110 protein-coding genes, 4 tRNA genes, 1 rRNA gene and 1 riboswitch (1 of these 116 cut by a window edge) are annotated in these 114,241 nt (G+C 59.4%); of the genes, 88 read left to right on the forward strand and 27 right to left on the reverse strand.

Annotated features, from left to right (window positions below):
* Positions 1–35 precede the first annotated feature (35 nt).
* Positions 36–151, forward strand: a 5S ribosomal RNA gene (gene rrf / locus BM079_RS03275).
* 420 nt (positions 152–571) lie between these two features.
* Here the strand turns inward: rrf and BM079_RS03280 are convergent.
* Positions 572–1,936: an MFS transporter gene (locus BM079_RS03280; protein WP_090130842.1), complete on the reverse strand. Its 1,365-nt coding sequence runs from the start codon at positions 1,934–1,936 to the stop codon at positions 572–574.
* 684 nt (positions 1,937–2,620) lie between these two features.
* Between BM079_RS03280 and cyoA the strand changes: the two genes are divergently transcribed.
* The 53 genes from cyoA to BM079_RS03545 all read left to right on the forward strand — a co-directional run bounded on the left by cyoA (position 2,621) and on the right by BM079_RS03545 (position 43,707).
* Positions 2,621–3,466: a ubiquinol oxidase subunit II gene (gene cyoA, locus BM079_RS03285; RefSeq protein WP_245742846.1), complete on the forward strand. Its 846-nt coding sequence runs from the start codon at positions 2,621–2,623 to the stop codon at positions 3,464–3,466.
* A 2-nt stretch (positions 3,467–3,468) separates the two neighbouring features.
* Positions 3,469–5,445, forward strand: coding sequence for a cytochrome o ubiquinol oxidase subunit I (gene cyoB / locus BM079_RS03290; protein ID WP_090130844.1), 1,977 nt, complete (start codon positions 3,469–3,471; stop codon positions 5,443–5,445).
* 3 nt (positions 5,446–5,448) lie between these two features.
* Positions 5,449–6,078 carry a cytochrome o ubiquinol oxidase subunit III gene (gene cyoC / locus BM079_RS03295; RefSeq protein WP_090130845.1) on the forward strand — a complete coding sequence of 210 codons (630 nt, stop codon included), beginning with the start codon at positions 5,449–5,451 and terminating at the stop codon, positions 6,076–6,078.
* Positions 6,078–6,413 carry a cytochrome o ubiquinol oxidase subunit IV gene (cyoD, locus tag BM079_RS03300; RefSeq protein WP_090130846.1) on the forward strand — a complete coding sequence of 112 codons (336 nt, stop codon included), beginning with the start codon at positions 6,078–6,080 and terminating at the stop codon, positions 6,411–6,413. Before cyoC ends, cyoD begins: the two co-directional genes overlap by 1 nt.
* Positions 6,414–6,426: 13 nt before the next feature.
* Positions 6,427–7,335 carry a heme o synthase gene (cyoE, locus tag BM079_RS03305; protein ID WP_090130848.1) on the forward strand — a complete coding sequence of 303 codons (909 nt, stop codon included), beginning with the start codon at positions 6,427–6,429 and terminating at the stop codon, positions 7,333–7,335.
* Positions 7,336–7,518: 183 nt separating this feature from the next.
* On the forward strand, positions 7,519–8,925 hold the full coding sequence (locus BM079_RS03310; RefSeq protein WP_090130850.1) for a cytochrome ubiquinol oxidase subunit I: 1,407 nt from the start codon (positions 7,519–7,521) through the stop codon (positions 8,923–8,925).
* A gap of 14 nt (positions 8,926–8,939) precedes the next feature.
* Positions 8,940–9,944, forward strand: a complete 1,005-nt coding sequence (gene cydB, locus BM079_RS03315) for a cytochrome d ubiquinol oxidase subunit II (protein ID WP_090131921.1) — start codon at positions 8,940–8,942, stop codon at positions 9,942–9,944.
* Positions 9,945–10,080: 136 nt separating this feature from the next.
* Entirely contained in the window at positions 10,081–11,061 is a 981-nt protein-coding gene (locus BM079_RS03320) for a biotin--[acetyl-CoA-carboxylase] ligase (RefSeq protein ID WP_090130853.1), read from the forward strand.
* Positions 11,058–11,897, forward strand: a complete 840-nt coding sequence (locus BM079_RS03325; protein ID WP_090130855.1) for a type III pantothenate kinase — start codon at positions 11,058–11,060, stop codon at positions 11,895–11,897. The genes BM079_RS03320 and BM079_RS03325 overlap by 4 nt, the downstream gene beginning before the upstream one ends.
* Before the next feature lie 116 nt (positions 11,898–12,013).
* Positions 12,014–12,097, forward strand: a tRNA-Tyr gene (locus BM079_RS03330).
* A gap of 40 nt (positions 12,098–12,137) precedes the next feature.
* Positions 12,138–12,211 (forward strand) — tRNA-Gly (locus BM079_RS03335).
* A gap of 18 nt (positions 12,212–12,229) precedes the next feature.
* A tRNA-Thr gene (locus tag BM079_RS03340) sits at positions 12,230–12,304 on the forward strand.
* Positions 12,305–12,418: 114 nt separating this feature from the next.
* Positions 12,419–12,494, forward strand: a tRNA-Trp gene (locus tag BM079_RS03345).
* Between the two features lie 67 nt (positions 12,495–12,561).
* Positions 12,562–12,930 carry a preprotein translocase subunit SecE gene (secE, locus tag BM079_RS03350; RefSeq protein ID WP_090130857.1) on the forward strand — a complete coding sequence of 123 codons (369 nt, stop codon included), beginning with the start codon at positions 12,562–12,564 and terminating at the stop codon, positions 12,928–12,930.
* 8 nt (positions 12,931–12,938) lie between these two features.
* The gene (nusG, locus tag BM079_RS03355) at positions 12,939–13,472 is read left to right on the forward strand and encodes a transcription termination/antitermination protein NusG (RefSeq protein WP_090130859.1); all 534 of its coding nucleotides are present in this window, start codon (positions 12,939–12,941) and stop codon (positions 13,470–13,472) included.
* A gap of 84 nt (positions 13,473–13,556) precedes the next feature.
* Entirely contained in the window at positions 13,557–13,988 is a 432-nt protein-coding gene (gene rplK, locus BM079_RS03360; RefSeq protein WP_090130861.1) for a 50S ribosomal protein L11, read from the forward strand.
* Between the two features lie 2 nt (positions 13,989–13,990).
* Positions 13,991–14,683 (forward strand): 50S ribosomal protein L1, encoded by a 693-nt coding sequence (gene rplA / locus BM079_RS03365; protein ID WP_090130863.1) that lies wholly within the window; start codon positions 13,991–13,993, stop codon positions 14,681–14,683.
* A 234-nt stretch (positions 14,684–14,917) separates the two neighbouring features.
* On the forward strand, positions 14,918–15,427 hold the full coding sequence (rplJ, locus tag BM079_RS03370; protein WP_090130865.1) for a 50S ribosomal protein L10: 510 nt from the start codon (positions 14,918–14,920) through the stop codon (positions 15,425–15,427).
* A 66-nt stretch (positions 15,428–15,493) separates the two neighbouring features.
* Positions 15,494–15,868: a 50S ribosomal protein L7/L12 gene (gene rplL, locus BM079_RS03375; protein ID WP_090130867.1), complete on the forward strand. Its 375-nt coding sequence runs from the start codon at positions 15,494–15,496 to the stop codon at positions 15,866–15,868.
* A gap of 250 nt (positions 15,869–16,118) precedes the next feature.
* Entirely contained in the window at positions 16,119–20,195 is a 4,077-nt protein-coding gene (rpoB, locus tag BM079_RS03380; RefSeq protein WP_090130869.1) for a DNA-directed RNA polymerase subunit beta, read from the forward strand.
* Between the two features lie 83 nt (positions 20,196–20,278).
* Positions 20,279–24,493, forward strand: coding sequence for a DNA-directed RNA polymerase subunit beta' (rpoC, locus tag BM079_RS03385; RefSeq protein WP_090130871.1), 4,215 nt, complete (start codon positions 20,279–20,281; stop codon positions 24,491–24,493).
* A gap of 150 nt (positions 24,494–24,643) precedes the next feature.
* The gene (gene rpsL / locus BM079_RS03390) at positions 24,644–25,018 is read left to right on the forward strand and encodes a 30S ribosomal protein S12 (RefSeq protein WP_090130873.1); all 375 of its coding nucleotides are present in this window, start codon (positions 24,644–24,646) and stop codon (positions 25,016–25,018) included.
* A gap of 109 nt (positions 25,019–25,127) precedes the next feature.
* Positions 25,128–25,598 (forward strand): 30S ribosomal protein S7, encoded by a 471-nt coding sequence (gene rpsG, locus BM079_RS03395; RefSeq protein WP_090130875.1) that lies wholly within the window; start codon positions 25,128–25,130, stop codon positions 25,596–25,598.
* Between the two features lie 48 nt (positions 25,599–25,646).
* Positions 25,647–27,764, forward strand: a complete 2,118-nt coding sequence (gene fusA / locus BM079_RS03400) for an elongation factor G (RefSeq protein ID WP_090130878.1) — start codon at positions 25,647–25,649, stop codon at positions 27,762–27,764.
* A 30-nt stretch (positions 27,765–27,794) separates the two neighbouring features.
* Positions 27,795–28,988 carry an elongation factor Tu gene (gene tuf, locus BM079_RS03405; protein WP_090130880.1) on the forward strand — a complete coding sequence of 398 codons (1,194 nt, stop codon included), beginning with the start codon at positions 27,795–27,797 and terminating at the stop codon, positions 28,986–28,988.
* 170 nt (positions 28,989–29,158) lie between these two features.
* Positions 29,159–29,470 carry a 30S ribosomal protein S10 gene (gene rpsJ / locus BM079_RS03410; protein ID WP_090130883.1) on the forward strand — a complete coding sequence of 104 codons (312 nt, stop codon included), beginning with the start codon at positions 29,159–29,161 and terminating at the stop codon, positions 29,468–29,470.
* A 142-nt stretch (positions 29,471–29,612) separates the two neighbouring features.
* Positions 29,613–30,251: a 50S ribosomal protein L3 gene (gene rplC, locus BM079_RS03415; RefSeq protein ID WP_090130885.1), complete on the forward strand. Its 639-nt coding sequence runs from the start codon at positions 29,613–29,615 to the stop codon at positions 30,249–30,251.
* Positions 30,252–30,264: 13 nt separating this feature from the next.
* On the forward strand, positions 30,265–30,873 hold the full coding sequence (gene rplD, locus BM079_RS03420; RefSeq protein ID WP_090130887.1) for a 50S ribosomal protein L4: 609 nt from the start codon (positions 30,265–30,267) through the stop codon (positions 30,871–30,873).
* Complete coding sequence (gene rplW, locus BM079_RS03425; RefSeq protein ID WP_086620792.1) at positions 30,870–31,166, forward strand: 50S ribosomal protein L23; 297 nt, start codon at positions 30,870–30,872, stop codon at positions 31,164–31,166. Before rplD ends, rplW begins: the two co-directional genes overlap by 4 nt.
* 16 nt (positions 31,167–31,182) lie before the next feature.
* Positions 31,183–32,010 carry a 50S ribosomal protein L2 gene (gene rplB, locus BM079_RS03430; RefSeq protein WP_090130889.1) on the forward strand — a complete coding sequence of 276 codons (828 nt, stop codon included), beginning with the start codon at positions 31,183–31,185 and terminating at the stop codon, positions 32,008–32,010.
* 44 nt (positions 32,011–32,054) lie between these two features.
* Positions 32,055–32,330: a 30S ribosomal protein S19 gene (gene rpsS / locus BM079_RS03435; protein WP_008959165.1), complete on the forward strand. Its 276-nt coding sequence runs from the start codon at positions 32,055–32,057 to the stop codon at positions 32,328–32,330.
* Between the two features lie 14 nt (positions 32,331–32,344).
* Positions 32,345–32,680, forward strand: coding sequence for a 50S ribosomal protein L22 (rplV, locus tag BM079_RS03440; protein ID WP_090130891.1), 336 nt, complete (start codon positions 32,345–32,347; stop codon positions 32,678–32,680).
* A gap of 11 nt (positions 32,681–32,691) precedes the next feature.
* The gene (gene rpsC / locus BM079_RS03445) at positions 32,692–33,393 is read left to right on the forward strand and encodes a 30S ribosomal protein S3 (RefSeq protein ID WP_090130893.1); all 702 of its coding nucleotides are present in this window, start codon (positions 32,692–32,694) and stop codon (positions 33,391–33,393) included.
* Positions 33,394–33,404: 11 nt separating this feature from the next.
* Positions 33,405–33,818: a 50S ribosomal protein L16 gene (gene rplP, locus BM079_RS03450; RefSeq protein ID WP_090130894.1), complete on the forward strand. Its 414-nt coding sequence runs from the start codon at positions 33,405–33,407 to the stop codon at positions 33,816–33,818.
* Positions 33,818–34,006, forward strand: coding sequence for a 50S ribosomal protein L29 (gene rpmC / locus BM079_RS03455; RefSeq protein ID WP_086620788.1), 189 nt, complete (start codon positions 33,818–33,820; stop codon positions 34,004–34,006). Before rplP ends, rpmC begins: the two co-directional genes overlap by 1 nt.
* A gap of 1 nt (position 34,007) precedes the next feature.
* Positions 34,008–34,274, forward strand: coding sequence for a 30S ribosomal protein S17 (gene rpsQ, locus BM079_RS03460; RefSeq protein WP_090130896.1), 267 nt, complete (start codon positions 34,008–34,010; stop codon positions 34,272–34,274).
* A gap of 46 nt (positions 34,275–34,320) precedes the next feature.
* The gene (gene rplN, locus BM079_RS03465) at positions 34,321–34,692 is read left to right on the forward strand and encodes a 50S ribosomal protein L14 (RefSeq protein ID WP_086620786.1); all 372 of its coding nucleotides are present in this window, start codon (positions 34,321–34,323) and stop codon (positions 34,690–34,692) included.
* Between the two features lie 16 nt (positions 34,693–34,708).
* A complete protein-coding gene (gene rplX, locus BM079_RS03470) occupies positions 34,709–35,026 on the forward strand; it encodes a 50S ribosomal protein L24 (RefSeq protein WP_090130898.1) in 318 nt (105 codons plus the stop codon).
* A gap of 18 nt (positions 35,027–35,044) precedes the next feature.
* Positions 35,045–35,584 carry a 50S ribosomal protein L5 gene (rplE, locus tag BM079_RS03475; RefSeq protein ID WP_090130899.1) on the forward strand — a complete coding sequence of 180 codons (540 nt, stop codon included), beginning with the start codon at positions 35,045–35,047 and terminating at the stop codon, positions 35,582–35,584.
* Positions 35,585–35,594: 10 nt separating this feature from the next.
* Positions 35,595–35,900 (forward strand): 30S ribosomal protein S14, encoded by a 306-nt coding sequence (gene rpsN / locus BM079_RS03480; RefSeq protein ID WP_090130902.1) that lies wholly within the window; start codon positions 35,595–35,597, stop codon positions 35,898–35,900.
* Between the two features lie 20 nt (positions 35,901–35,920).
* A complete protein-coding gene (rpsH, locus tag BM079_RS03485; protein WP_090130905.1) occupies positions 35,921–36,313 on the forward strand; it encodes a 30S ribosomal protein S8 in 393 nt (130 codons plus the stop codon).
* Between the two features lie 9 nt (positions 36,314–36,322).
* Positions 36,323–36,853 carry a 50S ribosomal protein L6 gene (gene rplF, locus BM079_RS03490; RefSeq protein WP_090130907.1) on the forward strand — a complete coding sequence of 177 codons (531 nt, stop codon included), beginning with the start codon at positions 36,323–36,325 and terminating at the stop codon, positions 36,851–36,853.
* A 9-nt stretch (positions 36,854–36,862) separates the two neighbouring features.
* Entirely contained in the window at positions 36,863–37,213 is a 351-nt protein-coding gene (gene rplR, locus BM079_RS03495; protein ID WP_090130909.1) for a 50S ribosomal protein L18, read from the forward strand.
* An 11-nt stretch (positions 37,214–37,224) separates the two neighbouring features.
* Positions 37,225–37,728, forward strand: coding sequence for a 30S ribosomal protein S5 (gene rpsE, locus BM079_RS03500; RefSeq protein WP_086620779.1), 504 nt, complete (start codon positions 37,225–37,227; stop codon positions 37,726–37,728).
* Positions 37,729–37,733: 5 nt separating this feature from the next.
* Positions 37,734–37,919 carry a 50S ribosomal protein L30 gene (gene rpmD / locus BM079_RS03505; protein ID WP_086620778.1) on the forward strand — a complete coding sequence of 62 codons (186 nt, stop codon included), beginning with the start codon at positions 37,734–37,736 and terminating at the stop codon, positions 37,917–37,919.
* Between the two features lie 5 nt (positions 37,920–37,924).
* Positions 37,925–38,359 carry a 50S ribosomal protein L15 gene (gene rplO / locus BM079_RS03510; RefSeq protein ID WP_090131923.1) on the forward strand — a complete coding sequence of 145 codons (435 nt, stop codon included), beginning with the start codon at positions 37,925–37,927 and terminating at the stop codon, positions 38,357–38,359.
* Positions 38,360–39,694: a preprotein translocase subunit SecY gene (gene secY, locus BM079_RS03515; RefSeq protein WP_090130911.1), complete on the forward strand. Its 1,335-nt coding sequence runs from the start codon at positions 38,360–38,362 to the stop codon at positions 39,692–39,694.
* 242 nt (positions 39,695–39,936) lie between these two features.
* Positions 39,937–40,293, forward strand: a complete 357-nt coding sequence (gene rpsM, locus BM079_RS03520; protein WP_086620776.1) for a 30S ribosomal protein S13 — start codon at positions 39,937–39,939, stop codon at positions 40,291–40,293.
* 37 nt (positions 40,294–40,330) lie between these two features.
* Positions 40,331–40,717, forward strand: coding sequence for a 30S ribosomal protein S11 (gene rpsK, locus BM079_RS03525; protein WP_009723883.1), 387 nt, complete (start codon positions 40,331–40,333; stop codon positions 40,715–40,717).
* 12 nt (positions 40,718–40,729) lie between these two features.
* Complete coding sequence (rpsD, locus tag BM079_RS03530; protein WP_090130913.1) at positions 40,730–41,350, forward strand: 30S ribosomal protein S4; 621 nt, start codon at positions 40,730–40,732, stop codon at positions 41,348–41,350.
* Positions 41,351–41,399: 49 nt separating this feature from the next.
* On the forward strand, positions 41,400–42,398 hold the full coding sequence (locus BM079_RS03535) for a DNA-directed RNA polymerase subunit alpha (protein WP_090130915.1): 999 nt from the start codon (positions 41,400–41,402) through the stop codon (positions 42,396–42,398).
* Positions 42,399–42,438: 40 nt separating this feature from the next.
* Positions 42,439–42,825, forward strand: coding sequence for a 50S ribosomal protein L17 (gene rplQ, locus BM079_RS03540; protein WP_090130917.1), 387 nt, complete (start codon positions 42,439–42,441; stop codon positions 42,823–42,825).
* Positions 42,826–42,936: 111 nt separating this feature from the next.
* Positions 42,937–43,707 carry an EAL domain-containing protein gene (locus BM079_RS03545; protein WP_446685127.1) on the forward strand — a complete coding sequence of 257 codons (771 nt, stop codon included), beginning with the start codon at positions 42,937–42,939 and terminating at the stop codon, positions 43,705–43,707.
* 52 nt (positions 43,708–43,759) lie between these two features.
* Here BM079_RS03545 and uvrA read toward each other — a convergent pair whose 3' ends face one another.
* Entirely contained in the window at positions 43,760–46,591 is a 2,832-nt protein-coding gene (gene uvrA, locus BM079_RS03550) for an excinuclease ABC subunit UvrA (protein ID WP_090130921.1), read from the reverse strand.
* 319 nt (positions 46,592–46,910) lie between these two features.
* On the opposite strand from uvrA, the gene ssb reads away from it, so the two are divergent.
* Positions 46,911–47,519 (forward strand): single-stranded DNA-binding protein, encoded by a 609-nt coding sequence (gene ssb / locus BM079_RS03560; RefSeq protein WP_090130925.1) that lies wholly within the window; start codon positions 46,911–46,913, stop codon positions 47,517–47,519.
* Positions 47,520–47,599: 80 nt separating this feature from the next.
* Here the strand turns inward: ssb and BM079_RS03565 are convergent, their stop codons facing one another.
* The gene (locus BM079_RS03565) at positions 47,600–48,694 is read right to left on the reverse strand and encodes a glycosyltransferase family 4 protein (protein WP_090130927.1); all 1,095 of its coding nucleotides are present in this window, start codon (positions 48,692–48,694) and stop codon (positions 47,600–47,602) included.
* 197 nt (positions 48,695–48,891) lie between these two features.
* A complete protein-coding gene (locus BM079_RS03570) occupies positions 48,892–49,893 on the reverse strand; it encodes a DNA topoisomerase IB (RefSeq protein ID WP_090130929.1) in 1,002 nt (333 codons plus the stop codon).
* 184 nt (positions 49,894–50,077) lie between these two features.
* Between BM079_RS03570 and BM079_RS03575 the strand changes: the two genes are divergently transcribed.
* Both BM079_RS03575 and BM079_RS03580 read left to right on the forward strand, forming a co-directional pair.
* The gene (locus BM079_RS03575) at positions 50,078–50,956 is read left to right on the forward strand and encodes a sugar nucleotide-binding protein (RefSeq protein WP_090130932.1); all 879 of its coding nucleotides are present in this window, start codon (positions 50,078–50,080) and stop codon (positions 50,954–50,956) included.
* Complete coding sequence (locus BM079_RS03580) at positions 50,953–51,705, forward strand: lysophospholipid acyltransferase family protein (protein ID WP_245742807.1); 753 nt, start codon at positions 50,953–50,955, stop codon at positions 51,703–51,705. Before BM079_RS03575 ends, BM079_RS03580 begins: the two co-directional genes overlap by 4 nt.
* A gap of 66 nt (positions 51,706–51,771) precedes the next feature.
* On the opposite strand, the gene fabB is transcribed toward BM079_RS03580, so the two are convergent.
* From fabB to BM079_RS03610, 6 genes are all read right to left on the reverse strand, one after another.
* Positions 51,772–52,998 (reverse strand): beta-ketoacyl-ACP synthase I, encoded by a 1,227-nt coding sequence (fabB, locus tag BM079_RS03585; protein WP_090130935.1) that lies wholly within the window; start codon positions 52,996–52,998, stop codon positions 51,772–51,774.
* Positions 52,999–53,011: 13 nt separating this feature from the next.
* On the reverse strand, positions 53,012–53,527 hold the full coding sequence (fabA, locus tag BM079_RS03590; RefSeq protein ID WP_090131928.1) for a 3-hydroxyacyl-[acyl-carrier-protein] dehydratase FabA: 516 nt from the start codon (positions 53,525–53,527) through the stop codon (positions 53,012–53,014).
* Positions 53,528–53,657: 130 nt separating this feature from the next.
* Positions 53,658–55,073, reverse strand: a complete 1,416-nt coding sequence (gene phrB / locus BM079_RS03595) for a deoxyribodipyrimidine photo-lyase (RefSeq protein WP_090130938.1) — start codon at positions 55,071–55,073, stop codon at positions 53,658–53,660.
* 70 nt (positions 55,074–55,143) lie between these two features.
* On the reverse strand, positions 55,144–56,097 hold the full coding sequence (locus BM079_RS03600) for a MerR family transcriptional regulator (protein ID WP_090130940.1): 954 nt from the start codon (positions 56,095–56,097) through the stop codon (positions 55,144–55,146).
* A gap of 189 nt (positions 56,098–56,286) precedes the next feature.
* Positions 56,287–56,670, reverse strand: a complete 384-nt coding sequence (locus tag BM079_RS03605; RefSeq protein WP_090130942.1) for a sirohydrochlorin chelatase — start codon at positions 56,668–56,670, stop codon at positions 56,287–56,289.
* Positions 56,671–56,716: 46 nt separating this feature from the next.
* Positions 56,717–57,718 (reverse strand): NAD(P)/FAD-dependent oxidoreductase, encoded by a 1,002-nt coding sequence (locus BM079_RS03610; RefSeq protein ID WP_139215248.1) that lies wholly within the window; start codon positions 57,716–57,718, stop codon positions 56,717–56,719.
* Between the two features lie 185 nt (positions 57,719–57,903).
* On the opposite strand from BM079_RS03610, the gene BM079_RS03615 reads away from it, so the two are divergent.
* The gene (locus tag BM079_RS03615; protein WP_090131930.1) at positions 57,904–58,809 is read left to right on the forward strand and encodes a TIGR01777 family oxidoreductase; all 906 of its coding nucleotides are present in this window, start codon (positions 57,904–57,906) and stop codon (positions 58,807–58,809) included.
* Positions 58,810–58,843: 34 nt separating this feature from the next.
* On the opposite strand, the gene rapA is transcribed toward BM079_RS03615, so the two are convergent.
* Both rapA and BM079_RS03625 read right to left on the reverse strand, forming a co-directional pair.
* The gene (gene rapA / locus BM079_RS03620) at positions 58,844–61,771 is read right to left on the reverse strand and encodes an RNA polymerase-associated protein RapA (protein ID WP_090130946.1); all 2,928 of its coding nucleotides are present in this window, start codon (positions 61,769–61,771) and stop codon (positions 58,844–58,846) included.
* A 171-nt stretch (positions 61,772–61,942) separates the two neighbouring features.
* The gene (locus tag BM079_RS03625; RefSeq protein ID WP_090130948.1) at positions 61,943–62,755 is read right to left on the reverse strand and encodes a DUF998 domain-containing protein; all 813 of its coding nucleotides are present in this window, start codon (positions 62,753–62,755) and stop codon (positions 61,943–61,945) included.
* A gap of 83 nt (positions 62,756–62,838) precedes the next feature.
* On the opposite strand from BM079_RS03625, the gene BM079_RS03630 reads away from it, so the two are divergent.
* A complete protein-coding gene (locus BM079_RS03630; protein WP_090131931.1) occupies positions 62,839–63,093 on the forward strand; it encodes a hypothetical protein in 255 nt (84 codons plus the stop codon).
* Positions 63,083–64,543: a phospholipase D-like domain-containing protein gene (locus BM079_RS03635; RefSeq protein WP_175489587.1), complete on the forward strand. Its 1,461-nt coding sequence runs from the start codon at positions 63,083–63,085 to the stop codon at positions 64,541–64,543. Before BM079_RS03630 ends, BM079_RS03635 begins: the two co-directional genes overlap by 11 nt.
* A gap of 33 nt (positions 64,544–64,576) precedes the next feature.
* Here the strand turns inward: BM079_RS03635 and BM079_RS03640 are convergent, their stop codons facing one another.
* On the reverse strand, positions 64,577–64,882 hold the full coding sequence (locus BM079_RS03640) for a type 2 periplasmic-binding domain-containing protein (protein WP_139215249.1): 306 nt from the start codon (positions 64,880–64,882) through the stop codon (positions 64,577–64,579).
* A 150-nt stretch (positions 64,883–65,032) separates the two neighbouring features.
* On the opposite strand from BM079_RS03640, the gene BM079_RS03645 reads away from it, so the two are divergent.
* The 4 genes from BM079_RS03645 (at position 65,033) to BM079_RS03660 (ending at position 69,831) form a co-directional block, all read left to right on the forward strand.
* Positions 65,033–65,773: an alpha/beta fold hydrolase gene (locus BM079_RS03645; protein WP_175489588.1), complete on the forward strand. Its 741-nt coding sequence runs from the start codon at positions 65,033–65,035 to the stop codon at positions 65,771–65,773.
* A gap of 145 nt (positions 65,774–65,918) precedes the next feature.
* The gene (locus BM079_RS03650; RefSeq protein WP_245742808.1) at positions 65,919–67,040 is read left to right on the forward strand and encodes a TAXI family TRAP transporter solute-binding subunit; all 1,122 of its coding nucleotides are present in this window, start codon (positions 65,919–65,921) and stop codon (positions 67,038–67,040) included.
* A gap of 8 nt (positions 67,041–67,048) precedes the next feature.
* Positions 67,049–67,606, forward strand: a complete 558-nt coding sequence (locus BM079_RS03655) for a DUF1850 domain-containing protein (RefSeq protein ID WP_245742809.1) — start codon at positions 67,049–67,051, stop codon at positions 67,604–67,606.
* A complete protein-coding gene (locus tag BM079_RS03660; protein WP_090130958.1) occupies positions 67,603–69,831 on the forward strand; it encodes a TRAP transporter permease in 2,229 nt (742 codons plus the stop codon). The genes BM079_RS03655 and BM079_RS03660 overlap by 4 nt, the downstream gene beginning before the upstream one ends.
* Positions 69,832–69,855: 24 nt before the next feature.
* Here the strand turns inward: BM079_RS03660 and BM079_RS03665 are convergent, their stop codons facing one another.
* From BM079_RS03665 to BM079_RS03675, 3 genes are all read right to left on the reverse strand, one after another.
* Positions 69,856–70,854, reverse strand: coding sequence for an LLM class flavin-dependent oxidoreductase (locus BM079_RS03665; protein ID WP_090130960.1), 999 nt, complete (start codon positions 70,852–70,854; stop codon positions 69,856–69,858).
* Positions 70,855–71,025: 171 nt separating this feature from the next.
* Positions 71,026–71,355, reverse strand: a complete 330-nt coding sequence (locus BM079_RS03670) for a hypothetical protein (protein ID WP_090130962.1) — start codon at positions 71,353–71,355, stop codon at positions 71,026–71,028.
* Positions 71,356–71,627: 272 nt separating this feature from the next.
* Entirely contained in the window at positions 71,628–71,888 is a 261-nt protein-coding gene (locus tag BM079_RS03675) for a type B 50S ribosomal protein L31 (RefSeq protein ID WP_090130964.1), read from the reverse strand.
* A gap of 279 nt (positions 71,889–72,167) precedes the next feature.
* On the opposite strand from BM079_RS03675, the gene BM079_RS03680 reads away from it, so the two are divergent.
* Complete coding sequence (locus tag BM079_RS03680) at positions 72,168–74,531, forward strand: mechanosensitive ion channel family protein (protein ID WP_245742810.1); 2,364 nt, start codon at positions 72,168–72,170, stop codon at positions 74,529–74,531.
* A gap of 19 nt (positions 74,532–74,550) precedes the next feature.
* Here the strand turns inward: BM079_RS03680 and BM079_RS03685 are convergent, their stop codons facing one another.
* Complete coding sequence (locus BM079_RS03685) at positions 74,551–75,576, reverse strand: LacI family DNA-binding transcriptional regulator (RefSeq protein WP_175489589.1); 1,026 nt, start codon at positions 75,574–75,576, stop codon at positions 74,551–74,553.
* A 352-nt stretch (positions 75,577–75,928) separates the two neighbouring features.
* Here BM079_RS03685 and BM079_RS03690 point away from each other — a divergent pair, with 352 nt between their 5' ends.
* The 9 genes from BM079_RS03690 (at position 75,929) to BM079_RS03730 (ending at position 86,788) form a co-directional block, all read left to right on the forward strand.
* Positions 75,929–77,236: an ABC transporter substrate-binding protein gene (locus BM079_RS03690; protein ID WP_090130968.1), complete on the forward strand. Its 1,308-nt coding sequence runs from the start codon at positions 75,929–75,931 to the stop codon at positions 77,234–77,236.
* Between the two features lie 103 nt (positions 77,237–77,339).
* Positions 77,340–78,242 carry a carbohydrate ABC transporter permease gene (locus BM079_RS03695; RefSeq protein ID WP_090130970.1) on the forward strand — a complete coding sequence of 301 codons (903 nt, stop codon included), beginning with the start codon at positions 77,340–77,342 and terminating at the stop codon, positions 78,240–78,242.
* Complete coding sequence (locus BM079_RS03700; RefSeq protein WP_090130972.1) at positions 78,239–79,093, forward strand: carbohydrate ABC transporter permease; 855 nt, start codon at positions 78,239–78,241, stop codon at positions 79,091–79,093. Before BM079_RS03695 ends, BM079_RS03700 begins: the two co-directional genes overlap by 4 nt.
* Before the next feature lie 57 nt (positions 79,094–79,150).
* On the forward strand, positions 79,151–80,302 hold the full coding sequence (locus BM079_RS03705; protein ID WP_090130974.1) for an ABC transporter ATP-binding protein: 1,152 nt from the start codon (positions 79,151–79,153) through the stop codon (positions 80,300–80,302).
* A gap of 55 nt (positions 80,303–80,357) precedes the next feature.
* Positions 80,358–81,827, forward strand: coding sequence for a mannitol dehydrogenase family protein (locus tag BM079_RS03710; RefSeq protein ID WP_090130976.1), 1,470 nt, complete (start codon positions 80,358–80,360; stop codon positions 81,825–81,827).
* 38 nt (positions 81,828–81,865) lie between these two features.
* Entirely contained in the window at positions 81,866–83,368 is a 1,503-nt protein-coding gene (gene xylB, locus BM079_RS03715) for a xylulokinase (protein WP_090130978.1), read from the forward strand.
* A 100-nt stretch (positions 83,369–83,468) separates the two neighbouring features.
* Positions 83,469–84,428 (forward strand): transaldolase, encoded by a 960-nt coding sequence (gene tal / locus BM079_RS03720; protein WP_090130980.1) that lies wholly within the window; start codon positions 83,469–83,471, stop codon positions 84,426–84,428.
* 98 nt (positions 84,429–84,526) lie between these two features.
* The gene (locus BM079_RS03725; protein ID WP_090130982.1) at positions 84,527–85,198 is read left to right on the forward strand and encodes a nucleoside/nucleotide kinase family protein; all 672 of its coding nucleotides are present in this window, start codon (positions 84,527–84,529) and stop codon (positions 85,196–85,198) included.
* A 171-nt stretch (positions 85,199–85,369) separates the two neighbouring features.
* Positions 85,370–86,788, forward strand: coding sequence for a sugar porter family MFS transporter (locus tag BM079_RS03730; protein WP_090130984.1), 1,419 nt, complete (start codon positions 85,370–85,372; stop codon positions 86,786–86,788).
* 75 nt (positions 86,789–86,863) lie between these two features.
* Here BM079_RS03730 and BM079_RS03735 read toward each other — a convergent pair whose 3' ends face one another.
* From BM079_RS03735 to BM079_RS03745, 3 genes are all read right to left on the reverse strand, one after another.
* Complete coding sequence (locus BM079_RS03735; protein WP_090130987.1) at positions 86,864–88,555, reverse strand: NAD-dependent malic enzyme; 1,692 nt, start codon at positions 88,553–88,555, stop codon at positions 86,864–86,866.
* A gap of 162 nt (positions 88,556–88,717) precedes the next feature.
* Positions 88,718–90,070, reverse strand: a complete 1,353-nt coding sequence (locus tag BM079_RS03740) for a DUF945 family protein (RefSeq protein ID WP_175489590.1) — start codon at positions 90,068–90,070, stop codon at positions 88,718–88,720.
* Between the two features lie 52 nt (positions 90,071–90,122).
* A complete protein-coding gene (locus tag BM079_RS03745; protein ID WP_090130990.1) occupies positions 90,123–90,974 on the reverse strand; it encodes a CvfB family protein in 852 nt (283 codons plus the stop codon).
* A gap of 115 nt (positions 90,975–91,089) precedes the next feature.
* A riboswitch (Fluoride riboswitch) is annotated at positions 91,090–91,178 on the forward strand.
* Between the two features lie 86 nt (positions 91,179–91,264).
* Here BM079_RS03745 and crcB point away from each other — a divergent pair.
* The 13 genes from crcB (at position 91,265) to BM079_RS03815 (ending at position 103,451) form a co-directional block, all read left to right on the forward strand.
* Complete coding sequence (crcB, locus tag BM079_RS03750; RefSeq protein WP_090130992.1) at positions 91,265–91,654, forward strand: fluoride efflux transporter CrcB; 390 nt, start codon at positions 91,265–91,267, stop codon at positions 91,652–91,654.
* Between the two features lie 152 nt (positions 91,655–91,806).
* Entirely contained in the window at positions 91,807–92,841 is a 1,035-nt protein-coding gene (gene pstS / locus BM079_RS03755; protein ID WP_217639637.1) for a phosphate ABC transporter substrate-binding protein PstS, read from the forward strand.
* Between the two features lie 96 nt (positions 92,842–92,937).
* A complete protein-coding gene (gene pstC, locus BM079_RS03760; RefSeq protein ID WP_175489591.1) occupies positions 92,938–93,897 on the forward strand; it encodes a phosphate ABC transporter permease subunit PstC in 960 nt (319 codons plus the stop codon).
* 10 nt (positions 93,898–93,907) lie between these two features.
* A complete protein-coding gene (gene pstA, locus BM079_RS03765; RefSeq protein ID WP_090130994.1) occupies positions 93,908–94,750 on the forward strand; it encodes a phosphate ABC transporter permease PstA in 843 nt (280 codons plus the stop codon).
* 27 nt (positions 94,751–94,777) lie between these two features.
* The gene (gene pstB, locus BM079_RS03770) at positions 94,778–95,605 is read left to right on the forward strand and encodes a phosphate ABC transporter ATP-binding protein PstB (protein WP_380059417.1); all 828 of its coding nucleotides are present in this window, start codon (positions 94,778–94,780) and stop codon (positions 95,603–95,605) included.
* 234 nt (positions 95,606–95,839) lie between these two features.
* Entirely contained in the window at positions 95,840–97,510 is a 1,671-nt protein-coding gene (locus BM079_RS03775; RefSeq protein ID WP_090130995.1) for a BCCT family transporter, read from the forward strand.
* A gap of 275 nt (positions 97,511–97,785) precedes the next feature.
* On the forward strand, positions 97,786–98,496 hold the full coding sequence (locus tag BM079_RS03780; protein ID WP_090130997.1) for an extensin-like domain-containing protein: 711 nt from the start codon (positions 97,786–97,788) through the stop codon (positions 98,494–98,496).
* Positions 98,497–98,727: 231 nt separating this feature from the next.
* Positions 98,728–99,141 (forward strand): VOC family protein, encoded by a 414-nt coding sequence (locus BM079_RS03790; protein WP_090130999.1) that lies wholly within the window; start codon positions 98,728–98,730, stop codon positions 99,139–99,141.
* Positions 99,138–99,395 (forward strand): DUF3253 domain-containing protein, encoded by a 258-nt coding sequence (locus tag BM079_RS03795; protein WP_090131000.1) that lies wholly within the window; start codon positions 99,138–99,140, stop codon positions 99,393–99,395. Before BM079_RS03790 ends, BM079_RS03795 begins: the two co-directional genes overlap by 4 nt.
* 69 nt (positions 99,396–99,464) lie before the next feature.
* Complete coding sequence (locus tag BM079_RS03800) at positions 99,465–100,118, forward strand: glutathione S-transferase family protein (protein WP_090131001.1); 654 nt, start codon at positions 99,465–99,467, stop codon at positions 100,116–100,118.
* A 166-nt stretch (positions 100,119–100,284) separates the two neighbouring features.
* Positions 100,285–100,776, forward strand: a complete 492-nt coding sequence (gene purE / locus BM079_RS03805; RefSeq protein WP_090131003.1) for a 5-(carboxyamino)imidazole ribonucleotide mutase — start codon at positions 100,285–100,287, stop codon at positions 100,774–100,776.
* A 67-nt stretch (positions 100,777–100,843) separates the two neighbouring features.
* Positions 100,844–101,962 carry a 5-(carboxyamino)imidazole ribonucleotide synthase gene (locus BM079_RS03810; RefSeq protein ID WP_090131946.1) on the forward strand — a complete coding sequence of 373 codons (1,119 nt, stop codon included), beginning with the start codon at positions 100,844–100,846 and terminating at the stop codon, positions 101,960–101,962.
* 283 nt (positions 101,963–102,245) lie between these two features.
* On the forward strand, positions 102,246–103,451 hold the full coding sequence (locus BM079_RS03815; protein ID WP_090131005.1) for a pyridoxal-phosphate-dependent aminotransferase family protein: 1,206 nt from the start codon (positions 102,246–102,248) through the stop codon (positions 103,449–103,451).
* Positions 103,452–103,530: 79 nt separating this feature from the next.
* Here the strand turns inward: BM079_RS03815 and BM079_RS03820 are convergent, their stop codons facing one another.
* The 7 genes from BM079_RS03820 to BM079_RS03850 form a co-directional block, all read right to left on the reverse strand.
* Positions 103,531–105,669, reverse strand: coding sequence for a TRAP transporter permease (locus BM079_RS03820; protein ID WP_380059413.1), 2,139 nt, complete (start codon positions 105,667–105,669; stop codon positions 103,531–103,533).
* A gap of 100 nt (positions 105,670–105,769) precedes the next feature.
* Entirely contained in the window at positions 105,770–106,783 is a 1,014-nt protein-coding gene (locus BM079_RS03825) for a TAXI family TRAP transporter solute-binding subunit (RefSeq protein ID WP_090131008.1), read from the reverse strand.
* 327 nt (positions 106,784–107,110) lie between these two features.
* Positions 107,111–108,517, reverse strand: a complete 1,407-nt coding sequence (locus tag BM079_RS03830; protein WP_090131010.1) for a sigma-54-dependent transcriptional regulator — start codon at positions 108,515–108,517, stop codon at positions 107,111–107,113.
* Positions 108,510–110,408, reverse strand: coding sequence for a sensor histidine kinase (locus BM079_RS03835; protein WP_090131012.1), 1,899 nt, complete (start codon positions 110,406–110,408; stop codon positions 108,510–108,512). The genes BM079_RS03830 and BM079_RS03835 overlap by 8 nt, the downstream gene beginning before the upstream one ends.
* A 247-nt stretch (positions 110,409–110,655) precedes the next feature.
* Positions 110,656–111,513: a Tim44 domain-containing protein gene (locus tag BM079_RS03840; protein WP_175489593.1), complete on the reverse strand. Its 858-nt coding sequence runs from the start codon at positions 111,511–111,513 to the stop codon at positions 110,656–110,658.
* A gap of 51 nt (positions 111,514–111,564) precedes the next feature.
* Positions 111,565–112,347, reverse strand: a complete 783-nt coding sequence (yaaA, locus tag BM079_RS03845) for a peroxide stress protein YaaA (protein ID WP_090131016.1) — start codon at positions 112,345–112,347, stop codon at positions 111,565–111,567.
* Positions 112,348–112,468: 121 nt separating this feature from the next.
* Entirely contained in the window at positions 112,469–113,506 is a 1,038-nt protein-coding gene (locus BM079_RS03850; RefSeq protein ID WP_090131018.1) for an NADP(H)-dependent aldo-keto reductase, read from the reverse strand.
* Between the two features lie 287 nt (positions 113,507–113,793).
* Here BM079_RS03850 and BM079_RS03855 point away from each other — a divergent pair, with 287 nt between their 5' ends.
* Positions 113,794–114,241: the 5' portion of a tetratricopeptide repeat protein gene (locus BM079_RS03855; protein WP_090131020.1), read on the forward strand. It continues 74 nt past the right edge of the window; the window shows 448 of its 522 coding nt (coding positions 1–448); the start codon lies at positions 113,794–113,796; the stop codon falls past the right edge of the window.

The raw sequence follows: 114,241 nt of genomic DNA on the forward strand, positions 1-114,241 counted from the left end.
ACCGGCTGCCTGACAGCAGCCGGTCTGCAGAATTGCCTGACGACCATAGCGTGCCGGTCCCACCCGATCCCATCCCGAACTCGGCAGTGAAACGGCTCCGCGCCGATGGTAGTGTGGGGTCTCCCCATGTGAGAGTAGGTCATCGTCAGGCACCCCTTCCGAACCCCGGTCCAATGGACCGGGGTTCTTTTATATGTGCTCGGAAAATGCCGCGCCGGGCGGCCACGGGCGTGGCCGCCCGCACGTCACGCCCCGGACGCGCGCGGCAGCGACCGCAGGGCCATGTTCTTCGCCGACCATTGATCAGGGGCGTCATCTCCTTGTCTGAATGAACATCTTTAATTACCCGGTCGAGTGCTTCTGCTCGAGTGTTTCTACAGATGTCTCGGGTTTGACCATCCGAGATGAAACAGAGTTGCTGGACGCGCGATCCTTCTATCGTTCCTTATACGGTTACTGACCCTTTCGACCATGCTCAACAGCAGGACAATAAAAAAGGCATCCATCTGGATGCCTTTTAGCGTCGCCTGCTTACTAAAAGAAAAGTAACAGTAAAATACTAGAGGAGAGGTCAGGAAGACTGTAACCAGCGCGTCAGCGCTTCGCGGTCGACCCTATCGCGATCAACTTTCAGATAAGCCACACCTTCTTCTCTGACGATCAAAGCCTCTTCAATGCCCGAAATGCTCTGAAGCTGTCTACTGCATTTACTGCTGTCGATAATATCCTTGCCCTGCAGGGAAATGATTTCGCTGGACAGGTGTCTGGGGACCTTCATGTTCATGATGGCCAGAAACCAGAGTGCTGCCAGCGTTGCAGCAAAAAGAAAGACGGCATCGATACCAAAGTGTCCGGCGACAGCGCCGCCAAGGCCACCACCAACGCTGGCGCCAAGGAACTGACAGGTAGAATACACCCCCATGGCAGTCCCCTTTGCGCCGGCAGGAGAAAGCTTGCTGATCATCGAAGGCAGCATGGCTTCCATCAGGTTGAAACCGGTAAAGAAGACCAGCAGCAATAGAATCAGAGACCATTTGGCATGACCCATCTCGCCCAGAGCCAGAAGTGCCATGGTAATGGCCGCGACGGCGCTCATGAAGACCACCTTCATATGCCTGTATTTTTCGGCGGCAATGATGAGCGGTACCATGGCAAAAAAGCCGGCGGCCATGACGGGTAAGTAAACCCAGCCATGATACTGGGCATCAATGCCAAGGGTTTCCAGCCGAAGCGGGAGGGCGATAAAGCAGCCGGTCAGAATGGCGTGAAGAGAAAAGATAGAGAAATTCAGGCGAAGCAGATCACGCTGAAACAGCATTTTTGTCAACTGGCGTGGATCAACGCCAACATCGCGATGCTGTCTGGCCGGTGCAGAAGGCACCAGTCGCCAGAGAATGAGCAGGCCTATAATCGCCAGCAGTGCTGTGCTCCAGAAAACACCCGAGAGTCCGAAGATTTCTGCCAGAAAAGGGCCTAGTGCCATTGCCAGGCCAAAGGCCACGCCAATGCTCATGCCAATGGCCGCCATGGCCGTGGTTCTGGTTTCCTCGCGGGTCTTGTCCGCCAGCAATGCCATCAAGGCGCCCGCAATCGCGCCGCTGCCCTGTAGACAGCGGCCGGCAATCACGCCATAAATGGAAGTGGAGAGTGCCGCTACGACGCTGCCGGCAAAAAAAAGCAAAAGGCCCAGAGCGATGATCTGCTTGCGGCCCACACGGTCCGAAAGTGTGCCGAAGGGAATCTGCAGGATGGCCTGTGTCAGACCATAACCCCCAAGCGCGATGCCGATCAGAAAAGGGGTGGCGCCCTCGAGCTCTCGAGCATAAAGGGCAAGTACAGGCAGTACCATGAAAAGTCCCAGCATGCGAAAGGCATACAATATGCCCAGGCCGGTAATTGCACGGTACTCGCCCGCATTCAATGAGATTTGTTTCATGATTCTCCGGAGACCTTGAAGCAGGTCCTTATTTTAACGGTCTGACCATGCATGAATGAAGCGCTGAAAGGGGCCTGGCCGGCAGGTTGAAATGGCTATCCATGTGACGAATGGAATCGGGGGAAGGTTCCATGTATCATGCCGCGGTGTTTTGTCGCAGTGGTTCAAGGCTGCTTACCCGATATTTTCGGCTATTGTTGTTTCAAAATGCTTTTAAAGAGCGTCCTGACGGCGAAGTGTCTGCTCACATAAAGGCGCCGTGAAGGCATGCATTCTAATGATAAAGTCTAAATAAGGCTTTATCACAGCACTTGAAGTCAACAGGCGAAAAACTGAACAATAGCGGTGGCAGCGTATAGTGCCATGCAGGGCTGTCATGCCTGCGGCTTTCAGTCAGTCAGATGACGTTCATGTCACCTCCTTGCTGGGAGCATTCACAGGCAGGGAGCATCCGTCCAGGACAGTCACTTCCAATGATAAAACCATCAGACACTCCTGCAGCGTCAGGCTGTCTGGCACGGTAAATGCCGTCCGTGAACGTTGCTGCCAGGTCGTGATCGGAAGCGGGCAGGTACCTGTCACGCATTTCCGGCCCCTGCGGTCGGGTAAAAGCGAAGTGTTCAAGCTGGCCGTTCAAGAGAGCGTGAGATGAGAAAATGGAACTATCCAGACATTCTGAAGAGAATGTCACTGCTTGCTACTGTCGCATTTGTGCTCAGTGGTTGTACGGGGTCAAGTCTTCTTGATCCCAAGGGGCCGATTGGCGCTGAACAGAAGTACCTGATCATGACATCGTTTTTCCTGATGCTGATCGTGGTCATTCCCGTCATCATCATGACGCTGCTGTTCGCATGGCGCTACAACTACATCAAGAATGCCAAGTATTCGCCCAACTGGTCTCATTCCAACAAGATCGAAGTGGTTGTCTGGGCTATTCCGCTTGCCATTGTCCTGATTCTGGGAATCCTGACATGGCGCAGCACCCACGCTCTGGATCCGCATCGCGTGCCCGAGTCTGACAGGGAGCCGATCGTGGTTCAGGTCATGGCGATGGACTGGAAGTGGCTGTTCATCTATCCGGAACAGGGCATTGCCTCTGTCAATGAGCTGGCTTTCCCGGTGGATACGCCGATCGAGTTCCGTGTGACCTCCAATAGTGTCATGAACTCCTTCTTTATCCCGCAGCTTGGCAGCCAGATCTACGCCATGGCCGGAATGGAGAACACCGTTCATCTGCTGGCCTCCGAGGAAGGCACATACCACGGTATGTCGGCCAACTACAGCGGTCACGGTTTCAGCGGTATGCACTTCCAGGCATTGGCAACATCGGATGAAGGTTTCCAGCAGTGGGTTGACAGTGTTCGACAGTCTTCGGAAACCCTGCAGCAGGATAGTTTCAACGAGCTGGCCGAACCCAGCCGAAACAACCCGGTCGAGTATTTCTCTTCCGTAACGCCTGGCCTGTATACCGATATTGTCAACAGTTACATCACGTCGGGCGATAGCTCGCATCATGGGGCTGAGGAGTAAACATGTTCGGCAAACTTAGTATCGAGGCCGTTCCCTACCACGAACCCATCGTTATGGTGGTTCTGGCCGTGGCGGCGGTAATGGGGCTGGCAGTCGTTGCAGCCATTACCTATTTCAAGAAGTGGGGGTATCTCTGGAAGGAGTGGATTACCTCCGTGGATCACAAGCGTCTGGGCGTGATGTACATCATCGTCGCGATCATCATGCTGATCCGTGGTTTTTCCGATGCCATCATGATGCGCTCCCAGCAGGCCATTGCTTCGGGCGGTGCACAGGGCTATCTGCCGCCTGAACACTACGACCAGATCTTTACGGCTCACGGCGTTATCATGATCTTTTTCATGGCCATGCCGTTCATGGTCGGTCTCATGAACATCGCCGTGCCGCTGCAGATCGGTGCTCGCGACGTTGCTTTCCCGTTTCTGAACTCCCTGAGCTTCTGGCTGACAGTTGCTGGCGTTATTCTGGTCAACGTCTCTCTGGGTGTGGGCGAGTTTGCCGCTACCGGCTGGCTGGCCTATCCGCCGTTGTCCGATATTCAGTACAGTCCGGGCGTTGGTGTGGATTACTGGATATGGAGTCTACAGATATCAGGTATCGGTACGCTGCTGACCGGTGTGAACTTTTTTGTCACCATCCTGAAGATGCGTGCGCCGGGCATGACCCTGATGAAAATGCCGATGTTCACCTGGACGGCGCTGTGCACCAACGTCCTGATCATCACGGCGTTCCCGATTCTGACAGTGACCATCGCACTGCTGACGCTTGATCGTTACATCGGCACCCATTTCTTTACCAATGATATGGGCGGCAACCAGATGATGTACGTCAACCTCATCTGGGCGTGGGGTCACCCCGAAGTCTATATCCTTGTACTGCCTGCTTTCGGTATTTTCGCCGAGGTTGTTGCGACCTACTGCAAGAAGCGTCTGTTCGGCTATACCTCGATGGTCTACGCCACGGTCGCCATTACCGTACTGTCGTTCATCGTCTGGCTGCACCACTTCTTCACCATGGGGGCCGGGGCCAACGTGAACTCCTTCTTTGGTATCGCCACGATGATCATTGCGATCCCGACCGGGGTCAAAATCTTCAACTGGCTGTTCACCATGTATGAAGGCCGTGTCCAGTTCACCGTGCCAATGGCCTGGACGCTGGGCTTTCTCATCACCTTCACGATTGGTGGTATGACCGGTGTGCTGCTGGCTGTGCCAGGTGCTGACTATGTATTGCACAACAGTCTGTTTTTGATTGCGCACTTTCATAACGTCATCATCGGCGGTGTTGTCTTCGGTTATCTGGCAGGTTTCACCTACTGGTTCCCGAAAGTGTTCGGATTCAAGCTCGACGAAAAGCTTGGCAAGGCGTCTGCCTGGTGCTGGATTGTGGGCTTCTTCACTGCCTTCATGCCGCTGTACGCACTCGGCTTCATGGGCATGACGCGTCGTCTGAACAGCTATGACAATCCGGACTGGCATTTCCCGCTGATCGTTGCTGCCATCGGTGCTGCCATCATTGCCTGTGGTATCGCCTGTCAGCTGCTGCAGCTTTTCGTCAGCATCAAGAATCGTCACCAGAACATCGACGAAACCGGCGATCCGTGGGGCGGTCGCACGCTGGAATGGTCCATTCCTTCCCCGGCACCGTTCTACAACTTCGCGCATACGCCTGTCGTTGAAGAGCGTGACGCTTTCTGGGACATGAAGGAGAAGGGCATCAGCGAGCAGAAGCCTGCCGAATACCAGGACATCCATATGCCGAAAAACACCTCGGCCGGATTCTTCATCGGGATCATTGCTTCTGTCTTCGGCTTTGCGCTGATCTGGCATATCTGGTGGCTGGCCATCGTTTCCGCGATCGGTATCTTCGTCACCATGGTGCTGCGTACCTTCAACGACGATATTGACTATTACGTTCCTGCTGCCGAAGTCGAGCGCATCGAAAGTCAGCGTTATCAAAAATTGTCAAATCAGGCGTAACACATGTCGACACAATCAATGACCAATCAGGACGCTCATGCCCACGGGCATGAGCACGACGACCATGAGCATCATGATCCGGTAGCGACCAAGGTATTTGGTTTCTGGATCTACATCATGAGCGACTGCGTACTGTTTGCATCGATTTTTGCAACCTACGCCGTGCTTGGCACGAACTATGCCGGTGGCCCCACCTCGCATGAGCTGTTCGAGCTGCCCTTTGTTCTGGTAGAAACCTTCGTACTGCTGGCCAGTAGTTTCATGATCGGGCTGGCAACGCTTGCCATGAACAAGGGCAACAAGCAGGGCACCATGCTCTGGCTGGCTCTGACGTTGGTGCTGGGCGCGGTGTTCGTCGGTCTGGAAATCTATGAGTTTCATCATTTCATTTCCGAAGGGGCCGGACCCCAGCGCAGTGCCTTCCTGTCGTCCTTCTTTACGCTGGTCGGCACGCACGGTCTGCACGTCACCTCGGGTGTCATCTGGGCCATCATCCTGCTGATCCAGATTGCGACCAAGGGTCTGAACGACATGAATCGATCGCGCCTGATGTGTCTGAGCCTGTTCTGGCACTTTCTGCACATCATCTGGATCTGCGTCTTCACCATCGTCTATCTGATGGGGGTCATTTAATGTCCAATCAGCATCACTCACAGGAAAGCCATGACCATGGCAGCGTCAAGTCCTATACCACGGGCCTGATCCTTTCCATCATTCTGACCGTCATCCCCTTTGGTCTGGTCATGACCGGCGCACTGTCGGCCATGACGACACTGGCTGCCATCATGATCATGGCGGTGGTTCAGATCGTGGTGCAGGTGGTGTACTTCCTCCACCTTGATGAAGGGTCCGGGCCACGCTGGAACATGGTCTCGCTCTGGTTCACGATCCTGATTGTAGGCATCGTGGTCGTCGGTTCTGTATGGATCATGTTCCACCTCAATCACAACCTGATGGTAGGGATGTAAGAAGCCTGTCCCGATGCTCAAAAGATATCTCCTGCTAACGAAGCCGGGCATTGTCTTCGGCAATCTGATCTCGGTAACAGGGGGGTTCTTTCTGGCTTCGAGAGGAAGCATCGACCTGTTGCTGTTCTTCGCCACCGTTATCGGGGTGTCGCTGGTCGTTGCTTCCGGCTGTGTGTTCAACAATGTCATTGATCGCGATATTGATGAATACATGTCGCGCACGCAAAAGCGTGCGCTTGTCGAAGGCACGATCGATGTTCGCTCTGCGCTGATCATGGCCGGTCTGCTGGGCGCAGCCGGTTTTCTGCTTTTGCTGCTGGTCGCCAATCCGCTGTCTGCAGGGGTCGCCCTGTTCGGTTTTGCGATTTATGTGGGCGCCTACAGCCTCTGGCTCAAGCGCCATTCAGTGCATGGCACGTTGATTGGCAGTCTGTCAGGTGCGTCGCCTCCGGTCATCGGCTATTGTGCTGTCAGTAATCAGTTTGACTCGGGGGCGCTGCTGGTATTGTTGATCTTCAGTCTCTGGCAGATGCCGCACTCCTTTGCGATTGCCATCTTTCGACTGGAAGACTATCGGGCTGCCTCTATTCCCGTGCTTTCAGTGGCAAAGGGTGTGGCATCCGCCAAGCGCCAGACCGTGGCCTACATCGTGGCCTTTGGTGTGGCGGCCATGATGCTGACGTTTGCAGGCTATACCGGCTACGTTTATCTGGTGGTCATGATGGTCATGACGCTCTACTGGCTCTATATCGCCATTGCCCGTTATCACCAGAATGATGACGCCCGCTGGGCCCGTCAGCTTTTTGGCATTTCGATTCTGGTAGTGACCGTTCTGAGTGCGGTCATGGCAATCGATTATCGACATCCCGCATCACAGGCTGACACTGCGCAGCTCGATCGCCCTGTTTCTGTAAACGCCTAGTTTATTCAATGCTGTATCGACAATCCTGTCGGTCAGCATTGCTCTTCCTGCTTTCCACACCTTTCTATACTCGGTTCTGATGCCATGCGACATGATGTCCCGAGGGTTTCACTTTGTTGCGTCTATGCTCTAACTTCATAGTTTCCGTGACTGTCCAGAACCCAAGGCAGGAGAGCCAAGCCAATGCTGGGGTTTGATGCTTTAGACCTGGCGCGCTTTCAGTTCGCCTTTACCGTCTCTTTTCATATTCTTTTTCCCGCCTTTTCGATCGGCCTTGCCAGCTACCTGATGGTGCTGGAAGGACTGTGGTTAAAAACGGGCAACGAGATTTACCATAATCTTTATCGCTTCTGGGTACGTATCTTCGCCGTGGTATTCGGGCTGGGCGTCGTCTCCGGCGTGGTCATGGCCTACGAGTTCGGCACCAACTGGAGTGGTTTTGCCGAGCGGGCAGGGGATATTACCGGGGTACTGTTGACCTATGAGGTGCTGACGGCCTTTTTCATGGAGGCCGGTTTCCTTGGCATCATGCTGTTCGGCGAAGGCCGGGTCAGCAAACGGCTCCATTTTGCAGCCACCTGTCTGGTGGCCATCGGTACCCTGATTTCGATGACCTGGATTCTGATGTCCAACAGCTGGATGCAGACACCTGCCGGTTATGAAGTCATTAACGGGCGCTTTGAGCCGGCCAACTGGCTTGAGATCATGTTCAACCCGTCCTTCCCCTATCGAATCGTCCATATGGGGCTGGCTGCTTTTATCTCGGTGGGTTTTGTCGTCGGCGGGGTGGGCGCCTATCACCTTCTGCGCAACCGTCGTGATCAGGCGGCGCGCAAAATGTTCTCCATGGCGATGTGGGCCATTCTGATTGCGCTGCCGGTGCAGATCATTGCCGGTGACATGCATGGCCTCAACACGCTGGAGCACCAGCCTGCCAAGGTGGCGGCCATGGAGGGGCACTGGGAGAACGACCCGGAAGAGAACGGCATGCCGCTGGTGCTGTTCGCCCTGCCGAGTATGGATGATGGCGCCAACCACTTCGAGTTGAAGGTTCCATACGCCAGCAGCCTGATTCTGACCCACACCCTTGATGGCAAGATTCAGGGACTCAAGGACTGGCCGCGGGACGAATGGCCCGATGTGCCGCTGGTATTCTGGAGCTTCAGAATCATGGTGGGGCTGGGCATGTTGATGCTGGGGATGGGCGTTTTGGGGCTTTTCCTGCGCTGGAGAGGACAGCTCTATGAGGCGCGCTGGTTCCAGCGGATGGCACTGTTCACCACGCCCGTGGGCTTTGTTGCTCTGCTGGCTGGCTGGATTACCACAGAGGCTGGCCGTCAGCCCTGGGTGGTCTACGGGATGCTGCGTACCGAGGATGCCGTCTCGGCGCACAGCGTGACCAGCATGATGGCCACGCTGATCGGCTTCATGCTGGTCTATGCCATTATTTTCGGTATCGGGATCTACTACATGCTGAAACTGATCAGAACCGAGCCGATGAGCATGGTGCCTGCTGGTGGTCCGGGGCATGAACGTCAGCCCAAACGGCCCATGTCGGCGGCCGACGGTAGTTTCGAAGAGCAGAATTGATGGAGAGCCTGAGCATGACAATTGATCTACCGGTCATCTGGTATCTGCTGATTGGTTTTGCCGTCGCCATGTACGTCATGATGGACGGTTTCAGTCTCGGCGTTGGGATCTTGTTTCCCTTCATCCGTGGAGACGAAAAGCGCGATGTCATGATGAATACCGTGGCCCCCGTATGGGACGGCAACCAGACCTGGATGATTCTGGGGGGCGCCGGTCTCTATGGTGCTTTTCCCCTGGCCTATTCGGTCATTCTGCCGGCCTTGTATCTTCCTTTGATCCTGATGCTGCTGGCATTGATTTTCAGGGGTATCGCTTTCGAGTTTCGCTTCAAGTCGAATCGTTCACGCAAGTGGTTTGATCTTGCGTTCAGCGGTGGCGCCATGGTCGCCACCTTCAGTCAGGGGGTTGTGCTGGGGGGGATCATCAACGGCCTTGCGGTTTCTGAGCGTGCCTATCAGGGGGGCACCTTTGACTGGTTTTCTCCTTTCGCCCTCTTTACAGGTGTGGCGCTGATGGCGGGCTACGCTCTGCTGGGTGCCGGCTGGCTGATCATGAAAACGGAAGGGGAACTACAGCAGCGTTTTTATCAACTGGCGCGCCCGCTGACGCTGTTGCTGGTCACCGCCATGATCGTGATCAGCATATGGACCCCGCTGTCCAATGGCCGTATTGCCGAGCGCTGGTTTACCTTTCCCAACATTGCCTGGTTTGCGCCGGTGCCGATTCTGGTGGCGCTGTTTTCCTGGAGTATCTGGAATGACGTGACGCACGCTCACGAGCGCCGCCTCTTCTTCAAGGTGCTGGGGCTGTTTTTCCTTGGCCTTTCAGGACTTGTGATCAGTTTCTTCCCGCTGATCATTCCACCCGACATTACGCTCTGGGATGCCTCCTCGGCACGAGCCAGTCAGTCGTTTCTGATCGTGGGGTATGTGATTCTGGTGCCCATTGTGCTGGCATATACGGCCTACAGCTATTATGTCTTTCGCGGCAAGGTGCGCCATGGCGAGGGGTATCACTGACCTCAACCCCGTGTTTGGAGATTACAAAGGGTACCCAAAGGGGTACCCTTTTTATTTTCGTGCGAGGCTTCTCCTCAAGGGCGGCTCCGTTGCGATGTGGATGAATACAAGGGCCCGGAACAATGACTGCAACCCCATGAGTATTAGTGATCTGATCAGGCTGATGAGTGATGGTGCTTTTCATTCGGGCGAGGCGCTCGGAAAGGAAATGGGAGTGTCGCGAACGGCAGTGTGGAAGCAGCTGCGCAAGCTTGAGGGGCTGGGGCTCAGCGTCGAGGCGGCGCGAGGGTGTGGCTATCGGCTGATTGACCCTCCAGAGCCACTTCGTGGTCCTGATATCGTGGCTGGCTTGTCACGTTCTTCACGCCAGTCGCTCCGACATCTTTTTATAGAGGACTCGATTGACTCGACCAATACCTTTCTGCTCGATCGTTTTGCACAGGGAGCAGGGCATGGTGAGGTCTGTCTTGCGGAGTGGCAGAGCGCTGGGCGGGGGCGTCGTGGCCGCTCGTTTTACAGTGAGTGGGGCGGCAACATTCACTTCTCCATCGGCTGGCAGTTCGAGAGCGGGGTAGGGGCGCTTGAGGGGCTTAGCCTGGCGGTGGGGGTGATCATGGCGGATCTCCTGTCCGAGCAGGGTGTCAGTATCGAGCTGAAATGGCCCAACGATCTATTGGTGTCAACGCCTTCGGGCACTTCCAAGCTGGGGGGGATATTGATAGAGGTTCAGGGCGATACCGCTGGACCCTGTCAGGTAGTGATTGGTGTTGGCGTCAACGTACGTCTTTCCGACAGCGGGCGAACGGGTATCGATCAGTCGGTCGCCGCTATTACGGATCTGGTGCCCGAAATCTCGCGCAATGCGCTGGTCAGCGCCATGATCGATCAACATGTTCAGTTGCTTGAGTGCTTCGAGGCGACCGGCTTTGCTGCCTGGCGTGACCGATGGAATCGGTATCATGTGTACCAGAACAAAATGGTTCAAATTCATCAGGGCAGCACGGTGAGCGAGGGGGTTGCAGAGGGCGTGGATGATACCGGCAATCTCATCGTCAGGAGGAATGGTGAGTGCATGCGTTTTGCTGGCGGTGAAGTCAGTCTGCGTGGTTGCTCATGATTCTGGATCTGGACATCGGTAACACGCTTTCAAAGTGGCGCTTGAAGGATCGGCAAACCAGTAGTATTCGCGCCCGCGGCGCCATGTGGACGCGTGATGAATGGCGCTCCGGCTCCGACATTCCGGATCTGGATATCGTCGAGGCCATCCGGATTTCAAATGTGGCGCGCCCGGATGTGCTTGAGGACACGGTTCGGCTTTTGAGCCGTCGCGTTGACACGATCCACATTGCACATTCTACCGCAGAGGCGCTCGGTATCCGTAACGGCTATGACGCTCCCGAGCGGCTCGGCGTGGACCGCTGGCTTGGAGTGCTGTCCGGTTATCAGTTGACCGGCGGGTGCTGCACAGTGGACTGTGGCAGTGCCATTACCATGGATGCGGTATTGCCCGGCGGGCAGCACATCGGCGGATATATCATCCCCGGGCTCAGGCTCATGAAAGAGAGTCTGAAGCTTGGTACCCGCAAGGTGGCGATCGACCCCGAGCAGGACGTGCTGCACATATTGTCACCGGGAACCAATACTGTGGATGCGGTCAACCACGGTGTGTACATGGCGGCCACCAGCGCCATCAATCGTCTTTACATGGAGCTGTGCGACAGTCATGGCGTGTCATTGCCGCTACTATTGACCGGGGGAGATGCCGAGCTTGTATCACGCGGGCTCAGAGTGCCTCATGCTCGCTGGAGCGATATGGTGTATGCGGGTCTTGAGTCGCTCTTCCCCTTGACCGCTGCCGAGGCGCAGGGGCAACTGGCGGGCATGCCGGAGATCGTGGCGCCGGCGGATTTGACAGAAATGCGCCGAGCACTTGCTTTCACTCAGCTGCTCTGACAGAATGCGTCGCGTTCCACGGAGCTGGTCATCCTGGCGCAAGCACAGGATGCAAAGGTGAAAGGGATCAGGGGCTTGACAAGCCTTCTTGGGTCGGTATAATTTGCCGCCAAGTTGGAGGGATTCCCGAGTGGCCAAAGGGAGCAGACTGTAAATCTGCCGCGAAAGCTTCGGAGGTTCGAATCCTCCTCCCTCCACCAAGATTATTTTCGGTCATGAGATGGCTGAAAGATTGGGCAGGCGGGCATAGTTCAATGGTAGAACCTCAGCCTTCCAAGCTGATGATGCGGGTTCGATCCCCGCTGCCCGCTCCAGTTGTTGCAAAGGGTTGCGCTCATGTAGCTCAGGGGTAGAGCACACCCTTGGTAAGGGTGAGGTCGACGGTTCAATTCCGTCCATGAGCTCCATTCAGGGCGAGCCGAAAGGGTCGCCCTTTTTAGTCTGATGTCTGGGTTGTTGCGCGTCAGGCTTTTTGGTATCGTGTGCGCCGCTTGCAAAGGTGAACACGACGACAGTGTTACAGGCCAGTGGCTCAATTGGCAGAGCAGCGGTCTCCAAAACCGCAGGTTGGGGGTTCGAGTCCCTCCTGGCCTGCCAGTCTTCCTCAGATTGGCAGCTTTTGTGTGTAAATCGATTGCCGCACTCCTGAGGAGTTTTCTTCCCCATGAAACAGACCGCCGAAGTGCAGGATACCCGTTTTGATGCGCTCAAGTGGGCTGCTGCTGTGGTGCTTGTTGCTGTCGCGGTAGCGGGCAATGTCTATTTCGCCGATCAGCCGATGATCTATCGCGTGATCGGTGTGGTTGTGCTGGTTGTGGCCGCCATCGGCATCGCTCTGACAACAGGTCGGGGTCGCGAGCTGACATCACTTGCCAGAAACGCCAAGAAGGAAATTCAGCGCGTTGTCTGGCCGACCCGCCAGGAAACCTTTCAAACGACCGCTATCGTGCTGGGCGCAGTCGTCATCGTAGGCCTGTTGCTCTGGCTGATTGATATGTTCTTCGGTTGGCTGGTGTCGACTCTTATTGGTTAGGAGCTTGCATGACTAAGCGCTGGTACGTTGTTCACGCCTATTCCGGTTTTGAAAAGCAGGTCATGCGCTCGCTTATCGAGCGCGTGAAGCTTTATGAAATGGAAGACCATTTCGGCGAGATACTGGTGCCCACGGAAGAAGTCGTTGAAATGCGCGATGGGAAGCGCCGCAAGAGCGAGCGCAAGTTTTATCCCGGTTACGTGCTGGTTGAAATGGCGATGGATGACCGCAGCTGGCACCTCGTCAACGAAACCCCACGAGTCATGGGGTTTATCGGCGGTACGCCCGAAAAACCGGCGCCTATCACGCCGCAGGAAGCAGAAGCCATTCTGCGCCGCGTTCAGGATGGTACCGAAAAGCCTCGCCCCAAGACGATGTTCGATGCAGGCGAGACCGTCCGGGTTGCCGATGGCCCCTTCGCGGATTTCAATGGCGTGGTTGAAGAAGTCAATTATGAAAAGAGCCGTCTGCAGGTCAGCGTGCTGATCTTCGGGCGCTCTACTCCTGTTGAGCTGGAGTTCTCTCAGGTCGAGAAACTCTAGCAGTCAATGGGTGCTGGTGGTGCAGCAGCGCTGCATCGATAGTCAGGGGAGCCGCAAGGCGCTATTACCCAATCGGAGCTCATCATGGCCAAGAAAGTTCAGGCTTATATCAAGCTGCAGGTCGCAGCCGGTAAGGCCAATCCCAGTCCGCCGGTAGGTCCGGCACTCGGTCAGCACGGCGTTAATATCATGGAGTTCTGCAAGGCGTTCAACGCAGAAACCCAGGATATGGAAGCCGGGTTGCCGACACCCGTGGTTATCACGGTCTATTCCGATCGCAGCTTTACGTTTGTCACCAAGACGCCGCCGGCGCCGGTGCTGCTCAAAAAGGCTGCTGGCATCAAGTCCGGTTCCGGTGAGCCGAACAAGAAGAAGGTCGGTACAGTAACTCGTGAGCAGATCGAAGAAATTGCTCGCACGAAAGAACCTGATCTGACCGCTGCCGATCTCGAAGCTGCACTGCGTACCATTGCCGGTACTGCACGCAGCATGGGCCTGAACGTGGAGGGTCTCTGATCATGGCCAAGCTTTCCAAGCGCATGAAGCTGATTCGCGACCGTGTCGATACCTCGCGCGTTTACAGTGTTGATGAAGCCGCTACGCTGCTGTCCGAAATTTCCTCCGTGAAATTCAAGGAAAGCGTGGAAGTTGCCGTTAACCTCGGTGTTGATCCGCGTAAATCCGACCAGGTGGTTCGTGGTGCTACCGTACTGCCCAATGGTACCGGTCGTGACGTTCGCGTGGCTGTTTTTGCTCAGGGCGCGGCTGCCGATGCGGCGCGCGAAGCCGGTGCAGAAATCGTTGGCATGGATGATCTGGCTGCCGAAGTCAAAAAGGGCAACCTTGATTTTGACGTCGTCATCGCAGCGCCGGACGCCATGCGCGTTGTCGGCCAGCTGGGTCAGATTCTGGGGCCGCGCGGCCTGATGCCCAACCCCAAGGTGGGCACCGTCACGCCGGATGTGGCCACGGCCGTCAAGAACGCCAAGGCTGGTCAGGTACGTTTCCGTACTGACAAGAACGGCATTATTCATGCCGGCATCGGCAAGGTTGATTTCACGCCTGAAGCCCTGCGTGGCAACCTGGAAGCGCTGGTCAATGATCTGAAAAAGCTCAAGCCCAGCACCTCCAAGGGTGTTTATCTCAAGAAGGTCTCACTGTCCACGACGATGGGGCCTGGTATTACCGTTGATCATTCCTACATGAACTGATCAGCGCTTGCCAATTGCTTTGCGGTCCCCGTGTCCGTGGTGGAGCGGGGCGCCGTCAAAGACCGCAGGTGTCGTCCTTCGGTGCGACTTAATCATTGCTCCCGAGTCAATGGCCTGCGCAGATGGTGCCTGCTGTCGGTCGGCAGCACGCCATCAACCCCTTCTGTTGTATGTCTTCAGCAGATGGTAACCACGATGGCCACTGTTAAAGTGGCCGGCACGAGGAGTGAAAATATGCCCCTGGGTCTTGAAGACAAGAAGGCAATTGTCGCTGAGGTCAGCGAAACTGCCGGACAGGCGCTCTCCGTTGTCGTAGCCGATTCTCGCGGTGTTGACGTAGGTGCCATGACGGCGCTGCGTAAAAAGGCCCGCGATAATGGCGTCCAGCTGCGCGTTGTGCGCAACACGCTGGCACGCCGCGCCCTGCAGGGCACTTCCTGGGAGTGCCTGAACGAGACTTTTATTGGTCCGTCCCTGCTGGCGTTCTCTCTTGAGCATCCTGGCGCCGGTGCGCGTCTGCTCAGGGATTTCGCTCGCGAACAGCCCAAGTTTGAAGTCAAGGCGCTGGCCTACGATGGTGAGCTGATCGAAGCCGAGAACATCGATCGTCTGGCAAGTATGCCGACCTACGACGAAGCCATCGCCAAGCTGATGTCCGTCATGAAGGAAGCTTCCGCCGGCAAGCTGGTTCGCACGCTCGCAGCGCTGCGCGACCAGAAGCAGGGCGAAGAAGAAGCGGCCTGATCGACGCGTCATCCGGAAAAATTTCACAGGGCATTGGTTTGCCCCGCAAAGTACAGGAATGCAATCATGGCACTGAGCAAAGAAGACATCATCAACGCTGTTGCTGAAATGTCCGTCATGGAAGTTGTCGAACTGATCGAAGCAATGGAAGAGAAGTTCGGCGTTAGCGCCGCTGCAGCGGTTGTTGCAGGCCCCGGCGGCGGCGGTGAAGCTGAAGCTGCTGAAGAGCAGACTGAATTCGACCTGATCCTGACTGCGGCTGGTGACAAGAAGGTCAACGTCATCAAGGTCGTTCGTGAGATCACCGGTCTGGGCCTCAAGGAAGCCAAGGGCGCCGTCGACGGTGCTCCGGCTACCCTGAAGGAAGGCATGTCGAAAGAAGATGCCGAAGAAGCCAAGAAGAAGCTGGAAGAAGCTGGCGCTTCCGTGGAACTCAAGTAATCAGTGTTCTGCCTGAAAGCGTTATAGCATGACGGCTGGTGGCGGTCAGATGAGCTGACCGCCGCCGGCCTTTTTCTGTTGCCGGATGGGCTTAGCGTGCTCGCAGACAGGATCAGTACGCTAAGGCGATCCGGAAAACTTCAAGCGGCGAGTCTTCCTGTGGAGGGCTTGCCGTTGGCGCCTGATGGAGCCAATCCGCTGGTGTACCGATCACGCCAGTCACTCATGGTGAACAAGCTGGGGATTACAGATGGCTTACTCATACACTGAGAAAAAACGCATCCGCAAGGATTTTGGCAAACTGCCCCAAGTAATGGATGTGCCCTACCTGCTGGCCATCCAGCTTGATTCCTATTATGACTTCCTGCAGCAGGATCGTGCCCCTGAAGGTCGCCATGATATTGGCCTGCATGCCGCCTTCAAGTCCGTGTTCCCGATCGAAAGCTTTTCGGGCAATGCGGCACTCGAATATGTCAGCTACCGCTTCGGCACTCCTGCCTTCGATGTCAAGGAATGTCAGTTGCGTGGCGTGACCTACTCGGCACCCCTGCGCGTCAAGGTACGTCTGATCATCTATGATCGCGAGTCTTCGAACAAGGCGATCAAGGATATCAAGGAGCAGGAAGTCTACATGGGGGAGATCCCCCTGATGACAGAAAACGGTACCTTTGTGGTCAACGGTACCGAGCGCGTTATTGTTTCTCAGCTCCACCGCAGCCCGGGCGTGTTCTTCGATCACGACAAGGGCAAGAGCCACTCCTCGGGCAAGCTGCTGTATTCAGCACGCGTCATCCCCTATCGTGGTTCCTGGCTGGACTTCGAGTTTGATCCGCGTGATAACGTCTTCGTACGTATCGACCGCCGCCGCAAGCTGCCGGCGACGGTGCTCATGCGCGCACTTGGCTATAGCGCTGAAGACATCCTCGGCCATTTCTTTGATACCGATGTCTATCATGTCGAAAGAAACGGCTTCTCGGTTGAACTGGTGCCGGCACGTCTGCGTGGCGATACGGCCAGCTTCGATATTTCCGACAATGACGGCAACGTCATCGTCGAGGAAGGGCGTCGCATCACCCAGAAGCACATTCGTCAGCTCGAAAAGGCCGGGATTGACCGACTCGACGTGCCGATGGAATACCTGCTCGGCAAGACGCTGGCCAAGGATCAGGTCGACCCCAATACCGGCGAGCTGCTGGTGGCCTGCAATACCGAGCTGACGCTTGAAATGCTTGAAAAGCTCGGTCAGGCCGGGATTACCAGCATCGAAACGCTGTATACCAACGATCTCGATACCGGTTCATTTATTTCCGACACCCTGCGTGTGGATTCCACCGGCTCGCAGCTTGAGGCTCTGGTCGAAATCTATCGCATGATGCGTCCGGGTGAGCCGCCGACCAAGGAAGCCGCCGAGTCGCTGTTCAACAACCTGTTCTTCAGCGAAGACCGCTATGATCTGTCAGGCGTGGGTCGCATGAAGTTCAACCGCCGCCTGCGTCGCGACAGCGATGAGGGGCCGGGTGTTCTGACGCATGACGATATCATTGATGTGCTCAGGGAACTCATCAATATTCGTAACGGCTTTGGCGATGTCGATGATATTGATCACCTGGGCAACCGTCGTATCCGCAGCGTTGGCGAGATGGCCGAAAACCAGTTCCGTGTCGGTCTGGTGCGCGTTGAGCGTGCGGTCAAGGAACGTCTGTCCATGGCTGAAAGCGAAGGCCTGATGCCGCAGGACCTGATCAATGCCAAGCCTGTCGCGGCGGCGGTCAAGGAGTTCTTCGGTTCTTCCCAGCTTTCACAGTTCATGGACCAGAACAACCCGCTGTCCGAGGTCACGCACAAGCGTCGTGTGTCCGCGCTCGGGCCGGGTGGTCTGACGCGTGAGCGTGCGGGCTTTGAGGTGCGCGACGTTCACGCTACGCACTATGGCCGTCTGTGTCCGATCGAGACGCCTGAAGGTCCGAACATCGGTCTGATCAACTCGCTGGCCACCTACAGCCACACCAACCACTACGGTTTCCTGGAAACGCCCTACCGTAAGGTAGAGAACCGTCAGGTCACCGATGAAGTGGTGCATCTCTCGGCGATCGAAGAGGGCGATTTCATCATCGCTCAGGCATCTGCCACGGTGGATGAGAACGGCCAGCTGATCGACGATCTGGTTCAGGTGCGTCACCGCGGTGAAACCACCTTCATGGCACCTGACAAGGTGACCCTGATGGACGTATCGCCGCGCCAGGTGGTCTCGGTGGCTGCTGCCCTGATTCCGTTCCTCGAGCACGATGACGCCAACCGCGCCCTGATGGGGTCGAACATGCAGCGTCAGGCGGTTCCGACCCTGAAGGCCGACAAGCCGCTGGTCGGAACGGGCATGGAGCGCTTCGTGGCGCGTGATTCCGGCGTCTGTGCCGTAGCACGTCGTGGCGGCGTGGTCGATTCCGTTGATGCCAAGCGTATCGTTATCCGGGTCAACGAAGATGAAATCATCGGTGGTGAAGCCGGTGTTGATATCTACAACCTGACCAAGTACGTGCGTTCGAACCAGAACACCTGTCAGAACCAGCGCCCGATCGTGCGGCAGGGTGACCAGATCGCCATCGGCGACATTCTGGCTGACGGCCCGTCGGTAGATACCGGTGATCTGGCCCTGGGACAGAACATTCGCATCGCTTTCATGCCCTGGAACGGCTACAACTTCGAGGATTCGATGCTGATCTCGGAGCGCGTCGTGGAGGAGGATCGTTTCACCACGATCCACATCCAGGAACTGACCTGCGTTTCGCGTGATACCAAGCTGGGTGCCGAAGAGATTACATCGGACATTCCCAACGTGGGCGAGGCTGCACTGGGCAAGCTCGACGAGTCCGGCGTGGTCTACATCGGTGCCGAAATCAATCCGGGCGATATTCTGGTCGGCAAGGTCACGCCGAAGGGCGAAACCCAGCTGACGCCGGAAGAGAAGCTGCTGCGTGCCATCTTCGGCGAGAAGGCCAGTGACGTGAAGGATACGTCCCTGCGCGCTTCCACCGGCATGCGCGGTACGGTCATCGACGTTCAGGTCTTCACCCGTGACGGCGTGGACAAGGATGCGCGTGCGCTTTCCATCGAGCAGCAGCAGCTTGATGAGGTCCGCAAGGATCTGCAGGAAACCTATCGTATCGCTGAAAATGCGACCTACGAGCGTTTGCAGCGCGCCCTTTCCGGTCAGGCGGTCAATGGTGGTCCGCGTCTCTCCAAGGGCGATGTTCTGACCGACGAGTATCTTGAAGAGCTGCCGCGTGCACAGTGGTCGAAGCTGCGTCTGCAGGACGATGGTCTCAACGAGCTTCTGCATCAGGCCGACGAACAGCTTGAAACCCGTCGCAAGGAGATGGAGGAGCGCTTCGAGGACAAAAAGCGCAAGCTGACCCAGGGCGATGATCTGGCGCCGGGTGTCCTGAAGATCGTCAAGGTTTATCTGGCTGTGAAGCGTCGTATCCAGCCCGGTGACAAGATGGCCGGTCGTCACGGTAACAAGGGTGTTATCTCGGCCATCATGCCTGTCGAAGATATGCCGTTTGACAATGAAGGCACGCCGGTCGACCTCGTGTTGAACCCGCTGGGCGTTCCATCGCGAATGAACGTCGGTCAGATTCTCGAGACGCACCTTGGCATGGCAGCATATGGGCTGGGTCGCAAGCTGGACCGCATGCTGCGTGATGCGCGTGGCCAGCAGCTGGCCGAGATTCGCGAGTATCTCCACAAGGTGTACAACACCAGTGGCGGGCGTCAGGAGAATCTGGACGAGCTGAGCGACGACGAAGTACTGACGCTGGCCAAAAACCTGTCGGGCGGTGTCCCGATTGCCACGCCGGTCTTTGACGGTGCTCGCGAGCAGGAGATCAAGGGGCTGCTGAGCCTGGCCGATCTGCCGGAATCCGGTCAGATGGATCTCTATGACGGTCGTACCGGCGAGAAATTCGATCGTCCGGTCACCGTGGGCTACATGTACATGCTCAAGCTCAACCACCTGGTGGATGACAAGATGCATGCTCGTTCGACCGGTTCGTATTCGCTGGTCACCCAGCAGCCGCTGGGCGGCAAGGCGCAGTTCGGCGGCCAGCGCTTCGGTGAGATGGAAGTCTGGGCACTCGAAGCCTACGGCGCAGCCTATACGCTGCAGGAGATGCTGACGGTCAAGTCCGACGATGTTGAAGGGCGTACCAAGATGTACAAGAGCATTGTCGACGGTGATCACAGCATGCAGGCAGGCATGCCTGAATCCTTCAACGTACTGGTCAAGGAAATCCGCTCGCTGGGTATCGACATCGAGCTGGAAGGCTAAGCGCCACCTTTATCCTATGAAGGTCCGCGGGGCTCTGATGAATCGGGCCCCGCTCATGACAACTCCGCAACGGAGCCGACCCCATGAAAGATCTGGTCAAAGTTCTTAAATCGCAGGCGCAGTCCGAAGAATTTGATGCCATTCGGATTTCGCTTGCTTCTCCGGACATGATCCGCAGCTGGTCGTTTGGCGAGGTCAAAAAGCCCGAGACCATCAACTACCGCACGTTCAAACCGGAACGTGATGGCCTGTTCTGTGCCAAGATTTTTGGTCCGGTCAAGGATTACGAGTGCCTGTGCGGCAAGTACAAGCGCATGAAGCACCGCGGCATCATCTGTGAAAAGTGTGGCGTTGAAGTCACCAAGGCGTCCGTACGCCGTGAGCGGATGGGCCACATCGAGCTGGCATCGCCCGTTGCCCATATCTGGTTTCTGAAGTCACTGCCGTCGCGTATCGGTCTGCTGCTGGACATGACCCTGCGCGATATCGAGCGCGTGCTGTATTTCGAATCCTTTGTGGTCATCGATCCGGGTATGACCACGCTCGAACGCGGTCAGCTGCTCAACGACGAACAGTATTTCGAAGCGCTTGAAGAGTTTGGTGACGACTTCGATGCTCGCATGGGCGCCGAGGCTGTTCAGGCGCTGCTGTCCGATATCGATCTTGGTGAAGAGATCGAGCGTCTGCGTGAAGAGATTCCCCAGACCAATTCGGACACCAAGATCAAGAAGCTGTCCAAGCGTCTCAAGCTGCTGGAAGCCTTCTATCGTTCGGGCAACCATCCGGGCTGGATGGTCATGGAAGTGCTGCCTGTTCTGCCGCCGGATCTGCGTCCGCTGGTGCCGCTCGACGGTGGTCGTTTTGCAACCTCCGATCTCAACGACCTCTATCGTCGTGTGATCAACCGTAACAACCGTCTCAAGCGTCTGCTGGATCTTTCGGCGCCGGACATCATCGTGCGCAACGAAAAGCGCATGTTGCAGGAATCGGTTGATGCGCTGCTGGATAACGGTCGTCGCGGTCGTGCGATCACGGGCTCCAACAAGCGTCCGCTGAAGTCGCTGGCCGACATGATCAAGGGCAAGCAGGGTCGTTTCCGTCAGAACCTTCTGGGCAAGCGTGTCGACTATTCCGGCCGTTCGGTCATCACCGTTGGTCCGACGCTGCGTCTGCACCAGTGCGGCCTGCCCAAGAAAATGGCGCTCGAGCTTTTCAAGCCGTTCATCTATTCGAAGCTGCAGGGTAGCGGTCAGGCCTCGACCATCAAGGCGGCCAAGAAGATGGTCGAACGCGAAATGCCCGAGGTGTGGGACATTCTCGCCGACGTCATTCGCGAGCATCCGGTACTGCTCAACCGCGCACCGACCCTGCACCGTCTCGGCATCCAGGCCTTTGAGCCGATGCTGATCGAGGGCAAGGCCATTCAGCTGCACCCGCTGGTCTGTGCCGCCTATAACGCCGACTTTGACGGTGACCAGATGGCCGTGCACGTGCCGCTGACGCTGGAATCCCAGCTGGAAGCGCGCGCGTTGATGATGTCGACCAACAACGTTCTGTCTCCGGCCAACGGTGATCCGATCATCGTTCCGTCTCAGGACGTCGTGCTGGGTCTTTACTACATGACCCGCGAGCGTATCGGTGCCAAAGGTGAAGGAATGGCCTTCTCGGACCTCAACGAGGTCGAGCGTGCTTTCGGCACCCAGAGCGTTGCACTGCATGCTCGCATCCGCGTGCGTCTGAGCGAATGGTCGCGTGATGACGAGAGCGGCGAGCTGGTCGAGCATGTGTCGGTCAAGGACACCACCGTTGGTCGTGCGCTGCTGTATCGCATCCTTCCGCGCGGCATGCCGTTTGACATGATCAATCGCTCGATGAAGAAAAAGGCGATTTCCCAGCTGATCAATGCCGGCTACCGTCTGGTGGGGCTGAAGGAAACCGTCATCTTCGCCGACCAACTGATGTATACCGGCTTCCGTCTGGCCACATGGTCGGGTGCCTCCATCGGCGTCAACGACTTCGTGATCCCCGACTCCAAGAAGGAGATCATTGAAGCGGCCGAGGAAGAGGTCAAGGAGATCGAGGACCAGTTCTCCTCGGGTCTTGTGACCGCCGGCGAAAAGTACAACAAGGTCATCGATATCTGGTCCAAGGCCAACGACAAGGTGGCCCGCGCCATGATGACCGGCATCTCGAAAGAGATGGTTACCGATCGCGAAGGCAACGAGGTTGAGCAGGAATCGTTCAACAGCGTCTTCATCATGGCCGACTCGGGCGCTCGTGGTAGCGCCGCCCAGATCCGTCAGCTCGCCGGCATGCGTGGTCTGATGGCCAAGCCGGATGGCTCGATCATCGAGACGCCGATCACGGCCAACTTCCGTGAAGGTCTGAACGTACTGCAATACTTTATCTCGACGCACGGTGCTCGTAAGGGTCTGGCGGACACGGCACTGAAAACCGCCAACTCCGGTTATCTGACGCGTCGTCTGGTTGACGTGGCGCAGGACGTGGTGGTCACCGAAGCCGATTGCGGTACCGAGGAAGGCCTGACCCTGCATCCGGTCATCGAGGGCGGCGACATCATCGTTTCGCTGGCCGAGCGTGTTCTGGGCCGCGTAGTAGCGCGTGACGTGGTGGATCCGGAAACACAGGAAGTGCTGATTCCGCGCAACACCCTGCTGGATGAAGCCTGGTGCAACCGTCTCGATACCATGGGTGTCGACGAGATCGTGGTTCGCTCGACCATCACCTGTGAAACCGCGCACGGCGTCTGTTCCTCCTGCTATGGCCGTGATCTGGCCCGCGGGCATGTGGTCAACGTCGGCGAATCGGTGGGGGTCATCGCGGCACAGTCGATCGGCGAGCCGGGTACCCAGCTGACCATGCGTACCTTCCACATTGGTGGTGCAGCCTCGCGTGCCTCGGCCGTGGACAGCGTCCAGGTCAAGCACGGTGGCAAGGTACGTCTGCACAACATGAAGCATGTTGAACGCAGCGACGGCAAGCTGGTCGTGGTCTCGCGCTCCAGTGCGCTGGCAGTTGCCGATGAACACGGTCGCGAACGCGAGTACTACAAGCTGCCGTACGGTGCCGAGCTGTCCATCAAGGACGGTGATTCGGTCGACTCGGGTCAGGTGGTGGCCAAGTGGGACCCTCACACGCATCCGATCGTGTCGGAAGTGGAAGGTCGCGTTCAGTTCACCGACATGGAAGAGAACGTCACCATCAACAGAAGCGTTGATGAGATGACCGGTCTTTCCTCCATCGAGGTCATCGAATCGGGTAACCGTCCGACCTCGGGTCGCGACAAGCGTCCGATGATCATGCTGCAGGACGAGCATGGCGAGGCCGTATCACTGCCAGGCTCCAACACCCCGGTTCAGTACATGCTGCCGGGCAATGCCGTTGTCTCTGTTGATGACGGTGCCGCGATCGGCATTGGTGAAGTCGTGGCCCGTATTCCGGTAGAAGCCTCCGGTAACAAGGACATCACCGGTGGTCTGCCGCGCGTCGCTGACCTGTTCGAGGCGCGCAAGCCCAAGGAGGCCGCAGTACTGGCCGAAGCCACGGGTACCATTACCTTTGGCAAGGAGACCAAGGGCAAGCGTCGTCTGATGATCACGCCGGCTGATGGCGATCCGATCGAAATGCTGATCCCCAAGTGGCGTCAGATCGGGGTCTTCGAGGGTGAGACCGTCGAGCGTGGTGAGGTCATCTCCGACGGCCCGAGTAACCCGCACGACATCCTGCGTCTTCTGGGTGTCAGTGAGCTTGCAAAGTACATCACGGCAGAGATTCAGGACGTCTATCGCCTGCAGGGTGTTGGCATCAACGACAAGCACATCGAAGTCATCGTGCGTCAGATGCTGCGCAAGGTAGAGATCATCGATGCGGGCGACAGCACGCTGATTCCGGGTGATCAGGTAGAGCTGGTACGCGTTCTGGCAGAAAACGCACGTCTGCACGAGCAGGAGAAGTTCCCGGCCAGGTATGACCGTGTCCTGCTGGGTATCACCAAGGCGTCGCTGGCTACCGAATCCTTTATTTCGGCGGCTTCCTTCCAGGAGACCACGCGCGTACTGACCGAGGCTGCCGTGACCGGCAAGCGCGACTATCTGCGTGGTCTGAAGGAAAACGTGGTTGTGGGTCGTCTGATCCCGGCAGGTACAGGTCTTACTCATCATGCCGAACGTCGTCGCAGGAAGGAGGGCGCCCTGCAGGATGCGCATCCTTCAGCCTACGATGTCGAGCAGCAGCTGGGTGAGCATCTGACCGCGCTGGATGCCGACGATGACCTCTAGGGGCTAGGAGAGCGAAGAGCCCTGCGTTGAATACGGCGCAGGGCTTGACGCTCTTGCAGGCGACCCCTTAGAATTCGCAGCCTTTAACAGTAGGGGCAGGTGCGTCCTGTTCCTGCTGTTTTGTATCATCATCATTGGAGCGAGCCTTTTATGGCAACGATTAATCAGCTGGTGCGCAAGCCCCGCAAGCGCCAGCAGGCCAAAAGCGACGTCCCCGCGCTTCAGGCCTGCCCGCAGCGTCGCGGTGTCTGCACACGTGTTTATACGACGACACCGAAAAAGCCGAACTCGGCACTGCGTAAGGTCTGTCGTGTTCGCCTGACCAACGGTTACGAGGTGTCCTCGTATATCGGCGGTGAAGGCCATAACCTTCAGGAACACTCCGTTGTTCTGATCCGCGGCGGCCGCGTCAAGGACCTTCCGGGTGTGCGCTACCACACGGTACGTGGTGCGCTGGATACTTCCGGCGTTCAGAATCGCAGGCAGGCACGTTCGAAGTACGGCACCAAGAAGCCGAAGTCCTGATCCGTACCTACAAAATTTACACGGTCTGATAAGAGTAAGGCCGGGCAGCGCACCCTGAGGTGTTTGGTCCCGGGTTTACCTGAAAGACTCTTCTGACTGAGGGCTTATCATGCCTAGAAGACGTATTGCGGCGAAGCGCGAAATCCTTCCGGATCCCAAGTTTGGAAGCGAGCGCCTGGCCAAGTTCATGAACCACCTGATGGTCAGCGGCAAGAAGTCCGTCGCCGAGCGTATCGTTTATGGTGCGCTGGATCGGGTCGCCGAACGCTCCAATGATGAGCCGCTGGACATCTTCGACAAGGCCCTGGAAGCTATCCAGCCCATGGTCGAGGTTAAATCACGTCGCGTTGGCGGTGCTACCTATCAGGTACCTGTTGAAGTGCGTCCTTCTCGCCGTCAGGCGCTGGCCATGCGCTGGATGGTGGATGCCGCCCGCAACCGTGGTGAAAAGACCATGGTGCAAAGGCTGGCCGGTGAGATGATGGATGCTGCCGAGGGTAAGGGTGCTGCTGTCAAGAAGCGTGAAGACGTTCACCGTATGGCAGAAGCCAACAAGGCCTTCTCTCACTACCGCTTCTAATAGAAACGCCTTCCAGCGAAGGCGCTTCCAACTACAGGATACGCTATCGTGGCACGCAAGACTCCTCTCAAGCGCTACCGCAATATCGGTATCTGCGCCCACGTTGATGCCGGCAAGACAACAACGACCGAACGCGTGCTCTTTTACACCGGTCTTTCTCACAAGATCGGTGAGGTTCACGAAGGCGCTGCCGTCATGGACTGGATGGAGCAGGAGCAGGAGCGTGGTATCACCATCACTTCTGCTGCAACGACCTGCTTCTGGCGCGGCATGAATCAGCAGTTCGATGAGCATCGCATCAATATCATCGACACGCCCGGGCACGTTGACTTCACCATCGAAGTCGAGCGTTCCCTGCGTGTACTTGATGGCGCGATCGTCGTGCTGTGCGGCAGCTCCGGTGTTCAGCCGCAGACCGAAACCGTCTGGCGTCAGGCCAACCGCTACGAAGTTCCGCGCATGGTGTTCGTCAACAAGATGGACCGTGCCGGCGCTGACTTCTTCATGGTTGTCGAGCAGATGCGCAAGCGCCTAGGCGCCAACGCCGTGCCGATCCAGATCAACTGGGGTGCAGAAGACGACTTCAAGGGCGTCATCGATCTGCTCCAGATGAAGGCCATTCTCTGGAACGAAGACGATCGTGGCATGACCTATGATCTGGTTGACATTCCGGAAGAGCTGCAGGATACGGCTCAGGAATGGCACGAGCACATGGTCGAATCTGCCGCCGAAGCTTCTGAAGAACTGATGGAAAAGTACCTCGAAGAGGGCGAGCTTTCCATCGAGGAAATCAAGGCCGGTCTGCGCCGCCGTACGCTGGATAACGAAATCGTACTGGTTACCTGTGGCTCCGCGTTCAAAAACAAGGGCGTACAGGCCATGCTGGATGCGGTCATCGAGTACCTGCCATCGCCGACTGAAGTCAAGGCGATCGAAGGTGAGCTGGATGACGCCGCAGGCACCATCGAGACTCGTGAAGCCGATGACAGCGCACCGTTCTCCTCACTGGCGTTCAAGATCGCAACCGACCCCTTCGTCGGGACGCTGACGTTCATTCGCGTGTATTCCGGTGTGCTCAACTCGGGCGACCAGGTTTACAACTCCGTGAAGGACAAGCGTGAGCGTGTTGGTCGTATCGTTCAGATGCACTCCAACAGCCGTCAGGAGATCAAGCAGGTTTACGCGGGTGATATCGCGGCCTGTGTCGGCCTCAAGGATGTCACAACCGGTGACACGCTTTGTGACCCGAACTCCAGGATCGTGCTCGAGCGCATGGAGTTTCCGGAGCCGGTGATCTCGGTAGCCGTTGAGCCCAAGTCCAAGGCAGATCAGGAAAAGATGGGTATCGCACTGGGCAAGCTGGCTCAGGAAGATCCCTCCTTCCGCGTTCAGACCGACGAAGAAACCGGACAGACCATCATTTCCGGTATGGGTGAGCTTCACCTGGACATTCTCGTTGACCGCATGCGTCGCGAGTTCAAGGTCGAGGCCAATATCGGCAAGCCGCAGGTGGCCTATCGCGAGACGATCAAGAAGAGCGTCGAGCAGGAAGGCAAGTTCGTTCGTCAGTCCGGTGGTCGTGGCCAGTTCGGTCATGTCTACCTGCGCATTGAGCCGCTGACAGACGAAGACCGCGGTGACGATCCGGAAATGACCTTCAAGTTCAGCTCCGAGATCGTTGGTGGTGTAGTACCCAAGGAATATGTGCCGGCAGTCGAGAAGGGTGCCTTTGAGCAGCTGCAGAACGGTGTCATCGCCGGTTATCCGATGATCAACGTCAAGGTAGCGCTGTATGACGGTTCCTATCACGACGTCGACTCCAATGAGAATGCCTTCAAGGTTGCCTCGTCGATGGCAATCAAGGAGGGCGCACGCAAGGCCGGAGCAGTACTGCTCGAGCCGGTGATGAGCGTCGAAGTGGTAACACCCGAGGACTTCATGGGTGATGTCATGGGCGACCTTAACCGTCGGCGTGGTCTTGTTCAGGGTATGGATGACACTACCTCCGGTAAGGTTATCCGTGCCATGGTGCCGCTGGGTGAGATGTTCGGTTACGCGACCGATCTGCGTTCTCAGACCCAGGGCCGCGCAAGCTACTCCATGGAGTTTGCGAAGTACGATGAGGCACCGTCCAGCATCGTCGAAGCCGTCATCAACCAGAAATGATAACCGTTAGCTGACAAAGAGGTTATAGCAGTGGCCAAGGAAAAATTTGAACGTTCCAAAACGCACGTAAACGTAGGCACCATCGGTCACGTTGACCATGGCAAGACTACGCTGACTGCAGCCCTGACACGTGTTTCTGCCGAAGTATTCGGCGGTGACTGGCGTGCATTTGATACCATCGACAACGCTCCTGAAGAGCGCGAGCGTGGTATCACCATCTCGACAGCACACGTTGAGTATCAGTCCGAACTGCGCCATTACGCGCACGTTGACTGCCCGGGGCACGCTGACTACGTCAAGAACATGATCACCGGTGCTGCCCAGATGGACGGCGCTATCCTGGTCTGTTCCGCAGCTGACGGCCCGATGCCGCAGACTCGCGAGCACATCCTGCTGTCTCGCCAGGTTGGCGTTCCGTTCATCGTTGTCTTCCTGAACAAGGCAGACATGGTCGATGACGAAGAGCTGCTCGAGCTGGTCGAAATGGAAGTCCGTGAACTCCTGTCCGAGTACGACTTCCCGGGCGACGACACGCCGATTATCATCGGCTCCGCTCTGATGGCGCTCGATGGCAAGGACGACAACGGCATGGGCACTACCGCCGTTGCCAACCTGGTTCGCGCCATGGATGAGTACATTCCCGAGCCCGAGCGCGCCATCGATCAGCCGTTCCTGATGCCGATCGAAGACGTCTTCTCCATCTCCGGTCGTGGTACCGTTGTAACCGGTCGTGTTGAGCGCGGCATCGTCAAGACTGGTGAAGAAGTCGAGATCATCGGTCTTCAGGACACTGTCAAGACCACCGTTACCGGTGTCGAGATGTTCCGCAAGCTGCTCGACGAAGGTCGTGCCGGTGAGAACGTTGGTGCGCTGCTGCGTGGCACCAAGCGTGATGACGTCGAGCGCGGTCAGGTTCTGGCCAAGCCAGGCAGCATCAAGCCGCACACCAAGTTCGAGTCCGAAGTCTACATCCTGTCCAAGGAAGAAGGCGGCCGTCACACTCCGTTCTTCAAGGGCTATCGTCCGCAGTTCTACTTCCGTACCACTGACGTGACTGGTACCTGTGAACTGCCGGAAGGTGTCGAAATGGTCATGCCGGGCGACAACGTCAAGATGGTTGTTACCCTGATCGCTCCGATCGCCATGGAAGATGGCCTGCGCTTCGCCATCCGCGAAGGCGGTCGTACTGTTGGCGCCGGTGTTGTCGCCAAGATCGTCGAGTAATTTCTTGCTCGAAATCTAAAGGGGCCTCCGTCCGGAGGCCCCTTTGTCATATGCATGTTTGACTCTGAGCGAGTGCCTGCCTATAATGCGCATCCTTTTGAGACGTGCGTAGGCGGTCAGGCGCCCATCGGCGTCCGACATCGTCTTGAATTTCCCTGGAGTCCCGGGTAATGCAGAACCAGAAAATTCGCATTCGCTTGAAAGCCTTTGATCATCGTCTCATCGATCAGTCTGCACAGGAAATTGTGGATACTGCCAAGCGCACGGGTGCGCAGGTTCGCGGTCCTATTCCGCTGCCTACCAAACGCGAGCGCTATACCATTCTGATCTCTCCTCACGTCAACAAGGACGCGCGCGATCAGTATGAAATCCGTACTCACAAGCGTGTGCTGGATATCGTTGAGCCGACCGAGAAAACGGTTGATGCCCTGATGAAGCTTGATCTCGCCGCCGGTGTGGACGTGCAGATCAAGGTTGATTAACCCAACACTAGTCACTTATGCGGCACTCGGAATTCAATTCCGGCCGCTCACGCCGTGATGGCGTCACACAATGTGCTAGTGGAATGCTCTGGAAAGGGCAGCCATAGCGGGTGATAGCCCCGTACACTAAAGGAGACTGAACATGTCTATCGGTTTGGTCGGTAAGAAGAGCGGTATGACCCGCATCTTCACCGAAGACGGCGCATCCGTGCCGGTAACCGTTATTGAAGTCGAGCCCAACCGCGTCACGCGCATCAAGACCCTCGAGTCTGATGGCTACCGTGCCGTTCAGGTTACTGCTGGCTCGCGCAAGGCCAAGCACCTCACCAGGGCAATCGCCGGGCAATATGCCAGTGCAGGTGTTGAAGCCGGTCGTTTCCTGGCGGAATTTCGTCTTTCCGAAGGCGATGAAGACCCGCAGGCTGGAAGCGAACTCACCGTATCTCTCTTCGAAGCAGGCCAGCTCATTGACGTTACTGGTACGTCAAAGGGCAAGGGTTTCCAGGGCTCAGTAAAGCGCTGGAATTTCCGCACGCAGGACAATACTCACGGTAACTCACTGTCGCATCGTGCGCCGGGTTCCATCGGTCAGTGCCAGACGCCGGGTCGCGTCTTCAAGGGCAAAAAGATGGCCGGTCAGATGGGTAACGAGCGTGTCACCGTTCAGAGCCTTGAAATTGTCCGTGTTGACGCCGAACGCAATCTGCTGCTGGTCAAGGGCGCCGTACCTGGTGCTGCCGGTAGCGATGTGATCGTGCGCACCGCTGTCAAAGCTCGCTGAGGGGTAGATAACGATGAATCTCAATCTTGCAGGTGCAGGAGCCGGAGCCGTCGAGATTTCCGACGATACCTTTGGCAAGGATTTCAACGAAGCGCTGGTACACCAGGTCGTGACTGCCTATATGGCAGGCGCACGTCAGGGCACCCGTGCACAGAAAAACCGTTCCGATGTCAGCGGCGGTGGCAAGAAGCCGTGGCGTCAGAAGGGCACCGGCCGCGCTCGTGCCGGCACTATCCGTTCGCCGATCTGGCGTACCGGTGGTGTGACCTTTGCGGCTCGTCCGCAGGATCACTCCCAGAAGGTCAATCGCAAGATGTATCGCGCCGCCATGCGCTCCATTCTCTCGGAGCTCGTGCGCCAGGAACGTCTTGTTGCAGTTGATGCCTTCACCGTCGACAGCCCCAAGACAAAGCAGCTGGTTGGTCGTCTTGCCGAGCTGGGTCTGGAGAAGGTGCTGATCGTGACCGATGAGATGGATCAGAACCTTTATCTGGCCGCTCGCAATATTCCCAACGTGGACGTGGTCGAAGCGTCGAGCGCGGATCCTGTCAGCCTGATCGCCTATGACAAGGTGCTGATGACCGTACCCGCCCTCCGCAAGTTCGAGGAGAAGCTGGCATGAATCAGGAACGCGTATTCCAGGTGCTGCTTGGTCCGCACATGACCGAAAAGGCTGCTTACGCCGCCGAGCGTAATCAGTATGTTTTCAAGGTCGCCAGTGATGCCACCAAGCCCGAAATCAAGAAGGCTGTAGAAGCGCTTTTTGAAAAGAAGGTCGACAGCGTCCAGGTCCTGAACATGAAGGGCAAGGTCAAGCGCAACGCTCGTGGCGAAGGTCATCGCAGCGGTTACCGCAAGGCCTACGTCACCCTGGCTGCGGGCGAAACGCTCGAAGACTTCACCGGCGCCGAGTGAGGCAGGAGAACGGATCATGGCAGTAGTCAAGACAAAACCCACGTCCGCCGGCCGTCGCCACAAGGTGAAGGTCGTTACCGAAGGGCTGTACAAGGGGCGTCCGCATGCGGCGCTGACCGAAGCACAGTCTCGTTCGGGTGGTCGTAACAACAATGGTCGTATCACTACCCGTCATGTGGGTGGTGGTAATCGCCAGCACTATCGTCTGGTGGATTTCAAGCGCAACAAGGATGGCGTACCTGCTGTCGTCGAGCGCCTTGAATACGATCCGAATCGCAGCGCACACATTGCACTGCTGAAGTACATGGACGGTGAACGCCGTTACATCATTGCCCCGAAGGGTGTTGCAGAAGGCGATCGCCTCGAGTCGGGTGTCAACGCACCGATTCGTCAGGGCAACGCGCTGCCGCTGCGCAATGTGCCGGTGGGTTCGACCATTCACTGCATCGAGCTCAAGCCCGGCAAGGGCGCTCAGCTTGTACGTAGCGCCGGTACCAGCGCTCAGCTGGTTGCTCGCGAAGGCAACTATGCCACCGTGCGTCTGCGCAGCGGCGAGATGCGTCGCATTCTGGCGGAATGTCGCGCCACTCTGGGTGAGGTCGGTAACTCCGAGCACAGCCTTGGGCAGCTCGGCAAGGCCGGTGCCAAGCGCTGGAGAGGCGTACGTCCGACCGTTCGCGGCGTTGCGATGAACCCGGTAGATCACCCGCATGGCGGTGGTGAAGGTCGCACCAGCGGTGGCCGTCATCCGGTCACGCCCTGGGGTATTCCGACCAAGGGTCACAAGACGCGCAAGAACAAGCGTACCGACAAGCTTATCGTGCGTCGTCGCAAAGCCAGATAAACGGTGCCGCAAGGCCAAACATCAGTATTTAAGGGGTAACGGCTGTGCCACGTTCACTTAAGAAAGGTCCCTTCATTGACCTTCATCTTTTGAAGAAGGTTGAGGCGGCTGTGGAAAAGAGCGACCGCAAACCGATCAAGACCTGGTCGCGTCGCTCTATGATTCTGCCGAACATGGTAGGACTCACCATTGCTGTCCATAACGGTCGCCAGCATGTACCGGTTCATGTCTCTGAAGAGATGGTGGGCCACAAGCTGGGCGAATTTGCTGCCACCCGCACCTATCGCGGTCACGCGGCTGACAAGAAAGCCAAGCGGTAAGGGAGAGGACCACAATGGAAGAAGTAGCTGCTAAATTGCGCGGCGCTCGCCTGTCCGCCCAGAAGGCACGTTTGGTGGCAGATCAGGTGCGGGGCAAGCCGGTCGCAGAAGCGCTGAATATCCTGGCATTCTCGCCCAAGAAGGGCGCGGTGCTGGTGAGAAAGGTACTGCAATCTGCTATTGCCAACGCGGAAGAAAATAACGGCATGGACATCGACGAGCTTCGCGTCTCGACCATCTGTGTCGATGAGGGCATGACGCTCAAGCGTATTCTGCCGCGTGCCAAGGGCCGTGCAGATCGTATCAACAAGCGTACCTGCCATATCACCGTCAAGGTAGCCGAGAAGTAGGAGTCGACCAGATGGGTCAAAAAGTCAATCCAGTCGGTATTCGCCTTGGGATCGTCAAGGATCACACTTCCGTGTGGTACGCCGAGCGCGGCGATTACGCCGACAAGCTCAACAACGATCTCGAAGTTCGCAGTTTTCTGTCGGAGCGTCTGAAAAGCGCTTCTGTCAGCAAAATCCATATCGAGCGTCCGGCAAACAACGCCCGCATTACCATCCATACCGCTCGTCCGGGTATCGTGATCGGCAAGAAGGGTGAAGATGTCGAGCGTCTGCGTCGTGATCTGACCAACCTCATGGGCGTGCCGGTTCACGTCAACATCGAGGAAGTTCGCAAGCCGGAACTCGACGCTGCGCTGGTCGCGCAGAACGTCGCCGGTCAGCTCGAGCGTCGCGTCATGTTCCGTCGTGCCATGAAGCGTGCCGTGCAAAACGCCATGCGTCTGGGCGCCAAGGGTATCCGGATTCAGCTGTCCGGTCGTCTTGGTGGCGCTGAAATCGCGCGTACGGAATGGTATCGCGAAGGCCGTGTTCCCCTTCACACCCTGCGTGCCGATATCGATTACTCGGTTTACGAGGCGCACACCACCTACGGTGTCATCGGTGTCAAGGTGTGGATCTTCAAGGGCGAAATTCTTGGTGGGATCGATGAAGTCCGTGCGAAGCAGAACAGCTCGCAGACGGCCGCTCCCGGCAAGAAGAAAGGTTCCAAGTAAGGGGATAGTCGATGTTACAGCCCAAGCGTACCAAATTCCGCAAGCAGCAGAAGGGCCGCAACCGCGGTCTGGCGCATCGCGGTAGCAGCGTGAGCTTCGGCGAGTACGGCCTCAAGGCGACCGGTCGCGGTCGTATCACTGCTCGTCAGATTGAAGCCGGCCGTCGTGCTATCACACGTCATGTCAAACGTGGCGGCAAGATCTGGATCCGCGTGTTCCCGGACAAGCCGATCTCCGAAAAGCCGCTCGAAGTCCGTATGGGTAAGGGCAAGGGCTCTGTCGAATACTGGGTCGCTCAGATTCAGCCGGGCAGGGTGCTCTACGAAATTGAAGGCGTATCGGAAGAGCTGGCACGCGAAGCGTTCAGCCTCGCAGCTCAGAAGATGCCCGTTGCCACTACCTTTGTGAAACGGACGGTAATGTAATGAAAGCTCAGGAACTTCGTGACAAGTCGACCGAAGCGCTCAATGAGCAGCTGTTCGAACTGCTGCGCGAGCAATTCAACCTGCGGATGCAGAAGGCTACCGGTCAGTTGAGCCAGAACCATCTGCTCAAACAGGTTCGCCGCGACATCGCGCGCGTGAAGACTGTGCTCAACGAGAAGGTGGACTGAAATGGCCGAAGAACAGGCAAACCAAGCACGCAGGCTCACCGGACGTGTGGTGAGTGATCGGATGGAAAAGTCGATCGTTGTCATGATCGAACGTCGTGAGCGCCATCCGATCTACGGAAAGTACATGAAGCGCTCCACCAAACTGCATGCGCACGACGAAACCAACCAGGCCCACATCGGCGATCTGGTTTCCATCGAAGAGTGCCGGCCGATTTCAAAGAAAAAGGCATGGACTCTGGTTGAAGTCGTCGAGCAGGCCAGAGGGTAAGGCAGCTGCCTAAACCCGTGCATCAGTTCAGGTTTGGAGAAAACCGATGATTCAAACGCAAACAATGCTGGATGTCGCTGACAACAGCGGAGCGCGCAGGGTCCAGTGCATCAAGGTCCTGGGCGGTTCTCATCGCCGTTACGCCCGCGTTGGCGACATCATCAAGGTAACGGTCAAGGAAGCGATTCCGCGTGGCCGTGTCAAAAAGGGTCAGGTGCTCAAGGCCGTTGTAGTACGCACACGCAGCGGGATCCGCCGTCCGGATGGTTCTCTTATCCGCTTCGATGGCAATGCGGCGGTTTTGTTGAACAACGCCAACGAGCAGCCGGTAGGCACTCGTATTTTCGGGCCGGTAACCCGTGAACTTCGTACCGAGAAGTTCATGCGGATTATCTCCCTGGCGCCCGAAGTGCTGTAAGGAGCGAGGCGGAATTATGCGCAAGATCAAACGTGATGATGAAGTCGTCGTCATCGCCGGCAAGGACAAGGGCAAGCGCGGTACCGTCAAGCGGGTTCTGCAGGACGGGCGCTACGTGGTTTCGGGTGTGAACATGATCAAGCGTCACACTAAGCCCAACCCGATGGCCGGTAATCAGGGGGGTATCGTTGAGCGTGAGGCTCCGATCCACGGGTCCAACGTTGCCATCTTCAATACAGAGACCGGCAAAGCGGATCGGGTCGGCTTTCAGATGAATGACGACGGTACCAAGATCCGTATCTTCAGGTCGACGCAAAAGCAGATCGACGCCTAACGCGATTCGGGTGGCAACATGGCGAACTTGAAACAGCAGTATAAAGACGAGGTGATGGCCAGGCTCACAGAGCAGTTTGGCTACGCCAACGTAATGCAGGTGCCCCGGATCACCAAGGTCACCCTCAACATGGGTGTCGGCGATGCGACCAGCGACAAGAAGCTGATCGACAACGCTGTGGTTGATCTGGAAAAGCTTTCCGGTCAGAAGCCGATCGTGACCTTGGCGCGCAAGTCAGTTGCGGGCTTCAAGGTGCGCGAAGGCTGGCCGATCGGTACCAAGGTCACTCTGCGCAGCGAGCGCATGTGGGACTTTCTGGACCGTCTGGTAAATATCGCGATTCCTCGTATTCGTGACTTCCGTGGCCTCAATGCGAAGTCCTTTGACGGCCGCGGAAATTACTCGATGGGTGTGCGTGAACAGATCATCTTCCCCGAAATCGAATACGACAAGGTTGACCGTGTTCGCGGGCTGGATATCACCATCACCACGTCTGCCGGCACCGATGAAGAAGCTCGTGCACTGCTGAGTGCATTGAACTTCCCCTTCCGGAAATAAAGGTGTAATCATGGCAAAGAAAAGCATGGTTGAGCGCGAGCGCAAGCGCGCCGAGCTGGTAGACAAGTACGCAGCCCGTCGTGCCGAACTCAAGGCGATCATCAACAACGTCAATAGCTCTGACGAAGAGCGCTTTGATGCGCAGCTTCAGCTGCAGAAACTGCCGCGCAATTCGAGTCCGGTTCGTCAGCGTAATCGCTGCCGTGTCACCGGCCGTCCGCACGGCTATTACAACAAGTTTGGACTTGGCCGCAACAAGCTGCGCGAAGCGGCCATGCGTGGCGATGTGCCCGGCCTGACCAAGTCCAGCTGGTAATCGCATCAGGAGCGTTATCGATGAGCATGCAGGATACACTCGCGGATATGCTGACTCGTATCCGTAATGCGCAGATGGCGACCAAGGAGACGGTGACCATGCCGTCTTCCAAGATCAAGGTCGAAGTCGCGCGTGTTTTGAAGGAAGAAGGTTACATTGCCGACTTCTCCACCGAAGGCGACGTCAAGGTTGATCTGACGATTACCCTCAAGTATTTCGAAGGCAAGCCGGTCATCGAGCACATTCAGCGTGCGTCGAAGCCGTCCCTTCGTAACTACAAGGGCAAGGACGAACTGCCGCGCGTAGCAGACGGTCTGGGGGTGGCCATCGTGTCCACGTCCAGAGGTGTCATGACCGATCGTGCGGCGCGCCAGGCAGGCGTCGGCGGTGAAGTCATCTGCACCGTATTCTAGGAGTCTATGATGTCCAGGATTGCAAAATACCCGGTTAAGCTGCCCAGCGGTGTGGAAGTCACGCTCGAGGAAGGCAGGCTGACCGTCCGGGGCGGTCAGGGGCAGCTGGAAATGAACGTCCATAACGATGTTGTGGTCAATCAGCAGGATAACCAGCTGACGTTCGAACCCAGCGCTTCAGCCAAGAATTGGGCCATGGCCGGAACCACCCGCGCTCTGGTCAACAACATGGTCGTTGGCGTTTCCGAGGGCTTTACCCGTTCGCTGGAAATCACCGGTGTCGGTTATCGCGCTCAGGCCAACGGTCAGACACTCAACCTGACACTTGGTTTCTCTCACCCGATCGATTACAAGGTGCCCGAAGGCGTGGTTGTTGAAACGCCCAAGAACACCACAATCGTTCTCAAGAGCGCTGACAAACAGCGTCTTGGTCAGGTGGCTGCCGAGATTCGTGCGTTCCGTCCGCCGGAGCCCTACAAGGGCAAGGGCGTTCGTTACAGCGATGAACGCATCCTTCGTAAAGAAGCCAAGAAGAAATAAGGCAGGGTTATGAACGCGAAGAAAGAAGCTCGTCTCCGTCGTGCCCGCCGCACGCGCGCCAAGATCCGCGAACTTGGTATCAACCGTCTGAGTGTCAATCGCACGCCGCGTCACATGTACGCTCAGATTATTTCCGCAGACGGTGGCCAGGTTCTGGTCAGCGCCTCCACGCTCGACAAGTCGCTGCGTGAAGATGCGACCGGTAACGCCGATGCTGCTGCTCGCGTTGGTACACTGCTGGCCGAGCGCGCAAGGGAAGCGGGAATTACTCAAGTTGCCTTTGACCGTTCCGGGTTCAGGTACCATGGTCGGGTCAAGGCCCTCGCTGATGCCGCGCGCGAAGGCGGCCTGCAATTCTAAAGGGTTCTACGATGGCGAATAACGAACAGAGGGGCAACGGCGATCTGCAGGAAAAGCTTGTTCAGATCAACCGTGTTGCCAAAGTGGTCAAGGGCGGCCGTATTTTCGGTTTCACCGCTCTGACCGTCGTAGGTGATGGCAATGGTCGTATTGGCTTTGGTCGCGGCAAGGCACGTGAAGTGCCTGTCGCCATCCAGAAGGCAATGGACCAGGCGCATCGCAACATGATCAAGGTCGAGCTGCGCGGTAACACGCTGCAGTATCCGGTGCGTGCCAACCATGGCGCTTCCAAGGTCTTCATGCAGCCTGCCTCCGAAGGTACCGGCATCATCGCAGGTGGTGCGATGCGCTCGGTATTGGAACTGGCAGGTGTGCATGACGTTCTGGCCAAGTGCTACGGCTCGACCAATCCGGTCAACGTCGTGCGCGCAACCGTCAAGGGACTCGCTTCCATGCGTTCTCCCGAAGACGTTGCGGCAAAGCGTGGCCTGTCCGTTGAAGCGATTACGGGGTAAGCGCCATGTCAGCCACTATCAGGGTTACTCAAGTGCGCAGTACGATCGGCGTACTTGAAAAGCACAAGGCCACCATGCGCGGTCTGGGGCTTCGCCGCATCAACCATACGGTTGAGCTTGAAGACACACCGGCCGTTCGTGGCATGATCAACAAGGTCAACTACCTCGTTCGCGTTGAAGGAGCTCAGTAATGACCATGAAACTCAATAGCCTGAGTCCGGCGCCGGGTTCCAAACATGCTGAAAAGCGTGTTGGACGCGGTATCGGTTCCGGTCTGGGCAAGACTGCCGGCCGTGGCCACAAGGGTCAGACCTCGCGCAGCGGTGGTTCGATCAAGCCGGGTTTTGAAGGCGGTCAGATGCCGCTACAGCGTCGTCTCCCCAAGTTCGGCTTCACATCAGCCAGGTCGCTGGTCAGCGAAGAGGTTCGCCTCAATGAGCTGGCTCGTGTCGAAGGTGACATCGCCGACATGGCAAGCCTCAAAAAGGCCAACGTACTGAAAAATGCGACGCGTCATGCCAAGGTCGTGCTGTCCGGCAGCCTTGACCGTGCCGTCACTGTACGTGGTCTGAAAGTCACCAAGGGTGCACGGGCTGCCATTGAAGCCGCCGGTGGCAAGGTAGAGGACTAAATGGCCAAGTCAGGAAAAGTACCGGCAAACAATCAAAGCGGTCTGAGCGAGCTATGGGCTCGCTTGAGATTCGTTTTCATCGCAATCGTGGTTTACCGTATCGGTGCCCACATTCCAGTCCCCGGTATCGATCCTGACCAGCTCACTGCCTTGTTCAGAGAAAATCAGGGCACCATCCTGAGCATGTTCAACATGTTTTCAGGGGGTGCCCTGCAGCGCATGAGTATTTTTGCACTGGGCATCATGCCCTATATTTCTGCATCAATTATCATGCAGCTTCTGACCGTGGTTTCGCCGCAGCTGGAACAGCTGAAGAAGGAAGGCGAGGCCGGCCGTCGAAAGATCAGCCAGTACACTCGTTATGGTACGGTGTTACTGGCATTGATCCAGGCGATCGGCATGTCAGTAGGGCTTGTCAGTAACGGGGTCGCTTACAGCGCCGATTTCAGCTTCTACTTTACGGCAGTCACCACGTTCGTGGCAGGTGCCGTATTCCTGATGTGGCTGGGTGAGCAGATTACCGAAAAGGGGATCGGCAACGGTATTTCGCTGATCATCTTTGCAGGTATTGTTGCCGGTCTGCCCGGTGCGCTTGGACAGTCATTCGAGCTGGCACGCAATGATGGTGCCTGGAATGTGCTGCCGCTGCTGGCACTGGGTGTACTGGGTATTGCCACGGTCGCCTTTGTGGTCTTCATCGAACGTGGGCAGCGCCGTATTACGGTGAACTATCCGCGTCGTCAGGTCGGCAACAAGATGTATGCCGGTCAGAGCAGTTATCTGCCGATGAAGGTCAATATGGCCGGTGTCATCCCGCCGATCTTTGCCTCGAGCATTTTGCTGTTTCCGGCATCGCTGGGTCAGTGGTTTGGTCAGGGCGAGAACATGGGGTGGTTGTCGACCATTTCTCAGGCGCTCGGGCCAGGACAGCCCCTGTATATTCTACTGTTCGCAACGGCCGTGGTGTTCTTCTGCTTCTTCTACACCGCTCTGGTTTTCAATCCGAAGGATGTAGCTGATAATCTGAAGAAATCGGGGGCATTTCTGCCCGGTATTCGCCCCGGTGAACAGACGTCGCGTTATATCGACAAGGTCATGACGCGTCTGACGTTGTTTGGTGCGCTCTACATTACGCTGGTCTCTCTCATGCCGCAGTTTCTCATGGTGGCGTGGCAGGTTCCCTTCTACTTCGGTGGCACCTCGCTGCTGATCGTGGTTGTGGTCGTCATGGATTTCATGGCGCAGGTTCAGTCTCACCTGATGTCCAGTCAGTATGAGTCTGTAATGAAGAAGTCAAACCTCAAGGGCTATGGCAGCGGCGGCATGATGCGCTGACATTTCCCGGTAATGGCAGGTCCCTCCGGGGGCCTGTCATTTACCATTCAGATCCGCAGGATCTGATTGCGTCGACATTCAGGTCCTTTCTGATGACGGCGCCGGCAGAAAGCTTTCGCCTTGCTGCCAAAGAGACAGGTTGTCGTGGTATGCCCCCTTGTCATGGCTTGTCAGGGGAGGTATTCTATTGCGCCTTTTATAGACGATTAACCGAGCAAGCCGCTCAAATTCGGAGAAAGCTGATGGCCCGTATTGCAGGCGTCAATATCCCGGACAACAAGCATGCGGCGATCTCGCTGACCTACATCTACGGTATTGGTCGCACCCGCGCGAAGGAAATCTGTGCGCAGGTGGGTATCGCACCCGACGTCAAGGTTGGAGACATCTCCGCCGAGAAACTCGACGAAGTGCGTACTGCTGTTGGCCAATATGCCGTGGAAGGCGACCTCCGCCGTGAGATTACGCTGAATATCAAGCGTCTCATGGATCTGGGTTGCTACCGTGGTCTGCGCCATCGTCGCAGTCTTCCGATGCGTGGACAGCGCACGAAGACGAATGCGCGTACCCGCAAGGGCCCGCGTAAACCGATTCGCAAATAAACGCATGTCCGGCGTTTAGAATTCAGGAACATCAAACATGGCTAACCCGCGCAGTAACCGTAAAAAGGTTAAAAAGCAGGTCGTGGATGCGGTTGCCCACATCCATGCCTCTTTTAACAATACGATCGTGACGATCACAGACCGCCAGGGCAACGCTCTTTCATGGGCCACTGCCGGTGGTTCGGGTTTTCGTGGTTCTCGCAAGAGCACCCCGTTCGCTGCCCAAGTGGCAAGTGAACGTGCAGCAACTGCTGCAGCCGAGTATGGTGTGAAAAACGTCGACGTACTGGTCAAGGGCCCGGGGCCCGGCCGTGAGTCCGCCGTGCGCGCATTGAATGCCGCCGGTTTTCGCGTGCAGAGCATTACCGACGCGACACCCATCCCGCATAACGGGTGCCGCCCGCCGAAAAAGCGCCGCGTTTAAGGAGACACACTCATGGCACGTTATACTGGTCCGAAGTGCAAGCTCTCTCGTCGCGAAGGCACCGACCTCTTTTTGAAGAGTGGTGTTACGGCGTTCGAGAAGAAGTGCAAGTCAGAGACTCCCCCGGGTCAACACGGTCAGCGCCGTCAGCGTCTTTCCGAATACGGCTCGCAGCTGCGTGAAAAGCAGAAGGTCCGTCGTTACTACGGCGTACTGGAAAAGCAGTTCCGCAATTATTACAAGGAAGCCGCGCGTCAGAAGGGAGCCACGGGCGAAGTCCTGCTTCAGCTCCTCGAGACTCGCCTTGACAATGTCGTTTACCGCATGGGCTTTGGCTCGACTCGCAGCGAAGCTCGCCAGCTGGTCAGCCACAAGGCCATCGCTGTCAACGGTCGTACCGTCAATGTGGCCTCCTACAAGGTCCGCCCCGGCGATGTAGTCAGCATTCGCGAAAAGGCCAAAAACCAGACGCGCATTCAGCAGTCTCTGGAACTTGCCGGCAATCGCGGTGATGTAAGCTGGGTCGACGTTGACTCGAAGAAGATGGAAGGCACTTTCAAGGCTCTGCCTGAGCGCGGCGACCTGTCTGCCGACATCAACGAAAACCTGATTGTCGAGCTGTACTCCAAATAAGCATTGAGCTTTTTTGGATTAACCGTTTGGCAGCCTGATAGGTGTTCATATGCAGCGTTCAGTGACAGAGTTTCTAAGACCTCGTGACATCAAGGTCGAGGAAGTCAGCGCGAATCATGCAAAGATCGTGCTCGAGCCCTTCGAGCGCGGCTTTGGTCATACTCTCGGGAACGCCCTGCGTCGTATTCTGCTGTCATCCATGCCCGGGTGTGCGATTACAGAAGCAGAAATCGAAGGCGTTCTGCATGAGTACAGCGCAATCGAAGGTGTTCAGGAAGATGTTATCGAGATCCTCCTGAATCTGAAGGGCGTATCCATTCGGATGCATGGCCGCGATGACGTTGTATTAACGCTGAACAAGCAGGGCCCGGGCATCATGACGGCCGGCGATATCGCTACCGATCATGACGTCGAGATTGTCAATCCGGATCATGTCATTGCCCACATCAACGAGGGCTGTGAACTCAAGATGCAGCTGCGCGTAATGCGTGGTCGTGGCTATGAGCCGGCTGATGTGCGCGCCGAGCGTGATGATGAATCGCGCGCCATCGGCCGTCTTCAGCTTGATGCCACCTACACGCCGGTGCGTCGCGTGTCCTATGCTGTCGAAGCGGCGCGTGTTGAACAGCGTACCGACCTCGACAAGCTGGTCATCGATCTGGAAACCGACGGCACGCTGGATCCCGAAGAAGCCATCCGCCGCTCTGCAACCATTTTGCAGGAGCAGCTGGCTGCCTTCGTCGATCTTGAAGCCGAGAAAGAGCAGGAAGTGGAAGAAGAGGAAGATCAGATTGATCCGATTCTGCTGCGCCCTGTTGACGATCTCGAATTGACTGTCCGTAGCGCCAACTGCCTGAAGGCCGAGAATATCTACTATATCGGTGACCTGATTCAGCGCACTGAAGTAGAGCTTCTTAAAACACCCAATCTCGGCAAGAAGTCGTTGAACGAAATCAAGGACGTTCTCGAGGCTCGTAATCTTTCACTTGGCATGCGGCTGGACAACTGGCCGCCGGCGAGTCTGAAGGACGACAAGGCCTCTGCCTGAACGGGTGACTCGCGCCCCAGATTGGTAAGGAATCTTATCCATGCGTCATCGTAAAACCGGTCGTCATCTGAGCCGTAACAGCTCGCACCGCAATGCCATGTTCCAGAACATGTGCATTTCGCTGGTCGAGCACGAAATGATCAAAACCACGCTGCCCAAGGCCAAGGAGCTGCGTCGCTATATCGAGCCGCTGATCACGCTGGCAAAAAATGATAGCGTCGCTAATCGCCGCCTGGCCTTCAGCCGCACCGGTTCCAAGGATGCGGTAGGCAAGCTCTTCAATGAGCTGGGTCCGCGTTACAACACCCGTCCGGGTGGTTATGTACGCGTTCTCAAGTGTGGTTTCCGAGCCGGCGACAATGCGCCCATGGCGTACGTTGAGCTGGTTGATCGCCCGGTAGCAGCAGAAGCCAGCGGCGAAGAATAAACCGCATTTTCTGCTATCGTCAGAAAAGCCGGCCTTCGGGCCGGCTTTTTTTGTCTCTGAAAAAACCGGCATGTTCCATACTGAGGCTCCATCAGTCTTTGAGTAACCGCCGTGGGATGCCACTTTGTCAACGGGTCGTGCGAGAGCTGTCAACACGATCTCCCTTTTTCCTTTACCATGGCCTTCCAGCCGATCATCGATCTCCGCAACGGCAGTGTCCTTGCGCATGAAGCGCTGGTTCGTGGCGTCAATGGTGAGTCTGCCTGGTCGGTGCTGTCACAGGTAAAGGCCGAGCAGCTTTACGCCTTTGATCAGGCCTGTCGCGTGCGTGCCATTGAGATGGCCAGCCGGCTTGGCATGACGTCAAAGCTCTCCATCAATTTTTTGCCCAATGCCGTCTATGAGCCTCGTGCCTGTATACGTGCCACTCTGAACACGGCCCGTGACGTGGGATGGTCGCTCAATGATCTGATCTTCGAGATTACCGAAAGCGAGCATGTGGCCGACCGTGATCATCTGTGTCATATCGTCGAGCAGTATCACGAGATGGGGTTTGCGGTAGCGCTGGATGATTTTGGAACCGGGCATGCCAATCTGGATCTATTAACTGTGTTAACGCCGCATCACTTGAAGCTGGATCGCGTGTTGATCACTCACATTGAACAGGATGAAAGGCGTCAGATACTGGTGCGCCAGATGGTCTTGATGGCACAGGCGCTGGATATCGGGCTTGTCGCGGAAGGCGTGGAAACGCTGGAAGAGGCTCGATGGTTGTATCAGCAGGGCATTATGCGTCATCAGGGCTACTATTACGCGCGGCCGGCCTTTGAAGCGCTGCCCGATGTTGATCCTGCCTGTATCGAGGCCGTTACTGCACCGTAAGGGGCCGGAAGCGCTGTCGCTTCCAGTCCCTTCATTTATGGTGTCGACGTGCCTAGTAGCCTCGTGCCAGTAGCGGCTTCAAGAAGCGCCCGGTATGCGAGATCTCCTGCTCGCTGATCTCCTCCGGCGTGCCTTCGGCAATGATGCGTCCACCTCCCGAGCCGCCCTCGGGGCCAAGATCAATGATCCAATCGGCCGTTTTGATGACATCAAGGTTGTGCTCGATGACCACCACCGAGTTACCCTGATCGCGCAGGCGGTGCAGCACGCCCAGAAGCTGTCGAATGTCCTCGAAGTGCAGGCCGGTAGTCGGCTCATCCAGAATATAGAGCGTCTTGCCGGTATCCCGTTTGGCCAGTTCCCGGGCGAGCTTGACGCGCTGGGCCTCACCGCCGGAGAGCGTGATGGCACTCTGCCCCAGTTTGATATAGGACAGCCCCACATCCATCAGCGTCTGCAGGCGACGCGCGATGGCAGGTACCGGAGAAAAGAACTCGACGGCCTCTTCGATGGTCATCTCCAGCACGTCGTGGATACTGTGCCCCTTGTAAAGCACATCCAGCGTTTCCCGGTTGTATCGGCGGCCGCCGCAGACATCGCAGGGCACATAGATGTCCGGCAGGAAATGCATCTCTACCTTGATCATGCCTTCACCCTGACACGCCTCGCATCGGCCGCCCTTGACGTTGAACGAGAACCTCCCCGGCTTGTAGCCGCGCGAGCGGGCCTCGGGCGTGCCGGCAAACAGCTCTCGGATCGGTGTGAAAATGCCCGTATAGGTGGCCGGGTTGGAGCGCGGCGTCCGGCCGATGGGACTCTGATCGATATCAATGATCTTGTCGAGCTGATCGAGCCCTTCGATATCCTTGAAGGGTGCAGGCGTCAGCGTTGTGGCCTTGTTGAGCTGGCGGGCGGCCACAGGCATCAGGGTAGCGTTGATCAGGGTCGACTTCCCTGAGCCCGAAACGCCTGTCACACAGACAAAAAGCCCCAGCGGCAGTGCCAGATCCACATTGTCCAGATTGTTGCCGCTGGCCTGCGTCAGGTGCAGCATCTTCTCCGAAGTCACCGGTGTGCGCGGCGAAGGGATCTCGATGCGGCGGCTGCCTGACAGATACTGGCCGGTCAGTGATGCCTGATTGGCCTCGATCTCTTCGGGCGTTCCCTGTGCAGTGATCTGCCCGCCGTGAACGCCGGCGCCGGGGCCCATGTCGAGGACGTGATCCGCCGCCCGAATGGCATCCTCATCATGTTCAACCACGATTACGGTATTGCCGAGATCGCGAAGTCTTGTCAGCGTCTGGAGAAGCCGATCATTGTCACGCTGGTGCAGTCCGATGGAAGGTTCATCAAGAATATACATGACCCCTACCAGCCCGGCGCCGATCTGACTGGCCAGGCGGATGCGCTGCGCCTCACCGCCCGAGAGGGTATCGGCACTGCGCTCCAGCGTCAGGTAATCGAGACCGACATTGACCAGAAACTCGAGACGGCTGGTGATCTCATACAGGATGCGTTTGGCGATCTCGCCGCGATGCCCGGGCAGCGCCATGGCGTCAAAAAATGCGCGCGCCTCGCCGATCGGTTTGGTTACCACGGCCGGGAGCGAATGTTCGTCCACGAAGACATGACGGGCTTCACGACGCAGGCGGCTGCCGTGACAGGTCGGGCAGGGACGCACGGCCAGATGACGCGACAGGTCATCACGCACCATGCTCGAGTCGGTTTCCCGGTAGCGGCGCTCCATGTTGGGAAGTACGCCTTCGAAGGCATGTTCGCGAGAAACCTTCTTGCCGCGATCGTTGACGTAGGAAAACGAGATGGACTCGCGACCGCTGCCGTGCAGCACCACATCACGCACCCGCTGTGGCAGCTGCTTCCAGGGCGTTTCCAGCTCGAAATGGTAGTGCGCGGCGACGGCTTCAAGCTGATTGAAATAGTAAATGCTGCGTCTGTCCCATCCCTTGATGACGCCCTCGGCCAGCGACAGATCATCCTGACGAATGAGCTTGTCGGGATCAAAGAACTGATGTACGCCCAGACCGTCGCAGCTGGGGCAGGCCCCGGCCGGGTTGTTGAAGGAGAACATTCGGGGTTCGAGCTCTGCGATCGAGTAGCCGCAGATGGGGCAGGCAAAGCGCGATGAAAAGATCATGTCCTCGCGGTCGCCGTCCATGAAGTGCAGGATGGCAGCCCCGTCGGACAGCCCCAGAGCCGTCTCGAAGGACTCTGCCAGGCGCTGCTCGATATCCTGACGGATCTTCAGGCGATCGACCACAACGCTGATATCGTGTTTCTTGTTCTTTTCAAGCGTGGGGAGTTCATCGAATTCGTAGGTCTGACCATCGATCCGGACCCGCACAAACCCCTGGGTGCGCAGCTCGGTCAGGGTCTGCTGATGCTCGCCCTTGCGGCCCTTGATGATGGGTGCCAACAGCATGACCCGGGTGCCTTCCTCTAGCGCCAGGGTCTGATCGACCATCTGCGAGACTGTCTGGGCCTCAAGGTCGAGCTCGTGGTCCGGGCAGCGTGGCGTACCGGCACGGGCATAAAGAAGACGCAGGTAGTCGTAGATTTCGGTGATGGTGCCGACGGTGGAGCGCGGGTTATGCGAGGTCGACTTCTGCTCGATGGAGATGGCCGGCGACAGCCCTTCGATGTGATCAACATCGGGCTTTTCCATCATTGAAAGAAACTGTCGCGCATAGGTCGACAGGGATTCCACATAGCGCCGCTGCCCCTCGGCATAGAGCGTGTCAAAGGCCAGAGACGATTTGCCCGACCCGGAAAGTCCGGTAAAGACAATCAGCTTGTCACGGGGTAATTCGACATCAATATTGTTCAGGTTGTGAGTGCGGGCCCCACTCACCGAAATACGATCCATACCTACCTCATCGCCGGCGTCGGAAAGACACTATAGAAGGAGTTGAAAGCAGGGCGCAAAATGCAGCGCTCAGCGTTTTCCATGTGGTGCGCAGCCCGGTAAAATAGCGGCTGCTTACCATGAAGGGGCAAGAGCCCATCAAAAAAAGCAAGAGCAGCCTCTGAAGGAGCAGCGCCTGTCGTTTCAGTGATGGGCTCGGCAAGGCCTGCATTGCAGTGAATATCCATACAGTTATTATAGACGATCATGTCAAGGCAATGGCCTGGGCACTGCATCCGTTACATTCGTTCAAACATGCCAGTCGGCACTGGAGAAAAACATGGCCCGTGGGGTAAACAAGGTCATTCTGATCGGTAATCTGGGTCAGGACCCGGAAGTACGTTTTCTGCCCTCCGGCAGTCCTGTCTGCAACCTGCGTCTGGCAACGACCGATACCTGGACCGACCGTCAGAGCGGCCAGCGTCAGGAGCGTACTGAATGGCACAGCGTTGTCATGTTCAACAAGCTGGCTGAAATCGCCCAGCAATACGTGAAAAAGGGGTCGCGCCTCTATATTGAAGGGCGCCTTCAGACTCGCAAGTGGCAGGGTCAGGACGGTCAGGATCGCTATTCGACCGAAATTGTGGCCAACGACATGCAGATGCTGGATAGCCGTAATGGCGCGCCGGGTGGTGACGCCGGCGGTCAGGGCGGCAGCTATAACCAGAACGGCGGTGGTTACGGTCAGAATGGTGGCGGCTATGGTCAGCAGGGTGGTGGCCAGAACCAGCAGGGCGGTGGCCGCCCCTATCAGGGCGGCGGTCAGCAGCAGGGCGGCCAGAATCAGGGCCAGTATGGTCAGAATCCGCAACAGGGCAACCAGGGCGGCAACAATGGCGCGCCCAATCCCGGCAGCTTCGATGACTTCGATGACGAGATCCCGTTTTAATATTTTAACGGTCGGCAACGGAACATACTAAAAGCATGGTGCCTTCCCGCAGGAAGGCACTTTTTTATTGCTTGAATATTTTAATGTTGAATGGAGGCGAAAAGGCGCTTCCAATGATCAATGATTTCATTTCGATCAAAACGTTCAGCGCTTTGAGTTGCCGCTATGGATAGATTGTTATATCTATCAGGGGTGATGGCCCTTTCAATAGCTTCAGAGAACTTTTGCTGGTCGAAAGGGGGGATCAGGTAACCATCCTCATCATCAGTAATGATTTCACGTGGTCCTGTTTCGCAGTCAAAGGCGACGATAGGCAGGGCATGGTATTGTGCTTCTATCAAGGACATTGGCAAACCTTCGAATCTTGAAGGCATCAGCATGATGTCGGCGTTCTGGTATAGTTGTCCGATATCCTGGCTATTGCCAAGAAGCTCACAATGATGTTCCAGACCATGTTCCCGGATCAGAGACTCCAGTTTGTTGCGATCCTCACCTTCGCCCGCAATAACAAGCTTCCATTCGGGATGGTGTGCAATAAAGTTCTTCCAGGCCGGAATCAGTAAATCAAATCCTTTTTGATAAGTTAGTCGGCCAACGCCGATGGCAACTTTATTGGATGGTTCAGCTCTGGGCTCTGAAATGCTGGTGAAGGGGGATGGGTTGGGGATATATAAAAACTTCGAGTGATCATTAAACTGATCAACATCCCTTGAGGTCAGAAAAACGACTCGATCATAGCGCGGAAGTGTGGCGCGCTTGAGTTTTAAAACCATGCCCGAATGGCTGCTAAAAGCAATATGCTCACAGGCAATATGACGTGTGTGACGTGAGGAAAAGCGATCTTTCAAAATAAAGGGCGCTGCAAAAACCGTCAGTCGTCCCATGCTGGGATAAAGTACGATGTCGGGGCGGTCTTTCTTGATAATCGAAAAGGCTTTCGAAAGCAGCTTTAGATACCCGAACTGTCCGGAAAGGTTGTTGCTATTCAGAGGGACAATTTCAATTTCAGGGAAATCATAGGTCGTGTTTTTATCGCTGTCGAGCAGACCTATGACCTTGACCCTTGATTCTTTCGCCAGCAAGGGAAGTATCACGCTGCAAACACGCTCGATACCGCCGCCGGTTGTTATATTATCGATAACGACGTGGATTTTTTTGCCGGCTACATTATTCATTGAAGATATTCCTGGAATACTGCTTGCAGATTAAAGTTTCTATCGAAGATAAACATGCCGCGTCTGGGGCAAAATAACTGGCTGGAATGATGTCGACCATTTCAGAAAATGGCCGATCAATAATTTGGAAACGATAGCCCTTCTGCCAAGACTACTATTTAATTTAAATAGAGGCTATGCAGATTCAATGTTGCCCGTTATTTTGTTTTTAGTCTGCTTTGCAGCAGTTTTAAAATGGCGCGCTCCTCGGGGCCGGTCAGCTCCTCGTGCTCCAGTGCTTCCTCGATCTGCTCCAGAAAATGACGCAGCAGTCGACCGTCCAGATAGCTTTCGATGACGCGCGGGTCGATATAGCTTGAGCGAGCAATACTGGGCGTATTGCCAAGCTGCTTTGCTACGCGTTCTACCGCTTCACGGATGTATTGCTGGCTGGCGTCGTCGTCATTGCCAATGCCAAGCTCATCGAGCGCCAGCGCTGCCAGTGAAGTGCCCGCCCAGGTGCGAAAGTCCTTGGCGCTGAAGCGCTCCCCCATGACATCGTGGATATAGTCGTTGAGGTCATGACTGTCGACGCGGACCTTGTGACCATCGTCATCAAAATACTTGAAGATTTCATAGCCCGGGATGTCATCAAGCTCCTGAACGATTTCGGCCAGTTTCTCATCCTCGATGACCTTGTGCTGATGCTGGCCGCTCTTGCCCTGGTAGTCAAAGATCAGCTCGTGGCCGTTGATGGTCAGGTGGCGCGAGCGCATGGTCGTCAGGCCGTAGGAGTCGTTCTGTTCCCGGTAGCTGTCATTGCCCGGTCGGAAATAAGCGGTATCGAGCAGTCTCACCATGCAGGCCAGCACCTTTTCCCGCGGCATGCCCTCGCGCGCCATGTGCTGGCCGGTAATGCGTCGCATGGTGGAAAGGCGCTGGGCGAAGTCGACGATGCGATCAAACTTCAATTTTTCGCGCTGCTCACGCCATTCGCTATTGTAGATATACTGCTTGCGGCCGGCGCTGTCCCGTCCTGTGGCATATATGCGGGCATCGGCATCAAGCGTCACCACCACGTTCTGCCAGGCCGGTGGTATGGCCAGCGTCTTGATCCATTGGCGCCATTCACGATTTTTATAGGTTCTGCCCCGCTCATCACGGTAGGTGAACCCCTTGCCGCTACGATGGCGGGTGACGGTCTTTACCTGTTGTGTCATGCGTCTGCGCTTGATCCGGTTATCATGTGAACGCAAATCTTGCCCCGGATTGAGAATAGACAATTCTGACGCCCCTGATGCGGCCCGGTGCAGTGCAACCCCGGGGAATTTTTTGTAAAGTGTCGGGCCTGCCGCGTCACTGCCCGCCAAGAGTGACGTCATTTTCTGTCGGGCTGCAAAATCAATGAAATTATTATTGCTTGATGCCGACCACTGCCTGAGCCGGGCGCTGATCGATGAAGGCGCATTGCGAAGCGATGTCGAACTGATCTCTGAAAGGGCCCGCCACTGCGGATCGTCGCAGCTGGCATCATGGGCACCGGATGCCGTCATTGTGCCGCCGATGCTGTCGCCGGTCGGGGTCGACTACGCCGAGATGGCCGCGCATGTCGATCAGGTGGAAACCGTGCTGGAAGCCTGTTGCGCCTGTGATGTACCGCTGGTCTGGTTCGTCAGCGATCAGGTATTTGATGACGGCGCTGATCTGCCCATCGAGGAGAGCGCACTGCCGGCGCCGCGCAACGAAGGATTACAGCGTCTGCTGGAAACGGGCAATCGCATTCGAGAGCGCCTGAATGAACATTTTGTCGTGCGTACCGGTCCATTGATGGCGCTGGATGGGCAGGAGGCCTGGCTGGCAAGGATTCTGGAGACCATGATCGAGGGCAGGGTACTGCGCGCAGCGGAAGATGAGATCGTCTGCCCGACACCCGTACAGGCGGTGTCTCGTGCCGTCATCGGCATGCTGGCTCAGCAGTTTTCAGGCGCCAACGCCTGGGGCACTTACCACCTTGCCGGCGTCGAGCCGGTGAGTCTTTATACCTTTCACGGTGTCGTGCGCCACCAGCTGGAGATTCAGCTGGCCAGAAGGCATATCGACATGATGCCCGGTGAGGTTCAGCCCCTGCATCATCATCATGATCAGCCGCTGCGACGCGTGCTCAACTGTCGTCAAATGCTTGAGACCTTTGGCGTGCATCAAAAGCCCTGGCGTCTGGCACTCGATGCCATGCTCGAGCAGTGGTGCCGGGCACGCTTTGACAAGGAGGAAACAGAGCCGTGAAGGCGCTACGCAGTCTTTTGTTCTATGCCGGCTATCTGATGGCCATCATTGTCAGCGCCATTACCCTGGTGCCGCTGGCATTTTTTCTGCCGCTCAATGCCCGCTTCAGAGTGCTGAATACCTACAATCACTTTATCGTGTTCTGGTTTGGTCTCTGCTGTGGCGTGCGCTATCGCGTAGAAGGGCGAGACAATATTTTGAAAACGCCCTGTGTACTGCTCTCCAATCACCAGAGTGAATGGGAAACCCTGTTTTTGCAGACCATCAAGTCACCGATGTGCACGGTCCTCAAGCAGGAGCTTTTGAAGATTCCGGTATTCGGCTGGGCGCTCAGAATGCTCAGGCCCATTCCGCTGGATCGTTCGAAACCGTCCCGGGCGCTGAGAATGGTGTTGAGTGAAGGGGCCGAGCGGCTGTCTGCCGGCCTCTCCGTGCTGCTCTTTCCCGAAGGGACCCGGGTGCCCCCTGGTGAACGTCGTCGCTTCAACAAAAGCGGTATTCATATTGCCTGCCGGGCCGGGGTGCCGATACTGCCGGTGGCACACAATGCCGGCGAGCACTGGCCCGGCAAGAGCTTGATCAAGATACCGGGACAGATCAATGTCGTGATCGGTGAGCCGATCATGACCGTGGATCGTACTCCGGATGAGGTGACCCGCGAGGTCGAACAGTGGATCGAGCAGCAGCTGTCACGAATTTCGGGCGTGCCCCGGCCTGCCATCGAGGAGGCCTCTGCCAGCGCGCTGTAGGGAAATGGCAGGCCAGAAAAAAGGGCGCCCCGAAGGGCGCCCTTTTTTGATCCGACGACCTCCAGGTCAGGAGGTCTGATCGCTCATGCGCTGGAAAATCAGGCAGGCGTTGGTACCGCCAAATCCGAAGCTGTTGGACAGTACACGGTTCAGGCGCACGCCATCACGACGCTGCGTGACGATATCCAGATCCTTCGCTTCCGGATCGATTTCATCGATATTGGCCGAAGCACAGATGAAATCGTTTTTCATCATGAGAAGCGAATAGATGGCTTCCTGCGCACCGGTCGCCCCCAGCGAATGACCGGTCAGTGACTTGGTGGAGGAGAGTGCCGGCACCTTGTCACCAAAGATGCTGCGCAGGGCCTTGAGCTCGCACATGTCACCAACCGGTGTCGAGGTGCCGTGCGTATTGATGTAGTCGATGCTTCCCTCAACGGTGGCCAGCGCCTGCTGCATGCAGCGGGCACCACCTTCACCGGAAGGGGCGACCATGTCATGACCGTCGGAGTTGGCCCCGTAGCCCACAACCTCGGCATAGATTCTGGCCCCCCGTGCTTTCGCGTGCTCAAGCTCCTCGAGCACCAGCATGGCACCACCGCCGGCAATAACGAAGCCGTCCCGTGCGGTGTCATAGGCGCGAGAGGCCTTTTCGGGCTGGTCGTTGTAGCTGGTGGACAGCGCGCCCATGGCATCGAACAGGCATGACAGGGTCCAGTGCTCTTCCTCGCCGCCGCCGGCAAAGACGATGTCCTGTTTGCCCAGCTGAATCTGCTCGACGGCGCTGCCGATACAGTGTGCCGAGGTCGCACAGGCCGAAGAGATGGAGTAGTTGACGCCCTTGATGCCGAAAGGGGTGGCCAGACAGGCTGACACGGTGCTGCCCATGGTTCGGGTCACCCGGTAGGGACCAACCCGGCGCAGTCCTTTCTCGCGCAGCACATCGGCTGCTTCCACCTGGTTGGCAGAAGAGGCACCGCCCGAGCCGGCAATCAGGCCGGTTCGCACGCTTGAGACATCATGAGGTTCAAGCCCTGCGTCCTCGATGGCCTGCTGCATGGAAACGTAGGCGTAGGCCGCGGCATCGCCCATGAACCGGCGCTGCTTGCGATCGACCAGTGCATCCAGATCGATATCCACAACGCCGGCAACGTGGCTTCGCATTCCGCGTTCAACGTATTCGTCGCGAAAGCGAATGCCCGAACGGCCTTCCTTCAGGGATTGAAGTACCTGATGCTGATCGTTGCCCAGGCAGGAGACAATGCCCAGGCCAGTGACTACCACTCGTCGCATGGGAGCCTCCCCATCAGAAATTCGCAGTGGAGGTGAACAGGCCAACGCGCAGGTCGTTGGCTTCGTAGATATCGCGGCCATCCACGGACAGAACGCCGTCGGCGATGCCGAGGATCAGGCGGCGCGTGATCACCCGCTTGATGTGGATATGGTAGGTGACCTTCTCGGCATCCGGGAGGATCTGTCCAGAGAACTTGACCTCGCCGCATCCCAGCGCGCGGCCACGTCCGGGATTGCCCAGCCAGCCCAGATGAAAGCCTACCAGCTGCCACATGGCGTCAAGGCCCAGACAGCCGGGCATGACAGGGTCGCCCGGGAAGTGACACTGGAAGAACCAGAGGTCAGGGTTAATATCCAGCTCAGCGATCAGCTCGCCCTTGCCGTATTTGCCACCCGCTTCCTGAATGTTGGTGATGCGATCAAGCATCAGCATGTTAGGTGCCGGCAGCTGTGCATTTCCAGGACCGAAAAGTTCGCCCTGACTGCATGCAAGCAGCTGATCACGGTTAAAGGAGTGTTGCGTGGTCACTGACATGTTCCGGAAATCAAAGGAATAGGGTCTCCCGGGGGAGCTGACCTAGTTTACTGATAGAGGTGGCGAAATGCACGCCAGCGCCGGTGCGTGAACCTGGTGCTCCGGCATCGCCCTTCAGCTACGTTTAACTCAATGCCTTGAAGGCGTCCAGCGCACGTTGACGCGCCGCGCGATGATCCACCATGGCCACCGGATAACCGGTCTGCTGGCGCAGGGAAGCATCGGGGTCGTGACGCTTTTTAACGTCAACGCTTGCCAGTTCGGGCACAAACTCTGCAATAAATGTGCCTTCCGGGTCAAAGCGTCTGGACTGCGTGGTCGGGTTGAAGATGCGAAAATAGGGTGACGCATCCGTTCCCGTGGAGGCTGCCCACTGCCAGCCGCCGTTGTTGGCCCCCAGCTCGCCATCGACCAGATGCTCCAGAAAAAACGCCTCTCCACGGCGCCAGTCGATCAGCAGATGCTTGCTGAGAAACATGGCGGTCACCATACGCAGACGATTGTGCATCCACCCGGTGGTGATCAGCTGTCGCATGGCCGCATCAACCAGCGGATAGCCGGTATTGCCCTCGCACCAGCGCTGAAAGTCCTCCTCGCTGTTGCGCCAGACCATCGCTTTGGTATGTTCCTGAAACGGCTGATGACAGTTGACGCGAGGAAACCCCACCAGCACGTGCTGATAGAATTCACGCCAGACAATCTCGCTGATCCAGCTCTGCAGATTGCTGTCGCCATCACCCAGGTGCCCACCGTTTCTGGCCGCGGCGGCGTTGACACACTGACGCCAGGAAATCATGCCCAGTGCCAGCCAGGCGGACAGTCCGCTGGTGGCCTCCATGGCGGGAAAATCGCGTCCTTCATCGTAATGATGCGCCCGTTTTTGCAAAAAGCGCTCCAGCCGCGTTTGAGCGGCCTCTTCACCAGCAGGCCAGTCGTCGGCATTGATCACGGCACGAGAAGTATCGAATTCGGGCAACGCATCGGAGGAAACGTCACTGAGTGCACTCTGGGCGTCGGGCATCTCGAGCTGCTGAAGCTGGTCGGCACCGATGTTTTTGAGCCAGCTTTTATAAAAGGGTGTAAAAACGCTGTAATAACGGCCGTCACCGGTCAGAAGCGTTCCGGGGGCAAAGGCCACCTGATCGGTATAACGATGCACTTCCCGTTGATGATCGTGAAACTGTTCGCTGACCGACCTGTCACGACGAACCTCATTAATGCCGTATTCGTCGTTGAAATGAAGCGCCTGACAGTTCAGCGTTTCTGAAAGCTCGAGCAGACGGGCGGGCAGAGTATCAAAGGTATCGGCCTCGATGATTCTGAGCGGAATATTGAGACTGTCGAGCTGCTCGGCCAGTGCTTTGACCCCGCGATGCCAGAAATCCAGCTTGTTGTCACCGTGTCCGTGCGCTCGCCACTGCGCGGGCGTCCAGCAGATCACGGCGATCACCGGACCCCGCTTTGAGGCGTGGTGAAAAGCCGTGTTGTCCTCACATCTCAGGTCGGTTCTGAACCAGACCAGCTGACGTTCGGTGGTCATGCGCTGTTTCCTTTCGCAAGCGACCCGCCTTCAGAGGGCGGGTCGTAGTCAATCCATGACGATGTCGATATCAACCGTGACGAGCCGTGGCAAGCCTGAGCTGCCCGATAGCTCGAGCCGGATCAATGTCCAGCGCGCTGAGATTCTCTTCATCCGTGTCACGCAGCTGCCGCGTGATAGAGCCGGCCACGCGAATGGGCAGTACGCCCTGAGAATCGGCCTGCGAGAGCTGGCGACGCAGCCCTTCAATGTCGGCTTCCATGGCACCGGAGAGCACGATGGTTCTGGCTTCCTTCATGCGAGCGGCTTCGATGAGCTCATTTACCGGCACGGGCCCATCAAACAGGGTAATGTAGAAACCGGCGCTGCTGGCGGAAAAGGCCAGAAGCAGCTGCCAGAGCGCCCCGCAGCCACCGGGGAGATAGCTCATCAGGATTCGGGGCTCGGTGTTCTCATGATTGCCATGATAGAGTCGTAGTCCGAGACGCGTTCTCAGAAAGGACTCCAGAAAGCAGCGCTGAGCCATGGGCGTGTTCTGATCTGCCCAAGCGTTTTCAAGCCGCTCGACCACGGGCTGCCAGAGACGTGAAATGGCAGTGTTGACCGGATAGAGCCCCATGCTGCGGGTGAACAGGTTCTCAAGACGGTTGGTATCAAACGTGGCCACAGCGTCAATGACTTCAAGACGCTGTCCCTCCCAGTCATGATCCGGAGCTGTCTCTTCGGTGTTGAACGCCGGCAGGGGGCTGTCTTCCTCGGCAGGTGTCTCGCTTGATGCCTGATCAAGCAGCTCACCTACCTGACTCACCGGTACGCCGCGATTGAGCCATTGCAGGATGCGCTCCACGCGTTCGATATCCTCACGCGCGTAGAGACGATGCCCCTTTGGCGTGCGTCTGGGCTGGATCAGTCCGTAGCGACGCTCCCAAGCCCGCAGCGTTACCGAATTGACGCCGGTCAGGCGTGACACTTCCCGGATGGGGTAGAGCGGTCCGCCGACAGCATTTGCCACTTTCTCAGTCATGGTAAAGAGAGCCTCCTTCGCATTTCCTGCCAGCAGGAACGCAACGGCCTGTGGAAGGGCGCTGCGTTGCGAAAATGAGCGGTTCGACCTGCGAGTACGATGGTGTCGATGACCACGGTCGAACAAATAAATTTAACCTGTATATGCGGAGAGTGTAGCAGTATTTGAACAGGTGTTGTACGTCAATCTTTACCCTGTACAACTACTGTCACGCTGATTCTCCGCCACGATCGAGACCACGACATCGGCAAACGACGGGTGCTGTCCGACCGGATCCAGCAGGGTCAGCGACAGGCCGGGGTGTTCCTGTCGCAGGGCATCCAGCTGTCCCGGTACGTCCTCGCGCAGATGGCGGCCGGCGGCAAAAAAGAGTGGCAGGATATCGATGCTTTCAAATCCTTCGGCGTGCAGCTCCCTGACAACCGTCTCGATCAGCGGATCACAGAGTTCCATGTAGGCCAGACGTACCGGTGTTGACATGCGCGCCTTGAGACGCTGCTCCAGTGTTTCAAAGGGCGCCTGCCAGCGGCTGTCCGTGGAGCCGTGCGCCAGTACGATCAGTGCAGTTGTCATGACAGTGTTTTCCTGAATCAGCAAAAGTGTTGAGTCGACGACCGCGCTACAGATGACACAGCGCCTGTGCCAGACGATGGCCCGACTGCCAGGCCGCCTCGACGCGGCCATCGATGCACCAGTCGCCGCACAGTGACAGGTTCATCTCCTCATCAAGCCGGTAGCCGGGTCCCTTTTCGATCGGGGCGCGGGGCTGGGCATATCGCCATCGATGTGCCCCCTGAGCCTCGACCGCTGGAAGGGCTTCGGGGTAGCACGCCCGAAAGGCGCTTACCATGTCATCGGCTATTTCGACTGGGTCCCTCTCCAGATACCGGTCGGACCAGTCATCTCGCGCCAGCAGGGTAAGGCGTTCACCTTCTGACCGGCCGGGCCGTGTCTGGTTGCGCGCTGCCCATCGCAGTACCGGCGAATCATCAAAAGAGACACCGTCCCACGTATCGACCCCTGCCGGCATGCTCAGTGGCGTATTAAAGCGTACCCACGTGCTCCAGCACGATGACATCTCGGGCAGCGCCCACCGTAAGGCCGTCTCGCTTCCCAGCAGTTCCCTCGCCTGAGGTGCCGGTATGGCCACAATGACATGGTCAAACCCCGGCCAGACGCGCTCTTCCTGATCCCTGAGCACCCACTGCGAACTCTCGTGTGACAGCGAGGTGATGCGCACTTGGGAGTGAACCTCGAGCGGAGCCGCCATCGCCTCGGTCAATGTCACCATGGAGGGCGTTCCCGAATAGCGGGGATGCTCTGGCTGGCGTGTCTGCCACCGGCCACTGTCGATATGTGCCATGACCCCGGGCCACCGCGTGACCACTCCGCGTTGCTCGAACGTCTCGATGAACCGGGCAAATTCCGAGTCCCGTACGCTGAAGTACTGGGCGCCCAGATCGAAAAGCCCGTATGCGTTGGCTCGCGTGGACATGCGTCCGCCGGGCCGTCGACCCTTGTCAAAAACTTGTACGCTCTTTCCTGCCTGCTGCAGCGCGCGGGCCGCCGTCAGTCCGGCCATCCCGGCGCCGATAACGGCTATATTGTGCAAGAAGTCCACGAAAGCCTCAAATGTCTGAAGGATAGGGCGCCGGTGCGACCGGGCACATTGATGCTAAATCTTGTACGTTATATGTACCAGAAAGCGCGCTGACTTCAAGAATGCCCATGGTGGGTCCCTGACAGATGACCGGTGACCACATCATGGGCCGCGATACTCCATGCAGCAGGGCGGAGGGAAACAACGTGAATATAGTGATTACTGGCGCCACCGGATTTGTCGGTCAGGCGCTGTGTCGATACTGGCATGAGAAAGGACACACGCTGATGGTGGTCTCGCGTCAGCCTGACAAGGCACGCGACACGATCGGCGTACCCGTGACGGCGCGTGCGAAAGCAGTCGACTTTGCCGATCAGCAGGTGGATGCCGTGGTCAATCTGGCCGGTGAGCCCATTTTCAACCGCCGGTGGAGCGACGCACAGAAACGTCAACTGATCGACTCCCGCGTCAGGGCCACGCGGGATGTGGGCGAGCTGTGCCAGCAGCTGCCGCAGCCGCCGCGCAAACTGATCTCGGGGTCGGCCATGGGCTATTACGGTGATCAGGGCAGTCGTGAAGTGACCGAGCAGACACCGCCTCATGACGAGTTTGCCCATCAACTCTGCAGGCAGTGGGAGGAAGAAGCTCGAAAGCTGGAAACCGGGCAGATGTCGGTGGCGTGTATCCGGATCGGTCTGGTACTGGACCGCGATGGCGGCATGCTCAAGCCGATGCGGCCCATGTTTCGTCTCGGGGTCGGTGGACGGCTCGGGAAGGGGCGTCAGTACATGCCCTGGATCCACCGCCATGATCTGGTACGCATCATCGACTTTCTGCTCGAGCGTCATGATGATGTTGATGGCGCCTGGAATGCCGGGGCACCGGCGCCGGTGACCAATGCTGAATTTACCCGCACGCTGGCGGCCAGTCTGAATCGGCCCGCCCCCTTTGTTGTCCCGGGCAGTGTGATTTCGCTGGCACTGGGGGAAATGTCCCAGCTGCTGCTGACGGGGGCTCGTATGGTACCGGCAAGACTCGAGGCTGCCGGTTTCCGCTTTGAATACCCCACCCTTGAAAAGGCGCTGGCTGCCATCCAGCGTGACGCCGCCTGAGCGGCGTCACGGTTTGACCGACGGGCAGATCGCGTTACTGAGGATCGACCGTCACGATCACGCGTACGGCATCCAGCTGCAGGCGGGTGCCATCAATGGCCTGCGAAAGCGCGCTGCGCTCCTGGCGCAGCATCTCGATCTCCTCGGCGCGTACGTCCGGATTGCGCTTTGAAAGCGCCTCGAGGCGCTCGATCTCTTCATCCAGCTGCTGGCGCATCCGGGTGCCGGCCTTATCCACCAGTCCCGGCAGCTCTGCCTCGGCCTGCTGTTCGGCCTGATCAAACAGCTCGCGCAACTGCTGCTGACGCTCTCGCACCAGATTCCGGGCAACGCCCTTTTTTACATGGCGCAGGTTTTTGGCCAGCCCGCCAAAGGACACCTTGTCCGAAAGGACCTGACCCGACTCGTCCAGCAGTACCCGCACCGTGGCCGGCGGAAAGAAGCGATTGACGTGCAGCGCCTTCGGCGCGCTGGTGCGCGTTCGAAAGATCGCCTCCAGCATGTAGCGCCCTCCCGGGATGGCGGGGTGGGCCAGCAGCGCCAGCGCTGTATTGCCCATGCTTTCATTGGTCGCCCGCGAGAGCATTTCACGCACCAGCGGGTGCTCCCAGGACAGACGCTGAAGGTCATCACGGGCCAACGCGTGCTGGCGTGACCGGGTGGCCGTAAAGCCCTCTTCACCGCGAATCAGCCCCGGCATGCCATCGACCATGTGTGACCCCGGGTGCAGATAGGTCAGGCCTTCATCGGTTTCCCGGGTCTCGATGCCGAATACCTCCAGCGCCTGATCGAGGTAGCGATCCAGCATTGCGTCATCATCCAGCGACTGCAGCGCATCGATCATCTCATTGGCGTGCGCGGCGTCAAACGAGCTCCAGCCCAGCAGGCGATCACGACCGGCCTCGCGCTCCTGACGCGTTTGCAGGGCCAGCGCTCTGGAGTTCTCGATCACTTCCTCGAGGGCGTCGCCATCCAGCAGGGCGTCAAACAGCGCATCACCGTGGGCGTCGCTGACCACGCTGCCCGGTCCGCTGGGTTCCTCGAAGGCGGCCAGCGCTTCCTGATACCAGCGCAGCAGCGCCCCGGTCGGGCTGCCGGCAATGACCGGCAGGTGAATCTCTACATCATGCTGCTGGCCGATGCGGTCCAGACGGCCGATGCGCTGCTCCAGCTGATCCGGGTGAGGCGGCAGATCAAACAGGATCAGATGATGGCAGAACTGGAAGTTACGACCCTCGGAACCGATTTCCGAGCAGACCAGCAGAGGGCTGCCATCCTCGGCTTCGGCAAAGGCCGCCGCGGCGCGGTCCCGCTCGATCAGCGTCATGTTTTCATGAAAGACCGGTACATGAAGACCGGTCAAAACCTGCAGTCCGGCGGCCAGCTCCCGTGCAGTTTCCCCGTAGTGACAGATTAAAAGTGCCTTTTCACCGGGGTGTGCCTTGAGCCATTGACGCAACCACGCCATGCGTGGATCAAAACGCCACCAGCGATCGCTGTCATCACTCTCATGGCGTCGGGCCTCGAAGGTAGCCTCGGGATAAAGCAGAACTTCCGGGTAGTCCAGACCGGTTTCGATCAAAAGCGTGTCCAGATAGTCCTCGTCGCGAGCGATGCGTTGCTCGATGCGACGATAGGCGCCCGGGTTTTCCAGTTCGCTGACATGCAGGCGGCGCACGGGGAAGCCGCTGACGTGGCGGCGGCTGTTGCGAAACATGACCCGACCGATGCCGTAGCGATCGATCAATACGCGGCGCAGTGATTCGCGCAGCGACGGTTGATCGTCGGCATCGGCCTGCATCAGCGCCTCCAGAAGCGCCAGCGCCTGCGGGTCGTCCGCCACGATAGTGTGCAGGGTATCCCGGTGCTGCCTCTCGCCCGGCAGCTGCTCCAGCGCCTCGATCGCCTCGGCAAGCGCGGCGTGCCCCCGCTGCTCGGCCCGGAAGGCTTCAAGGTCGTGGTAGCGCTCGGGGTCGAGCAGACGCAGGCGGGCAAAGTGGCTGACATCGCCCATCTGCTCCGGGGTCGCGCTCAAAAGCAGCAGCCCGGTGCGTTGGGTGGCCAGTGCTTCCACGCACTGATAGCCGGTGTCGCCGCCACTTTCCGGGTCCCACTCGAGATGCTGGGCCTCATCGACGATGACCAGATCCCAGTGACAGGCCTGTGCCTGCTGCTGGCGCTCGGGGCTGGCAAACAGCCACTGCTGGCTGGCCAGTACCAGCTGGGTTGATTCGAACGGGTTGCCGTCGCTGCCGCGTGCCTGGCTCTGCTGTTCGTCCAGCAGCGTGACTTCGATGGAGAAGCGGCGCAGCAGCTCGACCAGCCACTGATGGGTCAGGCTGTCCGGCACCAGTATCAGAGCGCGCTCGACGCGACCGGTCAGCAGCAGACGGTGCAGCACCAGCCCGGCCTCGATGGTCTTGCCAAGCCCGACCTCGTCGGCCAGCAGCACGCGCGGCAGACGACGGCTGGCGATATCGTCGGCGATATGAAGCTGATGCGGAATCAGATCGATGCGCGGGCCGGAAAGGCCAAAGCCGGGATGGCGTTCGATGCGGGCCAGATGCTGCAGGCTGCGATAGCGCAGGTTGAAGGCGTCGTTGCGATCGATCTGCCCGGTCAGCAGGCGGTCGCGGGCCTGATGAAACTGCATGCGATCGCTGATGCGTGACTCGGGCAGTTCACGCTCGCCATTGCTGTCCTGGCCCAGGTAGGTGATCCGACCGCCTTCATCGCGCAGATCGCTGACCAGCAGTACCTGGCCGTCGTCGGTGTCGATGCGATCGCCGCGTCCGAACACGACACGGGTCAGGGGCGCTTCGCGCACGCTGTAGGTTCGGGTTTCATCGCTGGCGGCAAACAGGACGGTCACGCTGCGCGCGTCGCAGTTCAGTATGGTGCCAAGCCCCAGCTCGGTTTCGCCGTCGCTGATGAAGCGTTGACCGGTAATAAAATTGCTCATGATGCCTCGACAGTGTCGCCTTGCGGGCGCGCGGGTACAGATGTAAATCGGTCAGGAACCGTCGTTGACGGCTGCAGGACATGGCGGTGGCCTGTCATCGGCCATGCCCCTGAAAAGGGTGCCTATCTTAACCAAAAGAAAGGGCCTGCGGGGCGTTGATGTGAGCCTGTGTTACGGCAGGGATGATGCGATCAGAACGGATGGGCTCCAGAGACGTGTCACAGTGCCATCGGGTGCCCTGTGCAGCAGCACCGGCAGGCGAGTGCCGCCACTTGCGGCGAGCAGACGCTGCTGCGGGTCCAGCAGCAGCGCCGTGTCCGCAAGCCCCAGCTGCTGATCCGGATGATGATCCAGATAGCGCACCACGCTTAAAAGCGACTCTCCCTGATTGACCAGTATCATGGCGTCCTGATGTTCGAGAGGCTGCTCGGCCAGCTGCTGCAGCCACTGCCGGCAGGCGTTGCAGTCGCTGCGCCACAGCAGGAAATAGCGCACCTCGTTGTCCTGCGTCTTGCGGTTCTTCGCTTCACTGTCCCGTATCAGAGTGACCGAACGCCCCTCGAGAGATTCAAGCGTCAGCATCGGCAGCGTTTCGGACAGCGCTGACGGCAGGCTCAGACGCCACTGCTCCAGTCCCCACCACAGGCCACCGGCCACCATGACCAGCGCGCAGAGTCGTTGGCGCAGTTCCGGGCGCCGACGGCAGTACCACAGGGTCCAGACAAGCAGCGCAATCAGTCCGCCTGCGGGGGAGAGCAGGTTCTCCGCCTCATGAAGCGACCAGAAAGGAGGCCCTTCACGGAGCCAGCTTCCCGGCAGTGCGGCACCGAGAAGCCAGAATGCCAGCGCGCCCAGTGCCCAGCGCACCATGACGATACGCGCTGTCGGGTTGATGGCATGGGCACCCAGCAGGGCCAGCGTGGCGCAGATCACCGCCAGCGGCGCGGGGGAGGTGAGCCAGGTGGTGTCATCAAGGACAGTCATTCATTTTTTCCATCATGCGTTAAACTGGAAACACCGGTATTGCCGGTCATGCCTGCTGATCCATGTTGTTGTCGGTGATTTCAATGCCCGATTCCCGCGCCAGACGCACCCGCCGTCGCGATACGCCACGCATTCTGGCCATCGCCACCCAGGCACTCGGCTTTATTCTGATCGTGCTCTTTGAGACCCTGTTGCCGGAACCTCTGAAACGTCCATCCCAGGGTGTCATCCTGGCCGCCATGCTCGTGGCAGCGCTCTATTCGGCTCTGCTGCGCCGCTACTACCGCAATCGGTCGCTGAAGCGTCGCGACAACCATGAGCCTCCAAATGACCAATGACACAAGTTCCGGCGCCCTGGCGCGCTGGGCAAGCCAGCATGGCGCAGCGTCGGATGACTGCAGCGGCATGCGTCTGCTTTCCGACGGTCTTGAAGCCTTTGAAGTCCGCGCACATCTGGCGCGCCATGCTGAATACAGCATCGACAGCCTCAGCTACATACTTGAGGAGGGCGTTACCACTCACGTGTTGATGGCCGAGCTTCTGGCCGCTGCCGAGCGCGGAGTTGATGTCAGAATGCTGGTGGATGACATGAGCGCCATGAACGTGCAGAGCATGCTGCGCGCCATGCAGACCCATCCGCGTATCGAGGTGCGTCTTTTCAATCCGGTGACCTTCTGGCGGCGTTACTACTGGAGTCATCGGCTGGCAATGGCGCTGACCCTTCGTCGCTCACATCGCCGCATGCACAACAAGCTCTGGCTGGTGGATGGCGCGGTGGGGATCGCCGGCGGGCGCAATCTCAGTGATGACTATTTCATCACGGCCAGTGACTACAACTTTGCCGATCTCGACATGCTGGTGGCTGGCGGGCATGCCGTCGAACAGATGCGTGAATGCTTCAGTCGTTACTGGCATGGCCGCTGCGTGCGAACGCTCTCCTCGCTGGTGCCGGAGATACCGGATTACGACTGGCAGGCGCTGCGTGACGAGCTCAAGCAGAAGCTTTCCGGTGAGTCGCTGGCGGAATCGCCCTTTTTGCCCATCCATCACGGTGAGACAAGACAAATTGAAGATGGTCTGGGCGAGCTGGTGCCGGCCCGCGGTGAACTCTACTGGGATCACCCCGACAAGTCTTGCCAGCCGGGTTACCCCTCTCGCGAGTTCATCATGGGGACCGAACTCGGGGCGATGATTGCCGAGACGCAGCGCCGCATCAAGATTGTGTCGGCCTATTTCATTCCAAGCGAGCGCGACGTGATCGATATCGAGGCGCTGCTGGAGCGGGGCGTCGATGTCACCATATTGACCAACTCCCTGCAGGCCAACGATACGCCGATCGTCAACGGCGCCTATGCGCCCTGGCGGCGGCGCTTTCTGACCAAGGGCGCGCACATGCACGAGCTGAGACACGGTCATAAGCCGCGCCGGCGACGCATGCATCACTTCGGCGCGATGGCCTCGAGCCTGCACGGCAAGGCCATGGTCATGGACGATAAAAGGCTCTTTATCGGCTCCTTTAACATGGACCCGCGCTCGACCTGGTGGAACAACGAGATGGGGCTGCGGGTCGATCATGAGGGGCTGGTGGCTGACCTTGACGACGTGATCGAGCGGGCACTGAGCCCGGCCAGCAGTTTCAAGGTCGAGCAGGACGACAACGAGCGGTTGTCGTGGGTGACCGTTGATGAAAACGAGCAGGAGCGCCGTCTGACAAAAGAGCCCGGCAACCTGCTGGCTCGCACTCAGAAATGGCTGGGCAGGATGCCGGGCATTCGGCGACTGCTTTAGGCAGCGCCACGAAGGTTGAAAAGGCGCGCAGGCTCAGCGGCTTTGCGTCGTGGCTTCTTCGGCGGTGCAGGCAATATTGTCAACGATGGTCCACTGCTCCGGCGTGCCGCCTCTCTCCACGGCGTCGATCAGCGCGGCAGTGGCGCGGCGCACATAGGGCTTGCCATCCTCTTCGTGCGCCTTTTCAAGATCGTTTTCCATGTCCGCGACCAGCGCATCAACACCCTCGTAGTCGTCACTCCACTCGAGCGCCTGGGTGGCCGCTTCCCTGATGGTTTCTCCAACGCCGATGATGGCGCTGTCGCTGGCGATGATATAACCGTTGACATCCATGGGCATGTATCCTCTATCGTTTTGGGGGTGCCGGGTGTCGTACATGAGCACTAGTATAGTCATGCCGGCACGGGCATCGACAAATGCTCACGGTCACAGGCAGTGATGCCAGCTATGCTCAATGATGTCACTTCATGCGTGTATCAGGGAGAAAACATGCTGCCATTGATTGATCGTGGCCGGGGCGAGACTGCGCTGGTCATGATGCATTTTTTCGGTAATTCACATCGGGAATGGCTTGAGGTCATCGAGCGTCTCGAGCCGAACCACCGCTGTATCGCGCTGGATCTGCCCGGATTCGGCGATGCCGCTGACCGTGACGGATTTGATACTCGTGCCATGGCGGATCAGGTCGAGCAGACCATTGAGGCGATGGGGCTTGAACGGGTCGTGCTGGTCGGACACTCCTTTTCGGGCAAGGTGGCCATGGTGCTGGCGGCTCGACGGCCGGCATGGCTGATCTCGATGGTGCTGGTAGCGCCGTCGCCGGCCGGCCCTCAGCCAGTCAGCGACGAGGAGCGCCAGTTTCAGCAGGCCTTTGACCACAGCCGCGAGCAGGCCGAAGCCTTTATCGACGGCGCGATCGCCCGGAATATTTCCGAGGCGCGATATCGCGACGCCGTAGCGGATGCCATGCGTGCCTCGCCTGCGGCGTGGCAGACCTGGCCGCGCCATGGCAGCCGGGAGGATCTTGTCGACGAAGTCGGCATTCTGGATTATCCGGCAATGATCGTTGTGGGGGATCAGGATCCGTCACTGCCGCCGCAGACTCAGAAGGCCCTGGTGCTGGGCCAGTTTGCCTCACCGCGTTTCGAGGTCATCCCTGATCACGGCCATCTGTTACCGATGGAGATGCCACAGCAACTGGCCGAGCTCATCGACGACTTTGTGAGCTGATGGGTCAGCGCCCTATCATCAAGACCTGATTTTTCCAATACGACCAATGGATGCCGTGCCCGATGCCTGTCAGGTGTCGGGCACGTTGTATTACGCCTTTACCCCTGTATACATTGGCTCACACGATAGCGCTCGATGAGTACAAGTGACGAAGACCAACGGATCAGGGGAAGGCACCATGAACTACAAGAGCGGACTGATTGCGGCTTCACTGGCACTCTTGATGCTTGGCGGCTGCGGCGATGATAGCGACAGCCAGCAGACCGACAGCACCACAAATGCCGAGCAGCAGGGCGGCGACAGCCAGAACGGCAGCAGCGAAGCAGCAGCAGAGCCCGTCCAGCTGGTGTTCGGAACCGGCGGGACCTCCGGCGCCTACTACGCGCTGGGCGGCGCGCTGAAATCGGTGCTCGAGGCCAGCCCGCTGGTCAGCAACGTGCAGGTAGTCTCGACCGGCGCTTCGGTACAGAACATCCAGAACATTCAGGACGGTCTCAACCAGCTGGCGATCGTCATGAGCGATGTGGCCTATGACGCCGTCAACGGTCAGAATCAGTTCGATGGCAATCCTGCCGATATTACCGCCATTGCCGGGCTCTATCCCAACGTGGTGCAGGTCGTGGCTTTGAGCAACAGCGGCATCGACAGCATCGAGGATATGGCCGGCAAGCGCATCGGTGTGGGTCAGGTCGGTTCGGGCGTGGAAGCCAGCGCCAAAATCGCCCTGTCTGCTGCCGGTCTTGATTACGATGATCTGGGGCGCGTCAGCCATACCGGCTACGCCGACAGCGTTACCGAGATGAGCAATGGCAATCTCGACGCCGCCTTTTTCACCTCGGGCGTGCCCAACAGCAACATCACCGGCCTGATGCAGAGCCGCGACATCAAGTTTGTCGACATCGACGGCGATACCGCACAGACGCTGATGGACGACTATCCCTACTACCAGAGCTATACCATTCCTGCCGGCGCGGCCGAGCGCTACAACCTCTCCGAGCCGGTTCATACCGTGGCCATCCGCAATCTGCTGATTGCGCCGGCCAGCATGCGTGATGACGTGGCCGAGGAGCTGGCGCGCCGCTTTGACGAGTATCTCGGCTCCGGTCAGGTCGCTGTGGGTGCCCTGCGTGAAGTGGGCGCCGATACGCTGGATCAGGACCTGGTGCTGCCGGTGCATCCCGGTGCCCAGCGTTACTATGACAGCCGCGAAGACAGCGCATCGCAGGACAACAGCACCAGCGATGGTGACAATAACAACGCCAGCTGATCCTTCGGGTGCCGCGTCGCCGACTCTGGCTGGCGCCATGCGTACTGGCACTGGCTGTCATGCTGGGCTGGCCTCGTTCCTGGCTGGTGGTCGATGAACTGACCGGCCGGGGCGAGAGTGTACAGCGCTACGTGTTTCCCGGTGGCGAGGGCACGCGGTTTTCACTGCGCTGGCAGCACTCTGTCGAGCGTGAGGACTGGATCGAAACCTTCGAGCTTTCCGCGAACGCCATTGACGTGGTGGGCAGTCGCTTCAAGACCTTCGGCGCCGGGGTACCGGACACCGGGACGGTCAGCCATCTCGAACATGGCTGGGTCGTGCTGGATAATCTTCATCGGTCAGTAGATCCGCTTCTGGTTCAGGCGGCCTCACGTGAGCATTACCGGATGGGTTATGGCGGCACCTGTTTTGATCTGCAGGCTCTGGGCGCGGCGCCGCTGCTGCGTTTTCAGTCGCGGCGCCTGCCGACGGTGGCCGTGCTCACGAGTCTGTGGCGCCCATGGTGGCACTGGCTGACGTCTGAAACGCGAGTGGAATGTCGCGCTGTCACGGAGACAACAACATGAGCAGAAAAGTCACTCCCAGCGACGGCGCCGAACGCCCCGGCGGTCTGGCGGGCAAGGACGACAGCGCCGCGCTGGACCCGGCGCTGCTGGAAAAATACGATCGCGAAAGCGCCATACGCCACAGTCTGCCGACGCTGTTTGCCCGGATAGTGACCGTGCTGGCTGTGCTGCTGGCGATCTTTCATCTTTATACCTCAACGGCCGGACCGCTGATCGATATTCAGCAGCGCAGCATCCACCTTTATACGCTGCTGGCGCTGGCCTTTGTCCTCTATCCCTTCACCCGCAAGGGGGCCCGCGATCGGGTACCGGTTCGCGATGTGGTGCTGGCAGTGGTGGCACTCGGCATCGGGGTTTACATGATCCTTTCCACCCAGCGGATCATCCTGGCGGCCGGTCGCATTACGGATCTGGACATGGTGGTCGGCGCTGTTGCCATTCTTCTGGTGCTGGATGCCACACGGCGGGTGACGGGCTGGGGCCTGACGCTGCTGGCTACGGCCTTTCTGGCCTACGGGATCTACGCCCGGCTGTCGTTTTATCCCGAGCTCAATCCCGACATCCTGATGGCGATCGGCCGTCAACTGATGTCACATCTGGTCTATATCACCGAGGGCCTGCTGGGCTCGGCGATTGCGGTATCGGCCAGCTATATCATTTTGTTTATTCTTTTTGGCGCCTTTCTCGGCAAGTCGGGGCTTGGCCAGCTTTTCAACGATCTGGCGCTGGCGGTGGCGGGGCATTCCCGCGGCGGGCCGGCCAAGGTGGCGGTGATTGCCAGTGGTTTTCTGGGCTCGATCAATGGCTCGGCGATTGCCAACGTGGTGACGACCGGTGCCTTTACCATCCCGCTGATGAAAAAGACCGGCTACAAACCCAACTTTGCCGGTGCCGTGGAAGCCGCGGCCAGTGTGGGCGGTCAGATCCTGCCCCCTATCATGGGGGCGGCGGCCTTCATCATGGCCGAGGTGCTGTCGGTGCCCTACACCCAGGTCATGCTGGCCGGTATCATCCCGGCGCTGCTCTTTTATCTCGGCGTGCTGATTCAGGTGCATCTGCGTGCGCTGCGCAATGGTCTCAAGGGCATTCCGCGTGATCAGCTCTCGCCGGTGCGGGCGGTCATGGTCGAGCGCGGCCATCTTCTGATTCCCATGGCAGTGCTGATCTGGCTGCTGGCCGACGGTCGAGCGCCGTTTTTTGCCGCCTTCTGGTCGATCGGCGCCACGGTGTTGATCTGTGGTACGCGTCGCGTGGTAATCAGCCTGTCGCTGATTCTGCTGGCACTGATCTTCCAGCCCCAGCTGGAAGGGCTTTTCATGGGCCGGGACATTCCGGCCATTTCCGGTGGACGACTGTGGCTTCTGGCGGTGATTGCGGTGCCGGTCATTATCAATGCGCTGCGCGCCAGCCGCGGCATCGTGGCCGAAACCATGACCGCGCGTGACTGTGTGGATGCCATGGAGGGCGGTATTCGCAATGCCATTCCGGTGGCGGTGGCCTGCGGGGCGGTGGGGATCATCGTGGGCGTGGCCACGCTGACCGGTATCGCGCTGGAAGCGGCCGATGCGGTGGTAGCGCTGGGGTCGCAGATTCCCAGTCCGATGATTCAGCTGATGGTCACGCTGCTGTTGACCATGCTGGCGTCCATCGTGCTGGGAATGGGGCTGCCCAGCATCCCGACCTATATTATCACCAGCACCATGGCGGCGCCGATCCTCTTGAATCTGCCGCTGTTTCGCGAGCTCTCCGGCAGCAACGATACGGCCGTGTTCGTGGCACACATGTTTGTCTTCTACTTCGGCATCTTTGCCAACCTGACGCCGCCGGTGGCACTCGCCGCCTATGCCGGTGCCGGCATCAGCGGCGGCTCGCCCAATGCCACGGGCTTTCAGGCCATGAAGCTGGCCATTGCAGGGTTCGTGGTGCCCTTCATGTTCGTGTTCGCCCACGAAATGCTGATGATTGACTCCACGTTCACCAACATCCTGATGGTGCTGATCACCAGCGTGGCCGGGGTCACCCTGCTGGCGGTGGCCGCCGAAGGCTATCTGTGGACGCGGGTCAATTCGGTAGTGCGGGTGCTGTCGCTTGCGGGTGCGCTGATGCTGATCTTCCCCGGCATCTGGACCGATCTGGCCGGGGCCGCCATTGCAGTGATCGTATTCATGACCAATCGGGCACTGGCGGGTCGGGAACGGGCGGGGGCGTCAGGCGGCACGGCCTGACGCCTGCCATGCCGGTCGGGCCGCTCAGCGGTTCGACCGGAGCCCGGCAATGATCTCGTAGCTGCGCAGCCGGTCGGCGTGGTCAAAGAAGTCCGAGTTGATCATCACCTCATCAACACCGGTACGCTCGATGAAGGCTTCGAGCTCACGGTGTACGGTCTCCGGGCCGCCCACGATGGCGGCGCCCAGATTGTTGGCAATGGCGGTCTGTTCGTGCGGGCTCCAGTCCATCTCGCGCACCGGCGGTGCCAGCTGAATGCGACGACCGCGAATCAGCGACAGAAACTTCTGCTGCTGAGTGGTGGCCTGATACTGCGCCTCTTCATCGCTATCGGCGGCCACCACCGGAATACCCGCCATTGCGTAGGGCGCATCAAGCACGCTGGAGGGCTGGAAGCTGGTGCGATACAGCCGAAGCGCTTCCATCATGTAGCCCGGCGCAAACTGTCCGGCAAAGGCAAACGGCAGCCCCAGGTGGGCGGCAAGCTGTGCGCTGTAGCCGCTTGAACCCAGCAGCCAGAGCGGCACGTGAGTGCCCTGACCCGGCCAGGCGCTGACGCGCTGTCCGGGCTTTTCGTCATCCAGATAGCGGGCCAGCTCTGCAACCTGCTGGGGGAAGTCATGGACGCCGCTTTGCGGGTTGCGGCCCAGAGCGGCAATGGTGGCGCCATCGGTGCCGGGCGCGCGCCCCAGTCCCAGATCGATACGGTTCGGATAGAGCGTGGCCAGCGTGCCGAACTGCTCGGCCACGATCAGCGGCGGATGGTTGGGCAGCATGACCCCGCCGGACCCGACCCTGATGCTCGAAGTGGCGCCGGCTACATGGCCGATCAGTACTGAAGTGGCGGCGCTGGCAATCCCGGCGGCGTTGTGGTGCTCGGCCAGCCAGAAGCGGTGATAGCCCAGCGACTCGACGTGACGCGCCAGGGACACCGTATTGTCAAACGTCTCGCTGATGCTGCCGCCCTGACGGACGGGCGCCAGATCCAGAACAGACAGGCGGGTATTGGCAAGTAGGGACATGGTGGCCTCTGAAAACAGCGAAAAGAGTGGGCTGCTGCTATGTCGTTAGCAGGCTCATTATACGCGACTTCGGGGCGGGGCAGTATTAATTCAAGGGTGCTGTCGAGATTGCGGCCGGACACTAAAAAAGCCGGCAATGCCGGCTTTTGGGATCATGGGATAAAAATGTGATCAGCGCTGATGGGCGTGGGGTTCCCGACGAATCTCGTATTCGCCTTCAAGCGTTGCGTGTGATCCGCTCCCTGCCGTCTGTCCCTGCCACGTCTGACCGTGGCGGGTCGCCTGCTTTTTCATGCGATGGCGCACCAGCGGCATCATGGCCCAGCCCAGCACAATGAAGAAAAGAGCCAGTACGCTGCCAAGCATCAGCAGGATGCCGAAGATCATCCAGGCACCCAGCATTTTCAGGACGCCGGGCTGGCGGGAGGGCTGTGCGGCGCGGGCGCGTGCCTTCATCTCTTCGGCCATGCGCCAGGCGGCGTTGTAACCTTGATCTGCCATGTAAACACTCCTCACGGGTAGTGGCTGAATCAAAATGGCTGATAATAAGACAATAGCGCCCATGACGGGTTCATGCCCAGTATCGTGCTTCAGTCTGATTTATGTCACAGGGGAGTTGCTGAAAAGGAGGGGATCATGCGAAAGCGCAGAAAGCAGCCCTGACGCCCGAAAGAGAGTTATCGAGAAAACCTTCCGGGCATACAGGAGCGCTGCGGTGTTCGGGATATCGGACCGAACAGGGCCGTTCGAGACAGGCGGTGCCGCTCGGGAGCTTACTGCGCGCCGCGCGAACCGAAGTTGCCGAAGCGACGACGGAACTGGGCTGCACGACCTTCGGAGCTGGCCTGACGCTGCTGGCCGGTATAGAAGGGGTGCGAGGCAGAAGAGATATCCAGACGTACCAGCGGATAGGTGTCGCCTTCAAATTCAATGGTCTCGCTGGTGTTGACAGTCGAGCGAATCTTGAAGTGTGTATCAGCGTTGGTGTCGTGGAAGATCACCGTGCGGTACTGGGGGTGAATGCCTGATTTCATGGCGCGCTCCGCGAAAATGTTGGTCAGCCAGATTTAATGGCCGGGTATGATGAGCCAGTGTCAATATTTTTTCAACCGTTTTCCGGGCGGCCCCGGTACCAGGCGACAGAAGGGCAGGGCAACGCAGACCGGAGGGAGGTTGTCAGGATAGCGGGCAGTACATCAGGCAGGCTGTGGCATGATCACCCGTCTTCAGGACGGTTTTGACGGGGAGTGACTTGTGGCACGGCCACGACCAGGTCACGCTGCCTCCGGTTGAATGGAAAGGAATATCAGGCAATGCAGGCGATATCAGAGCGCTGGCCGCTGACGGGCATACGTCGGCTGTGGGCAATGGCCACACTGGTGCTGGTCATGCTGGCAATGATGCCGCAGGCCCACGCCTCGGCCGCAGACATGGCCGGGCTGGGAGCGGGCGGCAGTGACAGCGGCAGCAGCGAGCAGGCCTCTCCGGAGCAGATTCGCGACTCGCTTGATCAGCTGATTTCAACGCTTGAGAACAGTGATCAGCGTGCCTCGCTGATCAAGGGGCTGCGCGATCTCAGGCAGGCCAGTCAGGCCAGAATCGACAGTGATGAAGCGCAGGGGCCGCCGGGTGCCTCCGGGCGCGGCCTGCTGGGGGCGCTGGCGACCACGTTCGAGGAGGTCACCGGTCAGGATGGCGAAGGGCGCAGTCTGGTCGAGAGCTGGCAGCGCCGGGCCGATAATGCCCTGACCGATCTGTCCGGTCGGTTCAATGATCGCGGCAGCCGCTGGTCCCTGATCCGCGATTTTCTGATCACGCTGGCGGTGCAGCTGGCGGCAGGCCTGCTGCTCTATACGTTGATCCGGGCCGTGGGCAAACACTATGGCGTGGTGCAGCGACTGCCCGAGCAGCCGACGGCCGTCATGCTGATGCGCTACTGCCTGCGAAGGCTTCTGCCGATGGGGCTGGCCTTTGCCGGTACTCTGGTGGTGACCTTTCGAATGGGGCCAACGCCCGGCATGATTCTGGCGACTACGCTGGGCTGGGCGGCGCTGTGCGGCATGGTGTTTGCCTCGGTCTGCGAGGTGGTCTTTTCAATATTCTCCTGGGGGCATCGTCGCACGGCGCTGCGGCTTCTGCGCCAGCAGGCGGCGTGGCCGCTTTTCTATATCGGCAGTGTGGCGGCGCTGGGCGATGCCCTGAATGCCAGCCTGCTGACCGAGGCGCTGGGCGGCAGCCTGGCCGGCTTCAGTGCCGAGATCGTCAACATTGCCGCGGTGCTGCTGACCGGGTTTTTTGTGGTGCGCTTTCGCCGCCCGATTCGCCATCTGATTCGTAACCGACCGCTGAGCCACCGTCGTCAGGCCGGGGCCATCAGTGATCTGATTCAGGTGCTGGGCAGGGTCTGGCACATTCCGGCGCTTTTGATTGTGGCCGCCTCGCTGCTGGCGATTCTGACCTACAGCGGCGATGTGCGCTCGGTGTTTGCACGCGCCCTTTTGACGGCAGCACTGATGATCGTGACCCTGATCGTGACCGGGCTGTTGCGTCGCAGCAGTCAGCAGGTGCGTCAGCGGCCGCGCCGTTCACTCTATGTTCGTCGTCTGACCCGGTTTGGCTATGTGCTGGCGCATCTGGCCTGCTGGATCATCTTTGCCGAGTGCGCCGCACAGAGCTGGGGTTTTTCGATCCTCAACCTTGGCCGGACCGGCGGGGTAGGCGAGCGTATCGCCCAGCCGCTGTTCAGTATCGGGCTGACGGTGCTGGTCTGCTGGCTGATCTGGATTCTGACTGATACCGCCATCCATCGCGCGATGACCTCGACCTCGCGCTCTCAGCGCGGTCGCGCGCGCCGGGCACGGGCCGAAACGATCACACCGCTGATGCGCAACGTGGTGTTTGTCACCATCGTGGTGATCGGCTCGATCGTGGCGCTGGCCAATCTGGGCGTCAATGTGACGCCGCTGCTGGCTGGTGCCGGTGTCATCGGTCTGGCGGTCGGTTTTGGCGCCCAGACGCTGGTGCAGGATCTGATCACCGGTATCTTCATTCTGGTGGAGGACACTCTGGCCATTGACGACTTTGTGGATGTGGGCGGCAACTTGGGGACGGTCGAAAAACTCAGTCTGCGCACCATTCGCCTGCGCGATCTGGATGGCATCGTTCACTCGGTGCCCTTCAGCCAGATCAAGGCGGTCCAGAACTACTCGCGCGAATTCGGCTACGCCATGTTCCGGGTGCGCGTGCCGCAGCGCATGACCATCGATCGTGCCATCGAGATGATTCAGGAGACCGCCGGCGGCATGCGCAACGACCCGCTGTTTCGCTTCAAGATCTGGTCGGCGCTCGAGATGCAGGGGGTGGAGAGCTTTACGGAGGGCTCGGCCATCGTAAGGGCGCGCTTTCGTACCGCGCCGGTCATGCAGTGGGAAGTGGCCCGCGAGTTCAACCTGCGTCTCAAGCGACGCATGGACGAGGAGGGCTTTGATCTGGCCGTGCCGCGTACCAGCCTTCATATCGAGAACCTCGATGGTCTGCTGGAGCATCTTCAGGGCCGGGGAGACGGCAGCACCCGGGAAAGCGCTGATGTAGTGGCAACGCCACCCGAACCCCGCGATGAGGAGGGCGACAGCGCGCCGGACGCCCCCGCAGAGGGGGATGCCCCCTCAAAACCCTGATCCAGCGCTGTAGTCACGCTTACCCGGTGTCGCCGGGCAGGTGAAGATGGCCCCGTACCACCTGACGGGTGCCGCGTCGGCTGCCGGATTGCAGGGCGTCCTTGATCAGATCCATGGCCTGGGTGGCCATGGTGACCAGATCATGACGGATCGAGGGAATCTCCATGCCCAGCAGTTCGGCCCCGGCAATGCCGTCGATGCAGAAAAGACGCGGCCCGCCGGGCTGTTCCGGCAGGGGCAGGCCGGCCCGGCGATAGGCACTCAGGATGCCCAGCGTGATCTGGTTGTTGAGACCGATCAGGGCATCCGGTAGCGGTGGCCGGGCCAGCCTCTCTTCCAGAAATTGCCCGACAGGCGCCATGGAGAAGTCGCCGTAGTGCACCTCAAGGGCGATATCGCTGCCGGCCAGCGCTTCACGAATGCCTGACACCCGCCCGATGGTAACCAGCGAGTCCGACGGTCCCGACAGGATCAACAGCCGCTCGACCGGCTGGCGCCGCATCCACATGCCGGCCTGATAGCCGCAGTCCAGATTGTCGATGTAGACCCCGCCGTGGTGCGGCGCCGCCACTTCGCGATCCATCAGAATAACGGCAATGCCTGCCTGTTCCAGCCGCTCGAAGTAAGCCGGACGATAGCGCCGATCGGAAGAGATGACGGTCAGAATGATGCCGTCCACCCCACAGGCAATCAGCCGATCGACGGCCGCCTCTTCCTGAGCCGGTGAATCATGAGAGTCCATGATCAGCACATCCATCCGGCGCGCTTCTCCCAGCTGCGAAACGGCGCAGGCCAGCTCATGAAAAAAGGGGTTGTTCAGCTGCGGATTGATGACGCCAATGACCGGGCACCTTTCGGGCGTGTCGGCGGCACGCTGTCTGGCCACATATCCCATTGTCCGCGCTGTCTCGAGTACTCGCTGACGGGTCTGTGGATGCAACTGCTCGGGGGCGCTGAAGGCGCGCGAGACGGTAATCGTGCTGACGCCGGCCTCGAGGGCGACATCCTTTAGCCGGACTCTGGTAGAAGGGGACGAGGACTCCATGAGGCTCCTGCTCCGTGGCTCTGAAAGAATGCGTCGATGACCATCAGGCTGTATTGAGTAATATCTATCATTTTTTGTCATCCGGAGTGCGGTCAAAACGATAAAAAAAGCTGCGACATTCGTCGGCCATGACAGATGTTGTTTTTCTACAGGGATGTGTCAATTGGTCTTAATTATCAGTATATATCTGTTTTATTGGCGTTTTTATTAACGTCGTAAAGTTGCGATCCCCTCGATCCTGATTAACGATAAGCGCATGACGATAAATGATAAAAAATGACAGAAAGCGGGTGCGCCCGTTTGTTCATGCGCCTCGCGACAGGGGCCGCCAACACCAGGGGTAACCACGACAATGAAAACACCATGGATCATGCTGCTGGCAGGAATGGGATGTGTCGGCATGGCGCAGGCACAAACCACCATTACGGTGGCCACCGTCAACAACCCGGATATGGTCACCATGCAGAAGATGACCAGGGCCTTCAACGAGGCGCATCCGGACATCCGGGTCAATTACGTGACGCTGGCCGAAAACGAGCTGCGCCAGAAAATCACGACCGACATTTCAAGTGGGGGCGGGCAGTACGACGTCATTACCGTCAGCAACTACGAAACGCCGATCTGGGCCAAAAACGGCTGGCTCAGGCCGATGGATCATCTGCCGGAGAGCTATCGGGTCGATGATCTGATTCCGACCGTGCGCCAGGGGCTCTCCTTTGACGACAAGCTGTATGCCCTGCCGTTCTATGCCGAGTCGTCGATGACCTACTACCGCAAGGACCTGTTCGAGAAGGCCGGCATCGAGATGCCCGACCATCCGACCTGGAGCCAGATGCAGGAGTTTGCCCAGAAGATACACGACCCGAAAAACGGGGTGTACGGCATCTGTCTGCGCGGGCTGCCGGGCTGGGGCGAGAACATGGCGCTGTTCAGCACCATGGTGAACAGTTTTGGCGGGCGCTGGTTCAACGAACAATGGACGCCGCAGCTGACCTCGCAGGCGTGGAAAAACGCAGCCAATGCCTACAAGACCCTGCTGACCCAGTACGGCCCGCCGGGGTCGACCTCCAACGGCTTTACCGAAACGGAAACGCTTTTTGCCAATGGTCAGTGTGGCATGTGGGTGGATTCCACGGTTGGTGCCGGCTACCTCTCCAACCCCGATAACTCGAAGGTGCATGAGCATCTGGGATTTGCTCAGGCGCCGCATGAGACCACCGAGGCCGGCTCGAGCTGGCTCTATTCCTGGGCGCTGGCGGTGCCGGAATCGGCCAAAAATCCGGAAGCGGCGCAGACCTTCGTCGACTGGGCGACCTCGGCCGACTACATCCAGAGCGTGGCCGATGAACACGGCTGGCTGTCAGTGCCGCCGGGCACCCGCGAATCGACCTATGACAGCGAGGGCTATCAAAAGGTCGCGCCCTTTGCCGGGCTGGTCGAGGAAGCCATCGCCAGCGCCGACCCGGAGCACCCGACTGCAGAGCCGGTGCCTTATACCGGTATCCAGTTCATCAGCATTCCGCAGTTTCAGGCCATCGGTACGCGGGTCGGTCAGATCATGGCCGGTATCCTGAGTGGACAGACCAGCGTTGATCAGGGCCTTGATCAGGCTCAGACCTTCACCGAGCGGCTGATGCGTCGCGCCGACGTCGCGAAGTAATCGATGCCGCCTTCGTCACCGGCTTGCGGTGACTGGTGTGACCACGCGGAGACCTGCTGCGTGGTCACTTTTGCTGATGATTCCTGCCGTGCGAGGCCATGACATGAGTGCTTCCCCAACCGATGCATCTCCCGGCAAGCGGGCACCGACCAAGCGCCTGATGGCGCCGTCGGTGCTGTTTCTGCTGGTCTGGATGATCGTCCCGCTGGCAATGACGCTGTACTACTCGTTCCAGGACTACAACCTGATGATGCCGGACATGCGCGGCTTCGCAGGGGGATTGAGCTATGAGCTGCTCTTTACCGATCCCGTGTTCTGGGACGCATTGCTCAATACGCTGCTGCTGGTCGCGACCTGTCTACTGGTGACGGTCGTGGCGGGGCTGGCACTGGCGCTTTTGTTCAATCGCACCTTTGTCGGGCGAGGCATCGCGCGGACGCTGGCCATCTCGCCGTTTTTTGTCATGCCGGTCGTTACCGGGCTGATCTGGAAATACATGCTGCTGGACCCGGTCTACGGGCTGTTTTCCTGGGTGATGCGCTCGATCGGGCTGGAGCCCGTTCAGTGGCTGTCGAGCTACCCGCTGCTGTCGGTGGTGATGATGATCAGCTGGGAGTGGACACCCTTTGCGCTGCTGATCCTGCTCACCGGGCTTCAGTCGCTGCCGGAAGATCAGCTCGAGGCCGTTCGTCTGGATGGCGCCAATCGCTGGCAGGAGTTTCGCCACATCGTGCTGCCGCATCTGGGCCAGGTGCTCTATGTCGTCATCATGCTGGAGAGCATCTTCTTTCTGACCTCCTTTGCCGAGATCTATGCCACCACCAGCGGCGGCCCGGGCACGGCGACCACCAACCTGCCGTACTACATCTATCTAAGCGCGTTTTTCCAGTACGACATCGGCCTCTCCTCGGCAGCAGCCATTGGCGCGGTGGTGCTGGCCAACATCTTTGCCATTTTCCTGATCCGGTTCGTGGCCGGTAACCTCAATGCGGGGAGCCAACGATGACTGCATCCAACGCTGATCGCACGCCCGGACGCAAGGCAGGCTCCGGCGGTACGGCGCTGACGCTGCTGGCCTGGTTGATCGGGATTGCGATGTTCTTTCCCATCTTCTGGGTGGTGCTGACGGCGCTCAAGACCGAGCAGACGGCGTTCAGCATGACGCCGACCTTTATCTTTTCGCCCACGCTCGAGAGCTTTCGCAGCGCGCTGGCCCAGGGCAGTGGCTACTGGCACTACGCCCTCAACTCGGTGATTACCGCCTTCGGCTCGACGCTGGTGGGGCTGGCGCTGGCGATTCCGGCGGCCTATGCCATGGCGTTTTTCCCTTCCAGACGCACCGACTTCACGCTGGTCTGGATGGTTTCGACCAAGTTCATCCCGGCCGTGGGGGTTCTGATCCCGGTGTTTCTGGTCTATCGCTCGCTGGGGCTGATTGATACCCGACTGGGGCTGACGATGCTGTTCACCGCCATGAACCTGCCCATCATGGTGTGGATGGTGTACTCCTACTTTCGCGATATTCCGATCGACATCATCGAAGCGGCCAGCATCGATGGCGCCGGTACGGCCCAGACCATGTTTCGCGTCATTTTACCTCTGGCCCTTCCCGGCCTGGCCTCGACCGGCCTGCTGGCGCTGATTCTGGCCTGGAACGAGTCGTTCTGGAGTCTGACCATGACCGACTACCACGCGGCCACGCTGGCGGTGTACACGGCCTCGTTCAAAAGCGGCGAAGGACTTTTCTGGGCGCGACTGTCGGCGGCTTCGGTACTGACCATTGCCCCCATTGTTGTGCTGGGGTGGTTCGCCCAGCGTCAGATGGTCCGCGGGCTGACCTTTGGCGCCGTCAAATAGGCGCATTGAATCGATCTGCGCAGCCGGATGGCTGTGCCTGGAAAAGGAAGCGCTTCGATGGCAATTGTAGAACTCAAAAACGTGGCCAAACGCTACGACAGCATGCCGGGCAAGAAGGGCGCCGAGCATGCCAACGCGGTCGAGGATTTCAATCTGACCACGAAAGATGGCGAGTTCGTGGTGCTGGTCGGCCCCTCCGGCTGCGGTAAATCCACCACCATGCGCATGATCGCGGGGCTTGAGCACAACACGGCCGGCGAGATTCGCATCAATGGTCAGGACGTCAGCAGCGTCGAGCCGCGCGATCGCGATATCGCCATGGTGTTCCAGAGCTATGCGCTCTATCCGCACATGAGCGTCTATCACAACATGGCTTTTGCCCTCGAACTCAAGAAGACGCCAAAGGAGGAAGTGAAACAGCGCGTGCAGGAGGCGGCCCGCATCCTGGACATCGAGCACCTGCTGGATCGCAAGCCGCGGGCGCTCTCCGGCGGCCAGCGTCAGCGCGTGGCGCTGGGGCGGGCACTGGTGCGCCAGCCGCAGGTCTTTCTAATGGATGAGCCCCTGTCCAACCTGGACGCGCGCCTGCGCGTCGGGATGCGCGCCGAGATCACGCGGCTGCACCGACGCCTTGGGGTGACCACCTTCTACGTCACCCACGATCAGACCGAGGCCATGACCATGGGCCAGCGCATCGTGGTCATGCGCGACGGCCGCATCCAGCAGGTGGACACGCCTTATAACCTCTACGAGCGTCCGGTCAACCGTTTCGTGGCCGGCTTTATCGGCACGCCGTCAATGAATTTCCTGCAGGCCGATCATCACGGCGATGGCCTTGGAGGCCAGGGCTTTTCATGCCCGCTCGGGCCACGCCTTCAGGCCGCGCTGGGCGAGGGCGGTCAGCGCTCAAGCTGCTGGCTGGGCATCCGTCCGGAACATCTGCATCAGGTCGAGGAGAGCAGCGGCCGCGGCCGGCTGGAAGGCGTCATTGAAGTGATTGAGCCGTTGGGGCCGGTCACGATGGTGCAGGTGCGCGTGGGCGATACGCTTGTGACGGCGCAGCTTGCGGCGCATCTGGACGTAGAGATCGGTGACACACTGGGGCTGGCCTTCGACCCGGACCAGGTCCATCTTTTTGATATCGAAAGCGATCAGGCGCTGGGGCTCGAACCCGACTCGGCGGCCTCATCGACTCAGGCTACCGCGTAACCGTTGACCCCGACATTCGACAACCGCGACATCCGACACAACAGGGAGTGCGCGCATGACAGCGCTGAAGGCAGGCAATCTCGATCAGTTGGGCAGTGATGTCACCCTGCCCCGTTACAACCGTGACGATGTCAGCGTTGGCATCCTTCACTTCGGCGTCGGCGGTTTTCATCGCGCTCATCAGGCCATGTATCTTGATGCGCTGATGAATGAGGGCAGGGCGATGGACTCCGGCATCTGCGGTGTCGGGGTCATGCCGGGTGATCGGCGCATGCAGGAAGTGCTCAAGGCGCAGGACGGCCTTTACACTCTGGTGCAGAAGCATTCCGACGGGCGCTGGGAAGCGCGGGTGATCGGCTCGATCGTCGACTATCTCTACGCCCCTGACGATCCCGAAACGGTGATCGAGCGGCTGGTGGCTGAAACGACCCGCATCGTGTCGCTGACCGTCACCGAGGGCGGCTACAACTTTCATCATGTCACCGGTGAGTTCAATGTCGACAACCCGGAGGTGCGTCACGACCTGGACGCCGATGCGACACCGAAAACCTTCTTCGGCCTGATCGTCGAGGCGCTCGCGCGCCGTCGCGCAAAGGGCATGGCGCCGTTCACGATCATGTCGTGTGACAACATTCAGGCCAACGGCGACGTGGCGAAGGCGTCCTTCGTGGCCTTTGCCCGGCGTCGTGACCCGGAACTTGGCGACTGGATCGCGAACGAGGTGCATTTTCCCAATTCGATGGTGGATCGCATCACGCCGGTGACCACCGATGAAGACCGCGAGCAGATCAGGACGCGCTTTGGCATCGAGGACGGCTGGCCGGTAGTGTGCGAGCCCTTCACCCAGTGGGTGCTGGAGGATCATTTCAACCAGGGGCGTCCGGCCTATGAGGCGGTCGGCGTGCAGGTGGTCGATGACGTCATGCCCTACGAGCTGATGAAGCTGCGCCTTCTGAACGCCAGCCACCAGGCGCTGACCTATTTCGGCTATCTCGATGGCTATCGCTACGCCCATGAGGTCTGCCAGGACGAGCTCTACGCCGACTTTTTGCTCAACTACATGGTCGAGGAGGGCACGCCCACGCTGGCACCCGTTCCCGGGGTTGATCTTGATGACTACCGCCGCACGCTGATCGAGCGCTTTGCCAATCCCGAGATTCGCGACACCCTGGCGCGGCTGTGCGCCGAGAGCTCCGATCGCATTCCGAAGTGGCTGTTGCCGGTAATCCGCGAGCAGCTCGAGCGTGATGGCGAGATCAAGCGCTCGGCCGCGGTGGTCGCCAGCTGGGCCCGCTACGCTGAAGGCGTGGACGAGCAGAATGAACCGATCGAGATCGTTGATCGCATGAGAGACGAGCTGCACGAGATCGCCCGGCACAATCGTGACAATCCGCTGGCCTTTATTGAAAACCGGGAAGTGTTTGGTGACCTGATCGACAACGAACGCTTTGTCGAGGCCTACACTCAGGCGCTTTCCCGCCTGCATCAGCAGGGGGCGCGGGCGACGGTGGAATCGGTACGCTGAGCCGTTGCCACGACAGCATTCTCCAACAGGAAGAGCCCATGTATATCGGTGTGGACTGCGGCACGCAGAGTACCAAGGTGGTGGTGCTGGACGCACAAAAAGGCGTCATTATCGGCGAGGGGCAGCAGGCGCACGAACTGATCAGCCGTGAAAGCGGTCGTCGTGAGCAAAGTCCCGACTGGTGGGTTCAGGCCTTTGAGACGGCCTTCCATCAGGCCATCGATGCCGCCGGAATCGATGCCGGTACCGTTCGCGGCATCGGTATTTCCGGTCAGCAGCACGGCATGGTGGCCCTCGATGCACAGGGCACGCCGGTCTATCCGGGCAAGCTCTGGAACGATACCGAATCCTCGAAGGAAAACGCGGAATACATCGAGTCGCTGGGGGGCGAGAAGGGCTGTCTGGACACGCTGGGCGTGGTACCCCAGACCGGCTACACCGCCTCCAAGGTGATGTGGCTGCGCCGCCACCATCGCGACGCCTATGACCGCATCGCTCATATCCTGCTGCCGCACGACTATCTCAACTTCTATCTGACCGGTGAATACACTGCCGAATACGGTGACGCCTCCGGCACGGGCTGGTTCGATACCCGCAAGCGCTGCTGGCATTTCGAGGCCTTCTCGAAGGTGGCGCCCGAGCTGGACCCGCAGCGCGTGCTGCCGCAGCTGATCGAGCCGCATCAGCCGGCCGGCACCGTGCGGCGCGAGGTGGCCGGTCGTCTGGGGCTGGGCAACAGCGTGATCGTCTCGGCCGGCGGTGGCGACAATATGATGGGGGCGATCGGCACCGGCAATATCGAGGCCGGCGCGGTCACCATGAGTCTGGGCACCTCCGGCACCCTCTATGCCAGCGCCAGCCAGCCGGCGATTACCGACAACGGCCTGGTGGCCAACTTTTGCGCCAGTCACGGCGGCTGGCTGCCGTTGATCTGCACCATGAACGTTACCTCGGCGACCAGTCAGCTCAGTCGCGTGCTGGGTCATGACGTGAAGGCCTTCAATGCGGCCGTGGCGCGCACGCCCATCGGCGCCGAAGGCGTCAGGGTGCTGCCGTTTTTCAACGGTGAGCGCGTGCCGATGCTGCCCGAGGCCACCGGCAGCTTTCTGGGGCTGTCGGCCCACAACTTCTCTGCGGATAACCTCTGTCGTGCAGTCATGGAGGGCGCCAGCTTCGGCCTGCGCTATGGGCTGGATCTGCTGGAGGCCTTTGATATTCGCCCCGAGCAGCTGCGTCTGGTGGGGGGCGGTGCCAACAGCGAGGTCTGGCGACAGATGATCGCCGACATCATGAACGTGGAACTGGTCTGCCCGACCATCCGCGAAGCAGCCGCACTGGGCGGGGCGCTGCAGGCCCAGTGGTGCGACGAATACATGCAGGGGCGCCGGACGGCACTGGCCGATATCTGCCGCCATGCGGTTGATATTGACCGATCCACCCTCACATTGCCTGACAGGGATAACGTATCGCGCTATGCAGATATCTACGCAGACTATGTAGAAACGCTTAAAGATCGCTATCCTGAAGCTCTGATACGGTAGAATTTCCGCCGCAAACGGTCACAGACCATTTCTGCATGAATATCGCGGTCAGTCGATGCTGCCCCGTCGGCTGGCCCCAACCGATTCGATGGAGTGATACATGGCAACTCAGCTTGAATCCCTCAAGGCGGTTTCCAAGGTTGTCGCCGATACCGGTGACCTGGAAGCGATCAAGAAATATCAGCCTCAGGACTCCACGACCAACCCCTCGCTGCTGCTCAAGGCCTTTGAGCTTGAAGGCTACCAGGAGCTGATCGACAAGACGCTCAAGGAAGTGAAGCAGGAAACCGAAGGTCAGAGCCGCGAAGCGCGCCTCGAGCACGCCGTGGATCGTCTGTCAGTGGTTGTGGGCGCCGAGATCACCAAGCTGGTGCCGGGCCTTGTGTCTACCGAAGTCGCCTCCAAGCTCTCCTTTGATCGTGAAGGCAGCATCGAGAAAGCGCGCAAGTTGATCGACCTTTACAAAAAGGCCGGCGTTGATCGCGATCGTATCCTGATCAAGCTCGCCTCGACCTGGGAAGGCATTCGTGCCGCCGAACAGCTCCAGAGTGAGGGCATCAACTGCAACCTGACGCTGCTGTTCAGCGACGCTCAGGCGCGAGCCTGCTTTGAAGCCGGCGTGTTCCTGATTTCCCCCTTCGTGGGTCGTGTGACCGACTGGTACAAGCAGCGTGACGGCGTCGAGCACTACGCGCCCGATGACGATCCGGGCGTGAAATTCGTGCGCAGTGTCTGCGATTACGCCAGCAACTACGGCTATGACACCGTGGTCATGGGCGCCAGCTTCCGTAATACCGATCAGGTGCTGGCGCTGGCCGGCTGCAACCGCCTGACCATCTCTCCGGCCCTGCTGGAAGAGCTGGCCAATACTGAAGGCGAGGTCGAGCGCAAGGTGACCGACACCGGTGCCGGCGACAAAAAGGTCGAAAAGATGACCGAAGCCGAGTTCCGCTGGGAGCACAACCAGGATCCGATGGCCAACGACAAGCTGGCCGAAGGCATTCGCAAGTTTGCCGAGGATCAGGAAAAACTCGAAGGTCTGATCGAGAAGCGTCTGTAACGACAGCGTTTCACCATAAAGGGCCGGCTCCTCTGGAGCCGGCCTTTTTTATGTGATCCCCTGGTTTCAAAAGTCCTGAACAAAAGGTCCAGAGAAAGATGACGTCCTCCGAAAACGATATTTCAGGCCTCATGATTGATGAGGCCGTCGTCACCGCGGCCAGAGCGCTGGTGCGTGACAGGCCCCGCGCGCTGCTGGGGCTGGTAGGGGCGCCGGGTGCGGGCAAGTCCAGCGTCAGCGAGGCATTGCTTGATCGGCTTGATGATGGGATGCAGGTGGTGCCGATGGATGGCTACCACCTCTCCAATCGCGAACTGGCCAGGCTGGGACGTGCTGATCGCAAGGGGGCGCCGGATACCTTTGACGGTGCCGGTTACGTGTCACTGCTGGCGCGGCTGCGCGCGCCGCAGGCCGGGGAGACGGTCTACGCGCCGGGCTTTTATCGTGAGATCGAAGAACCCATTGCCGCCAGCATTGCCGTGCTGCCCGACACCCCGTTGGTGGTGACCGAGGGCAACTATCTGCTGATGGAAACTTCTCCCTGGGATCAGGTCAGAGCGATGCTTGATGAAGTCTGGTATGTCGAGGTCGGCACCGAGCTGCGCGAGCAGTGGCTGGTCGAGCGTCACATGAGTTTTGGGCGCAGCGAAAGCGAAGCCCGGGCGTGGGTGGCGAGTACCGACCGCCCCAATGCCGAACAGATCGAGGCCACCAGATCACGCGCGGATCGAATCATCGGCTGGGATGGCGCCTGCATCCGGTTTATATAAGTGAATATTACGTGATGTCACGCGATATCACCATTTGCCTGCCGTTCTACGGCCAATGGAGGATCGCATCAGGATGGGTTCAGGTTACAATTTGATCAGGCTCTGGTGTTCGCATCAGGGCATTTTTTTGATCAGCGCGCTGACACGATTCAGCCAGTTTCGGGAGTTTCCATGGAGCATTACGCGGAGAGTGCGCGCAGGGGGCCTCAGGGCAAAACCCTGGTCGCGCTGGTGTCCATCATTGCAGCGCTGGGCGGGCTGCTTTTTGGCTACGATACCGGCATTATCGGGGTCGCCCTGCTGGGACTGGCGCGTGATTTCGTGCTCAACGACACGCTCAAGCAGATCGTGACCGGCGCCATCATCCTGGGCGCGCTGGTGGGCTGTCTTGGGACCGGTCCCATCTCTGACCGCATCGGTCGGCGCTGGTCGATCGCGCTGGTCGGTCTAGTGTTCACCATCGGCTCGATCCTGTCGGCGGCGGCCCCCAGCGTGGGCATACTGATTCTGGCGCGCTTCATTCTGGGTCTGTCTGCCGGCAGCGCCACGCAGATCATTCCGGTCTATATCGCCGAGGTCACACCGCCGGCGCATCGCGGCAAACTGGTGGTGATGTTCCAGTTCATGGTGGTCTTTGGCATCCTGGTGGCCTATCTCACCGGTTACGCCCTGGGGCATCAGTGGCGCTGGATGTTCGCGCTCGGCATCATTCCCTCGGTGGTGCTGATGATCGGCATGCTGCTGCTGCCGGAAAGCCCGCGCTGGCTGCTGGGCAAGAATCGCGAGCAGCAGGCGCTGGGCATTCTCGAGCGCGTGCGAGGCGACCGACAGGGTGCACAGCAGGAGCTTGACGAGATCAAGGAGATTGCCGCGCAGCCGGAAGGCAGCTGGCGGGATCTGTTCAGCTCGTGGGTGCGTCCGGCTCTGATTGCGGGCTTTGGTATCGCCATGTTTTCCCAGATTACCGGCAATAACGCCCTGATCTATTACGCCCCCACCATCCTGAGTGATGCCGGCTTTGGTGACAGCGCCTCGGTGCTGGCCGCCGTGGGCGGGGCCGTGCTGATCAACCTGGCCACCGTACTGGGCATCTTTCTGGTCGATCGGATCGGTCGCAAGCGCTTTCTGCTCTGGATGGTGCCAGGCTCGGCCGTGGCACTGATCATCATGGGCGCGCTCTTTATCGGCGGCTCGCCCGATAATGCAGCGGCGCAGTGGACGCTGGTGGCATGTCTGGCCATCTACATGGCGCTCAACTCGAGCTTTGGCGTCTGCCTGTGGCTGATCAACGCCGAGGTCTATCCGCTGTTCGTGCGCGGCAAGGGTGCCAGCGTTGGCGCCTTCAGCCATTGGGTCTTCAACCTGTTGATGACGCTGACCACGCTGTCGCTGATCGGTGCACTGGGCACCTCCGGTACCTTCTGGCTCTACGCACTGATCACCATCGTCGCGCTGGTATTTATCGTGCGCTATGTGCCCGAAACGAAAGGGCGCTCGCTCGAGCAGATCGAGGCGGATCTTCGCAACGGCACCTTCTTCCCGGCCAAACGCAAAAAGGCGGTGGCGGCACAGGAACAGGCTGCGGAATAGACAGCGCAGACATGAGTGACTGTCAGCCATGAAAAAGGGCGCCCGAGGGCGCCCTTTTGGATGGGTAGCATCGGCCTAGTAGGAGGCGCGACGATACTGGCGGTAGCGCGGGCGCCAGAAGTTGGCATCGATGGCCTGGTGGATGGTCTCGTCATCGGTTTCAAGCGCCACGCCATCTTCCTGAGCGCGTTTGGCCACGGCGATGGCGATCCTGCGGCTGACTTCCTGAATGTCGGACAGCGGTGGCAGAACGGCGCCCTTGCCTTCAAGCGCGACCGGCGAGCAGTCGGCCAGCGCTCTCGAGGCGGCCATCAGCATGCCATCGGTGATGCGTGTGGCTTTCGCAGTAATGGCCCCCAGTCCTACGCCCGGGAAGATGTAGGAGTTGTTGCACTGGGCAATCGGGATTTTGCGATCACCGATGGTGACCGGCTTGAAGGGGCTGCCGGTGGAGACCAGCGCTTCGCCGTTGGTCCACTCCAGAATGTCGCGCGGTGTGGCTTCGATGCGTGAGGTCGGGTTGGACAGCGGCATGACCAGCGGCTCGCTGCAGTGCTGGTGCATGGTCTTGATGACATCTTCGGTGAAGAGCCCGCGCTGGCCCGATACGCCGATCAGGATGGTCGGCTTTGCATTGCGCACCACGTCGATCAGGGCCAGATCCCCGCTGCCGGTGTCCCAGTCGCTGATGTCGGCGCGCTTTTGCACCAGACGGCGCTGGAAGTTGACCAGGTTGCTCATGTCATCGGTCAGAAGGCCGTAGCGGTCGATCATGAAGATACGTTTGCGGGCTTCCTGCTCGCTGAGACCTTCTTCCTGCATGGCCAGCACGATGTGCTCGGCAATGCCGCAGCCGGCCGATCCCGCACCCACAAAGGCAACGCGCTGCTCGGAGAGCTTTTCATTCTTGGCCTTGCAGGCCGAAAACAGGGTGCCCAGTGCCACAGAGGCGGTGCCCTGAATGTCATCATTGAAACAGCAGATCTCATCGCGATAGCGCTCGAGCAGCGGCATGGCGTTGGCCTGGGCGAAATCCTCGAACTGGATGATGGCGTTGGGCCAGCGGCGCTTGATGCCCTGAATGCACTGATCGACGAACTCGTAGTAGGCCTCGCCGGTGACGCGCTCATGGCGCCAGCCCATGTACATCGGGTCGTCGAGCAGGTCCTGGTTATTGGTGCCGACATCCAGCACGATCGGCATGGTGTAGGCCGGGCTGATGCCGCCACAGGCGGTGTAGAGCGAGAGCTTGCCGATCGGAATGCCCATGCCGCCGATGCCCTGATCGCCCAGCCCCAGAATGCGCTCGCTGTCGGTGATCACCACGACCTTGACGTTGTCCTTGGTGGCGCTGTGCAGGATGTCGGTGATGTGTTCGCGGTGATCATAGGAGATGAAGATGCCGCGGTGGGAGCGATAGATCTGAGAGAAGGACTGGCACGCCTCGCCGACGGTGGGAGTATAGATGATCGGCAGCATCTCTTCGAGATGGTCTTCCAGCAGGCGGAAGAAAAGCGTTTCGTTGCTGTCCTGGATCGAGCGCAGATAGATATGACGATCCAGATCGCTGGATTGCTGGGCGTACTGCTGATAGGCGCGCTCGGCCTGCTCTTCGATGGTTTCGATGTTCTGGGGCAGAAGGCCCAGCAGGTTGAACTGGATGCGCTCTTCAAGTGAAAAGGCACTGTCCTTGTTGAGCAGCGGCGTTTCCAGCAGGGTAGGCCCCGAATGCACGATATAAAGCGGGCGAGAAGGGTTCTGATCCATCGTCATGACTCGCTGTAGACAGAAAGTGAAGGGAGACCCCGGACACAGCGTGCAGGGGAATCGACCGGGTCATTCATCGCCGGCGGCGTTCCTGCTGTTGCCATCTTCCGGAACGCAACACAGCGCCACCACGACCCGGCGAGGCGCGCCGGGCCGAATCCATCAGCTGCCCAGTGACATCAAAAGCAGGGGCAGCATCATGTAAAGCTCGGGATGAGACTCGCCGTTGACGCGAAGATCGCGGCTGTTCATCTCGACATCCATACGGTAGCGGTCGCCATCGCGGACCAGCAGTCCCTCCTGTTCCAGCCCTGCAAGCGTCTGCTCCGGGCGGGCGCCAGCATTGGAAAATGCCATCAGGTGCGTGAGCAGTGCCTTGTCCGAAGCCATGTCCAACGTCAGGTGACCGCGTTTCAGCGCCGTCGTCATGGGATCCTGTCCCGCCTCCATGGGATCGAAATCAAGCGCCAGCTTGCCTTCAAGCGATCCCTGCGGCGTATTCAGTCCCGCCACCGTGATCTCGGCGGAGGGCGTGCCTTCAAGGGCGTCACCAAGATAACGGAGCAGTCGCTGCTGGATCAGGGCAGTGGCCTGGTCTTCATTTAGTGATTCATCGATGCTGGACAGATCGATCAGCAGCGTGCGGGTGGCCTCGCGGGGCAGATGCTTGAGCGCCAGGGTCTGGGTGGCGTTATTGATGATCACGGGCTCGGCCAGAGCGGGATCTTTCAGCACAACGTTGCTGAACTGCCAGGAGCCTGTCATCGACAGGCCGTCATCGCCGTTGTCACGCAGTTGTCCCTGGCCGTCCATGCCCAGTTTGAGGGCCACGTTTTCGGCGTCGTCCTGAAAATCGAGCTGACCCAGGGTGGTTCTGAAGCGGCCGTCCCAGAAATTGTCCACATCGGGCCAGTCGGGACCGCCGGCGCCGCTGCCATCCAGATTCAGCGCATTGAGGATCAGCGAGCTCTCCTTGCCCTGGAAGTTCAGCGACGGGATCGACACGCGGGTAGTGGTGTGATCGCCATCAAGCCGATAATGGCCTTCCATGCCGCCCCAGGCCAGCCGTGCGCCGGGCGTTTCCGGCACATCGGTGGCATCAAACGCCGGTGAGTGCCAGTCGATGTTGACGTCGTTGCCAAAGCCTACGGTGGTGGTGGCCTCTATCGGTGTCTGATCGCCGAAATAGTGCGCCACGGTGTCCTGATGCTCGCCAAAATCGGGCGTGCTGTCGATATGCGCCCAGCCAAACCCCCACGGGCCGTGGGTAATGTGGTGGTGAATGTCGAATTCAAATGGGCCGTCTTCGGTGTCGATGACAGCGTGGGTGACGGCATCGGCGGTGCGCCAGCCACGGTCGTATCGGGTGACTTCCATGGGAACGCTGCCGGATAGCTGTTCGACGCCCTGGCGAAATTCCTGCTCGATACGTTTGCCGGTGTACCAGGGGGCTGCCACCCCGCCCGCCACGATAATGACCGCTGCAACCCCGATAATGCCCGCTGTCTTGCGCATGAAGTTCCCCGAACGTTCCATTAATGGTTTCAAAGTGATCGGCTACGGGCTGTCAGGAGGGTGACGCCAGCTTTATGCCGTCATCGTCGATGGTGATCAGACCCTGCTTGTAGAGTCCACCGATCGTTTTCTTGAAGTTGCCCTTGCTCACTCCAAAGGTGCGCTGGATCAGGGCCGGGTCACTCTTGTCACTGATGGCAAGCCTCCCGCCGGCCTTTTGCAGTTCTTCCAGAATCTGCGCGGACAGCGTGTCGGCCAGCGCCTCACGCCGGGGCTGCAGGCTCAGGTCGATCTTGCCATCGTCACGAATACGCTGGATGTAGCCCTGGGTTCGGGTGCCCATGCGCAGCGGTCGAATCGCTTCACTCTTGTGCAAAAGCCCCCGGTGGCGATGGTTGATGATGGCATTGAAGCCAAGATCGGTCGGGCCGGTAATGATCAGGTCAACGGCATCGCCCGGCGTGTAATCGGCGCTTTCGCGGTCCAGATAGCGATCCAGTCGCATCGAGGCGGTGATGCGCCGGGTCCGGTCGTCGAGATAGGCCACCACCATGCAGCGATCGCCCTGACGCAGCGGCCGGTTCGTGCGCTCCTCGAAATGCGGCAGCAGTAGATCCTTGGGCAGGCCCCAGTCGAGAAAGATGCCGACCGGAGTGCGCTCGACTACCTCCAGTGCGGCAAACTCGCCGACCTGAATCTTCGGGCGGTCGGTGGTGGCGATCGGGCGGTCCTCGCTGTCGAGGTACAAAAAGACCCGCAGCGAATCGCCCGGCTCGGTTGCGGCATCCCTGGGGATCTGGCGCGTCGGCAGCAGCACATCGCCCAGTTCGCCACCGTCGAGAAACAGCCCGATGGAGGACGGCCTGAGGATCTCAAGCGTATTGAAACGGCCCATTGCCGGCATGATCACGCCCCGTAAACAGAGTAAAGCCATTATGTTAACGCAAACGCATCGGTGGCGGGCAGGGGATGAACGGGGGGAGTGCGCGACTTGTCATGCGCACGAGGGAGTGCAATGCTTTTCGTCGGGAGATGGCATGCCTCCTGAAGCCGCAGGCTTCAAACCATCGCGTTCTGACACGTCGTGATTAATGATGCCTGCATGACGCACCCGGGTGCGAGCGCAGGTATGTCATGGCGATCCTTCGTTTTGTCACCACGTTCGCTCCGGATTCAATCTTCAAGGAGTGTTCCATGTGGTTTTCCGTTCTCGCCATCGGCCTGGGGGCCGCACTGGGGGCCAACCTGCGCTGGGCCCTGTCGCTGGCGCTCAACGCGCTCTTTCCGCCACTGCCGCCTGGCACGCTGGTGGCCAACCTGCTGGGCGCCTGGCTGATCGGCATCGCCTTTGCGCTGTTTAATCTGCTGCCGGAGTTGAGTCCGCACTGGAAACTCTTTGTCGTGACCGGCTTTCTGGGCGCGCTGACGACCTTTTCGACCTTCTCGCTGGAAATCATCGGGCAACTTCAGGCCGGGCGCTATCTCAACGCCATGGCCGGCATCGGGGCCCATCTGGCCGGGTCTCTTGTCATGACCGCTTTTGGCATGGCCTGCGTCACCCTTGTGCGGCAGTGGCTTCGGTAGCGGTCATATCGGTTATATGACAGTGCTGCAATAAAACTGACATATTTGCTTGCTAACCTGGCGTTGTGTTGAGCAGTCGCCCCTTTATTCCGGGCGGCATGATTACCAGCAGGGCGCCAGGCGCCCTGGCGCAAGGGAACGGAGCCATCCAGATGATCAAGCAAGTCGCTGCAGCCCTTATCGCTACCTCGCTGGCGGCCACCGCTTCGGCCGCAACCATTACCGGCGCCGGTGCAACCTTCCCCTATCCGGTCTACTCCCAGTGGGCCGATGGCTATCAGGACGAGACCGGCAACGGCCTCAACTATCAGGCCATCGGCTCCGGCGGCGGTATCCAGCAGATCACCGCCAATACGGTCACCTTCGGTGCCAGTGACGCGCCGATGACCCCGGAAGAACTCAAGAAGAACAACCTGGTCCAGTGGCCGCAGATCATGGGCGGCGTGGTACCGGTCGTGCATGTAGAAGGCGTCGAAGACGGCGCGCTGCGCCTGGACGGTCAGACCCTGGCCGACATCTACCGGGGCGAGATTACCTCCTGGAATGATGACGCCATCTCAAGGCTCAACCCTGACGTGACGCTGCCGGATACGAAAATCACCCCGGTCTATCGCGCCGAAGGCTCGGGCACCAACTTCCTGTTCACGCATTACCTGGCTCAGGTCAGTGAAGAGTTCAAAAACGAGATCGGTGAAGGCAAGTCGGTGGCCTGGCCTGCCGGTGTTGGTGCCAAGGCCAATGCGGGTGTGGCAAGTCAGGTCAGCGGTATCAACGGTGCCATCGGCTACGTCGAGTCGGCCTACGCCGAGCAGAACGATCTGAACGTGGCGCAGATGGAAAATCAGGCTGGTAACTTCGTGACCGCCGGCAGCGACTCCTTCCAGGCCGCGGCTGCCAATGCTGACTGGGAAAATGCCGACGGCATGTACCTGGTGCTGACCAATCAGCCGGGTGACGAGAGCTGGCCGATCGTGGGGGCCTCCTTCATCCTCATGCACACCGAAGTCAAGGATGCTCAGGCCGCTCGTGACGCGCTCGACTTCTTCGACTGGTCGTTTGAAAACGGCGGCGATATGGCCACCGAGCTGGACTATATCCCGATGCCGGACAACGTGGTCAGCATGATCAAGCAGGACGTCTGGTCGCAGATCAAGGACAGCAGCGGCAACGCGGTCTGGCAGCAGTAAGCAGGCCCTGTCGCAGCAGTGTAACGGGCCGGAGCCATGTGCTCCGGCCTCTGTCCACCTGACCTTCCCAAGAATGTCCATGTACAGGTATGACCCATGACGACCGGCAGCAGCGTTACCTCAAAGACCTCAGAGGGCGATCGGATGCAGAAGCTGTCGGCCAGTGCGCAGGAGCGTAGTGCCCTCAAGCGCAACGGTCTTGTCGACCGGCTCTTTGAACTCGCGACCCGGAGCTCGGCGCTGCTGGTGCTGTTGCTGCTGGGCACGATTACCGGTTCGCTGGTACTGGCCGGCTGGCCCGCTCTACAGGAGCTGGGGCTGTCCTTTTTTACCGGCGATCGCTGGGCCGCCAACGTTGAAAACTTTGGAGCGCTGCCAGCCATTTACGGCACGCTGGTGACGTCGCTGATCGCCATCGCCATCGCTATTCCGGTCTCGCTGGGCATCGCCATCTTTCTGACCGAGCTCTGCCCGCCGAAGCTGCGGCGCACCATCGGCACCATGGTGGAGCTGCTGGCGGGCGTACCTTCCATCATTTACGGCATGTGGGGCGTTGAAGTGCTGGCGCCGTTTCTCCAGTCCCACTTTCCATCGGTATTCCCGGCCGGTACCGGACTGACCACCGCCGGCCTGATTCTGGCCATCATGATCATTCCGTTCATCACGGCCGTGACCCGTGATGTCATGCATACCGTGCCGCCGATCATGCGCGAGTCTGCCTATGGACTGGGCTGCACCACCTGGGAGGTCATCCGCCACGTCATCTTCCCGTCCGTGAAGGGCGGCATGCTGGGCGGCGTGATTCTCGGGCTGGGCCGGGCGCTGGGCGAGACCATGGCGGTCACCTTCGTGATCGGCAACAACCTTTTCCTGAGTGCGACGCTGACCGGGCAGGGCACCTCGATTGCCGCCCTGATTGCCAATCAGTTCTCCGAGGCCGATGGCCTGCAGCGCTCGGCGCTTTTGCTGCTCGGACTGGTCCTGTTCCTGATTACCTTTGCCGTGCTGGCACTGGCCCGTTTCATGCTCAAGCGCATGGAACAGCGTGCCGCGTGAGGAGCGATTCATGAATCCTGTCTATCGCCGTCGGCGAACCATCAACCGCATCATCATGGCTGCCTCGCTGCTGGCCTCGGCCTTTGGCGTGATCTGGCTGTTTCTGATTCTTGTCACGCTGGTATCCAAAGGGGTGCCGGCCCTGTCGCTGGACGTCTTTACCGAGCGTACCCGCATGTCCGGCGGTGGGCTGGGCAACGCCATACTGGGTTCGCTGATCATGACGGCGCTGGCGACCATTGGCGGCACCATGATCGGCATTCTGGCCGGCACCTGGCTTGCCGAATACGGCGGTCGTTCGAAGCTTGCCAATACCATCCGCTTTATCAACGACGTGCTGCTGTCGGCGCCCTCCATCATTATCGGTCTGTATATCTATGCCGTGGTGGTCCTGCCGATGGGACACTTCTCGGGCTGGGCGGGCGTTGCGGCGCTGATGGTCATCATCATTCCGGTCGTGATTCGCTCGACCGAGGATATGCTGCTGCTGGTGCCCAACTCGCTGCGTGAGGCGGCAGCGGCACTGGGCGCTCATCGCTGGTTGATCGTGCTCAAGGTCTGCTACAGCGGGGCGAAGGCGGGCATCACGACCGGCGTATTGCTGGGGTGTGCACGCATCAGTGGCGAGACGGCGCCGCTGCTCTTTACGGCGCTCAATACCAATCAGTGGAACTTTTTCAACATGGGCAGCGAAATGCCCAACCTGCCGATGGTGCTTTACCAGAACATGACCATCAACTCGTTTATTCCCGCTCAGGTCTCGCTGGCGTGGGCCGGGGCACTGATACTGACGGCGGCGGTGCTGATTCTCAATATCCTGGCGCGCGTAAGCTCGGCGCGTTCGCAGAAGTAGGCATCAAGGGGTTTTCATTTCATGAACATGCGATCAGAGAATTTCACCATGGCGCCCAGGCAGACACCCAAGAACGCTTCCGGAAATACCCATGCGGCGGCCCCTGCCAAGCTGTCGGTTCAGGAGCTGGATTTCTACTATGGCGATTTCCAGGCGATCAAGAAGGTCTCGATGGACATTCCGGCCAACCAGGTGACGGCCTATATCGGACCCTCCGGCTGCGGTAAATCCACGCTTTTGCGCTGCTTTAACCGCATGCATGATCTCTATCCGGGACTGAAGACCGAGGGCAGCATTCTGCTGGATGGTCAGGACACTCACGCCTCTGGCGTGGACATCAACCTGCTGCGCGCTCGTATCGGCATGGTGTTTCAAAAACCGACCCCGTTCCCGATGTCGGTCTATGACAACATTGCCTTCGGCGTGAAGCTATACGAGCGCCTGTCGCGGCGTGACATGGATGAGCGGGTGGAGTGGGCACTGAAAAAGGCGGCGCTGTGGAACGAGGTCAAGGACAAGCTCAAGACCAACGGTCAGGCGCTTTCCGGCGGCCAGCAGCAGCGTCTTTGCATCGCACGTACCATCGCGGTCAAGCCCGAGGTCATCCTGCTTGATGAGCCAACCTCGGCGCTGGATCCGATCTCGACCGGCTATATCGAGGATCTGATTCACGAGCTCAAGACCGACTACACGATCGTGATCGTGACGCACAACATGCAGCAGGCGGCGCGTGTGTCCGATATCACGGCGTTCATGTACCTGGGCGAGCTGATCGAATGCGGTCAGACCGATCAGATCTTTACCGACCCGGAGAAGAAGCAGACCGAGGATTATATAACGGGTCGTTATGGATAGAAGGCTTTAATGTGGCTAGTATGTAATGGTCCTGCGGTGCAGAGGACCAGGGAGGGGACACCGACGTGTCCCCTTTTTTGCGTGCCTTGAAGACGTGCTGCAGGGCCCTGGTGAGTGATGCAGGTCTGATATGCCCATATGAGGCGGCAGGCAAAAGAAGGAATCTGCGTTGACTCTGATATTCCTGAACTAGTCTGTAATGACATTCCAACAACGACAGGGGACGACGCATTTATGGTTATTGCTCCCAGACAGCGTGTCTTTGTCGCATCCACGATCATTATCGTGATGCTTGTGGCCATCGGGGCCATCTTTCCTGACCGGTTCAGTCAGGGCGCCAGCGCCGCGTTGAGCGGTGTCACCCATCTCTTTGGGTGGTTCTATCTGTTTTCGGTCTTCGGATTCGTCATCTTTTTGTTGGTACTGGCCTTCAGCAAATACGGCAAGATTCGTCTCGGTCCCCAGGAAAGCAAGCCATCCTACGACTTTTTTTCCTGGGTCAGCATGCTCCTGGCGGCCGGCTTCGGGGTAGGGCTGGTGTTTTACGGCATGGCCGAGCCGATGATGCATTTCATGAACCCACCCTTCGATGACATGGAAGGCAGCACGCCGGACGCCGCGCGTTACGCGATCCAGTACGCATTTTTCAACTGGGGCGTGCACCAGTGGGCCGCGTTTTCGGTGGTGGGACTGATCATTGCCTATACCCAGTTTCGCAAGGGCCAGACCGGGCTGGTGTCGACGGTCATGTCGCCGCTGACGGCAAAGCTTGGCAAGGGACGTGTGTTTGCCGGCGGTCTGCTCAATACCTTTGCGGTCGTGGCCACCGTCATGGGTGTGGCGACTTCCATCGGCCTTGCGGTGCTGCAGATCAATGGCGGCCTGCATGCCGTGTTCGGCGTGGCCGAGGGCTTCATGTGGCAGGCCATCATCCTGTTTGCGATGTTCGTGTGCTATATGATGTCCACGGTCTCCGGGCTCGACAAGGGCATCAAGCGGCTGTCGAATCTGAACATGATTCTGTGTCTGGGACTGATGTTCTACATCCTGGTGACCGGGCCGACCGTGGCCATTCTGGAAACCATTACGGTCGGCATGGGGGATTACCTGCAGAACTTTCTGGGCATGAGCCTGCGGATCAACCCGTTCACCGACAATGACTGGATCAGCAGTTGGACCGTGTTCTACTGGGCCTGGGTCATTGCCTGGTCACCCTTTGTCGGAACCTTCGTGGCGCGTGTCTCGCGCGGTCGCACCATCAAGGAGTATGTCTTCGGGGTACTGATCGTGCCGCCGCTGCTGGCCTGTCTCTGGATCGGTGTTTTTGGCGGGGCGGCCCTGCACATGGATCTCTATCAGGATGCGGGCCTGGCTCAGGCCACCAGCGACAACATCACCTCGGCCCTGTTCGTGATGTTTGATCAGATGCCGTTCTCGTTCCCGCTGTCGATCGTGGCCATGCTCCTGATCTTTATCTTTCTGGTCACCTCGGCAGATTCGGCGGCCTATATCGTGGGGCAGATGACCGACAAGGGCTCGCTCAATCCGCCGCTCTACAAGCGGGTGACCTGGGGGGTGCTGATCGCGGCCATCTGTCTGATTCTGATCACGGCCGGCGGTGAGAGCGGTCTGAGCGGGCTGCAGTCAGCTGCGGTGGTCTCGGCGCTGCCGTTTACGCTGATTATCTACGGCATGGTATATGTGCTGCTCAAGGAGCTGCGTGCCGACCGCAAACAGATGTTGCTCAACCTCTACCGTCAGCATAATGAAACGCCGGTCGGGGCGGATGCCTTCGAGGCCGATGAGATGTCCGATGCCAATGCCGACCGCCTGCGTCGAGTACCGGGGGTCAAGAACCGTCGTATCAATCGGGACCGGGGCACCGGGCAGATCGAACCGGAATAAACAACATCGGGATCAACGGTGTCGGCATAAAAAGGTGTCGTGCAGTAATAGTATCAGGCCGGCCTTCAGGGTCGGTCTGATTATCTACAGCTATTCCAGCGATCCGCAATGATGATTAGTCTGTTAACGGACCATGCGCTAATGTTGATAACGATTCGAGCCGCCAGACTTGGATCGGTTTCGCTTTGCATCCCTGATGCATTGGAACCCCCCTTTATTTCCCGCATGCTCGTCATGCGGGATTTTTTTTGTGTGCCGGCTCGGCAGGAGGGGATGTGCGCGACGTCCTTTTGATCCTGCTGTTGATCCCGGGGTTGATCGCTGTCGGGCTCTGGCAGCAGTGGCCGGGCAGCGCGCGCGTGCCATCACAATTCAATCCCTTTGCCCCGTTCAATGTCGATGATCCGCTCAATGCGGTGACGCGTTTCAAGCTCAAGACACTGGATCAGGACCCACAGCGCTGTCTATCTGCGCTGGCCCGAGCGCGCACACAGGGGGCCATCGACTATGTGGAAGTGGGCAGCCCCGAGATCGGCGCGTGTCAGCTCCACGACGCCGTGCGGGTGCGCTCGACCTCGGTGCGCTTCAGCGCCAGCTTTCTGGCCAGCTGTCCGCTGGCGCTGTCCTGGGTGGTGTTTGAGCGACAGCGTCTGCAGCCCGCGGCGCGCGAAATATCGGGTCAGGACGTCGCTCGGGTGGATCACGTCGGCAGCTTTGCCTGTCGCAACGTCTACAACCGGGCCAGCGGCCGACGCAGCGAGCATGCCACGGCCGAGGCGTTTGATGTGACCGGCTTTCGCCTGCAGGACGGCACCCGGATGACGGTGTCCGGGCACTGGCGTGATGAGGGGGCCAAAGGCGAGCTGTTGCGACGCGCCTTCAACGGCAGCTGTGATGTGTTCGGCAATTCGCTGGGGCCTGAATACAACGCCGCACACCGCGATCACTTCCATCTGGGCATGCGCGGCTACGGGCTCTGTCGTTAGCTCGCCAGGTCGCGCGACGACAGCGGGGCATACGCATCGTCACAAAAAGGGTGGTGCCACCGTTTTAAAGGCTGGCTATGGTATGAGGGCATTGGCTGCAAAAGCTGACTCCCCAACAACAGCCCCGAGGAGTTCTGCCGCATGAGCACCGTCCGTTGGCGCGCCCACCCCAGGTTTGACTCTCCGTTGTGCACCAGGCGTCCCTCCATCGACAGAGGGCGTACATAATCCATGTTTACCCATATTCAGCTTGGCGCGCGCGATCTTCCTCGTCTGGCGGCCTTTTACGATCATGTGCTGGCGCCGCTCGGACTGAATCGCCTCGACAGCGATCATGACGGCGGCCCACCCGATGCCATCTGGCACTATCCGGGTCAACATTGGCCGCTGTTCGTCATTCAGTATCCCTTCAATGGCCTGCCGGCCACCTGGGGCAATGGCACTCAGATCAGCTTCATGGCGCCCAGCCGGGACAGCGTTGACGACGCCTTTCGTCGCGTCGTGGCCGGTGGCGGCGTCAGCGAAGGGCCGCCGGGCGTGCGCGACTGCTACGGGCCGGATTTTTATGCCGCCTACTGTCGTGATATCGAAGGCAACAAGCTCTGTTTCGTGCATGACAGCACGATGGGACCGACAGCGACATGAGCGATGTCAGTGAGCACGCCATTGCCGACACCCTGATGGCGCTGGCCCATCGTCGCGGTCGTGACAAGAGTTTCTGCCCGTCGGAAGCTGCGCGGACCCTGTTTGACGAGTCGCACTGGCGCGAGCACATGGCGGATGTTCGACAGGTGGCGGCCGATCTTGCACGTCAGGGCCGACTCGACATGCTCTCCCGGGGGAGTCTGCTGTCGCCGGATGTGGCGCATTCGGGACCGATACGTCTACGGTTGTGTTAAATCCTGCAAGCATCGCGTGTTCGTTGGTGAACATCGGATCGACAGGGCAGACACTCAGGGAGTAACCGCGTGAGCGATTTTGTTCTTTACGGCTTTGACGGCAGCACCTACGTGCGCACGGTGCGCATGCTCTTCATGGAAAAAGGCGTGACCTACGATCAGGTCTCGGTTGATGTGCTCAAGGGCGAGACCCATACCCCCGAGCACCTTCGCCGCCATCCCTTTGGCAAGGTGCCGGCACTGGAGACCGGCGGGCGCATTCTGTACGAAACCGACGCCATCGCCGAATTTCTGGAAGGGCACTTTCCCGCACCGGCACTGGTGCCACGTCAGCTGGATGACCGGGTCGACATGCGCCAGTGGGCAGCGGTGATCAACAACTACTATTACCAGGCCATGATCATGGAGCTGGCCTGGCAGCGCGTGATCAACCCGCTGTTGCAGCGTCCGGTCGATGAGACCGTGATTGCCGCCGCGCTGCCGAAGGTGCGTCATCAGTTTTCGCTGCTGGAGCAGTCGCTGGCCTCGCGCACCTGGCTGGTCGCCGGCCCCGTCTCCTATGTCGATTTCCTGCTGGCGCCGATCATGGCCTATGTGATGATGACGCCGGAAGGGCGCGCGATCATGATGGATTTTCCCAATGTGCAGCGCTGGTGGGACAGCATCCAGCAGCGTGAAAGCTTCGAGCGCACCATCCCCGAGCGCTTTCGACACCAGGGCTGAGTGTGCTGCCGATACGCCGGGCGTCGCTTGTGACTTCCCCCCCTTCAGGCAAGCGGGTATCCTGCACGGTTTTCCGACCTGACGCAGCGCCATGACCACCGCGGGCGCTGACCTGTTGCTTGTCGAATGTCCTTGCTAAATGTTCATTGCTGAAAGGGGAGTGCCGATGCAGCCGCGCGTGGGTGTGATCATGGGATCGAAGTCCGACTGGCCGGTCATGGAGCATGCCGTCAACATGCTGAGCCGTCTGGGCGTGGCATATGAGACGCGGGTGGTGTCGGCACACCGCACGCCGGATCTGATGTTCGAATATGCCCGCACCGCCGCCGAGCGGGGCATTGAGGTGATCATTGCCGGCGCCGGCGGCGCCGCGCACCTGCCCGGCATGGTGGCCTCACAGACGCCGCTGCCCGTGCTGGGCGTACCGGTCGAGTCAAAGGCGCTCAAGGGCATGGACTCGTTGCTCTCGATTGCCCAGATGCCGGGCGGCATTGCCGTAGGCACGCTGGCGATCGGCAAGGCCGGTGCGACCAACGCGGGATTGCTGGCGGCCCAGATCATCGGCACGCACGACGCCGAGGTGCGTCGCGCTGTTGAGGACTTCCGCGCCGAGCAGACTCAAAGTGTGCTGGATAATCCTGACCCCAGCGCAGAATAGAGTTTCCAGAAACAGTACTGGCGCAGATTCCTTTCCTTTACCCCCTGTTGATGAGTGAGAGATGGCCATGCAGATCGGCATTCTGGGAGCGGGACAGCTCGGACGCATGATGGCGCTGGCGGGCCTGCCGCTGGGTCAGCAATTTACACTTCTCGATCCTGCTGGCACGCCCAGTGCCGGCATTGGTGAGATTCTCACCGGCAGCGATGACGCCACCCTGGAAGCGTTCATCGAGCGTACGGATGTGGTCACCTATGAATTCGAGCATCTGCCGGTCAAACTTCTGGAGCGTATCGAGCAGGTGCGCCCGGTCTATCCGTCAAGCCGCGCCATCGCGGTGTGCCAGCATCGCGCCAAGGAAAAAGCGTTATTCTCGCAGTTGAATATCCCGACGCCCGAGTATCGGCTGGTCGAGAGCGCCGAGGCGCTTGAGGCGGCCGCGCGTGAGCTGGGCTGCCCGGTGGTGGCCAAGTCCACGACAGAGGGCTATGACGGCAAGGGGCAGGCCGTTTTGCGTGCGCCCGAGCAGGCCGTTGAGGCGTGGCAGAGCATTGGCCATGATCAACTGGTGGTCGAGGCATTCGTGGACTTTGTGCGGGAAGTGTCGCTGATTGCCGTGCGCGGACGCGATGGCGAGGTGCGCTCCTATCCGATGACGGAAAACCAGCACGAAGAGGGCATTCTGCGTTACTCGGTGGCGCCGCTGCCGGATGTCGATGCCGAGCTGCAGGCCACGGCGGATGGCTATATCCAGGCGCTGCTTGAAGAGCTGGACTATGTGGGCGTGCTGTCGCTGGAGCTTTTTCAGGCCCGCGACGGCAGGCTGCTGGCCAACGAGATGGCGCCCCGGGTGCATAACTCCGGGCACTGGACCATGAACGGCGCGGCCACCAGCCAGTTTGAAAACCATCTGCGCGCCATCGCCGGGTTGCCGCTGGGCGATACGAGCGCGCGCGGGCTGACCTGCATGGTCAATGTCATCGGTGAAGAGGGTGACAGCGCCGCGCTGCTGGCACTCGACGGCGTGCATCTGCATCGCTATGGCAAGTCGCCGCGAGCCGGGCGCAAGCTGGCCCACATCAACGTGGTGGCCGATGACTATTCAACGCTTTTGCAGCGCGTACGCGCCGTGACTGCGCTGCTGCCGGGGGCGTTTGACAATACCATGCACTGGGACAACGTCTGACGTTTTGTCTCTCGAAACGCCCTTTCCGGGCGTGCTGCCGGAGCCTTCACCTCCTGCAGCGCGCCCGTGACCCGTCAACTCCCCGCTTTGCTCTCCTTCCTTTTCTCTCCCTCATGCGTCATCGCCTGTGATATTCGCCCACATATCAGGCAGTCACTTGATCAGAGCATGGTGATCTTTCGCTTGTCGGCGTTTCAGGGCCATGGGCATACTGAAAGGTTCCTGACGGCGTCACCACTGCATGGCGCCTCAATCTGCCCAGCCTCATCTCAAGGAGAGGGTGATGCCCTATACCGTGCCTGATATCGAACCCCTGGAAAGCATTCTGCCCGAAGAGCCGCTGCTCATGATGGGCGCGGGCCCTGTGCCCATTCCGGCCCGGGTCGCGGCGGCCAACGGTATCGTCATCAACCATCTGGGCGACACCATGGCGCGTATCATCGAGCAGATGAAAGCGATGTCGCGCTATGTTTTTCAGACCGAATCGCGCCATATTCTGGGCGTGGCAGGGCCCGGTTCGGCGGCGATGGAAATGGCGGTCATCAATCTGGTCGACCCCGGCACCCGCGTACTGACAGTCAATAACGGCTTTTTCAGCAGCCGGCTGGGCGAGATGGCCCGTCGGGCCGGTGGCGACGTCATGGAGATGGATGCGGGCGTGGCCAGCGCTGCCGATGAAACCGCCGTTGCCGAAGCGATTCGCGCACACCGTCCGCGCGTGCTGACCATCGTGCAGGGGGAGACCTCCAGCACCGTGTTCAATCATGCGCTGCCGGCGATCTGCCGGGCCGCCGCCGAGGCTGATTGTCTGGTGGTCTGTGACGCGGTCTGTACATTGAGCACCATGCCGCTGGAGATGGATGCCTGGGGCGTGGATGTCGTGATTACCGGCGGTCAGAAGGGTCTCAGCTCGATTCCCGGGGTGTCACTGATCGCCTTTTCCGATCGGGCCTGGCAGGTGATCGAGGGGCGCGAACGTTCCCTGACGCACTGGTGTCTGGATGCCAGGCTCGCACATCAGTTCTGGTACAACAAGTCGTATCACTATACCGCCCCGGTGTCCGGCATTCTGGCACTGCATGAGGCACTGAGGCTGGTGTGTCAGGAAACTCTGCCCCGGCGCTTTGATCGACATCTGCGCTGTTCCAGAGCGCTACAGGCCGGTATCGAAGGGCTGGGATTGAAGCTCTACATTGACGGGCCGTCGCGACTGAATTCGGTAGTGGGGATTCATTTGCCCGAGGGGCTGGCACAGACGGACCTGATGCAGCACATCTCCCGCCATCACGGGGTGGAAATTTCCGGGGCCTTCGGGGCCAATATCGTGCGTATTGGTCAGATGGGCGAGCAGTGCCGGACACATCACCTTTTCCGCACGCTTCACGCTCTGGGCACCAGCGTGCGCTCGCTGGGCCATCAGGTTGACGTGTCGGCCGGTGTGGCGGCGCTGGAGCTGGCGCTTGCCGACTACAAACCGGTATTTGCCTGAGCGCTCGAAATAATGAAAAAGGTAATGAAAGGGGCCCCGCAGTGCGGGGCCCCTTTCGTTGCCGGCATATCTCTTCGCTTCAGGAAGCGGTCGCCATTGTCGGCGGATTGTCGTTGTGGGGACCGCGGCGCTGCATGACGACCAGCCCGGCCGCGATGGCGATACCGGCCAGGTCGGTATAGATACCGCCGTAGATCATGCACAGCGCACCGAAGAACATCACCACCCGCTGCCACACCTTTACCGGGCCGAAGAACCACGCCTGCACGGTGGCCGACAGCAGCACGATGCCCATGATGGCGGTGATGCCGACGCGGGCGATCTGCAGCCAACTCCCCTCCATCAGCATGGCCGGGCTGTAGAAGAACATGAAAGGCACGATGAAGGCCGCCAGACCGATCTTGAACGAGGCCACCGAGGTGCCCATGGCGTTGTCGCCGGAGATGCCCGCCGCGGCGTAGGAGGCCAGCGCCACCGGCGGCGTGATTGCCGAGACCACCGCGAAGTAGAACACGAAAAAGTGGGCCACCAGCGGCTGAATACCGATACCGATCAGACCCGGTGCCACCACCGAGGCGGCCACTGCATAGGCGGCGGTGGTAGGCATGCCCATGCCCAGCAGAATGCTGATCAGCATGGCGAAGAACAGTGCCAGCAGCTGGCTGACGCCGGCCAGTCCCAGCAGTAGTGAGGAGAAGCGCGCGCCCACCCCGGTGAGGCCGATAACGCCGACGATCAGACCGGCGCAGGCACACACCGCGATGATCTGGATCGACATCGTACCGCCCAGCTGCAGGGCGCGCAGGATCGCCGCCGGCCCCATCCTGTTGGGCGAAATCCAGCTGACGATGGCCGCCGAAGCGGTCGCCAGGGTGCCGGCGCGGATCACCGAATAGCCCATGAACAGCGCTGCCACCAGGATGATGATGGGCGCGAACAGATAGGCGTGGCGTGCCAGTTTGGAGAACTTCGGGATCTCGTCGCGGGTCATGCCGCGCATGCCCTTGCGCGCGGCCTCGAAGTCGACCATGAAGTAGACCGAGGCGAAGTAGAGAATGGCCGGAATCACCGCCGCGATGGCGATTTCGGTGTAGGGGATACCGGTGATCTCGGCCATGATGAAAGCGCCCGCGCCCATGATCGGCGGCATGATCTGCCCGCCGGTAGAGGCGGCGGCCTCGATGGCGCCGGCGCTGCGGCCGGGATAGCCGACCTTTTTCATCAGCGGAATGGTCAGCGAACCGGTGGAGACCACGTTACCGGCGCTGGTGCCGTTGATCATGCCCATCAGGCCGGAGGCGAAGATCGATACCTTGGCTGGGCCGCCACGCGCGCGACCGGCGGCAGCGAAAGCGAAATTGACGAAGTAGTCGCCTACCTTCGAGGCCTGCAGGAAGGCGGCGAAGATAATGAACAAAATGATGTAGGTCGAGGAGACCGCAGTGGTGGGCCCCAGTACGCCGGCGTCGGTGTAGACCTGACTGAAGAAGCGGTTGAGCGACAGCCCCGGATAGCCCAGAAAGCCCGGCAGGGCAGGGCCGGCGAAGACATAGGCGATAAAGATGGCGGCGATGGCCACCAGCGCCATGCCGGCCACGCGTCGGGTCAGCTCCAGAATCAGCAGTGAGCCGGCGATCGCCGCCCAGCTGATGCCGATGGGGGCGAAGGCAGTGCCGGTCGAGGCGCGCAGCGGCGAGTTGAACATCAGCAGCAGATAGCTGGAGGCGGCGGCGGCGCACACCATCAGCACCAGCTCGGTGATCGGCAGGCTGCCACGCGGACGGCGAATCAGCCAGGAGAGCACGATAGCGCCCGCCGTGGCGGCGATCAGCGGCGCACCGAAGTGCCAGGTCTCGACCGCCGGGTCGATGCGCATGGCGCCGCCGGCCATGCTCTGGCGCATCAGCACGACCTGCACCAGCGCGTAGAGTGCGGACAGCAGCAGCAGGCCGGCGAGGCCATCGAGCCAGCGCGGCGAGGCCTTCTGGCCGTCTTCGGCAAAGCGCGCCCCGGTATAGAGGCCAAAGCCGAGAATCAGCGCGCCGCAGACGTGCAGGATACGAAACGTCCAGGTCTCGATCGGATAGACGTTGAGCGAGATCAGATGAAAGCTGGTATAGGCCACGGCCATGGCGGCGAACAGCCACCACAGCCAGCCGGAGAAGACACGGCGCCCCGGCTCGACGACGTCGTTGTCGACCCCATCGGCGATGATCATGTCATCTTCCGGCTTCTGATCTTTATGTGGGTTGGACATGGTGTGTTACCTCGAATGAGTCGAAAAACGGCGCCGCCCCGCACCGGAGCGGCGACGCGTGTTACTGACGGATCAGCGACGGATCGATCTCATGGCCGTTCTCCTCGTACCAGCGCACGGCACCCGGGTGATAGGGCAGCACGGTGTTGTACTCAAGGTTCTCCGGCACGCTGTTGGCGGCGCTGCGGTGGATATCGCGCATGCGGTCGTTGTTCTCCATGCTCACCTTGACGATCTGGTAGACGAACTCTTCCGGCAGATCGCAGTTGGCAATGGTGAAGTTCCACATCGACACCGCCTGCAGGTCGTGATCGAGGGTGCTGTAGGTGCTGGCCGGAATGGTGAACGGCGCGACAGGGAAGTCGTCGACGATTTTTTCCTGTTGTGCGTCGGAGAACTCGATGAAATTGACACCGGTCTGTACTTCCAGCTGACTGACCGCCGGGATGGGGATGCCGGCCGCAAAGGCGACCACGTCGATCAGACCATCCTGCAGCTGGCTGCCGAGATCGGACCAGCCGCCGTTGCGACGTTCATAATCGACACCCAGTTCGGAGAGGATCGCCGGAAAGTAGGTGTCGGAGGTCGATGCTGCCGGGCCGAAGCCGATGCGCGCGCCGTCAGGAATTTCGTCGATGCTGTCGATACCACTGCTGGAAAGGGCGGCGATCGAGAAAGGCGTTTCATACATGGGGAACAGCGCACAGACGTTGTCCATCTTCATGCCCGGTGCCAGCGGACTCTCGCCGTTGAGCGCCTGAGCGGCGGGGCCCATGGTGGTCAGCCCCAGTGCCACGTCACCGCTATGAACCAGCGCCATGTTCTGGGTCGGGCCGCCGGTGATCTCGCCCCCACCGGAAACGCCCAGTTCATCGGCGATCAGATTGGCCCAGCCGGAACCATAAACGTAGTAGGTACCGCCCTGGCTGGCAGTGGCGACGGTGATGCTGTCTGGCCAGTCGCTGCGATCCACGCTGTCGCTGGCCTGGGCTGCGCCGACGGTGGTCAGCGATATCGCAGTAGTCACGGAGGCCGCGACAGTCAGGGCAAGAGTATTGCGTGACAGAGTTGGCATGATGGAGCTCCCGTTATGATTGGACTTTTTTGAAGGACACCGACCAGGGCGTCGGTGTGCATCACGCCTCAGGAGGGGCAAGTCATGCGCCATGTGCCGTTTTTTTTAACCATGTCAGCAGGTTATAAATCCTGTTTGCAACTTTGGTCGCGTGGAAGGGAGCAGGATAATGGCGGATATCCGCACTTTCGCGCATAAACGATGTGTGGAAATCCGCACAATGGTGTGATCAGGAAAGGGAGAGCGACGACAGCGCCGTGGGATGGGTGTCGTTCGAGGCTAAAGTATAACGGTGAAGGCCGTCTCAAAGCGGAGACAGAGCTGCTTTCAGGCGTTCAGCGGCTGAGCCTTGTCACCGCCGTCTTCACGGCGATACGACTCGGCGCGCAGGCCGTGCTTTTTCAGCTTGTCATAGAGGGTCTTTCTTGGCACATCAAGGTGCTGACAGGCCTCACTGATGCGACCGTGGCAGCGGGCCAGCGCCTGATCGATCAGGCTTTTTTCGAACATCTCGACCTGACGAGCCAGCGAAAGCTCGCCGCTATCTGCTCCGCTACCATCGAGCAGAAGATCCAGACGATAATCGTGGGCACTGCCGATCAGCACATAGCGCTCGGCAAGGTTGCGCAGTTCACGCACGTTACCCGGCCAGTCGTGGGCCAGCAGCACCGAGACCCCGGCGCTGTCGAGCGGCGGTACCTCAAGACTGCTGCGGGTCGCCGCGACCACCGCAAAGTGCTGGAAAAGCAGCGGGATGTCTTCACGCCGCTCGCGCAGCGATGGAATCAGCAGGGTGACCACGTTGAGCCGATAGTAGAGGTCCTCGCGAAAGCGGCCCGCCTCGGCGGCGGCCTTCAGATCGACCTTGGTGGCGGCGATCACGCGGATATCCAGGTCGATGGCGCTGTTGGAACCGAGCCGCTCGATGGCACGCTCCTGCAGGACCCGCAGCAGCCGGACCTGCAGAGTCAGCGGCATCGACTCGATTTCGTCGAGAAAGACGGTGCCCCCCTGGGCATGTTCAAACTTGCCGATGCGTCGCTCTACCGCGCCGGTGAAGGCGCCCTTTTCGTGCCCGAACAGCTCCGATTCGATAATGCTTTCGGGTACCGCGCCACAGTTGATAGCGACGAAAGGCGCGCCGCTGCGCCGGCTGCGCTCATGAATGGCACGGGCGACAAGGTCCTTCCCCACGCCGGTTTCGCCAAACAGCAGGACATCTGCCTCGACCTGACTGACGCGTGACACCATGGTGGCCAGCTGCGCAATCGCCGCAGTGCGCCCCACCAGCCGCGGCCCGGGCGCCGACTGCTGCGCCTCCAGCTCGGCGCGCAGGTGGCGGTTCTCCAGCGCCAGCCGGCGGGTCTCGGCGGCGCGGCGTACCACTTCCACCAGCTCATCGCCGGCGAAGGGTTTCTCGACGAAGTCCCAGGCGCCTTCGCGCATCGCCGTCACCGCGGTGGAGACATCGCCATGGCCGGTGATCAGAATGACCGGTAACTCCGGGTCGCGGGCGTGCACCTCGCGCAGCAGCGCCATGCCGTCCATGCCCGGCATGCGAATATCACTGATCAGCACACCGGGAAAATCCTGCTCCAGAGCTTCCAGCGCCTTTTCGGCACTGGCAATGGCCAGCGGCTGATAGCCGGCCAGCTCCAGCGTCTGGCCGGTCGTAAAGCGCATGTGGGATTCATCATCGACGATGATCACTGGCGTGGCTGGACGATCAGGCATCAGCAGGGCCCTCTGGTAGTGGTGCGTTGGAGGAGGTCGCGGCGGGCAGATGGATCATGAACAGTGCGCCACCTTCGGGGCGGTTGCAGGCTTCAAGGCGACCGCCAAGGTCGCTGATGATGCGCTGTGAGATCGACAGCCCCAGCCCCAGTCCCTTGCCGGCAGCTCGGGTGGTATAAAAGGGCTCAAAGAGATAATCCATTGCCTCTTCACTGAGCCCGGGACCGCTGTCGGCCACGCTTAGAACGACCCATTCATCCTGTTGTTTGACGGTCAGGATCAACTGACGCTCGGTGCTGTCACTCATCGCCTGCTGGGCGTTGCCGATCAGATTGACCAGCACCTGTTCAAGACGTACCGGGTCGGCACGTACCCAGCAGGCTGGCTCGCTCATCTGCGAGACAATACGGATCTCCGACGCTTCCAGGCGAGCGTGAAAGAGCCGTAGCGCATAGTCAAAGCAGGCCTGAGCCGAGACATCGGTCAGTGTTTCGCCGCCCTTGCGTGAAAACTGACGCAGCTGGGCGCTGATGGCGGCCATGCGTTCAACCAGTTCGGAAATCTGTGCCAGATTGGTGTCGGCATCATCGACGCGTTGGCGTGCCAGCAATATACGGGCGTTGTCAGCATAGGCGCGAATGGCGCCAAGAGGCTGGTTGAGCTCATGGTTGATGCTGGCGGCCAGCTGTCCCAGTACGGCCAGTCGGGCGGCCTGTACCAGCTCGTCGCGGGTCTGGCGCAGGGTCTGCTCGGCGCGCTTTCGTTCTTCGATCTCCTGCGAAAGATGGTGATTGGAGGCGACCAGTTCGCGGGTACGGGCGTCCACGTGGCGCTCCAGCTCATCGCGAGCGTGCGCCAGGGTCTGGCGCTCCCGTTCGGCAAAGCGTTCGCGCTCACGGCGTAATCGATAACGCTGCCAGCCGATGGCGCTTCCCAGCGCGATCAGCATCCAGCTGCCGCCGGCTGCCAGTGCGCCCAGCCATTGCGCCCTGACGATCGGGCGCATCGGTTGCAGAATATGCAGGCTCCAGTTGAATCGTGCCAGTGGCTGGGAAAGGTTCAGATAGTCCTGATCGCCAAGACGTACATGTCGTGCGCCATCAGGCAGGGTTTCAAGCACCCTGAGCCCGGATTCGGGTAGAGGCTCATCCGTGTAGCGTCGGGTCGATAAAAGCCCCTTGCGGGCGCTTTTTGATAGTGGCTGAAAGGCGGTCAGGCGCAGGGCAGGATCACTGGACATGAAGATGATGCCGTTGATATCGGCCACAAGCAGTGTGGCGTCAAGGCTTTGCCATTCACGCTCGATCTCGTCGAGCCCTACCTTGACCACCATCACCCCATCGGGGGGCGTGTTTGATGCATGACCAATGGCCCGAACCGGCGCCGAAAAGTAGTATCCACGGGCGCCCGATTGCGTGCCAAGGGCGTGGAAACGGCCGCTGCGGCCATTGATGGCCTGACGGTAATAGCCGCGAAAGGCGTAATTCTGGCCCATGAAACTGTCGGTGCGCTGCCAGTTGCTGGCGGCAATGGTGGTGCCATCACGATCAAGCAGATAGATGTCTGACACATCGGCGTAGGCGCGTGAGCGATCCAGCAACTGATTGAGCGTCAGGGTGTCGCGCGTCCTTTCATCCCGGGCAAGAAAGCGGCGCACGCTCTCGCGGGTGGCGAGCAGGTGAGGCAGATAGTCGTGACGAGTGAGATAGCCGATCAGATTGGCGCGAGACAGCTGCAGGGCGTTACCGGCGGCGTGACGCAACTCCGTCAGAGCCTGTTCACGGGCCAGCCGTGCGCCCTGCCACATGAACAGCACCAGCGCGATGCCAAAGGCTGCCACAATCAGCGTGCGGCGGATTCTGATCTTTCGTTGACGTGTGTCACCTGTCATTGGATGGCTGGCGCTGTGCCACGCCAGGGTCAACGGCTTTCGAGTGGCACATGCGCTCTCCGATGGCGTCTTGTCAAAACATCACGTTACGCGGATCAGACAGGGGTGCACAGTATCGAATGGTCGATGCAGGAGCGCAGGTCGAAGAAGGCGTGATGCCCGGACGACCCAGGCCAGGCTACCCATGATGGTTCGATGGCGGGAAGGGAAAGGCCGCCACCCCGGATGAGGGCGACGGCCAGGTAGATCAGACGTTGTTCTGTTCGATGCCCTGAATATACCAGGGGGACTGGTCGCGGACTTCACGGGTCAGGTGCCAGGTTTCGTTGAACTCGTTGTCCTGACCGTCTTCCTTCATGATGCCGTGAAAGAGCACCGTGGCCTCGGCCTGCTGGCCGTATTCACGCACATCGCCCAGCTCGGCAAACAGACGTACCACTTCGGTCTGGTTATTGGCGCTCTGCTCGGCGCGCTCCTTGCGCAGCAGGTTGTAAAGCTCGGGCGTAACGAACTCCTGAATCTTTTCAAAGTCGTTGTTGTCCCAGGCGCGCTGCAGGTTCATGAAGTGCTCCTTGGCCCCGGACAGGAACTGCTCGCGGTTGAACCAGGACGGCTCGCTGCCCATGGCAGCGCCTGCGGCACCGGCACCCGGTGCGGCGGCGCCTGACGCAGGCCCGAAATCATGGGTCTGGCGCTGCTGGTGATGCTGCTGGCGCTGATCATGGTGAACATCATGCGCGCCGGTATTGGACGCTCGACGCCGCGCCGCCAGTACCTTCCAGGCAATGAAGCCCAGAAGCGCGATCAGCAGGATATCCATGAAGCGGATACCGTCGAAAGCGCCTCCGAAGAGCAGTGAGGCGATCAGGCCGCCGGCCATGATGCCTGCCAGCGGACCCATGAAGCGTGACATGCCACCACCGGCGGCGCGCGTGCCCTGCTGGGCCTGACGCGGCGGTGTGGTGGCCTGGCTGCTGCTGGGGCTTGCCGAGCGTGAGTAGCTGCCAAAGCTCTTGCCGCCGCCAAAGCGCTTGGCGTCGGCATGCTCGACGGCCAGGCCAAAGCTCATCAGACCGATGAGCAGCGTGATCAGTAGATGACGCATGAGAGATCCTCCCGATAAATGCATCATTGAGTAGTGGTCAGTCGACCCTCGTTACGGCGACTGCGTGTCGCGGGTAAATACCCAGTTGCTGTGATCCGAAAGCTCCGCGTTGAATCGATAGCCGCCCAGGTCAAAGGCCTTCAGATCGTCACGCTTGTCGAGCCGGTGGCGCACCATCCAGGCGCTCATCATGCCGCGCGCCTTCTTGGCGTAAAAACTGATGACCTTGTACTGCCCGTTTTTAGCGTCCTTGAACACCGGCGTGATGACATCGCTGCCAAGACGCTTGCGATCAATGGCGCTGAAATATTCATTCGAGGCCAGATTGATCAGCACCCGGTCGCCGCCGCTGTCGCTGACTGCCTGATCCAGATCGCGGGTCAGACGCTCACACCAGAAGGCATAAAGATCACGACCCGCTGAATTCTCGAGCTTCGTGCCCATCTCCAGCCGGTAGGGCTGCATCAGATCCAGCGGCCGGAGCATACCGTACAGACCCGAAAGAATGCGCAGATGCGACTGTGCCCATTCAAGGTCCTCCTCGGGCCAGTGTTCAGCCTTGAGCCCGGTATAGACATCGCCCTGAAAGGCCAGGATCGCCTGCTTGGCGTTACTCGTATCAAACGGTGTCTGCCACTGCTCGAAGCGGGCCACATTGAGACCGGCCAGCTTGTCACTGATCCCCATCAGCTGTGACAGCGACTGCGGCGAATAGTCACGCAGAATGTCGATCAGCTCGCGGCTGCGGTCCAGGTAATCCGGCTGCGTGGCCGTCGCTGTATGGGGAGGCGTTTCAAAATCCAGCGTCTTGGCTGGGGACAGCACGCTCAGCATGCAGATTCTCCGCTCATGTTGTCACGATTAGAACCCCTCCGGTGACGGCCTCAGACTGCGTTAAGTCAGGACCGGGCCGGAGAGGCGTGCGCCTGATGCTGCGCGTTCGAAGAGAGTGGGCTCAGGGGCAGGGATTGGGCAGACGCTTGTGGACACCCTCGATGGCTTCGATGACCTCATCGGAGAGCGTCATGCCTTCGCTTGCGATGTTGTGATCGAGCTGCTCAAGCGTGGTGGCCCCGATGATGTTGCTGGTGACGAAGGGGCGGGTATTGACCCAGGCCAGCGCCATCCGGGCCGGGTTGAGATCAAAGCGTCGGGCAATGTCGACATAAGCCCAGGTGGCCTCTTCAGCCAGCGTCGAATTGTAGCGCTGGAAGCGCTCGAACAGTGTCAGCCGTGCGCCTTCGGGCTTCATGCCGCCCAGATACTTGCCGCTGAGCACCCCGAAGGCCAGCGGTGAATAGGCCAGAAGCCCCACGTTCTCGCGATGGCTGATTTCGGCCATGCCGATTTCGTAGCTGCGGTTGAGCAGGTTATAGGGGTTCTGGACCGATACCACGCGCGGCAGGTTCATGGTCTCGGCCAGACGCAGGCAGTGCATCGTGCCCCAGGGCGTCTCATTGGACAGGCCGATGGTTCGAATCTTGCCGGCGTCCACGGCTTCCTTGAGTGCTGACAGCGTCTCTTCCAGCGGCGTGGCGTCCGGCGCCTCTTCGTGCTGGTAGTCCAGCTTGCCGAAGTAGTTGGCGGGGCGGTCCGGCCAGTGCAGCTGATAAAGGTCGAGATAGTCGGTATTCAGGCGCTTGAGGCTGTCATCAAGGGCCTGATGAATCTGGGGTCGCGACAGCCTTGGCCCGCCGCGCAGATACTCCATGCCGCGACCGGCACCGGCCACCTTGCTGGCCAGCACGATGTCATCGCGACGCCCGCGCGCCTTCAGCCAGCTCCCGATATAAGCCTCGGTGCGCCCCTGGGTCTCGCCATTCGGCGGTACCGGATACATTTCGGCGGTGTCGATGAAGTCGATACCGGCGGCCAGAGCGCGGTCGAGCTGCTCGTGTGCCTCGGCCTCGCTGTTTTGTTCGCCAAAGGTCATGGTGCCAAGACAGAGCCGGCTGACCGAAATACCACTGTCACCGAGAGGACGTCTTTCCATGGGGTCTCCAGAGCCTTGTAGAGCGGGTGAGTGCCCATGTTAGACGGGCGGTGATGCGCGGGCAAACACGGGGCTTGAGTCGTCTTCCTCACAGGCGTATATTGCCGGCCTCGCTGCCCCGGGTGACGGTTTTCCGGTGGTGCGATAACGGGGCTGCCCCTTTCAATTTTTCTGCAGGTGATGAGTCACCTTCACGGCAACAGCCGTTCGCGTCATGACCTGATCCCTGCCACGCTATGAGCAGACAGGGCACGAATCGAACGCTGGAACTTACAAGGTTGGTTGTTATGCTGCGCTCTGCTCAGGTTTTCACACAGCTTGAATATCGCCTGGCGTCGCGCCTGATGCAGGCCCCGTGGCTGGAAGGCTCCGCCCACAAGCGGCGTCTGACCATGCACCTGTTTCGACGCTGTGCCAACGCCGGGCATGTGGATGCGCTGTCCACCTATGGTGTGATGCTGTTTCGGCGCGGTCAGTCGGCCCGTGACAAGGCCCGCGGCGTACGCTGCGTGGTGAAGGCCGCAGAGGCCGGTCATCCCGAAGCCCAGTATCAGGTAGGCCACATGTACGAACACGGCTGCACCCAGTTTGCACGCCGTGAAGACCGTGCCGTCACCTGGTATGCCCGTGCTGCTGAAGCCGGCCATGCCGGCGCAGCGCAACGTCTGGCGCACGCCTTTGATCACGGTGAGCTTGGGCTGCCGGTAGACCCGCAGCGTTCACATTACTGGCACC

Origin of the sequence: Kushneria avicenniae (assembly GCF_900112585.1) — a bacterium.
GTDB lineage: Bacteria > Pseudomonadota > Gammaproteobacteria > Pseudomonadales > Halomonadaceae > Kushneria > Kushneria avicenniae.

What these genes read in the sequence shown, in the direction of transcription:
- nusG (WP_090130859.1), top strand. Translation starts at nt 12,939, where the DNA reads ATGACTAAGCGCTGGTACGTTGTTCACGCCTATTCCGGTTTTGAAAAG.
- BM079_RS03825 (WP_090131008.1), bottom strand. Translation starts at nt 106,783, where the DNA reads ATGCCAACTCTGTCACGCAATACTCTTGCCCTGACTGTCGCGGCCTCC.
- rplJ (WP_090130865.1), top strand. Translation starts at nt 14,918, where the DNA reads ATGCCCCTGGGTCTTGAAGACAAGAAGGCAATTGTCGCTGAGGTCAGC.
- BM079_RS03685 (WP_175489589.1), bottom strand. Translation starts at nt 75,576, where the DNA reads ATGGAGTCCTCGTCCCCTTCTACCAGAGTCCGGCTAAAGGATGTCGCC.
- BM079_RS03565 (WP_090130927.1), bottom strand. Translation starts at nt 48,694, where the DNA reads ATGAATAATGTAGCCGGCAAAAAAATCCACGTCGTTATCGATAATATA.
- BM079_RS03670 (WP_090130962.1), bottom strand. Translation starts at nt 71,355, where the DNA reads ATGGCAGATCAAGGTTACAACGCCGCCTGGCGCATGGCCGAAGAGATG.
- rpsH (WP_090130905.1), top strand. Translation starts at nt 35,921, where the DNA reads ATGAGCATGCAGGATACACTCGCGGATATGCTGACTCGTATCCGTAAT.
- rpoB (WP_090130869.1), top strand. Translation starts at nt 16,119, where the DNA reads ATGGCTTACTCATACACTGAGAAAAAACGCATCCGCAAGGATTTTGGC.
- rplD (WP_090130887.1), top strand. Translation starts at nt 30,265, where the DNA reads ATGAATCTCAATCTTGCAGGTGCAGGAGCCGGAGCCGTCGAGATTTCC.
- cyoD (WP_090130846.1), top strand. Translation starts at nt 6,078, where the DNA reads ATGTCCAATCAGCATCACTCACAGGAAAGCCATGACCATGGCAGCGTC.
- BM079_RS03735 (WP_090130987.1), bottom strand. Translation starts at nt 88,555, where the DNA reads ATGGATCAGAACCCTTCTCGCCCGCTTTATATCGTGCATTCGGGGCCT.
- BM079_RS03850 (WP_090131018.1), bottom strand. Translation starts at nt 113,506, where the DNA reads ATGGAAAGACGTCCTCTCGGTGACAGTGGTATTTCGGTCAGCCGGCTC.
- rplQ (WP_090130917.1), top strand. Translation starts at nt 42,439, where the DNA reads ATGCGTCATCGTAAAACCGGTCGTCATCTGAGCCGTAACAGCTCGCAC.
- rpsE (WP_086620779.1), top strand. Translation starts at nt 37,225, where the DNA reads ATGGCGAATAACGAACAGAGGGGCAACGGCGATCTGCAGGAAAAGCTT.
- BM079_RS03660 (WP_090130958.1), top strand. Translation starts at nt 67,603, where the DNA reads ATGAGCAGAAAAGTCACTCCCAGCGACGGCGCCGAACGCCCCGGCGGT.
- rplB (WP_090130889.1), top strand. Translation starts at nt 31,183, where the DNA reads ATGGCAGTAGTCAAGACAAAACCCACGTCCGCCGGCCGTCGCCACAAG.
- rplW (WP_086620792.1), top strand. Translation starts at nt 30,870, where the DNA reads ATGAATCAGGAACGCGTATTCCAGGTGCTGCTTGGTCCGCACATGACC.
- pstB (WP_380059417.1), top strand. Translation starts at nt 94,778, where the DNA reads ATGCGATCAGAGAATTTCACCATGGCGCCCAGGCAGACACCCAAGAAC.
- rpsJ (WP_090130883.1), top strand. Translation starts at nt 29,159, where the DNA reads ATGCAGAACCAGAAAATTCGCATTCGCTTGAAAGCCTTTGATCATCGT.
- rplR (WP_090130909.1), top strand. Translation starts at nt 36,863, where the DNA reads ATGAACGCGAAGAAAGAAGCTCGTCTCCGTCGTGCCCGCCGCACGCGC.
- rpsM (WP_086620776.1), top strand. Translation starts at nt 39,937, where the DNA reads ATGGCCCGTATTGCAGGCGTCAATATCCCGGACAACAAGCATGCGGCG.
- rplF (WP_090130907.1), top strand. Translation starts at nt 36,323, where the DNA reads ATGTCCAGGATTGCAAAATACCCGGTTAAGCTGCCCAGCGGTGTGGAA.
- xylB (WP_090130978.1), top strand. Translation starts at nt 81,866, where the DNA reads ATGTATATCGGTGTGGACTGCGGCACGCAGAGTACCAAGGTGGTGGTG.
- BM079_RS03280 (WP_090130842.1), bottom strand. Translation starts at nt 1,936, where the DNA reads ATGAAACAAATCTCATTGAATGCGGGCGAGTACCGTGCAATTACCGGC.
- BM079_RS03705 (WP_090130974.1), top strand. Translation starts at nt 79,151, where the DNA reads ATGGCAATTGTAGAACTCAAAAACGTGGCCAAACGCTACGACAGCATG.
- BM079_RS03810 (WP_090131946.1), top strand. Translation starts at nt 100,844, where the DNA reads ATGCAGATCGGCATTCTGGGAGCGGGACAGCTCGGACGCATGATGGCG.
- BM079_RS03325 (WP_090130855.1), top strand. Translation starts at nt 11,058, where the DNA reads ATGATTCTGGATCTGGACATCGGTAACACGCTTTCAAAGTGGCGCTTG.
- BM079_RS03665 (WP_090130960.1), bottom strand. Translation starts at nt 70,854, where the DNA reads ATGTCCCTACTTGCCAATACCCGCCTGTCTGTTCTGGATCTGGCGCCC.
- rapA (WP_090130946.1), bottom strand. Translation starts at nt 61,771, where the DNA reads ATGAGCAATTTTATTACCGGTCAACGCTTCATCAGCGACGGCGAAACC.
- rplA (WP_090130863.1), top strand. Translation starts at nt 13,991, where the DNA reads ATGGCCAAGCTTTCCAAGCGCATGAAGCTGATTCGCGACCGTGTCGAT.
- rplV (WP_090130891.1), top strand. Translation starts at nt 32,345, where the DNA reads ATGGAAGAAGTAGCTGCTAAATTGCGCGGCGCTCGCCTGTCCGCCCAG.
- cyoA (WP_245742846.1), top strand. Translation starts at nt 2,621, where the DNA reads ATGTCACTGCTTGCTACTGTCGCATTTGTGCTCAGTGGTTGTACGGGG.
- rplO (WP_090131923.1), top strand. Translation starts at nt 37,925, where the DNA reads ATGAAACTCAATAGCCTGAGTCCGGCGCCGGGTTCCAAACATGCTGAA.
- BM079_RS03695 (WP_090130970.1), top strand. Translation starts at nt 77,340, where the DNA reads ATGAGTGCTTCCCCAACCGATGCATCTCCCGGCAAGCGGGCACCGACC.
- phrB (WP_090130938.1), bottom strand. Translation starts at nt 55,073, where the DNA reads ATGACCACCGAACGTCAGCTGGTCTGGTTCAGAACCGACCTGAGATGT.
- tal (WP_090130980.1), top strand. Translation starts at nt 83,469, where the DNA reads ATGGCAACTCAGCTTGAATCCCTCAAGGCGGTTTCCAAGGTTGTCGCC.
- BM079_RS03710 (WP_090130976.1), top strand. Translation starts at nt 80,358, where the DNA reads ATGACAGCGCTGAAGGCAGGCAATCTCGATCAGTTGGGCAGTGATGTC.
- BM079_RS03700 (WP_090130972.1), top strand. Translation starts at nt 78,239, where the DNA reads ATGACTGCATCCAACGCTGATCGCACGCCCGGACGCAAGGCAGGCTCC.
- purE (WP_090131003.1), top strand. Translation starts at nt 100,285, where the DNA reads ATGCAGCCGCGCGTGGGTGTGATCATGGGATCGAAGTCCGACTGGCCG.
- crcB (WP_090130992.1), top strand. Translation starts at nt 91,265, where the DNA reads ATGTGGTTTTCCGTTCTCGCCATCGGCCTGGGGGCCGCACTGGGGGCC.
- BM079_RS03625 (WP_090130948.1), bottom strand. Translation starts at nt 62,755, where the DNA reads ATGACTGTCCTTGATGACACCACCTGGCTCACCTCCCCCGCGCCGCTG.
- BM079_RS03775 (WP_090130995.1), top strand. Translation starts at nt 95,840, where the DNA reads ATGGTTATTGCTCCCAGACAGCGTGTCTTTGTCGCATCCACGATCATT.
- BM079_RS03830 (WP_090131010.1), bottom strand. Translation starts at nt 108,517, where the DNA reads ATGCCTGATCGTCCAGCCACGCCAGTGATCATCGTCGATGATGAATCC.
- BM079_RS03815 (WP_090131005.1), top strand. Translation starts at nt 102,246, where the DNA reads ATGCCCTATACCGTGCCTGATATCGAACCCCTGGAAAGCATTCTGCCC.
- secY (WP_090130911.1), top strand. Translation starts at nt 38,360, where the DNA reads ATGGCCAAGTCAGGAAAAGTACCGGCAAACAATCAAAGCGGTCTGAGC.
- BM079_RS03840 (WP_175489593.1), bottom strand. Translation starts at nt 111,513, where the DNA reads ATGCGTCATCTACTGATCACGCTGCTCATCGGTCTGATGAGCTTTGGC.
- rplN (WP_086620786.1), top strand. Translation starts at nt 34,321, where the DNA reads ATGATTCAAACGCAAACAATGCTGGATGTCGCTGACAACAGCGGAGCG.
- cyoE (WP_090130848.1), top strand. Translation starts at nt 6,427, where the DNA reads ATGCTCAAAAGATATCTCCTGCTAACGAAGCCGGGCATTGTCTTCGGC.
- BM079_RS03320 (WP_090130853.1), top strand. Translation starts at nt 10,081, where the DNA reads ATGAGTATTAGTGATCTGATCAGGCTGATGAGTGATGGTGCTTTTCAT.
- BM079_RS03645 (WP_175489588.1), top strand. Translation starts at nt 65,033, where the DNA reads ATGCTGCCATTGATTGATCGTGGCCGGGGCGAGACTGCGCTGGTCATG.
- rplE (WP_090130899.1), top strand. Translation starts at nt 35,045, where the DNA reads ATGGCGAACTTGAAACAGCAGTATAAAGACGAGGTGATGGCCAGGCTC.
- BM079_RS03635 (WP_175489587.1), top strand. Translation starts at nt 63,083, where the DNA reads ATGACCAATGACACAAGTTCCGGCGCCCTGGCGCGCTGGGCAAGCCAG.
- cyoB (WP_090130844.1), top strand. Translation starts at nt 3,469, where the DNA reads ATGTTCGGCAAACTTAGTATCGAGGCCGTTCCCTACCACGAACCCATC.
- rplC (WP_090130885.1), top strand. Translation starts at nt 29,613, where the DNA reads ATGTCTATCGGTTTGGTCGGTAAGAAGAGCGGTATGACCCGCATCTTC.
- secE (WP_090130857.1), top strand. Translation starts at nt 12,562, where the DNA reads ATGAAACAGACCGCCGAAGTGCAGGATACCCGTTTTGATGCGCTCAAG.
- rpmD (WP_086620778.1), top strand. Translation starts at nt 37,734, where the DNA reads ATGTCAGCCACTATCAGGGTTACTCAAGTGCGCAGTACGATCGGCGTA.
- BM079_RS03675 (WP_090130964.1), bottom strand. Translation starts at nt 71,888, where the DNA reads ATGAAATCAGGCATTCACCCCCAGTACCGCACGGTGATCTTCCACGAC.
- uvrA (WP_090130921.1), bottom strand. Translation starts at nt 46,591, where the DNA reads ATGGATCGTATTTCGGTGAGTGGGGCCCGCACTCACAACCTGAACAAT.
- pstS (WP_217639637.1), top strand. Translation starts at nt 91,807, where the DNA reads ATGATCAAGCAAGTCGCTGCAGCCCTTATCGCTACCTCGCTGGCGGCC.
- yaaA (WP_090131016.1), bottom strand. Translation starts at nt 112,347, where the DNA reads ATGCTGAGCGTGCTGTCCCCAGCCAAGACGCTGGATTTTGAAACGCCT.
- BM079_RS03680 (WP_245742810.1), top strand. Translation starts at nt 72,168, where the DNA reads ATGCAGGCGATATCAGAGCGCTGGCCGCTGACGGGCATACGTCGGCTG.
- rpsD (WP_090130913.1), top strand. Translation starts at nt 40,730, where the DNA reads ATGGCACGTTATACTGGTCCGAAGTGCAAGCTCTCTCGTCGCGAAGGC.
- BM079_RS03605 (WP_090130942.1), bottom strand. Translation starts at nt 56,670, where the DNA reads ATGACAACTGCACTGATCGTACTGGCGCACGGCTCCACGGACAGCCGC.
- rplK (WP_090130861.1), top strand. Translation starts at nt 13,557, where the DNA reads ATGGCCAAGAAAGTTCAGGCTTATATCAAGCTGCAGGTCGCAGCCGGT.
- rpoC (WP_090130871.1), top strand. Translation starts at nt 20,279, where the DNA reads ATGAAAGATCTGGTCAAAGTTCTTAAATCGCAGGCGCAGTCCGAAGAA.
- BM079_RS03820 (WP_380059413.1), bottom strand. Translation starts at nt 105,669, where the DNA reads ATGATCATCGCCGATGGGGTCGACAACGACGTCGTCGAGCCGGGGCGC.
- rpmC (WP_086620788.1), top strand. Translation starts at nt 33,818, where the DNA reads ATGAAAGCTCAGGAACTTCGTGACAAGTCGACCGAAGCGCTCAATGAG.
- BM079_RS03745 (WP_090130990.1), bottom strand. Translation starts at nt 90,974, where the DNA reads ATGCCGGCAATGGGCCGTTTCAATACGCTTGAGATCCTCAGGCCGTCC.
- BM079_RS03795 (WP_090131000.1), top strand. Translation starts at nt 99,138, where the DNA reads ATGAGCGATGTCAGTGAGCACGCCATTGCCGACACCCTGATGGCGCTG.
- rpsQ (WP_090130896.1), top strand. Translation starts at nt 34,008, where the DNA reads ATGGCCGAAGAACAGGCAAACCAAGCACGCAGGCTCACCGGACGTGTG.
- rpsK (WP_009723883.1), top strand. Translation starts at nt 40,331, where the DNA reads ATGGCTAACCCGCGCAGTAACCGTAAAAAGGTTAAAAAGCAGGTCGTG.
- pstC (WP_175489591.1), top strand. Translation starts at nt 92,938, where the DNA reads ATGACGACCGGCAGCAGCGTTACCTCAAAGACCTCAGAGGGCGATCGG.
- cydB (WP_090131921.1), top strand. Translation starts at nt 8,940, where the DNA reads ATGACAATTGATCTACCGGTCATCTGGTATCTGCTGATTGGTTTTGCC.
- pstA (WP_090130994.1), top strand. Translation starts at nt 93,908, where the DNA reads ATGAATCCTGTCTATCGCCGTCGGCGAACCATCAACCGCATCATCATG.
- BM079_RS03310 (WP_090130850.1), top strand. Translation starts at nt 7,519, where the DNA reads ATGCTGGGGTTTGATGCTTTAGACCTGGCGCGCTTTCAGTTCGCCTTT.
- rpsC (WP_090130893.1), top strand. Translation starts at nt 32,692, where the DNA reads ATGGGTCAAAAAGTCAATCCAGTCGGTATTCGCCTTGGGATCGTCAAG.
- BM079_RS03535 (WP_090130915.1), top strand. Translation starts at nt 41,400, where the DNA reads ATGCAGCGTTCAGTGACAGAGTTTCTAAGACCTCGTGACATCAAGGTC.
- rplX (WP_090130898.1), top strand. Translation starts at nt 34,709, where the DNA reads ATGCGCAAGATCAAACGTGATGATGAAGTCGTCGTCATCGCCGGCAAG.
- BM079_RS03725 (WP_090130982.1), top strand. Translation starts at nt 84,527, where the DNA reads ATGACGTCCTCCGAAAACGATATTTCAGGCCTCATGATTGATGAGGCC.
- rpsG (WP_090130875.1), top strand. Translation starts at nt 25,128, where the DNA reads ATGCCTAGAAGACGTATTGCGGCGAAGCGCGAAATCCTTCCGGATCCC.
- cyoC (WP_090130845.1), top strand. Translation starts at nt 5,449, where the DNA reads ATGTCGACACAATCAATGACCAATCAGGACGCTCATGCCCACGGGCAT.
- BM079_RS03600 (WP_090130940.1), bottom strand. Translation starts at nt 56,097, where the DNA reads ATGACTGAGAAAGTGGCAAATGCTGTCGGCGGACCGCTCTACCCCATC.
- BM079_RS03835 (WP_090131012.1), bottom strand. Translation starts at nt 110,408, where the DNA reads ATGACAGGTGACACACGTCAACGAAAGATCAGAATCCGCCGCACGCTG.
- BM079_RS03575 (WP_090130932.1), top strand. Translation starts at nt 50,078, where the DNA reads ATGAAATTATTATTGCTTGATGCCGACCACTGCCTGAGCCGGGCGCTG.
- rplL (WP_090130867.1), top strand. Translation starts at nt 15,494, where the DNA reads ATGGCACTGAGCAAAGAAGACATCATCAACGCTGTTGCTGAAATGTCC.
- BM079_RS03630 (WP_090131931.1), top strand. Translation starts at nt 62,839, where the DNA reads ATGCCCGATTCCCGCGCCAGACGCACCCGCCGTCGCGATACGCCACGC.
- BM079_RS03790 (WP_090130999.1), top strand. Translation starts at nt 98,728, where the DNA reads ATGTTTACCCATATTCAGCTTGGCGCGCGCGATCTTCCTCGTCTGGCG.
- rpsL (WP_090130873.1), top strand. Translation starts at nt 24,644, where the DNA reads ATGGCAACGATTAATCAGCTGGTGCGCAAGCCCCGCAAGCGCCAGCAG.
- BM079_RS03690 (WP_090130968.1), top strand. Translation starts at nt 75,929, where the DNA reads ATGAAAACACCATGGATCATGCTGCTGGCAGGAATGGGATGTGTCGGC.
- BM079_RS03640 (WP_139215249.1), bottom strand. Translation starts at nt 64,882, where the DNA reads ATGCCCATGGATGTCAACGGTTATATCATCGCCAGCGACAGCGCCATC.
- BM079_RS03730 (WP_090130984.1), top strand. Translation starts at nt 85,370, where the DNA reads ATGGAGCATTACGCGGAGAGTGCGCGCAGGGGGCCTCAGGGCAAAACC.
- rpsN (WP_090130902.1), top strand. Translation starts at nt 35,595, where the DNA reads ATGGCAAAGAAAAGCATGGTTGAGCGCGAGCGCAAGCGCGCCGAGCTG.
- fabB (WP_090130935.1), bottom strand. Translation starts at nt 52,998, where the DNA reads ATGCGACGAGTGGTAGTCACTGGCCTGGGCATTGTCTCCTGCCTGGGC.
- BM079_RS03570 (WP_090130929.1), bottom strand. Translation starts at nt 49,893, where the DNA reads ATGACACAACAGGTAAAGACCGTCACCCGCCATCGTAGCGGCAAGGGG.
- BM079_RS03740 (WP_175489590.1), bottom strand. Translation starts at nt 90,070, where the DNA reads ATGCGCAAGACAGCGGGCATTATCGGGGTTGCAGCGGTCATTATCGTG.
- ssb (WP_090130925.1), top strand. Translation starts at nt 46,911, where the DNA reads ATGGCCCGTGGGGTAAACAAGGTCATTCTGATCGGTAATCTGGGTCAG.
- rplP (WP_090130894.1), top strand. Translation starts at nt 33,405, where the DNA reads ATGTTACAGCCCAAGCGTACCAAATTCCGCAAGCAGCAGAAGGGCCGC.